Genomic DNA, 112,687 nt, shown 5'->3' with positions numbered 1-112,687 from the left:
AACGGTGCACCATGGCCCCATGACCGAACAGATCGAAGACCCGGCCGTGCGCGCGTTCGTCGACGCGCTGAACTCGGGCGACCGCACAGCGTTCCGGGCCGCACTGACGTCCGACGCGACGATGTCCGACGACGGCACCGACCGAGACCTCGCGGAGTGGACCGAAAAGGAGATCTTCTCCAGCCAGGGCCACCTCGAAGTGGAGACCGCCCAGGACGAAGGGAGGCGGTTCGTCGCGAACTACTCGAACTCGACGTGGGGCGCCATGCGGACGCGGTGGGCGTTCACCGTTCGCGACGGCAAGGTGGCGCGGTTCGAAACCGGCCAAGCCTGAGTCCTGACCGGAATTCAGAGCCGTTCCTGCAACGCGTCCGCCGCGGCGAGCAGGTCCGCGGCCCAGCGCGCGCCCGGCTTGCGGCCGATGCGCTCGATCGGGCCGGACACCGACACCGCGGCCACGACCGTGCCCGCGGAATCGCGCACCGGCGCCGAGATGCTCGCCACGCCGGGCTCGCGCTCGGCGACCGACTGCGCCCACCCGCGGCGCCGCACTTCCAGCAGCGTCCGCTCGCCGAAGACCGCGTCGGCCAGGATCGTGCGCTGCGTGTGCGGATCCGCCCACGCGGCGAGGACCTTCGCGCCCGAGCCGGCCGTCATCGGCAGCCGTGAACCCACCGGGACCGTGTCCCGCAGGCCGGACGGCGGTTCCGCCGTCGCGACGCACACGCGCTGGACGCCGTCGCGGCGGTAGAGCTGCACGCTTTCGCCCGTGACGTCCCGCAGCTTCGGCAGCACCACGCCCGCCGCGTCGAGCAGCGGGTCCGTCGAACCGCCCGCCAGTTCGGCCAGCGCCGTACCGGGACGCCAGCGGCCGTCCGGACCGCGGCGCAGCAGCCGGTGCACCTCGAGCCCGACCGCGAGCCGGTGCGCGGTGGCCCGGGGCAGACCCGTCCGCGTGCACAGTTCGGCGAGGCCGCAGGGGTCGTCCGCGACCGCCTGCAGGACGGCCACTGCTTTGTCCAGTACTCCGATACCGCTATGCTGTCCCACGACCCGATACTAGCGTCCCGCACTTTGGGAAGTCCAGCATCTGGGAAAACCCTGAACTCGAGCTGCGCCCTTCCTTCGCGGCTCGCATCCGTTCCGCAGGTGCGCGCCCGAGTTCCGACGTCGAACCGTGGAAGGAGCCGGAGATGACCAGCCCGACCGGCAAGGCCCGCACGCTCGCGGAGAAGGTGTGGGAAAGCCACCTCGTGCGCCGAGGCGAAGGCGCCGAGCCGGACCTCCTCTACATCGACCTCCACCTGCTGCACGAAGTGACCAGCCCGCAGGCCTTCGACGGCCTCCGCCTGGCCGGGCGGCCGGTGCGCCGCCCCGACCTGACCATCGCGACCGAGGACCACAACGTCCCGACCGTCGACATCGAGCTCCCCATCGCCGATCCGGTCTCGCGCACCCAGGTCGACACCCTTCGCCGCAACTGCAAGGAGTTCGGCGTCCGGCTGCACCCGATGGGTGACGCCGAGCAGGGCATCGTGCACGTCATCGGCCCGCAGCTCGGCCTGACGCAGCCCGGCACGACCGTGGTCTGCGGCGACAGCCACACCTCCACGCACGGCGCGTTCGGCGCCATCGCCTTCGGCATCGGCACGTCCGAGGTCGAGCACGTGCTCGCCACGCAGACGCTGCCGCTGCGTCCCTTCAAGACGATGGCGATCACCGTCGACGGCGAACTGCGGCCCGGCGTCACGGCGAAGGACATCATCCTCGCGGTGATCGCGAAGATCGGCACCGGCGGCGGCCAGGGCTACATCCTGGAGTACCGCGGCGCGGCCATCGAAGCGCTTTCGATGGAGGCGCGGATGACCGTCTGCAACATGTCGATCGAGGCCGGCGCCCGCGCCGGGATGATCGCGCCGGACGAGACGACGTTCGCCTACCTGAAGGGCCGTCCGCACGCGCCGCAGGGCGCCGATTGGGACGCGGCGGTGGAAAACTGGCGCGAGCTGCGCACCGACGAAGGGGCCGAGTTCGACGCCGAGGTGCACCTGAACGCGAGCGAGCTGACGCCGTTCGTGACCTGGGGCACCAACCCCGGCCAGGGCCTCCCGCTGGGCGCCGAGGTGCCCGACCCGGAGCGCATCCCGGACGAGAACGACCGCATCGCCGCTGAAAAGGCCCTGTCCTATATGGACCTGAAGCCCGGGACGCCGCTGCGCGAGATCGCCGTCGACACCGTCTTCCTCGGCTCCTGCACCAACGGCCGGATCGAGGACCTGCGCGCCGCGGCCGAGGTGCTGCGGGGTCGGAAAGTGGCGGACTCGGTCCGGATGCTGGTGGTTCCCGGCTCGATGCGGGTCCGCAAGGCCGCCGAGGAGGAGGGCCTCGACCAGGTCTTCACCGAGGCGGGCGCCGAATGGCGCCAGGCCGGCTGCTCGATGTGCCTTGGCATGAACCCGGACCAGCTGAAGCCGGGCGAGCGCAGCGCGTCGACGTCGAACCGCAACTTCGAGGGCCGGCAGGGCAAGGGCGGCCGGACGCACCTGGTCTCGCCGCTCGTGGCCGCCGCCACGGCCGTGCGGGGCACGCTGTCGTCGCCGGAAGACCTGCTGACCGCCGCCCGCTGACCCACCCGAGGAGCTTTTGCGATGGAACCGTTCACCCAGCACACCGGCATCGGCGTCCCGCTGCGCCGGTCCAACGTGGACACCGACCAGATCATCCCGGCGGTCTACCTCAAGCGGGTGACCCGGACCGGGTTCGAGGACGGCCTGTTCGCCGCCTGGCGCGGTGACCAGGACTTCATCCTCAACACCGAGCCGTTCTCGCGGGGCAGCGTGCTGGTCGCGGGGCCGGACTTCGGCACCGGGTCGTCCCGCGAGCACGCCGTCTGGGCGCTGATGGACTACGGCTTCCGGGTCGTCATCTCCGCCCGGTTCGCCGACATCTTCCGGGGCAACTCCGGCAAGGGCGGCCTGGTGGCCGCGCAATGCGAGCAGCACGACGTCGAACTGCTCTGGAAGCTGCTGGAGAACGAGCCCGGCACGGAGGTCACGGTCGACCTCGAGACCAAGACCGTGCGCGCCAAGGACTTCACCGCGCCCTTCCAGATCGACGACTACGTCCGCTGGCGGCTGCTGGAGGGCCTCGACGACATCGCTCTCACGTTGCGCCATGCCGGTGAGATCGACGCGTTCGAGACGGCCCGCCCGTCCTGGAAGCCGACGACGACGCCGATCGCCGCTCCGTAGGTCGTTCGGGGGTGGAATCCCTTGTGATGCAAGGGATTCCGCCCCTTACTCGATCGGCTGCGACACCACGCCGAACGGCCCTCGCGGGGATCTCCCGCGAGGCGGAACCCGCCCCGGGGCAAGGGAAAGATTCCGCGTACCGTTTGGAATTTGTGCTGCCTTGGTAATACCGTGTCGCTAGTCGGCCCGACGCGGCCGTGGACGAGTACTTCCTTCTTGGAGGACTGGAATGGCCAACAAGGCCCAGCTGATCGAGGCGCTGACGGAGCGCCTGGGCGACAAGAAGGCCGCTTCCGAGGCGGTCGACGGTCTGGTCGACATCATCATCCGGACGGTCAACAAGGGCGAGAAGGTCAACATCACCGGCTTCGGGGTGTTCGAGAAGCGTGCCCGCGCCGCTCGTACCGCGCGCAACCCGCGAACCGGTGAGGCCGTGAAGGTCAAGAAGACCAACGTGCCCGCGTTCCGCGCCGGGACCACCTTCAAGGAGGTCATTTCCGGCGCGAAGAAGCTGCCGAAGGCCGCGCCGGTGAAGCGTGCGTCTTCGCGCACTACGACTGCCACCACGTCCACGCGGGCGGCGGCCGCCAAGCCGGCGACGACGCGTTCGACGACGACGCGCACCCGCGCGGCGGCGGCCAAGCCGGCGACGACAACGCGCGCGACGGCGGCGAAGTCGACCACGACCCGGGCGAAGGCGGCTCCCGCGAAGGCAGCTCCGAAGGCGGCGACGACGAGGGCCGCGGCGACCAAGACGGCGGCTCCGAAGGCGGCCGCGACTCCGAAGACGGCGGCGGCTCCGAAGACGACGGCCGCGAAGTCCACGACGGCCCGGAAGACCACGGCCGCCAAGGCTCCGGCCCGGCGCACCACGGCGGCGAAGAAGAGCTGACCACCCGAAATTGTCGTACCCCTGCGGTAACGTGAAAGCAGGGGTCCCCTGGGGGGTGACCCCCGCTGGGCGTAGGAGATTCGTCGGCAGGGCCCCGCGCAGCTGTGCGCGGGGCTTTGCTGTGTTCGCGGACTTGGTGGGGCAGCGGCGATCGCGCGCGGTCGGTGCGCAGGGCCGCGGTGAGGTTGGTCAGGTCGCTTGGCGGGGGAGAGGCGAGCCGGACTTGTCGGCCCGGCTGATACGGCTCCGGTATCCGAGCGAGCGAGCCGGTGGGAGAGCGGTCCGGCTCGGCTTGGGTATCCGACGGAGCTGGTAAGGAAACGGTCCGGCTCCTGTCGCGCGGAGAAAGTGGCCCGGGAATCCAGCGGAGCCGGTGGGGGAACAGCGGTCCGGCCCTGTGACCGGCGGATGTGGCGCGGGCATCAAGCGGAGCCGGTGGGGGAGAAGCGATCCGCTCGTCCCATTCACAACCCATCCATTCAAGCGCGATGAACCCCGCGTTACCCACTACCGGGATCGGCCGTCCGAACGGGATCCGTGCACCACCCGCTCGGAGCACCCACCCGCGCCGCAACCGGTTCCGCCCAATTTCGCAAAGTTGCTTGAGCGCCCGGCCGAGTGATGCCACGCTGCCCTCCTCGGGGTCCGCGTCCGGCGGTGTCCCGCGGCGCGCGCGAACCTGGGGGCGACCACCATCGACATCCGGCTGCTCGGCCCGTTCCAAGCGCTCGTCGGCGGTGCGCCGGTCGTGCTGACCAGCTCCCGGCAGCGCGCCCTGCTCGCCACCCTCGCCCTCTCCGCCGGCCGGCTGGTGACGATCGATGCCCTCGCTCGCGGCGTCTGGGGCGAAGCCCCTCCCGCGCACATCCGCGGCAGCCTCCAGACCTACGTCATGCGCCTGCGCCGGCTCTGCGGCGAAGACACCGTCGTCACCGAACCGGACGGGTACCGGCTGGTCGTCGACCCGTCCCGGGTGGACGCGCTGCGCTTCCTCCGCACCCTCGACCAGGCCGCCGCCTCCACCGAACCCACCCGCCGCCGCGCCCTGCTCACCGCCGCGCTCGCCGCCTGGGGCGGCGCTCCCCTCGAAGGCGTCGGATCCCCCGTCCTCGCCGCCGAATGGGGGCCACTGCTGACCGAGCGGTACCTCTTCGCCGTCGAACAGCGCATCGACCTCGACACCGGGCTCGTCCCCGATGCCCGGCTCGTCGCCGAGCTCACCGACCTCGTCGCCCAGCACCCGCTGCGGGAATCGTTGTGGGAACGGCTGGTGCGCGTCCTCGCCCGGTCCGGCCGCCGCGCCGAAGCGCTGTCCCGCTACGCCGGGCTGCGCGCCCTGCTGGCCGACGAACTCGGCGTCGAGCCCGGCGAGGACCTGCGCCGCCTGCACGCCGAACTGCTCGCCACCGACGCCGGGCCGGCTGTGCACACCGTGCCGCGCCAGCTGCCCTTCGACGTCGCGGGCTTCACCGGCCGCGGCCCCGAACTCGCCGAGCTCGACCGGCTCCCGCCCGGCGGCGCGTCCGGCATCGTCGTCATCGAAGGGACGGCAGGCGTCGGGAAGACGTCGCTGGCCGTGCACTGGTCGCACCGCGTCCGCGACCGCTTCGCCGGCGGCCAGCTGTTCCTCGACCTGCGCGGGCACTCCGCGGGCACGCCCGTCACGCCGGAGGCCGCGCTGGCCGGCTTCCTGCGCGCCCTCGGCGTCCCGCCGGAAACCCTGCCTTCCACAGTGGAGGAACGCTCCGCGCTCCTGCGCAGCCGCCTCGCCGGCAGCCGCACGCTCCTGCTGCTCGACAACGCCCGCGACGCCGACCAGGTCCGCCCGCTGCTGCCCGGGCCGGACAACCTCGTCGTCGTGACCAGCCGCAACCAGCTGCGCGGCCTCGTCGCCCGCGACGGCGCCCGCCGGATCGCGTTGCGCTCCTTCGACGACGTCGACGCCACCGCCCTGCTCGCCGGCAGCGTCGGACCGCAGCGCCTCGCCGCCGAACCGGACGCCGTCGCCGAGCTCGTCCAGCTGTGCGGACGGCTCCCGCTGGCGCTGGCGCTGGCCGGCGAACGCGCGTCGCGGTTTTCCGGCGTCTCGCTCGCGGGGATCGTCGAAGAGCTGCGCGACCAGCGGCTGCGGCTGGACACCCTGCGCGACCCGCAGGACGCCGGCACCGACCTGCGGGCCGCGTTCTCGTGGTCGTACAAGGCGTTGCGCCCCGCCGCCGCACGCTTCTTCCGGCTGCTCGGCCTGCACCCCGGCCACGGCTTCAGCCTGTCCTCGGCCGCCGCGCTCGCCGGCGCGAACCTGCGCGAAGCCCGCGAACTCGCCGACCAGCTCGCCGCCGCGCACCTGCTCAACCAGCCCGGCACCGACCGCTACCAGTTCCACGACCTGCTGCGCGTCTACGCCGCCGAGCTCGTCGAAACCGAGTCGAGCGAGGCCGAACGCGCGGCGGCGCTGCGCCGGCTCCTCGACTGGTACCTCGCGAGCGTCGCCGAAGCGACGAAGCTCGTCCGCCCCGACCTGCTCACCGACGACATCGCGCTCGACACCCCGCCGCTGCCCGCCGTCCCCTTCACCCAGCACGAGCAGACGATCGCCTGGTACACGACCGAACGCGTGGCCCTCACCGCGCTCGTCGGCATCGCCGCGGAAAGCGGCTTCACGGCGCACGCGTGGAAGCTCGCCTGGCTGCTGCGCGGGTTCTTCGCCGAACGCCACGACCGCGACGACTGGATCACGACGGCCCGCACGGCCGTCACCGCCACCCGCGTCGCCGGCGACAACACGGGACTGCAGTACAGCGCCAACAACCTCGGCTCGGCCTACCTGCGCACCCTGCAGCCCGACAAGGCGCTCGAAGCCCTGGAGGAGGCGCGCGCGGCGTCGGAGACGGGCGACGGGACCGCGCTGGCCGTGGCGATCCTGTCCAACCTGGCCGGCGCGTACTACGTCCGGGCGGAGTACGCCGAGGCCGAGCGCCACGCGCTGCAGGCGGTCCGGCTCGCCCGCGACCACGGCCAGCGGACGTTCGTGCCGCACGCGCTGCTGAACGTCAGCGCCAGCCGCATCGGCCTGCGCAACTACGACAACGCCGCCGAAGCGGCCCAGGCCGCGCACGAAGCTTTCGAGGGCCTGGGTGACCGGTACCACGCGGCGCTGGCGCTGGGCAACGTCGCCGAAGCGCTCGAAGGAGCCGGGCGGCACGACGAAGCGGAGAAGGCGGGCCTGGAAGCGCTCGCCGAGCTGAAGGAGCTGAACGCCGAGTACGGCACCATCGACGTCCGGATCACCCTCGGCCGGCTCAAGCTCCGCACGGGCCGGGGCGAGGAGGCGCGGCGGCATTGGGCCGAGGCGCTGAGCGTCTGCCAGCGCCTCGGCGACCCCCGCATCCCGGAGATCCAGGCCCTGCTGGCGACGGTGCCCGCAGTCGGGCCCCCGTCCCGGGATGCGCCGTACCCCTAGCCCGGCGCAGCCCAGCGGGGCCCGGCACCAGTACACCAAGATCGACTGTCACGACGCTGTCGCGGCGGAAGCGCTGCTGAGGCCCGAGACGCCCCAGAGCAGCCCCACCTATCCCTGGCAGGGTTCCGGCAAAGTCGCGCGTGCTCATTTCCTGTCTCTGCTCGGGCGCACTGGAAGGTGAAAGGTCTCCTTCAGCTCGCGCTTCAAGCCGGAACGGCGATCGTCCTCGGCAGCCGAGAGGCCGCCGCGGTGCCGCGAATGTCGCATTCGAGACCTCCCACGTCCCGAATGCGACGTTCGCGACCGTCACGTCCTGGCTACTGCAGGGCTGGATCGCGCCACTCAGACCCGGCGGATATCCAGCTGGTCTAGTCGGTTGGCCGCGGCGCCGGGACAGTTGAGTTGGGCGACTTTGCCAAGCCCCACCCATCCCTGGGGGCTGACCCCGGTCCAGTCTATCGGCGCCGACCGACGAAACCGGGTGAATGGCCCTCTCGGCGACCCGCTTGTCCACATCACGGCGGCGCTGTGGACAACCGAGCGGCTACCAGCCGAAAAGCCGCCAGGGAACACGGCGACGCCTCGGCCGAACGTTATGAACGACTCTTTCATGACGTCCCACGCGCTGAAAGAGTCGTTCATGCGGTCCGGCCCGCTCGCGTATCGGCGGTGTCCGACGAAAAGGCCGGAAAGGCGGTTGCCGAGCGGGCCTTGTCCACATCACGGCCCGCGTGTGGACAACCGGCTCAGCGGTGGCTGGGGGACGGCGTCGGCAGCGCGCTCGGGTGGTAGTCGGCTGCCAGGAGGAGCGGGCCTTCCTCGGCCGTCGGCGCGCGGAACGACAGGACCCAGAACGAGCCCTTCTTGCTCGGCACCACCCCGCCGCGCGCGGCCGGCAGCTCCACGCCGTCGCGGTCGGCCAGCGCGCTGACCAGGTCCGGGATCACGCCGCCCTGGCTGCACACCACCGGGGTCCCGCCGTCGCCCGCCAGCGCCAGCAGCCGCGCGACGCCCAGCACCGGGTCCGGCCAGTAGCCCTCTTCCGACAGCAGCGGCTCGTGGCGCACCTCGGTGCCGACGTCGTCGGCGACCCCGTGCACCGTCTGCACGCACCGCAGGCGCGGCGCCGAAAGCACCCGGTCCGGACCGAACAGGCCCAGCACCCGCCGCAGCGCCGACGCCTGCTTCAGGCCCGCTTCGGACAGCGGCCGCAGGTCGTCGTCGCCGGTCCACTCGTCCCGCTTGCCCGCCTTCGCGTGGCGCACCAGCAGCAGCGTCGTCAGGCCCACCGGGACCTCGCAGAAAGCGCGCAGCACGCGCACGTCTTCCTGCCGCGTCAGCAGCTTTTCCGCCGCCGTCGGTTCGAGCCAGCGCAGCTCGTCGACCTCGTCGTTCGCGGCGAACTCGCCGGACACGGCTTCGGCGCTGAAGTAGTCGACCGTCTTCGGGACCGTGCCGCCGCCGTGCCGGGCGGGCACCGGGTACGCCGTCCGGGCCAGGTAACGGCCCAGGACCGCGGCGAACCCGGTCTCCTCGCGCACTTCGCGTACGGCGGCTTCGGCGATCGTCTCGCCCGGGTCGAGTTTTCCCTTCGGCAACGACCAGTCGTCGTACCGCGGGCGGTGGACCAGGGCGACTTCCGTCACCCCTCCGGCGACGCGCCACAGCACCGCGCCGGCCGCCCGTACTTCGTGGGTCATCCGGCGGCCCCGTGCAGCTTCGCCAGTTCGAGCTGGTGGTCACGCACTCGCGAACCGTCGGCCGGGAACGGCGACCACTCGCCGCTCGCGGTCAGCACCCAGCACCGCGTCGCCGGGTCGAGCGCCGAGTCGAAGATGTTGTCGAGCTGCCGGGTCAGCTTCGGGTCCTTGACGCGCACCAGCGCCTCGATCCGCCGGTCCAGGTTGCGGTGCATCATGTCCGCGCTGCCGATCCAGTGCGTGCCGCCGGCGCGGAAGTTGAAGATCCGCGAATGCTCCAGGAACCGACCGAGGATCGACCGCACGTGGATGTTCTCCGACAGCCCCTCGACGCCGGGCTTCAGCGTGCAGATCCCGCGCACCACGATCTCGACCGGCACCCCGGCCTGCGACGCGTGGTAGAGCGCGTCGATGACCTGCTCGTCGACCAGCGAGTTGCACTTGATCCGGATGCCGGCGTCCTGCCCGGCCCGCGCCAGCTCGATCTCCTCGCCGATCGCGCGCACGATGCCGCGGCGGATGCCGTGCGGCGACGTCAGGATCGTCCGGTAGGTGTCCTGGCGCGAGTAGCCGGTCAGCACGTTGAACAGGTCCGTGACGTCGGCGCCGATGCTCGGGTCGGCGGTGAACAGGCCGATGTCCTCGTAGAGCCGCGCGGTCTTCGGGTTGTAGTTGCCGGTGCCGATGTGGCAGTAGCGGCGGATGGTCGAGCCCTCCTGCCGCACGATCATCGACACCTTGCAGTGCGTCTTCAGCCCGACCAGGCCGTAGACGACGTGCACCCCCGCGCGCTCCAGCGTCCGCGCCCAGGTGATGTTGGCCTGCTCGTCGAAGCGCGCCTTGATCTCGACCAGCGCGACGACCTGCTTGCCCGCCTCGGCGGCGTCGATCAGCGCGTCGACGATCGGCGAGTCGCCGGACGTCCGGTACAGCGTCTGCTTGATCGCGAGGACCTTCGAGTCGGCCGCCGCCTGCTCGATGAAGCGCTGCACGCTCGTGGAGAACGAGTCGTACGGGTGGTGCACGAGGACGTCACCCTCGCGCAGCGTCGCGAAAACGCTCTTCGGGGTCTCGCGCTCGCCGAACGCCGGGTGTGTCGCCGGGACGAACGGCCGGTCCTTCAGCTCCTTGCGGTCCACTCCGGACAGCTGGTGCAGGCAGGTCAGGTCCAGCAGGCCGGGCACCTCGACGACGTCCGCCGGGTCGACGTCCAGCTCGCGCAGCAGCAGCTCGAGCATGTGCTCGCTCATGTCCTGCGCGACCTCGAGGCGCACCGGCGGGCCGAACCGGCGCTGCGCCAGCTCGCGCTCGAGGGCCTGCAGGAGGTCTTCGTCACGGTCTTCGTCGACCTCGAAGTCGGCGTTGCGGGTGACGCGGAAGACGTGGTGCTCGGTGACGTCCATGCCGGTGAACAGCTCGCCGAGGTGCGCGGCGATGAGCTCTTCGAGGGGCAGGAACGTCGCCGTCCGGCTGGTGCGCTCGGTCTCGACGCGCATCAGGCGCGGCACGTTGCTCGGCACCTTCACGCGGGCGAAGCGCTCGGTGCCGCCCTCGGGATCGCGGACCGTGACGGCCAGGTTGAGCGAAAGGCCGGAAATGTACGGGAACGGGTGCGCCGGGTCGACCGCCAGCGGCGTCAGCACCGGGAAGATCTGCTCCGAGAAGTAGCTGGACAGGCGGAGCTGGTCGGCGCCGGAGAGGTCGGCCCAGCCGACGATCCGGATGTCGTGCTCGGCCAGCTGCGGGCGCAGGTGCTTCTCGAACGCGCCGGTCTGCCGCTCGACCAGGTCCTGGTTGCGCTTGGCGATGTAGTCGAGCTGCTCGCGCGGGGTGAGGCCGTCCGCGCTGCGGACCAGGAGGCCGGTCTCGTCGCGGCGCTTCAGGCCGGCGACGCGGACCATGTAGAACTCGTCCAGATTGGACGCGAAGATCGCGAGGAACTTCGTCCGTTCGAGCAGCGGCTGCGACTCGTCCTCGGCCAGCGCGAGCACGCGGGCGTTGAAGTCCTGCCAGGAGAGTTCGCGGTTGAAGTACCGGTCGTCCGGCAGCGTCTCGACGGTGGTCGGCACGGCGGTGACCGCGGGCGGCGCGGACGGGACGGCGCGGAACTCCTCGGGCGGGCGTTCGGCGGTCCGGCGGCGCCTCGTCGCGGGCGTGGCGGCCGCGGCGGTCGTCTTGCGAACCCTCGGCTTGCCGGCGGTGGCACGGGCCGCGGTGTCGCGCGCGGTGGATTTCGACGGGGTCTTCTTGGCCGTGGCGGGCTTCGCGGGGGCGGCCTTCTTCGCCGTCTCCGAAGATCCGTTCGCCGGGTTCCGTCGCCTCCGTGGTGCGGGCGTGCCGCCGTCGTCTGTGCTCACGGACCCCATTGTTCACCAAGCCACGCCGAATTGCGCAGGCCGCGGTGAAGGTCAGGTGAACAGCTCCCCGATCTTGGCGGCGGTGTGTTTCCCGACACCCAGGCTTTGGACGTGGGCGAGGTCTTCGGGGGTGTCGACGTCGCTGCGGAGGCTGGGGAGTTTTCGTCGCAGGGGTATCGCTCCGGAGGCTTCGTGAAGGCGGGCCGAACCGGGGCCGAAGTGCGGGTCGAGGGGTGCGCCGGGGGCCGAGAGCAGGAGGGTGGTGCCGGTGCCTTGGCGGTCGGCTACGAAGGCTCTTTCGGCTCCGGCTTCGGCTATCGCGTCGGTCAGGTCGATGGCGCGCAGGGCGGGGAGGTCGGCTTGGAGCGCTCCGACGACGGCGCCGGGGTCGTCTTGCCGGAGCAGGGTGGCGCCGTGGCGGAAGGCGGCGTTGAGGGTTTTTTCCTCCGGTTCGGCGACGATCTCGACTCCGAGCTCGGCGAGTTCGGCGACGGCGACGGGATCGGCGGCGACCAGCAGTACTCGCCGGACTCTCGCGGTCGAGGTGACGGCGGCGAGGGTGTCGGCGGCCAGGGCCAGGACGAGCGCCGGGTGGCGGTCCGGGGCGACGGCGCCACGCAGCCGCGACTTGCCGTCGCGGGGGTGTTTCATCGGCACGACCAGGTCCACGTCCACGTGTCCATCTTTACCCGAAACGGCGGGGTGGTGTCGGCGGGAGGGGCGGGTTGTCCACAGGTGACGGGGGTTGTGGACAAGTCGGGGGTGGGGGGTTGGTTGGAGGGGGTTTCGGTCGGTGGGGGTCGATACGCTTTGTACGGGGTGGCCCCCAGGGAGGGTGGGCTCTGGTTGGTGGGGGTGTTGGGCTGCTGCGCAGGGGATTGGGCTGGGTTTGCGGCTGGCGGTTGCCGGGCAGGCCTCGAGCAGGGTGGGACGCGGCTCTGGCTGGGCTGGGCTGGGCGGGGCTCCGAGCCGGGTGAGTCGCGGCCCTGGTCGGGCTGGGCGGGCATGAGCTGGGTGGGTCGCGGCGCCGGCTGGGTAGGGCGGCCGGGCCAGTCGCGGCTCTGGCTGGGCCTGGCGAGTCGTAGCTCCCGCTGGCGGGGCGTAAGCCGGGTGGGTCGCGGCTCTGGCTGGGCTGGGCGGGCATGAGCCAGGTGAATCGCGGCGCCGGCTGGGCAAGGCGGCGAGCCGGACCAGTCGCGGCCCTGGCTGGGCCTGGCGAGTCGCAGCTCCCGCCGGCCGGGCGGAGTAGGAACCGGCGAGCAGCTCTGGCTGGGCCAGGCAGGCCGCGAGCCACCAACCGGCTCCCGACTGGCCGCCCCTCCGAAACCCCGCCATCGGAGCCCACCCCGGACACGCCCCGAGCACCCCCGACCACCTCGATCATCACCCAAGGACACCCTCCCTGGACCGCCCCGACCCCGGCGCGGCAGGATCTGAGGGCATCGACGTGGAGGAGGAGATCGTGGCCCGGCGTGAGAAGGGCGGCTTCTGGGTGGGGCTGGCCGCCGTACTGTTCTACCCGCTCACCGGCATTGCCCGGCGGGTCTACGTCGGGGCCGAGAAGATCCCTCGGCAGGGGCCCGCGCTGCTCGTCATGAACCACATCTCGCACCTGGACCCCGTCGTCGACGCCGTCTTCGTGCACCGGCAGAAGCGCGTCCCGCGGTTCCTCTACAAGGAGAGCCTGCAGCGCGCGCCGATCCTCGGGCCGATCGTCTCCGGGTCCGGGCAAATCCCCGTCTCGCGCGGGTCCGCCGCCGCCGGGGACAGCCTCAAGGCCGCCCACCAGGCCCTCGAAGAAGGCAAGATCGTCGTCATCTACCCCGAGGGCACCATCACCAAGGACCCCGCCGGCTGGCCGAAGGAGTCCTTCACCGGCGCCGCCCGGCTCGCGCTGCAGAACGACGTCCCCGTGATCCCGATCGCGCGCTGGGGCACCAACCACCTCTTCAACGGCTACACCAAGAAGTTCACGCCCTTCCCGCGCAAGACGATCACCCACTCCGTCGGCGACCCGCTCGACCTCTCCGCCTACCGCGGCGGCAACACCCGCAGCGCGTCGAAGCTGCGCGAGGTCACCAAGGTCATGATGGACGAGGTGACCCGCCTGCTCGGCGAGATCCGCCACGAAGAACCGCCGTCGGCGAAGCCGGGGGACCCCGCCTGATGCGCGCCGACGTCCAGCGGGTCACCGTGCTCGGGGCCGGCTCGTGGGGCACCGCCTTCGCGAAGGTGCTCGGCGACGCCGGCCGCGACGTCACCGTGTGGGCGCGCCGCGAGCAGGTCGCCGAGGACATCCGCGAGCGGCACGTCAACAGCGCCTACCTCCCCGGGATCGAGCTGCCCGGGACGATCACCGCGACCAGCGACCCCGAGAAGGCCCTCGACGGCGCCCAGGCCGTCGTGCTCGCCGTTCCCAGCCAGAGCCTGCGCGCGAACCTCACGGAATGGCGCCCCCTGCTGCCGTCCGACGCGATCCTCGTCAGCCTCGCCAAGGGCGTCGAACTCGGCACGCTGAAGCGGATGAGCGAGGTCATCGGGGAGATCGTCGGGATCGACGCCGGCGACGTCGTCGTCGTCACCGGGCCGAACCTGGCCAAGGAGATCGCCGCCGGGCAGCCGTCGGCTTCGGTGCTCGCCTGCGCCGACCACGAACGCGCCGTCGCGATCCAGCGGGCCTGCGCCAACTCCTACTTCCGCCCGTACACCAACACCGACGTCGTCGGCTGCGAACTCGGCGGCGCCTGCAAGAACGTCATCGCGCTCAGCACCGGCATGGCCGCCGGCCTGGGCCTCGGCACCAACACGATGGCGACGCTCATCACGCGCGGCCTCGCCGAAATGGCGCGACTCGGCGCGAAACTGGGCGCCGACCCGCTGACGTTCGCCGGGCTGGCCGGCGTCGGCGACCTGGTCGCGACGTGCTCGTCGCCCCTTTCGCGCAACCGGACCTTCGGCGAGCGCCTCGGCCGCGGCGAGACCCTCGAACAGGCGCAGGCCGCGGGCGGCGGACAGGTCGCCGAAGGCGTCATGTCGTGCTCGTCGATCCGGGCGCTGGCGCTGAGCCTCGGTGTCGACATGCCGATCACCGACGCGATGCACCGCGTCTGCCACGAGGGCGTCGACCCGCGGCGGGCGGGCGCGGAGCTGCTGGGCAGGTCGCAGAAGCACGAGTGGTCCTGAGGAACGGCCTTCTTCCCGCCTGCTGAGACGTCTTGACCGGTCCCGGGGTGCCTGCGACCCTGGTGGCATGTTCGCGCACGGACTGACTGAGCAGCGGGGTACCTCGTACCTCTGCGCCGTCATGTGCGCGTGTCGCTGTTGTCGGTGAACCCCGCCCCGGCCCAGCTCGACACCCTTTTCTCCCGTGAGGACCCTCATGTTCGCCGTTCCGGACAACACCCTGCTGCGTCCCGAGAACCCCGCGCTGCGCCACCCGGTGCGCGTCGCGCTGGAGGTCGCCGCCGACCGCGACCGCTGGAAGCACCTGCTGCGCTACGACCCCGAAGAGCGCTTCGCGACGCTCGTCGAGAAGGACGAGCAGCAGGAGGTCTGGCTGATGAGCTGGCTGCCCGGCCAGCGCACCGACCTGCACGACCACGCGTTCGCCAGCGGCGCGTTCACGCTGGTCAGCGGCCGGTTGGCGGAGGCGGTGGCCCGTCGCGCGCCCGGCGGCCGCGCGGTCACCGAGCTGCACGCGCTGTCGGCGGGGCAGTCGCGGGTGTTCGGCCCGGGGTACGTGCACGAGGTGCGCAACGACGGCCCGGACCCGGCGATCTCGGTCCACGTCTACCGCGACGCCGAGCGCGAGATGCGTCCGTACCACCTGGACCCGCTGGGCGGCCCGGTCCTGGACTGAACCGCTAGTCGAGGTCGCCGCGGGCGCGGAACTCGCGTTCGATCGTCTCGCGGTCGGCACCTGACGCCAGCAGCGTGTGCAGCAGGATCCGGGACTTGCGCGCGTCGAGCCAGCCGGCCATCGTCGCGCCCATCGCGATCAGGCTCGACTCCGATCCGTGGAAGCCGTACGTCGACCGCAGCGTCGGGCCCGCGCCCGTCCGCGAAGCGACCACCACCGGCACGTCGGAGACCAGCCGCGAGATCACGTCGGCCGTGCCGGACGACACGTGTCCCGCGCCGGTCGCCGCGACCACGATCCCGCGCACGTCCGGCTGGGTGGCCGCGTGCGCGAGCACCGCGCCCGAGTCGTCCAGGCCGGCTTCGACCACCGGGACCAGCCCGCCGAAGTCCTCGCCGCGCAAAGGCGCGAGCCGCGGCGGTGACGGGTGGAACCAGTGCACCGCGTGCTCGACGACCATCCCGAGCGGACCCGCCGGCGCCGACGAAAACGCTTCCAGGTGGCTCGAATGCGCCTTCCGCACCCAACGCGCCGCGTGGACGTCGTCGTTCAGCGTCACCAGGACTCCTCGGCCGCGGCCGCGCGGGTCGGCTGCCACGGTCAGCGCGTTCCGCAGGTTCGCCGGGCCGTCCGGGCTGAGCAGGCCCGCGTTGCGCATCGCCCCGGTGACCACCAGCGGGACGTCCGACGGCCAGACCAGCTCCAGGAAGTACGCCGTCTCCTCCAGGGTGTCCGTGCCCTGGACGACGACGAACCCGTCGGCGTCCTGCCGCAGTCCCCAGTCGCGGCACCGCAGCAGCGTCGCGAAGTCCAGCGACGCGCTGCCGACGCCGGCCAGCGTCTCGGCCAGGACGTCCATCGGCAGGTCGCCGAGGCCGCCGAGCAGGTCGGCCGCGCCGAGCCGGGGCACCGCACCGCCGGAACCGGGGACCGGGGCCATGGAGATGGTTCCGCCGAGCGTGGCGACCGCGATCAAGGGCATCCGCCCACCCTATTCAGCCGGCCTTGGGTGGCGCGGTGGGCTTCGGTGGTCGCCGGTCTGCCGAGCTCATCACGGCACTGCCGGACAACGGCCTGACGTCACGGCGTCGCGGCTCGCTCGGCGGCGCTGCGCAGCACGCAGAACTCGTTGCCCTCGGGGTCGGCGAGCACGGCCCAGCCCCTGCCGTCCGGCTTGCGGAGGTCGTTCACCAGCGTGGCGCCCAGTGCGAGGATGCGCTCGACCTCCTCGTCGCGCGGGATGTCCGGCTGGAGGCACACGTGCAGCCGGTTCTTCACCGTCTTCGGCTCGGGCACCCGCAGGAACAGCAGGTCGATGCCGCCGTCGAGCTCGATGCCGCACTCGTCGTCGCCGGGCTGGTCTTCGTCGGGCACCGGCTTTCCGGTGACCTGGCTCCAGAACCGGCAGAGCTGGTAGGGGTCGGCGCAGTCGACGGACACGTGCAGGACGGATGACGGCATGGCTCTCCTCGGGTCGGCTGGCCCCGAGTCTGGCCGAGCCGCGGCGCGACGGCGACCGATTTCAGGACGCCAGCGCCAAGCCCGCCGTCCGGTGCACGCGGCGGCTGTCGTCGACGATGAGGATCTCGCAGTCCGGCCGGTCGGCCGCCCACGTGATGCCCTCGGCGCCCATCGCGAACGCCGCCGTCGCCAGCGCGTCCGCCGTGACGAGGTCGCGGGCCATGACGGTGACGCTCATCAGCCCGGTCGCCGGCGCGCCCGAGCGGCCGTCGAGGATGTGCGAGCCGCGCTCGTAGGCCGCCGACGTCGCGATGGCGCCGTCGCGCGACTCCAGCACCGCGCACACGGCCAGGGGCTGCTCGGGGTGGCGCACGCCGACCCGCCAGGCGCGTCCCGGGTGCGGCTCGCCGGCGGTGACGACGTCGCCGCCGGCGTTGAGGCAGAACGTCGTCGCGCCCTCGGCCTTGAGCATGTCGGCCGCGCGCTGCACCGCCCAGCCCTTCACGACCGCGCACGGGTCGAGGCCGCGGCCGGGCAGCCGCGCGCGGAACGCGCCGCCGGAAAGCTGTTCGTAGTACGCGCAGAGCTCCAGCACCTCGAGGAGGTCGTCGCTCAGCGCGTCCGCCGTCAGCTCGCCGCGGTCGTAGCGGCTGACTTCGCTGTCCTCCTTGAAGGGACTGAACTTCGCGTCCACGTCCCGGAACCAGGCGAACACCTCGTCGACGATCTCGGCGAAATCACCTTCGTCGCGGAGGTCGAGGGAGATCGGCAGGCCCATCACCTGCTCCACGCGCGTGGTCATCTGCTGCCCCGGGCGTCGATGGCCGCCTGCAGCGACGTCTTGTAGGACTCGCTCGTCTCGGTCGCCCCGGTGATCGTATCGATGTCCGCGCTCTGGGCCTTCACCGCTTCCTCCTGCAGGCGCGGCAACGCGGTGAGCGCGCGGCCGTCGTCCGGGGCCTGCAGCAGCGTGACCGCGACCAGCCGCGAGCCGGTGAACGTGACCTGCACCTGCACGGTGCCGTACTTGCTGGACTCCGGGGTGCCCTGGGTGGTCACCGTCGCGTTCGCACTGTCCGGAGTGGACGGAGCGGCCGGAGTGGCGGTCGACGTCGAGGACGGCGGACCGGCCGATGTGGACGGTGCGCTGGTGCTGGGCGGCGCCTGCGCGACGGAGGCGGTGTTCTGCACCGGCCCCGGCTCGAACCGCCAGACCGCGATGAACCCCGCGACCGACAGCGCGACGACGAAGATCGTCTTCTTCACTGGGAACTCCCCCTAGGCCGCGAGGCTGAAGCGTTCGGCGTGGACCTGGGTCTTCGGCACCTTCAGCTCGCGCAGGCTGCGCAGCACGGCCGACGTCATCCCCGGCGGGCCGCAGACGAACACGTCCCGCTCGTGCACGTCCGGCACCATCATGTGCAGGTTCGCCGGCCCGAGCATCGCCCCGCGCGGGCCGACCGCCTGGTCCGGTCCGGTGAGGACGCTGACGACGGCGCCGCGGGCCTTGGCCAGCCCGTTCAGCTCGGGCAGCAGCACCGCGTCGGCCTGCGTACGCACCCGGTAGAGCACGACGACGTGGCCGTCGATGTCCTCCAGCAGCGCGCGGATCGGCGTGATGCCGACGCCGCCCGCCACGAGCAGCGCGTTGGGCCGCTGCTGGTGGATCGTGGTGAACGCGCCGTACGGGCCTTCGGCGAACACCCGCGTCCCGACGCGCAGGTTGCGCAGCGACGCGCTGGCGTCGCCGAGCGCCTTCGCGGTCAACCGCAGCGTGCGGCCGTCGGGCGCGGCCGACAGCGAGAACGGGTTGGCCTGGTACCAGCGGTCCTTCGTGAGGAAGCGCCACAGGAAGAACTGGCCCGCCCTGGCCGGCATCTTGTCGAGGTGCTTGCCGGTCATGTAGACGGAAACCACGTCCGGGGCCTCGGAAACGACCGCGGTCACGCGCAGCTGGTGGCGCACGTTGCGCCACAGCGGGAGCACGACGCGCCCGGCGAGCACGGCGGCACCGGCGCCGAGCCAGAGCGCCCACCAATAGGTCTTCGCCGTTTCCGAACCGGCGAACGACTGGCCCAGCGCGATCTGGTGGGTGAACGCGAGCAGCACCGCGGCGTAGGTGTAGAGGTGGATGAAGTGCCACGTCTCGTACGCCAGCCGCTTGCGCGCGAACTTCGCCGAAGCCGCGCCGACGATCAGGATCACCGCGAACGCGACCAGCGCCCGCAGGATGCCTTCGAGCGTGTTGGCCATCTCGACCAGCTCGTCGACGACGCCCTTGCTCGTCACTTCCGCGTAGCCGAACGCGATGAACACCAGGTGCGCCAGCAGCGTCCACAGGATCGTGAAGCCGGTCCAGCGGTGCCACGTCGTGAGCCGGTCCATGCCGATCCGCCGGTCCAGCCAGGGCAGCCGCGCGACGAGCAGCAGCTGGACCGCCATCGCCAGCGCGCCGTACATGCCGGCGAGCCGCCCGATGCTGATCAGCACGTTCTGCGACAGGCCGGCCTGCGCGAACAGCGCGGTGACGGCCGCCACGTTGGCGCCCAGGAAGAGGAAGAGGCCGGATTTCGCGGCGATCCGGGGGCGGATCGCCGGGCGCGTGGCCTCGGCGGTCTGCGTCATGCTGGTCACACGGATCCCCTTCGGTTTCGGTTCACGAAGGCCAGCCTCGCCACGGACCCTGTGGCGAGTCTGGGTACCGGCTGTCGGAATCCTGTCGGCCCGCGCCACCGGTCGCCGGGCGCACGGGCGCCGGGAGAAGATGGGGTGGTGGAACCCGCCGAACCCGTGCGCCTGCTCGTCGTCGACGACGAGCCGCACATCGCCGACCTCGTCGCCACCGTCGCCCGGTACGAGGGCTGGCAGGCGGTCACGGCCGGGTCCGGGAAGGCCGCGCTCAGCCAGGCCGCGGAGTTCGGGCCGGACATCGTCGTGCTCGACCTGATGCTGCCCGACCTGGACGGCTTCACCGTGCTCGACCGCCTCCGCGAGAACGGCAGCGCGGTCCCCGTGGTCTTCCTCACGGCCAAGGACGCGACGGCCGACCGGGTCGCCGGGCTCACCCGCGGGGGTGACGACTACCTGGTGAAACCGTTTTCCGTCGAGGAGCTGATGGCCCGGCTGCGGGCGGTGCTGCGGCGCAGCACCGGCGTCACGCACCAGGTGGCGGCGCGCCCGGCCGTGCTGCGCGTCGGGGACCTGACACTGGACGAGGACACCCGCGAGGTCCGGCGCGGCGACGTCCTCGCCGAGCTGACCCCGACCGAGTACGAGCTGCTGCGCTACCTCATGCGCCGGTCGCCGTCGGTGCTGACGAAGGCGCAGATCCTCGACCACGTCTGGGAGTACGACTTCGGCGGGCGGTCCAATGTGGTCGAACTGGTCATCTCGCACCTGCGGCGCAAGGTCGACGCGGGCGACGGCGAACCGCTGATCCACACCGTGCGCGGCGTCGGGTACGTCGTGCGCCAGGCCAACCGGTGAAGGCGTTCTTCCGCCGGTGGTACGGGGCCTGGCAGCGCACGCGGCTGGGCACCCGGATCACGCTCGGCCTCGGTGCGCTCGCGCTGGTCGTGTTCGCGGCGGTCGGCGTCACGATGGTCGGGATCATGCACGGCTACCTCGACCGGCGGCTCGACGAGCAGCTGTCCAAGAGCCAGAACACCCAGCTGCCGCAGCTGCGCGAGACGCACGGTTCGCCGCAGTCGGTCTACTCGTGGTACTCGGCGCTGTACAAGGTGCGCGACGGCGTCGCGACGCCCGAGCCGGGCGGCCAGCTGCCCGGCGACGCCAAGCCGCTGGCGAAGATCGCCGCCGACGCGGCCGACGGCGACGTCACGCGCACCATCTACCTGCACGACGACGGGCCGTACCGGGTGCGCGCGTGCCCGGTCGACAACGGGTCGGTGCTGCTGTCGGCCGCGCCGCAGAAGGACCTCGACGGGACCGTTCAGCAGCTGATCTGGGTCGAGGTCGGCGCGTTCACGTTCGCGCTGGCCGTGCTGGTGGTCGTCGGGCGGCTGGTGCTGCGCCGCGGCCTGCGCCCGCTGGCCGACATGGCGGGCACGGCGCACGACATCGCGTCGCACGACCTGACGGCGAACGCCGACCTGCCGGTGCGCGCGGCGGGCACCGGCGGCGGCGCCGAGGTCGAGGAGCTGCGGACGGCGTTCAACGTGATGCTCGCGCACATCGACACGTCGCTGGCGGCGAAGACCGAGGCGAACGAGCGGCTGCGCCGGTTCGTCGCGGACGCCTCCCACGAGCTGCGCACGCCGCTGACGTCGATCCGGGGCTACGCCGACCTCTTCCGCTACGCGGCGGCGAACGAGCCGGAGGAACGGGAAGCGCACCTGGCGAAGATCCGTTCGGAGACGGCCCGGATGAGCGTCCTGGTCGACGACCTGCTGCTGCTGGCCCGGCTCGACGCTCGGGCCGCCGAGACGCCGTTGCGGCCCGAGCGCGTCGACCTGGCGGAGCTGGCCGGCGACGCGGCGGACGCGTTCACCGCGGGGCGGCCCGATCATCCGCTGACCTCGTCACTCGCGCCGGCTTTCGTCAACGCCGACCCGCTGCGGCTGCGGCAGGTGTTCGACAACCTGCTGGCCAACGCCGCCGTGCACACCCCGCCCGGAACCGCGGTGCACGTGTCGGTGGCTCTTGACGGTCCTGACGCGGTGGTGCGGGTCAGCGACGCCGGGCCCGGGATCGCTCCGGCCGATCAGGAGCGGATCTTCGACCGGTTCTTCCGCGTGGACGACTCGCGCACCCGCGGCAACGGCGGCACTGGGCTCGGGTTGTCGGTGGTCCAGTCCCTGGTGACGGCGCACGGCGGGACGGTCACGGTGTCCTCGGAGCCGGGCCGGACGACGTTCACGGTCAGGTTGCCGCTCGCTCGGTGACGTGCGCCGGCGTGGTCCAGCCAGGGGAGAGGTCTTCCGACGGCTCGGGCGCGCCGAAGATCGTCCTCACCGGGAGCACTCCGGCCCAGGCTTTGTCGGCTTCGAGGTCTTCCGGTTCGTCGTCCGGGCCCTCGGCGCGCATCTTCACCGATGCTTCCGCGAGGTCGAGCGCGAGGACGCTCACCGCGGCGAACTCCTTCGCGTTCACCTCGCGCGCGTGCTCCCACGAGCCCGGCGCGAGGTGGTCGGTGAGCACCTTGAGACCGTGCATCTTCGCCTCGGGGTCGGTGACCGCCTTCGCCTTCCCGAAGATCACCGCGCTGCGGTAGTTCATCGAGTGGTTGTTCACCGAGCGCGAGTAGACGATGCCGTCGAGGAGCGTCACGGTGACGCAGACGTCGAGGTCCTGCGATGCCGTGCGCAGGCTCGACGCGCCGGTGGAGCCGTGCAGGTAGAGCGTGTCGCCGTCGCGGCCGTAGCCGGTCGGCAGGACCATCGGCGCGCCGTCGCGGACGATGCCGAGGTGGCAGATCAGGCCCTCGTCGAGGACGGCGTGCAGCGCCGAGCGGTCGGTCATGGCGCGGTGCTTCTTGCGGCCGAGCGTGGTGCGGGGCGTGGTGGACAGCATGCGACCAGCGTCTCGTGCTTCAGTGGCCTGGGGAAACGGCCACTTCTCGTACACTTGGGAAGTCCACTCGAGGAGGCTCCCATGACCCACGCCGACACCGCGCTCCCGGTGAGCCTCGACCGTGCGGCGGTGACGCCGCTGGCCGTCCAGCTCGCGGACGCGTTGCGCGAAGCCGCCGCGACCGGGCACCTGCGCGGCGGCGACCGGCTGCCGTCGACGAGGGCGCTGGCTGGCCGGCTGGGGGTGAGCCGCACGGTGACGTCGGCGGCGTACGAGCAGCTGCACGCGGAGGGCTGGATCGCCGGGCGCCACGGCTCCGGCACGTACGTGACGATGCCACCGTCCTTTTCGGCTTCGGAGGTGCCGGCGCCCGCGGTCCCGGCGCCCGAGGCGTCCGCGTCGCCGCTGCTCGACCTCGGGCCGGGAACGCCGTGGGCGGCCGGGCTGGACCGAGCGGCCTGGCGCCGCGCGTGGCGGGCCGCGGCCGACCCGGATCCCCTGGTCCGCGCGCACCGGGCGGGGCTGCCGGAGTACCGCGCGGCGGTGTCGGAGCACCTGCTGCGCCACCGCGGGCTGGCGGCGGGCTCGGTGCTGGCAACGGGCGGCACGACAGCGGCGGTGGTCGAGCTGGCCGCGGCGGTCCTGGAGCGCGGCGACGTCGTCGCGGTGGAGGAGCCGGGCTACCAGCGCGCGGTGCAGGCGTTCCGCCGTGCGGGCATGCGGGTGGTGGGCGTACCGGTGGACGACGAGGGGTTGCGGCCTTCCGCGATCCCGCCGGGCACGCGGGCGGTGTACTGCTCACCGGCGCACCAGTACCCGATGGGCAGCCGCCTCTCGGCGGCGCGGCGGGTATCGCTGGTGGAGCTGGCGCGGTCGTCGTCGATGTTGGTCATCGAGGACGACTACGACGGCGAGTTGCGCTTCGACGTGGCGCCGTTGCCGATGCTGGCTTCGCTGGCACCGGACGTGGTGGTGCACTTGGGGACGACGTCGAAGATCTTGACGCCGACGCTGGGGGCGGGCTGGATGGTGGCCCCGGAGGCGATCACTTCGGCGGTTTTGGCGTACCGGGATTCGACCGGGACGCGACCGTCGCCTGCTGGGCAGCGGGTGTTGTACGAGTTCGCGCGGAACGGGGACTTGGGGCGGCACTTGCGGAAGCTGCGTCGCGAGATGGCGGAGAGGCGGACGTTGCTGGCGGGATCGTTGTCGTCGGCGGGAATTCCGGTTCGCGGCGACGACGCGGGGGCGCATTTGGTGGTGCCGTTTTCTTCGGCTGCGGTGGAGGCGTCGGTGATCGCTTCGGCCGAGCGGCGGGGGATTCGGTTGGACGGGTTGGCTCGGCATTTCGCGGGGGAGCCTTCCGCGCATGGGGTGGCGATCGGGTATGCGGGGTGTTCGCGGGAGGCTTTGGTGGCCGCTTTGCCGGCGCTGGTGTCTTTGCTGCGCGGAGAGTCCATCTCGTAGGAAGCGATGCGCCGGGCTGTCGAGGTGGTGTCTTTGCCGCGGTGGGGTTTCCGCGGCCTGTGGATGGGACTGGCTGTTGTCCACAGTCGTGCCGTGATGTGGACAAGTCCGGTCTCGGCGGTGCTTTTTCGCGGTTTTGTGGGGGTTGGCGGCGATACGCTCAATCCGGTGGAGGTTCCCCCTGGGAGGGCGGGGTCTGTCTCGGTGTGGCGGAGGGGCGTGGCGTGGGCTTGGCGTGCTTGGCGTGGCGGGCCGGTGTCGGTGTCGGTGTCGTGAGGAGTTTGGCGTGGCGGGGCCGGTCTCGGCGTGGCGCGGCGGGCGGCTTGCCGCTGGGTGAACGGCTCGGCAAACGTCCTGAATGAGTCATTCAGGTCTTCGGAGGTCCTGAATGACTCATTCAAGACGTTTGGCGGGACCGCCGGCCATGCCACCGCGGACTTTGCCGGGATCCTGGCGGGGCGGGGGCAGTCTCGGTATGGCGGGGGCGGTCGACTCGTGGTGAAAGACCCGTTCATTGCGCCGGATGGCATGAACGACTCTTTCATGCCATCCGGACCGGCGAACCGCGCCCACTGGGGACCGGCGAACCGCGCCCACTGGGGACCGGCGAACCGCGCCCACTGGGGACCGGCGAACCGCGCCCACTGGGGACCGGCCAACCGAGCCCACCGGGCACCGGCGAACCGGCCCCATCGGCACCGGCGAACCGCGCCCACTGGGGACCGGCCAACCGAGCCCACCGGGCACCGGCGAACCAGCCCCACCGGCACCGGCGACCCGGGCCCACCAGGCCCCACGACCTACCGGACGTCCCACCCCCTCGCCGGTTGCGTTCACCGCCCCACCCCCGCCGCCCGCCGCACCGGGGTCGGCTGTTCGGCGAGGTCACCGGGTACGGTGGCTCACCATGAGCGAGAAACTCCGGGTCGCGGTCGTGTTCGGTGGGCGCAGCAGTGAGCACACCATCTCGTGCCTGTCCGCGGGCAGCGTCCTGGGGAACCTCGACCCCGAGCGCTTCGAGGCCGTGCCCGTGGGGATCACCCGGGAAGGCCGGTGGGTGCTCGGCACCGGAGCGCAGCTCGCCATCCGCGGGCGCGAACTGCCGTCGGTCGACGACGGCAAGGGCCTCGTCCTCGCCGGGGATCCCTCCAGCCGGGGGCTCGTCGCCGTCGAAGCCGGGCGGGAAAGCGAGCTGCTCTCCCAAGTCGACGTCGTCTTCCCCGTTCTGCACGGCGCCTTCGGCGAAGACGGCACCATCCAGGGCCTGCTCGAACTCGCCGGCATCCCGTACGTCGGCCCCGGCGTGCTCGCCAGCGCCGCCGCCATGGACAAGGAAACCGCGAAGAAACTCCTTGCCGCCGAAGGGCTTCCGGTCGGGACCTTCGCCGCGCTCAAGCGGGGGCAGTCCACTTTGGACGACGCGGACAAAGCCAAGCTCGGCCTGCCCGTCTTCGTCAAGCCCTCGCGCGCCGGCTCGTCGGTCGGGATCAGCCGCGTGACGACGTGGGACGACCTCGACGCCGCCATCGAGCTGGCCCGCGCCACCGATCCCAAGGTGCTCGTCGAGGCCGCCGTCGTCGGGCGGGAGGTCGAATGCGGGGTCCTCGAGTTCCCGGACGGGCACGTCGAAGCCTCGCTGCCCGCCGAGATCCGCGTCCTGTCCGAAGACGAAAACGCTTGGTACGACTTCGAAACCAAGTACCTCGGCGACGACGCCGAACTGGACATCCCGGCCAAGCTCGACGACGCCCTCACCGAGAAGCTCCGCGCCATGGCGGTGAAGGCCTTCCACGCGCTCGACTGCCAGGGCCTCGCCCGCGTCGACTTCTTCGTCGGCGCCGACGGCGAGCTCACCATCAACGAGGTCAACACCATGCCCGGCTTCACGACGAAGTCCGCCTACCCGAAGATGTGGGAGGTCACCGGCGTGGACTACGCGACGCTGCTGACCACGCTCATCGACACGGCGATCGCCCGCGGCACCGGCCTCCGCTAACGCTAGAACTTCAGCGGCCGGGCCGGCAGCTTCGCCGCCACGGTGTCCGAGATCGTCTGCAACGGACCCGTCCCGGCGCTGTCGGGCACCGTCAGCGCCGCGTAGACCTCGCGGTCCACGACGTACCACGTCGACGCGCCCTCGCCCGGCACCTGCAGCCACTGGACGCCGTTCACCAGGCGCAACGCCGCCGTCTGCGTCAGCTCCGGCGGCCGGTCCAGCCCGCACCGCAGCACCAGCGGGTCGTCCACGCCCCACGCCACCGTGGCGGGCGGCGCCGGGGCGGCCAGCTCGCGCACCTTCAGAGAAGTCCCGTTCGAGGTCAGTTCGGAAGGCACCGCCGCGAGCAACGCCGTGCACCCCGGCGACCCCGAAAACGGCGCCGGCACCGCGACCAGCGGCAGCGGACCCGCGGTGTCCGACGAGGACCGCTGGGTCAACGCGAAGACGGCGACGGCGACCGCCAGGGCCACGGCGAGCGCGGCCGCGGTGACGAGGACCACCCTGGGCGGGGCACCACTGTCGGACTCAGGCACCCGACCACTACACCATTGCTCAGAGGTGGACCACCGGGCAGGTCAGCGTCCGCGTGATGCCCTCCACGTTCTGCACCTTCGCGACGACGAGCTGCCCCAGCTGGTCCACGTTGTCGGCGGCCGCGCGGACGATCACGTCGTACGGTCCGGTGACATCCTCCGAGCTCGTGACGCCCGGGATGCTGGAGATCTCGGCCGCCACCGCGGCCGCCTTGCCGACCTCGGTCTGGATGAGGATGTATGCGTGGACCACGGCGCGCCCTTTCGTCGGGATCGGTCAGCTCAGGTAGGAACGTATAGCCAGCTCACCGAAAAACATAGGGCATCCGACTATCGGTGATCGATCTTTGTCCTGGGGAAGAAAGCAGAGGTGACGGGTGTCACCGAACGACGGAACGGTCGCCGATACCGGCGAGTTCGCGCTCATCCGCGCCGTCACCGAAGGACGGCGCCAGCCGCCGGGCACGCTGCTCGGCCCGGGTGACGACGCCGCCGTCGTCGCCGCGCCCGACGGCCGCGTGGTCGCCAGCACCGACGTGCTCGTCCAGGGTGTCCACTTCCGGCTCGACTGGTCGCCGCCCGAGTACGTCGGGCGCAAGGCCGTCGCGGTCAACCTGGCCGACATCGCCGCCATGGGCGCCACCCCGACCACCGTCCTGGTCGGGCTCGCCTGCCCGCCCGACACCCCGCGCGAGGTCGTCACCGGCCTCGCCGACGGCATGTGGGCCGAAGCCGGACGCGCCGGCGTCGGCGTCTCCGGCGGCGACATGGTGCGCGCCGACCAGCTCGTGATCAGCGTCACCGCGCTCGGCGACCTCGGCGACCGCGAACCCGTGACGCGCTCGGGCGCCCGCCCCGGGGACCTCCTCGCCGTCAACGGGCGCCTCGGCTGGGCCGCCGCGGGCCTCGCCGTGCTCGGCCGCGGGTTCCGCTCCCCGGTCGGCGTCGTCAACGCCCAGCGCTGCCCGGAACCGCCGTACGAAGCCGGCCCGCGCGCGGCGCTGGCCGGGGCCACGGCCATGATCGACGTCTCGGACGGCCTGCTGGCCGACCTCGGGCACATCGGCGAGGCCTCCGGCGTCGGCATCGACGTCCGCACCGCCGACCTCGACGTCCCCGCCCGGCTCACCGAAGTCGGTGCCGCGCTGGGCGCCGACCCGCTCGACTGGGTCCTCACCGGTGGCGAAGACCACGCCCTCGCGGCGACCTTCCCGCCGTTCACCGAGCTGCCCGAGGGCTGGCGCACGATCGGCGTCGTCACGATGGCGGACTCGGGGATCACCGTGGACGGCAAGCCTTTTACCCGAGAAGCGGGCTGGACGCACTGGCGCTGAACTAAAGTCGGCGGACGTGAGAATCGTTCCGGTCCCCTACGACCACCCCGACGCGGCCAAGCTCATGGCCGCGGTGCAGCAGGTCTACGTCGAGCGCTACGGCGACGAGGACGTGACCCCGATGAGCCCGGCGGACTTCGACCCCCCACAGGGGGTTTTCCTCGTCGGTTACCAGGGCGAGGACGCGGTCGCCTGCGGTGCGTGGCGCGCCCACGACGGCCCGGCGCCGGACTTCCGGGACGGCGACGCCGAGTTCAAGCGGATGTACGTCGCCGATTCCGCCCGGGGTCGCGGGTTCGCGCGGATGATCCTGTCCGAACTGGAGCGCACGGCGGCGTTGTGCGGCCGCAAGCGCGCGGTCTTGGAGACCGGCACCAAGCAGCCCGAGGCCATCGCGCTCTACACGTCCTCGGGCTACGCCGAGATCCCGAACTTCGGCGTGTACAAGAACGAGCCCGAAAGCCGGTGCTTCGGCAAGGACCTCACCTCGGCGTGAGCTTCAGCAGGGCCGCCGCGTGCGGCCGCAGGGTCGCCGAGACGTCCGTGCCGACGTCCTGGTGGGCCCACAGGTCCCGGACGGTCCACGAGCCGGGGATCGACGCGGCGACGGTCGCGGTGGTGCTGCCGGTGTTGAGCAACACCACCGCGAACCCGCCGCCGGAAAGCGGTTTCCCCCACACCTGGTAGCCGGGGCCGGCGTCGAGCTGACGGCCCTGGCCGCCCGCGAAGTCCTGGTCCACGGCGATCGCTTCGGCGTTCGAGAGCGTCGCGAGGTCGGCGTCACCCAGCTTCGCCGGGTCGGTGCCGGCGAACAGCGGCGCGTTCAGCACGGCCCAGACGCTGAAGTGCGCGCGGGCCTCGTCGGCGGTCAGCGTGCCGTTGCCGACCTGCAGCATGTCCGGGTCGTTCCAGCCGCCCGGGCCGCCGCTGTGCACGGCGACGGCGGCCTGCTGGTCGATCGTCGCGAGCACCGAGTCCCAGGTCGCGACCAGGTCGTTCGTGGTCCGCCACAGGTTCGCCACCGGCCGCGCCCAGGTCCACGGGCTCGAGACGCCGTATTCGGAGATCGCGTAGACGATCGGGCGGGGCAGCGCGGCGAGCTCGTCGCGCATCTTCTCGAACGCGGCCCTGCGGTCGAGGCCGTCGACGGTGTCGGCGTTGCACCAGTCGTACTTGAGGTAGTCGACGCCCCAGCGGCCGAACGTCTCGGCGTCCTGGCGTTCGTGGCCGAGCGAGCCGATGCCGGTCGCCGGGTAGGCGTCGTTCGCCATCGCGCAGGTCCGGCTGCCGGGCACCGCGTAGATGCCGAACAGCAGGCCGCGCGAGTGCACGTAGTCGGCGAGGTCGGCGATGCCGTGCGGGAACCGCTTCGGATCGGCCTGCAGCGACCCGTCGGCCGCGCGGGTGGGCGCCTGCCAGCAGTCGTCGACGACGACGTACCGGTAACCCGCGTCACGCAGGCCCGTGTCGGCGAGGGCGTCGGCCGCCTTGCGCACGACGTCCTCGGTGAGGTCGTAGCAGCGGACCTGGTTCCAGCTGTTCCAGCCCATCGGCGGCGTCCCGGCCAGGCCGTTCGCGAGCGCCGGGGTCGCTGTGGGCAGGCTGAGCAGCCACGTCAGCACGACGAGGAACAGAACGAGCAGACTGGTTTGCGGCTTGGTGGTGATGCCGTGATCCAATCGCAGAACACGTGAAACCGCAGTCACCCGGAGGCGGCATGCCGATCTACGCACTCGGTTCCCTCGAGCCGACGATCCACCCCGACGCCTACGTCCACCCGGACGCCACGATCATCGGCGACGTCCGGCTCGGCGCGTTCGCGTCGGTGTGGCCGCAGACCGTCCTGCGCGGCGACCACGGCTACATCGAGATCGGCGAGCGCTCGAACGTCCAGGACGGCTGCGTCCTGCACTGCACCGAGCGGCACCCGACGATCCTCGGGCCGTCGTCGGCGATCGGGCACGCGGTGCACGTCGAGGGCGCGCGGATCGGCACCGGCTGCCTGATCGCGTCCGGCTCGGTGGTGCTCAACGGCTCGGTGATCGAGGACGGCGGCATGGTCGGCGCGGGCGCGGTCCTGTCGTACGGCTCGCACGTCAAGACCGGCGAGATCGCGCTGGGCGTGCCGGCGAAGGTGCGGGAGAACAAGTCGTTCGGGCCGGAGAGCATCGCGATGGTGGTGGATTCCTACGTCGAACGCGGGAAGCGGTTCCGGACCGAGCTGAGGTGCCTCGACCCGCTCGGGTGACGCCGGCCACGCCCGGTAGGCTTGCGCGCCGTGACCGCACGACCGCTGCAGGACATCGTCGAGGCAGGCTGGGCGCAAGCCCTCGAACCGGTGGCGCCGCAGGTCGCCGCGATGGGGGAGTTCCTCCGCGCGGAGATCGCCGCGGGCCGGACGTACCTGCCGGCGGGTGAGCACGTCCTGCGGGCGTTCAAGCAGCCGTTTCACGACGTGCGCGTGCTGATCGTCGGGCAGGACCCGTACCCGACGCCCGGGCACGCGGTCGGCTTGAGCTTCTCGGTGGCTCCGGACGTCCGGCCGATCCCGAAGAGCCTGGTCAACATCTACAAGGAGTACGCCGACGACCTCGGCCACCCGCTGCCGTCCAACGGCGACCTGACGCCGTGGGCCGACCAGGGCGTCCTGCTGCTCAACCGGTCGCTGACCGTGCAGCCCGGGAAGTCGAACTCCCACCAGGGCAAGGGCTGGGAAGCGGTCACCGAGCAGGCGATCAAGGCCCTCGCGGCGCGCTCGGAGCCGATGGTGGCGATCCTGTGGGGCCGCAACGCGCGCAACCTGCGGCCGATGCTGGGCGAGATCCCGTGCATCGAGTCGGCGCACCCGAGCCCGCTCTCGGCGCACAACGGCTTTTTCGGGTCCCGGCCGTTCAGCCGGGCCAACCAGCTGCTGGAGCAGCAGGGCGCGGCGCCGGTCGACTGGAAACTTCCGTAAGTTCGTGTCCGGATCGGGGTGCCGGCTCCGACCAGGGGGAAACGAACCTTGGAGGAACCATGAACGTCACCTCGGCCGACGGCACGCCGATCTTCTTCGAGCAGCGCGGATCGGGCGCGCCGGTGATCCTCGTGGGCGGCGCGTTCAACGACCGGACGACCGTCGCGGGCCTGGCCGACGTCCTCGCCGGCGACTTCACGACGATCGCGTACGACCGCCGCGGCCGCGGTGACTCCGGCGACGCGGCCGAGTACGCGATCGAGCGGGAGATCGAGGACATCGCGGCGCTGATCGCCCAGGTGGGCGGGACGGCGTCGGTGTTCGGCCACTCGTCGGGCGCGGTCCTGGCCCTGGAAGCGGCCGCGGCGGGCATCGGCATCGACAAGGTGGTCGCGTACGAGCCGCCGTACGCGACTTCGGAGCACCCGCGCGGTGACGTCCTGGAGCAGGTGCGGGCCCAGCTGGCGGCGGGGGACCGGGACGCCGCGGTGAAGACGTTCCTGATGGTCGCCGGGACGCCGGAGGAGATGGTCGAGGGGATGAAGCAGGCGCCGGTCTGGGGCTGGTTCACCGGGCTGGCGCACACGCTCCCGTACGACCTGACGATCTGCGGCCCGGGTGCCCGGATCCGCTCGGAGAACCTGGCGAAGATCGCGGTCCCGACGTTGGTCATCGGCGGCGGCGCGAGCCCGGAGGAGCTGCAGGCAGGTGCCCAGGCGGCGGCCGCGGCGGTACCGGGAGCACGTCACGAGACCCTGGCGGGGCAGGACCACGGGGTGCTGCAGTTCCCGGAAACGCTGAAGGACCTGCTGACCGGCTTCCTGAAGTAGACGTGAAAAAGGGCGGGTGCTCCGAGGAGCACCCGCCCTTTTCGAACTCTTCTCGCCTCAGCCGCGAACGACCTTGCCCGCCTTGATGCACGAGGTGCACACGTTCAGGCGCTTGCGCTGGGACACACCCACCTTGGCGTGGACGGTCTGGATGTTCGGGTTCCACCGGCGGTTGGTACGGCGGTGGGAGTGCGAGACCGACTTGCCGAAGCCGGGTCCCTTGCCACAGACGTCGCACACGGCAGCCACGTCGAACTCCTTTGGATCTGGGTCATAGAAATGAGCCCAGATGCACTGGGCAACTCGACCATAGTAACTACTGCGTTCCGGCCCCCCGGCACCGGGTCGATACGCTGCCCGAGGACCGGTCAGGAGGTTACGGGGTGCGGGTGCTGGACGCGGCGGCGGTGTCGGCCTGGGCTGCGGGTTGTGTGCGCAGCCTGGCGAGCCTGCGGCCGGCCATCGACGAGATCAACGTCTACCCCGTCGCGGACTCCGACACCGGCTCCAACATGCTCTTCACGATGACCGGCGCGGCGAAGGAACTCGAAGCCGCGCAACCGGAAGACGCCGCCGAAGCGCTGAAGGTCCTCGCCCGCGGCGCGGTCGCTTCGGCCAAGGGCAACTCCGGCGTGATCCTCTCCCAGGTCGTGCGCGGGCTCGCGGACCGCGCCGGAGGCGACCTCGACGGCGAATGGCTGGCCAGGGCGCTCGGGCACGCCGACGAGGTCGCCACCGGCGCCGTGAGCCGCCCGGTCGCCGGGACCATCCTGACCGTCCTGCACGCCGTCGCCCTCGCCGTGCGCGGCGATACGCGGTCGCTGACCGAGGTCGCGCGGGAGGCCGCGAAGGAAGCCGCGCACGCCCTCGAGAAGACGCCCCTGCAGCTGCCCGCCCTGGCCAAGGCCGGGGTGGTCGACGCCGGCGCGCGCGGGCTCGTCGCCGTGCTCGACGCCCTGGTCGGCGTGCTCACCGGCGTCCCGGTCGAGCAGGAGCACGCCCTCGAAGTCCACGCCGTCGCGCACGCCGAGGCCTACGCCTGGGAGGTCATGTACCTCCTCGACGGCGTCGACGAGCAGAGCCTGCCGACCCTGCGCAAGGAGCTGAGCGGCCTCGGCGACAGCGTCACGGTCGCCGGCGACGGTTCGGGCAGCCACGCCGTTCACGTCCACTGCGCCGACATCGGCGCCGCCATCGAAGCCGGGCTCACGCTGGGCCGGCCACGCAAGATCCGCGTCGAACCCCTGCTCACGCCGACGCCGATCGAGCCGGGCGGCGGGATCGACCGCACGGTCGTCGCCGTCGTCCACGGCGGCGCGCTGGCCGAGCTGCTGCGCGCCGAAAGCATCCCCGTGCTGGCCGTCCCCGAAGGCGGGACGCCGAGCGTCGAGGACGTGATCAGCCTGCTCAACGAAGCCGCCGGGCAGCACGTCACCGTCCTGCCCGGCAGCGTCCGGCTCACGGCCGCGGTCGACGCCGCGGCCGGGCACGCGATGGCCGCCGACCGGGACGTCGTGGTCATCCCGTGCGTCTCGCCGGTGCAGGTGCTGGCCGCCCTCGCCGTGCACGACGCCGGGCGCCGCACGAACGACGACGTCGTCGCGATGGCCGAAGCGGCCGCCGCGACCAGGCGTGGCGAACTGCGGATCGCGCAGGAGGAGTCGCTAACCTGGGTGGGCCGGGCCCAGTCCGGTGACGTGGTCGGCCTGGTCGACGACGAAGTCGTGCTGATCGAGCCGGCGCCCGCGTCGGAGACGAACCTGGTCGCCGCGGCCATGAAGGTGCTCAACCGGATGCTGGCGCTCGGCGGCGAGCTGGTGACGGTGCTGAGCGGGGCCGCCGCCCCGCCCGGGGTCGCCGAGGAGCTCGCCGAGCAGCTGCGGCTGGAGCACCCGGAGGTGGAGCTGGCCGGGTACGCCAGCGGCCAGGCGGACGCCGTGCTGCTGATGGGAGTCGAATAGCGAGATGGCCGGACTGCGCGACAAGCTGCCGCTGCTGCTGGGCGCCAAGACGGCGAAGGCGCTCGCCACTTCGCTGGGCATCGAGACGGTCAGCGACCTCCTGCGCCACTACCCGCGCCGGTACGCCGAGCGCGGTGAGCTCACCGACATCGCCGGCCTCGAGCTGGGCGAGCACGCGACCGTGCTGGCGCGCGTCGAGAAGGTGAGCAAGCGGCGGATGAAGTCCCGCAACGGGACCATCCTCGACATGGTGATCACCGACGGGAAACGGCGGCTCACCTGCGCGTTCTTCAACCAGGCCTGGCGGGAGAAGGACCTCGTCCCCGGCAAGACCGGCCTGTTCGCCGGCAAGGTGTCCGCCTTCCGCGACACCCTGCAGCTGACCAACCCCGAGTACGAGCTGTTCGAGGCCGACCGCGCCGACGAGGCGATGGACGACTTCCTCGCCGCGATCATCCCGGTCTACCCGGCCGCGCAGGGCATGCCGACGTGGTCGATCGCCAAGTGCGTCCGGCAGGTCCTCGACGTCCTGGAGGTCGACGAGGACCCGATGCCGGCCGAGCTGCGGCGGCTGCACAAGCTGTCCGGCCTCGACACCGCGCTGCACGGCATCCACCGCCCGGACAACTGGGCGCACCTGGAAGCGTCGAAGAAGCGGCTGAAGTGGGACGAGGCCATGGCCGTCCAGCTGATCTTCGCGCAGCGGCGGCACTCGGCCATCTCGCGGCCGGCGAAGGCGAACCCGCACGTCAGCGGTGGTCTGATGGACGCCTTCGACAAGCGGCTGCCCTTCGACCTGACCGCGGGCCAGCGGGGGATCGGCGACGAGATCGCCACCGACCTGGCCACCGAGCACCCGATGAACCGGCTGCTGCAGGGCGAGGTCGGCTCGGGCAAGACGATCGTCGCGCTGCGGGCGATGCTGCAGGTCGTCGACAACGGGCGGCAGGCCGCGATGCTCGCGCCGACCGAGGTCCTCGCCGCGCAGCACGCGCGGTCGCTGCGGGAGATGCTCGGCGACCTCGGCCAGGCGGGTGAGCTGGGCGCCGCGGAGAACGCCACCCGCGTGACGTTGCTGACCGGGTCGATGGGTGCGAAGGAACGCAAGAAGTCGCTGCTGGAGATCGTCAGCGGCGAGGCGGGCATCGTCGTCGGCACGCACGCGCTGATCCAGGACCACGTCGAGTTCGCCGACCTCGGCCTCGCCGTCGTCGACGAGCAGCACCGCTTCGGCGTCGAGCAGCGGGACGCGCTGCGTACGCGCGGGTCCGGCGACACGAGCCCGCACGTGCTCGTCATGACCGCGACGCCGATCCCGCGCACGGTCGCGATGACCGTGTACGGCGACCTCGAAGTGTCCGCCCTGCGCGAGATGCCGGTCGGGCGCTCGCCGATCTCCACCACGGTCGTGCCGGTCGCCGAGAAGCCCGCGTGGTTCGAGCGGATCTGGCAGCGCGTGCGCGAAGAGGTCGGCAAGGGCCACCAGGGGTACGTCGTGTGCCCGCGGATCGGCGACGAGCCGCCGTCGGACAAGAGCGACAAGCGGCCGCCGCTCGCGGTCCTCGACGTCGCGCCCGAGCTGGAGCACGGCGCGCTGCAGGGCCTGAAGATCGGCGTGCTGCACGGCCGGATGCCGCCCGACGACAAGGACGCCGTGATGCGCGCGTTCTCCGCGGGCAACCTCGACGTCCTGGTGGCCACCACCGTGATCGAGGTCGGCGTCAACGTCCCGAACGCGACCGCGATGGTGATCATGGACGCCGACCGGTTCGGCGTCAGCCAGCTGCACCAGCTGCGCGGCCGCGTCGGGCGGGGCAGCGTGCCGGGGCTGTGCCTGCTGGTCACCGAGGCCCTCGACGGCACGGCGACACGCGAGCGGCTGGCGGCGGTCGAGTCGACCACCGACGGCTTCGAGCTGTCCCGCCTGGACCTGGAGCTGCGCCGCGAAGGCGACATCCTCGGCGCCGCGCAGTCCGGCAAGCGGTCGACGTTGAAGCTGCTTTCGCTGCTGCGCGACGAGGACGTGATCGCCGCGTCGCGGGCGAGCGCGCAGGAGATCGTCGAGAAGGACCCGGACCTGAAGAAGTACCGGGGCCTGGCGCTGATGGTCGCCGACGTCGTCGACGTCGACCGCGCGGAGTACCTGGAGAAGAGTTGATCCGCCCGGCCGTGGTCGCGGACGCCGCGGCGATCGGCGAGGTCCACGTGCGCTCGTGGCAGGCGGCCTACGCGGGGCTGATCCCGGCGGACTTCCTCGCCCGCCTCTCGGCTTCGTCGCGGGCGGCGTCGTGGGAGCGGCGCATCCGCGACGGCGGCCCGGTGCTGGTCGCGGAGGACGACGGCGCCGTCGTCGGGTTCGCCGCGTACGGCCCCGGTCAGCTCTACGCGCTCTACCTGCTGCCGGAGCACTGGGGGCGCGGCCTCGGGCGGGCGCTGCACGACCGGGTCGTCGAAGAGCTGCCCGGCGACAGCGCCGTCCTGTGGGTGCTGTCGACGAACGAGCGGGCGAAGGCCTTCTACCTCCGGCAGGGCTGGGTGGCCGACGGCGCCACCCAGACCGAGACGATCGACGACGGCCGCGTCACGCTGGAGGAGACGCGGTTCCGGCGTTCGCTGCCGTGAACACGCCCGCTTTGGCGGCGGCCGCGGCGGCTTCGGCGGCGGTTGCCGCGTCCTTTTTGCTCACGCCTTCGCGGGAGACGAACAGGCGGTAGAAGATCGGGCCGCACGCGACCCGCACGACCTCGACCGCATCGGTGCCGGCCGGGACTTCGCCGCGTTCGACGGCCCGGTCGACCACGACGGCCGAGCGGGCGTGGCGGTCGACGTAGAACTCTCGCAGGGCGTCCGCGGCGCGGGCCGACAGGAACGCCGCCGAGATCGACGCCGTCGGCAGCTCGCGCTCGCCCGGCGAGGTGAAGTAGTGCACCAGCTCCAGGTTGATCCCGCGCAGGTCGCCCTCCAGCGAGCCGGTGTCCGGCGCCGTCCACTCCTGCTCGGTGCCCATCAGCAGGGCGGCGGCGACCAGGCCTTCGGCGGACTCCCAGCGGCGGTAGAGCGTCGTCTTGTGGACGCCGGAGCGGTCGGCGACCGCCTCGACGGTGAGCTCGGCGTACCCGCGCTCCCCGAGCAGCTCCAGGGTGGCGTTCAGCGCGGCCAGGCGGGTCCGCTCGGTGCGGCCGCCCGGGCGCTTGGTCCCGGAAATCTCGGTTGCCAACTGCTACTCCCGTTGCGTTAGTGTGCCCAGTATGCCAGAACCCGACTCCGTCGTTGCGTCCGTCGCCGAGCTGATCGGCGACGCCGAAGTCGTCGCGATCGGCGAGAACAACCATCACATCCGCGAGTTCGGCGTGCTGCGCGACCGGCTCCTGCGTCATCTCGTCGCGGAGCGCGGGTTCACCGTGCTCGGGTTCGAGGGGGGATACCCCGAAGGGCACCTGGTCGACACGTGGCTGCGGGGTGGCCCTGGTGACGTCGCCGACATCGCGCGGGACGGCTTCACGTTCGGTCTCGGCGACTCGGCCGAGGTGCACTCGATGCTGACCTGGCTGCGCGGCCGGGACGTCCGGTTCTTCGGGCTGGACGTGCCGAGTTCGGCGGGGTCGCCGGTGCCCGCGCTGCAGGCGGTCCGCGACATCATGTCGCGAGTGGACCCCGCCAATGTGTCCCTTGTGGACACTGCGATGGCGGCCTGCGAGCCGTACGCGTCGGTGAGCAGCGCGGTCGCGCCTGGTCGTTACGGCGCCATGAGTGTCGAGGCGCGGGACGCGGCCACCGCGGCGCTGACCGTCCTCAAAGGACACGTCGAGTCGCTGGCGCCTGAAGCCGCGCATCTTGCGGAAGGCGCGTTGCGCGTCGACCTGTACCTGCGGGAACTGGCCGCGCTGATGGCCGGGCAGGCGCCGGAGCCGCAGAGTTCGTCGCGGGACACGTACATGGCGGCGACCGCCCGGTTGCTGCGACGGCGGTTCCCGGGCGAGAAGATCGTGCTGATGCTCCACAACGGACATCTGCAGCGCGTGCCGTTCTCGCCGATGCCCGGCATGACGGCGCCGTCGGCGGGCACGCTCCTGGCCGCCGAGCTGGGCGATCGGTACTTCGCGCTCGCGTTGACGGCGGTCTCGGGGACGACGACCGGCCTGGCGCCCGACGAGGCTTTCCCGCTCGGGTTCCGCATGTTCGAGCAAGCCCTCGACCCGCCCGCGGACGGCAGCGTCGAGGCGGCGCTGGCTTCCCGTGCGCCGTGTGTGGTCGCGCGTCCTGCTGCGTCGAGCATCCGGCACGCGCACATGGCGGTTTCGGTCGACGTCGCTTCGGCGTTCGACGCGGTGGTCTGCCTGACCGGGCAGGAAACGATTTTCGGTTCCGTCGCTGAATAGGTGTGCCCGTTCGGCTGCTTGCCGTAATGGCTTCCCGGGCGTTTCCTACCGGTATGGCCGGGCGGAGGCGGGCGCTGATCGTCGCCAACGGCGAGTACGACAACGCGGGACTGCAGCGGCTGGGCTCGCCCGCGGCGGACGCCGACGCCCTCGCCGGGGTGCTGGCCGACCGGGCGATCAGCGACTTCGACGTGCGAGTGGTGCGGAACGAGACCGCGCACGTGGTCCAGGCGGAGATCGAGGACCTGTGCGCGGAAGGGCGTCCCGACGACGTCCTGCTGCTGCACTTTTCCTGCCACGGCTTGAAGGACGACGCCGGCGGGCTGTACTTCGCGGCACGCAACACGCGCCCGGACCGGTTGCGGTCGACGGCCGTGCCGGCCCAGTTCGTCCAGCAGTGCATCCGGCAGACGCGCTCGCGCAGCGTGGTGCTGCTGCTGGACTGCTGCTACGGCGGGGCGTACGGGCAGGGCGTGGCGGTCCGGGCGTCGGGCGACGCGAACGTCCTGGACAGCTTCCGCGGCGGCCGCGGCCGGGCGGTGATCACGGCGTCGAACTCGATCGAGTACGCGTTCGAGGGGGCGACGCTGGCCTCGGACGAGCCCGCGCAGCCGTCGGTGTTCACCTCGGCGCTGGTGGAGGGGCTGCGCACGGGCGAGGCGGACCGCGACGAGGACGGCTGGATCGCGCTGGGTGAGCTGTACGAGTACTTGTTCGACCGCGTCCGCGAGCGCAACCCGAAGCAGACGCCGAGCCGCGACATCGAGATGCAGGGCGAGCTGTACCTGGCGAAGAGCCGGCGCCGGCGCATCAAGCCGTCCGCGGTCCCGCCGGACCTGGCGGGGGCGATTACGGCGGAGAACCCGTTCACGCGGCTGGGCGCGGTGGCGGAGCTGCGGCGCCGGTTGTCGAGCCCGAACCTGCCGGTGGCGGTGGGGGCGTTCGAGGCATTGAGGTCGATGGCTTCGACGGACATCGAGCACGTGGCGGCGGCTGCTTCGGACGCATTGTCGTCGGCGGTGGTGCGGGTGTCGACGGATGCGGTCCGGTTGTCGGCACCGGCGGGGTCCCGGGCGTCGGCTTCGGTGCGGGTTTCGGGGCCACCGGTGGCCCGGGAGGTGCGGTTCGAGCCGTCGCACGCGTGGATCCGGGCGGTGGAGGTGGCCGGCGGGGCGGAGTTGACGGTGACGGCGGGGGAGTCGGGAGTCCGGCGCGGGAGGGTGGTGGTGACAGGCCCGACGGGCGACGCGGTGGTGGAGGTGGAGATCCACACCGAGCCGTCGGTGGTGTCCGCTCCGGCGCCGGGTGGGCCTGCGCTCACGCCTGCGCCCGTGCTCGCCGAACCCGGACCTGGATCGGTGCCGGCCGCGGAACCGGAGCCCGAGCCAGTGGCCCCGAAACCGGAGGCCGAGCCTGCGCCCGAACCCGAGCCAGCGGCCGCTGCGGATCCCGAACCTGCACCTGTGGCGGAGTCGTCCGCCGCAGGGCCGAAGCGCCCCAATGTGGCCTTCGGTGCGTCAGACGCACCGAAGGCCGCCTTGGGTGCGTCAGACGCAACCAAGGCCGCATTGGGGCGCACTGCCGAGCCGGCCGGTCAGGTCGGCGCCGTCGATCCCGTCGGTGGGTTCGCCGGGATCCTCGCCATCGCCGGCACCGTCTTCGCCGTCGCCGGGCTGCCCCTCCACTACCGCTACGACAGCTACTCCCTCGCCCAGTACCGCCCCGGCATGGAGTACTCCGTCGGCATCGTCGCCGTCTGTGCGCTGCTCGCCGGGGTCCTCAGCCTCGCCCCGCGGACCCGCGGGCGAACCGGCCCCGCCCTCCTCCTCGGTGCCGGTCTCGCCGCTCTCTTCGGCCTCCTCCGCTTCCTCGGCGAAGCGCTCACCCTGTCCACCGGCTCGGACACCGAACTCAACGCCGGATTCACCTTCGCCCTGCTCGCGCACCTCGCCTGGACCGTCGCCGGGCTGTGCGCCCTCGCCGCCCTGCGTCGGAACGGCCTTCGCGCCCGCCCGATCAGCGGGTGGCCGGCCTGGACCGCGGTGGGGCTCGGCGTGGGGATCGCCGCGGGCTGGGTGGTGCAGCTCGCCGAACTGGCCTCCTACGACTCCGACAACGCCGGCCGCACCGGGGCCTACTTCCTGCTCGGCGCCCTGGTGGCCGTCGCCGTTCCCGTGGTCGCCGTGGTGGTGCACCCGGCCGTCCTCGCGACCGGGATCGCCGGGCCGGTCGCGGTGCTGCCGCCGACCTTCGCCGTCCTCGCCGACTACTCGTCCCTCACCTACGCCGGACAGGTCGTCGCCGTGGTGGCGCTCGTGCTGCTGGCCGCCGATGTCGTCGTCCTGGTCCGGCGGAATCAGCCGATCGAGCGACAGTCCTGAGTTGTCGCCCCCGCACCGCCGGGGTACGACCACGATCATGAAGACGCTGACAGCGGTAGCCGCCGCGGCGGTCGTGCTCGCCGGGCAGGCACCCGCCCTCGCCGATGGCGGCGTGCAGGCCGATCCGCCCAGCTGGGGCCTCGACCGGATCGACCAGCGCGCCGGGCTCGACCACGCCTACCACTACGCCACCGCGGCCGAAGGCGTCTCCATCTACGTCATCGACAGCGGCGTCGACCCGAAGCACCCCGACTTCCAGGGCCGCGTCGCCCCGGGGCGGGACTTCCTGAACGGCGGCTCCGACACCTCCGACACCAACGGCCACGGCACCCGCCTCGCCGGCATCGCCGCCGGCAAGGACTACGGCGTCGCGAAGGGCGCGCAGATCGTCCCCGTGCGCGTGCTCGACAAGGACGGCGGTGGCGCCACCGACCAGATCATCGCCGGCATCGACTGGGTCGCGCAGAACGCCCAGCAGCCGGCCGTCGCCGTCCTCGGCATCGGCGGGGTGCCGAACGACCGGCTCGACGCCGCCGTCAAGCGGCTCGCCGCCGTCGTGCCGATCGCCGTCCCGGCGGGCAGCGAGACGGCCGACGCGAGCGGCTTCTCCCCGGGCCGGGTCGCCGAAGCGCTGACCGTCGGGGCCACCGACGCCCAGGACCAGCCGGACAAGGCGTCGAACTTCGGCCAGGACGTCGACCTCTACGCCCCCGGCGTCGACGTCCCCGGACCGATCGCGGGCGGTACCGGCGCGGGCCCGGAGTCCGGCACGTCGATGGCGGCGGCCTTCGCGGCCGGCGTGGCCGCGCTCTACCTGGCTCAGCACCCCGGGGCAACCCCGGCCCAAGTGGACGAAGCCCTGGTCGAAGCCGCGACGACGAACGCGCTCAAGGGCGTCCCGGACGGCACGGCCAACCGGCTGCTTTACGCCCCGGCGGGATCCTGACAAGCTGCCCAGACGCCTTCCCGGCCAACCTCCAGCGGCGCATGATGTCCATCACCCGGGACTGAACTCCCGCAGAGCGGGAAGAACCGGGTAACGTGCGTTGACTTACCGATCCAAATGGGAAGGACCGGGCATGTTCCGCAAGGTGCTGGTGGCCAACCGCGGGGAGATCGCGATCCGGGCGTTCCGCGCCGGCTACGAACTGGGCGCGGGGACCGTCGCCGTGTTTCCGCACGAAGACCGCAACTCCCTGCACCGGCTGAAGGCCGACGAGGCGTACGAGATCGGCGAACCCGGTCACCCCGTGCGCGCGTACCTCTCGGTCGACGAGATCGTCGCCGCCGCGAAGAAGGCGGGGGCCGACGCCGTCTACCCCGGTTACGGCTTCCTCTCCGAGAACCCCGACCTCGCGCGCGCGTGCGAAGAAGCGGGGATCACCTTCGTCGGGCCGAGCGCCGACATCCTCGAACTCACCGGTAACAAGGCCCGCGCGGTCAAGGCCGCGCGTGAGGCCGGCGTGCCGGTGCTCGGGTCGTCCGAGCCCTCCAGCGACGTCGACGCGCTGGTCGCCGCGGCCGAGGAGCTGGGCTTCCCGGTGTTCGTGAAGGCCGTCGCCGGTGGTGGCGGGCGCGGTATGCGCCGCGTCGAGGACCCCGCCCAGCTGCGCGAGTCCATCGAGGCCGCCGCGCGCGAGGCCGAGTCCGCCTTCGGCGACCCGACCGTCTTCCTCGAGAAGGCCGTCGTCGAGCCGCGGCACATCGAGGTGCAGATCCTCGCCGACGGCGCGGGCGGCATCATCCACCTCTACGAGCGCGACTGCTCGGTGCAGCGGCGCCACCAGAAGGTCGTCGAGCTGGCCCCGGCGCCGAACCTCGACCCCGAGCTGCGTGACCGCATCTGCGCGGACGCCGTCAAGTTCGCGAAGCAGATCGGCTACCGCAACGCCGGCACCGTCGAGTTCCTGCTCGACAAGCAGGGCAACCACGTCTTCATCGAGATGAACCCGCGCATCCAGGTCGAGCACACGGTCACCGAAGAGGTCACCGACGTCGACCTCGTGCAGTCGCAGCTGCGGATCGCCTCCGGCGAGACCCTCGACGACCTGGGGCTCTCCCAGGACAAGATCTACCTGCGCGGTGCGGCACTGCAGTGCCGCATCACCACCGAGGACCCGGCCAACGGCTTCCGCCCGGACACCGGGATGATCTCCGCCTACCGCTCGCCGGGCGGCTCGGGCATCCGGCTCGACGGCGGCACCGCCTTCTCCGGCACCGAGATCAGCGCCCACTTCGACTCGCTGCTGGTGAAGCTCACCTGCCGCGGCCGCGACTTCAAGACCGCCGTCGGCCGCGCCCGCCGCGCCGTCGCCGAGTTCCGGATCCGCGGTGTCGCGACGAACATCCCGTTCCTGCAGGCGGTTCTCGACGACGAGGACTTCCGCGCGGGCCGCGTCACGACGTCGTTCATCGAGGAGCGCCCGGAGCTGCTCACCGCGCGGCAGTCCGCCGACCGCGGCACGCGGCTGCTGACCTACCTCGCCGACCAGACGGTCAACAAGCCGAACGGCGAGCGCCCGAAGACGCCGGACGCCACGCTCAAGCTGCCGAAGCTCGCCAAGGACGCCCAGCCGGCGCCGGGGTCGAAGCAGAAGCTCGTCGAGCTGGGCCCGGCCGGGTTCGCGCGCTGGCTGCGGGAGTCGCCGCACATCGGCGTCACCGACACGACCTTCCGCGACGCGCACCAGTCGCTGCTCGCCACCCGTGTCCGCACCAAGGACCTCCTCGCGGTGGCGCCGGTCGTCGCGAACACGCTGCCCGAACTGCTGTCGCTGGAGTGCTGGGGCGGCGCGACCTACGACGTGGCGTTGCGGTTCCTCGCCGAGGACCCGTGGGAGCGCCTGGCCGCGCTGCGCGAAGCCGTGCCGAACATCTGCCTCCAGATGCTGCTGCGCGGGCGCAACACCGTCGGGTACACGCCGTACCCGACCGAGGTGACCAACGCTTTCGTCGAAGAGGCCACGAAGACCGGCATCGACATCTTCCGGATCTTCGACGCGCTCAACGACGTCGAGCAGATGCGCCCGGCCATCGAAGCCGTGCGCGAGACCGGGTCCGCCGTCGCCGAGGTGGCGCTCTGCTACACCTCGGACCTGTCCGACCCGGGCGAGAAGCTCTACACGCTCGACTACTACCTCAAGCTGGCCGAGCAGATCGTCGGCGCCGGGGCGCACGTCCTGGCGATCAAGGACATGGCCGGGCTGCTGCGCGCGCCCGCGGCGACCAAGCTGGTCACCGCGCTGCGCAAGGAGTTCGACCTGCCGGTGCACATCCACACCCACGACACCGCGGGCGGCCAGCTGGCCACCTACCTCACGGCGATCAACGCGGGTGCGGACGCCGTCGACGGCGCGGTGTCGTCGATGGCGGGCACGACGTCGCAGCCGTCGCTGTCCTCGATCGTGGCGGCCACCGACCACTCCGCCCGGACCACTGGTCTGGACCTGCGCGCGATCGGCGAGCTGGAGCCGTACTGGGAGAGCGTCCGCAAGATCTACGCGCCGTTCGAGGCCGGGCTGGCGTCGCCGACCGGGCGCGTCTACGACCACGAGATCCCGGGCGGGCAGCTGTCGAACCTGCGCACGCAGGCCATCGCGCTCGGGCTGGGTGACCGGTTCGAGGACATCGAGGCGATGTACGCCGCCGCGGACAAGATCCTCGGCCACCTGGTGAAGGTGACGCCGTCGTCGAAGGTCGTCGGCGACCTCGCCCTGCACCTGGTCGGCGCGGGCGTCTCGCCGGCCGACTTCGAGGCGGAGCCGAACAAGTTCGACATCCCGGACTCGGTGATCGGCTTCCTGCGCGGCGAGCTGGGCGACCCGCCCGGTGGCTGGCCGGAGCCGTTCCGCACCAAGGCCCTCGAAGGCCGCGCGGCGGCGAAGCCGGTCGCCGAACTGTCCGAAGAGGACCGCACGGCGCTTTCGGAGCACCCGCGGCGGACGCTCAACCGGCTGCTGTTCCCGGCGCCCACCAAGGAGTTCGAGTCCCACCGCGAGGCCTACGGCGACACGTCCGTGCTGCCCAGCAAGGACTTCTTCTACGGGCTGCGGCCGGGGGAGGAGTACGCGGTCGACCTCGAGCCGGGCGTCCGGCTGCTCATCGAGCTGGAGGCGATCGGCGAGGCCGACGAGCGCGGCGTCCGCACGGTGATGTCGACGCTCAACGGCCAGCTGCGGCCGATCCAGATCCGCGACCGCTCGATCGCCTCGGACATCCCGGCGACCGAGAAGGCGGAAAAGGGCAACCCGAAGCAGGTCGCGGCGCCGTTCGCCGGCGTCGTCACGCTGCAGGTCTCCGAGGGCGACACGGTCGAGGCCGGCGCGACGGTCGCGACGATCGAGGCCATGAAGATGGAGGCGTCGATCACCGCGTCCGCGGGCGGCAAGGTCGGCCGGCTGGCGATCAACTCCGTCCAGCAGGTCGAGGGCGGCGACCTCCTGCTCGTCCTGGAATGACGCTGGTCAACGCGGTCCCGCAGCGCCAAGGCGCCGTGGGACCGCGGGCGGCGGAGCTGCCGGACGGGTGCCTCGCCCTGGCCGAGCTGGCCGGGCACGTGCTCGGCCGGCCGGTGCACCACGTCCGGCAGACGCGCTCGGTGTCCGAAGTGGACCGTGGGGTTGCTTCCCGCGCGGAGCTGACGGGAGCGAACCGCGCGGCGCAGCTGGCCGCGCTGGAAGCCCCGGGCGGCCCGGTCCTGACGATCGGCGGCGACTGCGGGGTCGAGCTGATTCCGATCGGCGTCGCGCGGTTCCGGTACGGGCCGGGTCTCGGGGTCGCGTGGTTCGACGCGCACGCCGACCTGAACACGGCGGAGTCGTCGCCGTCGGGGGCGTTCCACGGGATGGTGCTGCGGTCGCTGTTCGGCGAGGGCGACCCGGAGTTCGCGGCGGCCCCGGCTTTGGAGCCGGGGCGTGTGGCCCTGCTCGGGACGCGGGTGTTCGACCCGGACGAGCGGGCGGCGACCGACCGCGGCCTCGCCGTCACTTCACTCGATGCTTTGACGGGCGTGGAAAAGCTGTACGTGCACGTGGATCTGGACGTGCTGGATCCGGGGGAGTTCGCGGGGCTCAACTACCCGGAGCCGGACGGCTGGACGATTCCGCAGCTCGTCGCGGCTCTCGACGCGCTCGCCGGGTACGACGTGATCGGCGCCGGGATCACCGAGTGCGTGGGGACAGCTCGTGAGGTCGAGGTGCTGACGCCCGTCCTGGAAGCAGTGGGTCGGCTCTTATGACCAGGCGGCGCGGAGGGCGTTGAGGGCCGTGTCGAGGTCGGCGCCGAGGTCGCGGGCCTGGGTCGCGTAGGTCGCCGCGGCTTTGAGGAGGAGTTCCGCGGGGGCCGGGCGGCCCTCCGGGAGCGTCACGACCGTGCCGCGGGCCCGGGCCGTCGTCACCCAGCCCGCCGCCTCCAGTTCGCGGTACGCGCGGGCCACCGTTCCGGACGCCAGTCCCAGGTCCCGGGCCAGCTGGCGGATCGGCGGCAGGCGCGTCCCTTCCGCCAGCGCACCCGTCGTGACCGCGTGGACCACCTGGTCGTGCACCTGCCGCCACGGTGCCAGCCCGTTCTCCGTGTCGACGACGATCTTCACGCGGCCGCCGGGAGCCGTTTCAGCGGGGCGGTGACGGCCAGGAACGCGGCCACGCCCGCGACCACCACCAGCAGCGACACCAGGTTGCCGCCCGGCCAGCCGATCGCCGTCACCGCGCCGATGCCGAGGCCGATCGCCACCCGCGCGCTGCGGCAGCGCAGCGCCAGGTCGGCCCGCGCCGCACCGGAGGCCGGGCGGCGGACCGCCAGCGCCGTGATCGCCGCGCAGACCACCACCGTGCCCGCCGCGAGCGCGAGGAGCTTCCACTGGGCCGTCACGACGAGGTGCGCGACCGACCCGGCGGCCGCCACGGCGCCGAGCACGAGCACCCAGGCGGGCGCGATCACCGTCAGCGGGCGCGGGGTCAGGTCGGCCTCGCGGCGCGGGCCGCGGGCCGGCCGCTGGGCGAACAGCTCGGCGATCAGGCCGCCGAGCAGCAGGGTGGCGACGATCGAACCCATCCCGGCGTCGCCGAGCAGCGGCGGCAGCGCGAGGAAGAGCCACGGGTACCAAAGCCGGCGCCGCTTGAGGTAGCGGACGGCGAGCGCGACTTCGGCGGCGTCCGGGCCGGGCACGCCCCAACGCACGAGCAAGCGCTTTCCGTGCTTCTCGCCCGGCCAGAGCACGATCAGGATCGCCAGCCCGATCAGCCCGGTGAAGAGCGCGACCGCCAGTACGTTGTCCCACGGCATGCCGGACCTCCCTCGCTTGTATCAACCACATGATACAAGAACGCCGGATGCCCGCAGTGCGAGGCGGCTCGTCCGTTCGTATGCAGGTGAAGGTGCAGTCGGCGGGGTGCTTGTCAGCGTTTTGCAGGGAGGTTCGGTGAACTTGTCACAAAGTTGACAAGAAATCGGTTTCCTCTCATTCAGGTGACACATTCGGCGCTAGCTTTTCGATGTGTCCGTTGTCACCCCGCTTCAGGTGCGGGGTGCCCGGTCACGCGTTCGCGGGACGGGGACGGCGGGGCGGAGCGAAGGAGCTGCGATGTCGGTGGAGCGCGGATTCGAACACGCTGCGCCGCCGGCCGCACTACCCCGCAAGCTCGCCGACATCCTGCGGCCCGAGCTGGCCAGCCTCGCGGCCGAGATCGTCGACGAGATCCGCGCGACCATCCCGGCCTACGCGCGCCCGCTCGACGGCCCGTACGGCAAGTCGATCCGCGCCGGCGTCGAATACGCGATCACGTTGTTCGTCGCGCAGATCGCCGACCCGACGGTGTCGAAGGAACAGTCCCACGAGGTCCACCACCGGCTGGGGCAGAACGAAATGCGCGAGGGCCGCAGCCTCGACACGCTGCAGTCGGCCTACCGGGTCGGCGCGCGCGTGTCGTGGCGGCGGATCATGCGCGTCGGGCGGCGAAGCGGGCTCTCGTCGGCGGTGATGTCCCAGCTGGCCGACGCGATGCTGGCGTTCATGGACGAACTCGCCTCGGTCGCGCTCGACGGCTACCTGGAAGCGAAGGCGCGCACGGCGGGCGCGCTCGACACCTGGCGCCGCAAGCTCCTGCACCTGATCCTGGAGACGCCGCCGGCGTCCCCGAAGGCGATCGCCGAGCTGGCCCAGCTGATCGGCTGGCCGGTGCCGACGGACGCGACCCCGGTGGCGGTCTGCCCGGCCGACGGCGTCGCCCCGGCTCGCCGGCACGCGGGCCTCGACTCCGACATCCTCGCCGAGCTGGACACGCCCGACCCGAAACTGGTGGTCCCGGGCGAACTCGGCGGCGCCCGCCTGGCGACGCTGCAAGTCGCGCTCCCGGACTGCCGGCTCTCGATCGGCCCGTGCGTCCCGCTGGCCTCGGTGGCGGATTCCCTGCGCTGGGCCCGCAACGCGCTGCACCTGGCCGAACGCGGCGTCCTGGCGCCCCGCCCGGTGCTGCGCGCGGAGGAGCACCTGGCGACGCTGCTGGTCAACTCCGACACGGGCCTGGTCGGCACGTTGCGCCACCGCCTGTTCGCGCCCTTGGCGGACATGACGGGCAAGCAGCAGGAACGCCTGCTGGAGACGCTGCGGGCGTGGCTGGACAGCCAGGGCAACGTGGTGGAGATCGCGGAACGCCTGGGGGTCCACCCCCAGACGGTCCGCTACCGCATGAGGCAGCTGCAGGCGACGTTCGGCGACAGCCTCCGCGACCCGGCGGCCCGGTTCGAGATGGAGCTGGCGTTGCGGGCCGGTGCGGCGCCGTTGCCGTTGCGGTACCCGGTGAGCGAGCTGCTGCCCTCGCCGCGTTCGGGCGCGGGGTCGCGTCCACAATGGACGCCGCGCTAGCCGGTCACGGCACGTCCACCTGCCAGGACGCGTCCGCCGCGTAGCCGTTCGGGGTGTCGTACGGGTGCTGGCCGCCGGAGTCGGCCGCCCACACCTGGGTCGTGTACTGGCGCAGGAACTTCCCGCGGGCGCTGTACGACTCGAGCGTGACGCCGGTGCCCGAGAGGCCGGCCTTCGAGCACCAGGTCGCGTCCGCGCGGAACGCGTCGGTGCCGTCGGACGCGGCGAGCACCGCGCGCAGCCCCTGCTGGCGCAGGTAGTACTCGGGGTGTGCCACCGATTCGAAGGAGTGGCACGTCGAGTCCGCCTTGCCGGGCACGACCCGCCACGCCGCGTCCGGGCCGGCGCCCGCGCCGACGACCGCGTCGGTCAGGCCGCGCAGGTACCAGCCGGCCGCGCCGGGGCTCTGCGTACGGACGGACTGGACCAGCACGGCGTCTTCGTATTGCCCGAGCCGCAGGAAGCGGTCGACGTCGTCGTCCGTGCCCGCCATGGCCGTGGTCGCTCCCGCGACCAGCGCGGGGTGCACCCGGCTCTGCTCGGCCCGCGTCCGCAGCTCGAACAGCAGCCGCCGGTCCGCCTCGCCCTTCTTGCGGATCCAGGTGAACCAGTCCTGCAGGTTCGCGCTGTGGATCCCGGTGCCGATGTACGCCTTGAGCTGCGCCTCGTCCATCGTCCGCAGCGCGCGTTCGGCCGCTGCGCACGCCGGTACAGCGGGCCGGACCTGGGCGATCGGGTCGTGCTCCGGATGCTCGCCCCGACCGCGGACGACCCGCGCGGCCACCCCCGCTGCGCCTGGTTCGCGCCCACGCCGGGTGGCTGCACGATCGGCGCGTCCGCTCTCGGCGCCGGCGCGGCCGAGGACCTGCTGGACGAGGCGGTCGAGGCCTTGGCCGAACTCGATCCCCGGGTGCGTGAGTGCGTCCCGGCCGGCCCGGCGATCTCCGGCCCGTTGTCCTGCGGCTTCAGCCCCGGTTCCGCGGCCGGACCCGATGGGCTGCGCGTGGGGGACGCGGCGGGCCTGGTCAACCCGTTCACCGGCGAGGGGCTGAGCGGCGCCGTCCAATCCGGACGGCTCGCCGCCCGCGCGATCCTGTCCGAAGTGGACGATCCTGCCGCCGCCCGTCGGGAGTACGAACGGCTGCTGGGCGCCGCGTTCGTCGGCTACTTCGAGACCGCACGGCACGCGGCCCGCCGGTACCACCTCGCGTGGCGCGTGCTCGCCGCCGGCGCGGGCAGCGAGCACCCGTTCTACGCCAAGGGGCGGCGGGCGGTGGTGCTGCCCGAAGGCGCGTCGGCTCTCGCCGGCGCCGAACCCCTGGAACTGCCGCCCGCGACCCGGCTCCGGCTGCTGCCCTTCCTGGCCGCGTGCGACGAGGTGTGCCTGTCGATCGTCCGGGGCGACTGGCCGTTCCTGGCCCGGATGTTCACCGCCGACCGGGAGGAGGAGTTGCTGCTGCGTCCCGCGATCGGGTTCTTCGCGGCCCTCACGGCCGGCGGCGGACGCCCGGCCCGCGGCGACGCGTCCGTGGCGGCGGCCATCGAACTCGCTACGCTCGGCGCACTCGCGTTCCTCGGCCCCGCCGGCACCCCGAAGGATGTCCGGGGCGTGGACTGGGAGTCCGCGACGACCGTGCTCGCCGGCGACTACCTGCTGGGCCAGGCTTCCCGGCTGATCGCGGAGGCGGTGCCCGATCTCTCTTGGTCCTTTTCGGACTGGTTGGGCGAGCTGGCAGCGTTGCGGGCGAACGTCGTGACGACCGGCGTCGAAGCGGAAGCGGTCTTCGCGTCGCTGTTCGAGTTCCCGCTGCGCATCGGCGCGGCCCTGGGAGGTGCCGACGCAGAGGTGTTCCGGGCCTGCGGCGAGGTACTGGGCAAACTGTTCCTGCGCACCGAGGACGTCCTGGCGCTGAGAGGCGAGCGGACTCGGCTCGACGCCACGCTCACCGATCTGCTCGGCGGCCGGATCTCGCCCCTGCCGGAGCTGCTCGCGATGCCGGGTCTGACGGCGGAGGCCCTGCCACCGCGCGCCCTTCCTGTCGCCGTCGAAGCCGCGCGGGAAGCCTTCGCGGAGTTCGGACAAGCCTGTGACCGGCTGCCGGACCCGGCGGCCCGGGAGCTCCTCGAAGCCGTCGGCGGTTGGGTGGTGGCGGGCGTTCCGTGATCCGGCCGCGGTCTCAGCGGCTCGCGCGGAAGGCCTCCGCGGGGATCGGCACCACCGGCGGGCAGTTGCGGTGGTCGGCCTCCATGCACAGCTGGATGATCGTGAGCCGCGCCGACGCCTGGTTCCCCGGGCCCGAGTTCTGGCCCGTGAACAGCGAACTCAGCTTCTCCGCCGCACCGCAGTTCTTGAACGGCGGCAGCGCGAAGCCGCGGTACTTCGGGTCCGCGTTCACCGGGTCGGTGGCGATCAGGCCGCCGGTGAACGGGTCGTACTCGCCGATCATGTCGATCGGCATCGGCGTCGCCGAGACGCAGTCCGGGCCGGCGTCGAGCGGGACGCCGTTCACCTTGACGTCGCTGAGCCGCGACACCACGTCGAGGTGGTTGCGCAGGATGCCGTCGAACAGAGTGCCGAACGAGTGGATCATCGTGGCGCCGCTGCGGTAGTCGACCGGCAGGAACTCGACCGTCGCGGTGATCGGCAGGAACCCGTAGCCGAGGTAGGACACCGTCACCGGCGCGAACGCCACCTCACCGGTGATCTCGCTCCGGATCGGGAAGCCGTCGGGCGTCGTGATCCGGAACCAGACGCCGTTGACCAGCGCGGCCGGCTTGCTGTGGATCTTGGCGCCGGTCTTGGTGATCGTGGCCGTGTTGTCGACCTGGTTCGGCTGCAGCGGCAGGATCATCGTGACGGTGTCGTCCGGCGGCGGCTCTTCGTCCAGCAGGGAGTGCTTCTGCGAGCCGCCCGGCTGAGGCGCCGGCGTGGCCTTCTTGCCCGGCGCCGGTTTCCCGGCCGGCGGTGCGGCGGCCGCCAGCACCGCGACCGAGCCGAAGGAGAGGTCCTCGCCCGCGTCGGCGGTGCACGCCACCTGCTCGGCGGGCTGCTCCGGCGGCGCGCCCGTCGGGCCCAGCGCGAGTTTCGGTGCGCTCAAGCGGATCTTCAGCAGGCCGGCGGCGGACGGGGAGAACGCGGGGAGCTTCCCCTTGGCCGTCAGGAGCAGGTCGCCGTCGGCCGGGAGCGGGGTCGCCGGGATGGTCAGCGGGACGGCGAGGGTGTCCTTGACCTTCCCCTGCTCCAGCAGCAGCTGGAAGGTCAAGCCGCCTTCGAGGGTGGCGGCCGTGCCCAGCAGCTGCTGGGCGGCGGCGCGCGGCAGCGGGAACGACACGGCCAGGCCGTCGATCGTCGCCGGCTTGCCCACGGTCATCGAGGCCGGCAGCGTGGCCTCGGTCTTCACATCGAGCTTCAGCGGCCCCACCGGATCGGCGAAGGGGCACGACGCCGTGACCGTCTTCGCGACCTCGCGCCGGCCGGTGCCGGTGTCCGCGGCGGTGGTGCCGGGTGCGGCGGAACCCGTTCCGGTGAACGCGCCGGTGGTGACCGACACCGCGCACACCAGCGCGAGCGCGCCGCGGGTCGCCGTCCGCCGGGTCAGCCGTCGGGCCATGCCGTGCTCCTGTCCGTGCCGCGGGGAAACGAGCCGTAGGGATGGCCGGGGCCCCGGCCATCCCTACGGTGAAACTAGTTCAGCGCTGTCACGTGATGACGAAGTTCGGCGAGAACGCCAGGTTCTGCGCCGGGCTCGTCGTCTTCGGCGTGCAGGTCATGTTCCAGTTCGCCCACGTGTTGTTGGACGCCTTGTGGAACTGCAGGGCCGCGGTGATCGGCGTGCCGAGCGACAGCGTGTCGCTGCCCGCGGTCGCCGGCGCGGTGTAGGTCGGGATCGACGAGGACGCGACTTGGCTGATGTTCACCGTGATCGGGCCACCGGCCGGGTAGATCGTCTCGGGGATGTTGAGCCCGCTGGCCGGGCCGGAGACCGAGCCGCGCGCGGCGGTCACGGGGACCGTCGCGGTGCCGCGGATGCCGTCGTAGCCGACGGCGGTGAGCAGCGAGTGGACCGCGGCGGAGATCGTCGCGGTGCCCCCGACGCCGGTCGGCACCGCGGTGCCACCGGCGGCGATCGAGTCCGGGCCGGTCAGGAACGCGGTGATGCCCACGTCCTGCTGCGGGATGCCGGGGAAGGTGCACCGGTAGGTCGCGCCGGCGTTGTACGTGGTGGCGGCCGAGGCCACGCCGGTCAGCACCATGCCGAACGCGCTGACGGCGGCGACGGTCGTGGCCGCCTTGAGGGACAGGTTCCTGAGTCGGGTCATGACTGCCAATCTCCTTCGATCATCCAGTTGACGTCTCGGGCGGGCGTTGCCCACGCGCCCCGCGGACCAAAGCGGTACCGCGAATTCCCCCGGGTGTTTTCCCTGGTGCAGCCCCAACCCTCGCGAGGTGGCTGTGATAAATGAGGTTACTCGCCAGTCGGTTGCGCAACAAGGATGTCACGTGGTCGGTTTCCACCGGCCATTGCCCGGATGAGTTCTTGTCAACACCGGAGCAGTGCGGTGATGACCTTGGTGCGATTGTGACAAATACTCGACCGCGTTCCGATCGGCGGTTGTCCGCGTTACTATCGATACCACGCGCGCACCGTGACCGCGGGAATCGATTCAGCGAAAGAGGATGCCGTGGCCCCCCGTTTCCGCACCGCCCACCGCCGGGCCTCCGTGCTGCTCGCCGCCACCCTGGCCGCCGTGCCGGTGGTGTCGGCGGCGTCCGCTTCCGCGCAGGCGCCGGACACCGGCGGTGTCGTCGAATGGGGCTTTTCGAACTACATCATGGGCCCGCCGCCGGAGGCCGCCGACGGGCTGAGCGCCGTCTCCATGGGCGGGATGGACGCCATGGGCCTGAGGGGCGGGCAGGTCCTGGTCTGGGGCGACAACAACTTCGGGCAGACCGAGGTCCCCGAGGCGGCTATGTCGGGCGTGAGCGCGATCGCCGCCGGCTGGGGCCACGAGCTCGCGCTCAAGAACGGCAGCGTGCTGGCCTGGGGGAACGACTGGTACGGCCAGGCCGACGTGCCCGCCGACGCGAAGTCCGGGGTCACCGCCATCTCGACCAGCGCCATGCACAACCTCGCCATCAAGGGCGGCCGGGTGCTGAGCTGGGGTCTGCGCTCGGACGTCCCGGCCGCCGCGACCTCCGGCGTCACCGCCGTCTCCGCCGGCGGCGACCACAGCCTGGCGCTCAAGAACGGCGGGGTCCTCGCCTGGGGCGCCGACGACCACGGCCAGACCGACGTCCCGGCCGACGCGAAGTCGGGCGTCACCGCGATTTCCGCCGGTCACCAGCACAGTCTCGCCCTGAGGGACGGCCGGGTCATCGCCTGGGGCCGCAACGACAACCACCAGGCCGAGGTCCCCGAGGCGGCGCTGTCGGACGTCGTCGCGATCGACGCGGGGTGGACCTTCAACTTCGCGATCAAGAGCACCGGCGAGTACGTGTCGTGGGGATCCAACGACGTGACCGAAGGCGACCCGGTGGGCTGGGGCCTCTGCGGGCCGTTCCTCTCCCTCTCCGCCGGCGACCGGTTCACCGTCGCGCTCAAGGCGGATCCCTCCGCACCTTGCTGACCTGGCTGCGGAAAGAGGGGCTTCCCGCACTGGGAAGCCCCTCTTCGCGTACCGGGTCGGCTTCGCGATCGAGAGCAATGGCGAGTACGTGTCGTGGGGTTCAACGACGTGGCGGGTTCACCGCCGCGCTGAAGGCGGATCCCACCGCACCCTGCTGATCTGGCTACGGAAAGAGGGGCCTCCCGCGCCGGGAAGCCCCTCTTCGCGTACCGGGTCAGCCTTCGGTCTTGGCCGCCAGGTCCAGGGAAATCGTGTTGCCCGGGCCGGACACCAGGGCGCCCAGGGCCAGGTCCGCGATGAAGCAGTTCTTGAAGTCCGGGATCGTGTACGTGCCGGTCACCGTGATCTTCGGGCCGAAGATGTCCACGTCCTTGGCGCTCAGGTCCAGGTCGAGCGGCTTGCTCGCCTTGCAGCTGCCCGGCACCGTCGGGAGCGGGATCACCGGGACCAGCAGGCCGGCCCAGATGTCGTAGATCTCCATGTTCGCCTGGGCGTGCGTGCTCAGCGTGCCGTCGGCGATGGTGCCCGTGGCCGGGCCCGTCGGGGTGATCTTGACCTTCGCCTTGATCTTGAAGATGCCCGAGACCAGCGAGATGTTGGCCTGCGACGGCGGCAGCGTCAGGTCCGCGCGCAGGCCGACCGAGCCGGTCTGGTCGTCGATGATCAGGGCGCCGTCGAGGTTGCCCGGGCCCAGCGCCATCGCGCTGCCGGTCTTCTTGACGACCGTGCTGCCGGTGACCGTGTAGCCGACCGGGATCTCGACCACGTCGGCCGAGGCGGGAACGGCGGCGACGCTCATGGCGACACCCGCGGCCATCGCGACCGCGGCCGCCCGCGCCCATTTCCGGCCGTTCTTCCGAGTGCGCGACAAAGTAGGCATGCCGACTCTCCTTCACATTGTGAAACAGCGGGGAAAACGGGGTCAGCGAGGGGTGAGCCCGGTGATTTTCCAGGTGTTTCCCTCACGTTCCGCGACCACCGAAAGCTGGGCCGCGGCGGAACTGCTGGAATTGTTGTCGGTGCGGGTCGCCGATTGGTCGAGGAACACGAGCAGCCGCGCTTTGCCGCCGCCGAGCTCCTGCACCGCGGACGACGTCACCCGCGTCGTCAGCACCAGTTTCTGGGCCGGTGCTTTTTCCTTCACCTGCGCGAACAGCCGGTCGTAGGTGGATAGGGCGTCGCCGCGCAGGACGTCGTTGGCGGCCTGCTCGGTGACGTCGGTCCGGTCGTAGGAGTAGGAGAAGATCCGGTTGAGCGCGAGCGTCACCGCCGAGGTGACCTCCGCGGTGGCGCCGACGTCGGTCAGCGCGTGGTTGGCCGCGGCCGGGTTGCCCGCCGCCGACCGCGCCAGCAGGGTGAACGCCACGCCGGTGCCGGCCAGCAGCACCGAGACCGCGACCAGCAGCGGCAGCAGGAACCGGCGCCGCCGCGGCTCCTCGGCGACGACCTCGTCGGCATCCTCGGCTGCCACTTCGGCTTCTTCGGTAGTGGTGCTCATCTCGCCCCCACCGGCAGCTCGTCGAGCGCGCTGAGCTTCCAGCCGCCCTCGGTCCGGCTCAGCCCCGCGGCGAACCGGTTGCGCTTGGTCGCCGGCGCGACGCCTTCCTTCTGCGCGGTGATCTCCACCGACGCGATCAGCTTCGCGGTGCCGGCGTGCTCGTCCAGCTCGCTCAGCGCCGCGTCCAGCACCTTGCCGGTCGACACCGTCGCGTCCTGGGTGAGCGTCTTCTTCGTGGCGTTGTCGGTGTGGGCGAGCCGGTCGTGCAGCGGGCCGGTCGACGCGTCGAGCCACTGCGCGAGCCCCTGGTCGAGCTGGTGGTAGTCGAGGGTGCACAGCCGCGCGACCAGCTCGCGGCCGGCGGTCAGCGCTTCGTCGCGCGCGGTGCCGTAGGTCAGCTCGGCGCTGTGCGCGGTGCGGTACCAGGCGAACCCCGACCACCCCGCGAACGCGGCGGTGACGACGACGGCGAGCACCGCGGCCCGCAGCGGCCACTTCACTTTCCCAGCCACAGCATCTCCTCGAGGGTCGGGGACACGGCCAGGCCGTCGGACGACGCCGTGAGCGGGGCACCCGAACCGGGCACCGCGGCGGGCGGCACGGGCAGGTGCCGCGCGTTCTGCGAGCCGCGCACCGAGGTCGCGTCGCCCGGCTCGAGCGTGCAGGACGCGCCGGTGTTGAACGGCAGCGGCGAGGTGTCGGTGCTGGGCCGGAACTTCGTGCCTTCGTACCCGGCCCGGCAGGGGAGCGGGTCGTAGAAGGTCAGCGCCATGCCGAGGTTGCCTTCGCCGCCGTCGAACGCCGTCGACGTCGCCGCGACCACCTTCGGCGTCGCGACCAGCAGCTGTTCCAGCTGGCCGGTGCGCGTCTGGAACACCTGCGCGGTGGTGAGCAGGTTGGCGAGCAGGATCGGCAGGCCCGGGTCGGTCTCCCGCAGCAGGGTCCCCAGCTCGGACGCGGCGGGCGGCGCGGTCGCGATCAGCCGCCGCAGGTCACCGTCCGAAGAGGACAGCTGCGCGGCGAACAGCTTGGCGTTGCCGGTGAACGAGCGCCACTCGGCCGAGGAGTCCAGCTGGGTCCGCAGCACGGTCGAGCCGTCGTCGATCAGCTTCGTCGTCTGCGGCAGGTTGACCGCCGCGTCCTTTGTGAACGAAGTCGCGGTGTCGAGCAGCACCTGCAGGTCCGGGCCGGTGCCGCGCAGTGCGTCGTCCAGCTCGTCGACGACCGTGCGCAGGTCGCCGGTCGGCACCGACGCGGTCAGCGAGTCGAGGTCGCCGAGCAGGTGCTGCACCGGCATCGGCAGCGTCGTCTTCTCCCGCGGGATCACCGAGCCGCCGGCCAGGTACGGGCCGTCGGACGTCCGCGGCTGCAGGTCGACGTACTGCTCGCCGACCGCGGACCGGTTGGCCACCACGGCCTGGGCGTTCGCCGGGATCGGCGGGGCCGAGCCGTCGATGACCAGGTCGGCCTCCATCCCGGACGGCGTCAGCCGCAGGTCGCCGATCCGCCCGACGGCGACGCCGCGGTAGGTCACCTCGCCGTTGGTGAAGATCCCGCCGCCTTCGGCGAGTTCCAGCTTCACGGTGTACCCGCTGCCGCCGAAGAGCCGGTCGATCCCGGCGTAGTTGGCGCCGACGAACGCGACCGTGACGAGCGAGATCACGACGAACGCGACGACCTGGAGCCGGACCCGGGTGGTCAGCATCACTGACCTCCCGACGGCAGCGGCAGGACCGGCAGGCCGGGCGGCGTGCCTTCGCCCGGCGGCGGCAGCGGCACCCCGGGCGCCGGGATGACCGACAGGTAGACGTTGAGGTAGTCGCCCTTGATCGCCGGGATCACCGCGTCGGTGTACGGGAACGACGGCAGGATTTCCAGGGCCTTCGGCAGCGACGCACCGGCGTCGGCGAGGCGGTGCAGGATCGGCGCGAGCGCCCGCAGGTCGGCGACGAGGTCGTCCTTGCTCTTGTGGATGACGTCGGTGGCGACGCCGGAGAGGTCGTCGAGCGACTGCAGCATCGCCACGAGCTGGGTGCGCTGGTCGGTGAGCGTGCGCAGGCCCGGCGTGAGGTCGGTGAGCGCGCCTTCGACCTGCTTGTCGCGGTCGGCGAGCGTCGTCGCGAGCTGGTTGACGCCTTCGAGCGCCGCGGTGATGTCCTGGCGGTGCGCGTCGAGGTCGGTGGCGAGGGTGTTGACGCCGGAGAGGAACGAGCGGATCTGCGTCTCGTTGCCGGTCATCACCTTGGACAGCTCGCGGTTGATCGTCTGCAGCTGCCCGATGCCGCCGCCGTTGAGCAGCAGGGAAAGCGCGCCGAAGACCTCTTCGAACTCGGGGTTGCGGTTGGTCCGCGACACCGGGATCACGGCGTTGTCGGCCAGCCGCGCGCTCGCGTTGGTCTCCTTGTCCGGGGCCGCCAGTTCGACGAACTTCTCGCCGAGCAAGCTGGATTGCCGCAGCCGAGCGACGGCGTCGGCGGGCAGTACGACGTCGCCGTTGACCTCGACGACGGCTTCGGCGGTCCAGCCGTCGGAGCCGAGCCGGATGGTCTGGACCCGCCCGACCGGGACGTCGCCGACCTTGACCGCGGCCTGTGGCACGAGGTCGAGGACGTCGGCGAACTGGACGGTGACGTGGTACGGGTGGTCGCCGACGTCGGCGCCGCCGGGCAGGGGCAGGTCGTAGACGCCCTTGAACTCGCCGGAACACGCGGTCAGCACCAAGCAGCAGCCGGCGGCCAAAGCGGTGACGCGTCTCAATGGTTTCATCGCCCGCCCGCCTCGTTCGTGTAGACGGACCCGGTCACCGGCAGCGGCAGGTAGTCGAGCAGGTCGGTGCGGCTCTGCAGGGCCCTGGTCGCCGGATCGATCGTCTGGAGCAGGTTCGCCGCGGCCAGCGGCGCGGTCTCCAGGGTCTCGGCCAGCGACGCGCGCTGGTCGACGAGCGTCTGCGTGGTCACCGCCAGCTTGTCCACATTGGACTTGATGAGCGCGCGGTTGTCCTTGAGGAACCCTTGGATGTCCCCGAGTGCGGTGCCGAGCGAGCGCAGGGCCGAGGCCAGCTCGTCGCGGTTGGCCGACAACGTTTGGGAAACCGACGAAAGCTGCTCGTTGACCTTGGTCACCTGGTCGTCGTTGTCGGCCAGCATGGACGTGAACCGCTGCAGCTCCCGGACGGTGGTGAACAGGTCGCCGGAGTTGCCGGCCAGCGTCCGGGCCAGCTCGGAGAGCTGCTTGACGGAGTCGTGGAACGCGGTTCCGTTGCCGCGCAGGTTGTTCGCGCCGGTCGTCAGCAGGTCCGACAGCGCGCCGTTCTTGTTGGCGCCGTCCGGGCCGAGCGCCTTGGTGAGCGAGTCGAGGCTGGCGTAGAGCTCGTCCAGCTCGACCGGGGTGGCGCTGCGGTCGACGCCGATGGTCGTGCCGTTCACCAGCCGCGGGCCACCGCGCGCGGGCTTGGAGAACTGGACGTACCGGTCGGCGACGACGCTGGGCGCGATGACGACGACGTCGGTGTCGGCGGCGATCGGAGCGGAGCCGTCGTAGGTCAGCGTCACCTCGACCTGCTCGCCGCGCGGGGTCACCGACTCGACCTGGCCGATCCGGACCCCGAGCAGCCGGACGTCCGAGCCGCTGTACACGCCGACCGCGCGGGAGAACAGCACGGTCGCGCGGTCGAGGCCGGTGCCGGAGAAGATCCACCACAGCGCGGCCACGACGACGAGCGCCGTGACGACCGCCGCGGCGAGGAACCGGTAGGTGCGGGTGGCGTTCACTTCGGGGCTCCGAACTGCTTCGGCGGCGTGCACGGGTCGCGGTTCTCCGGCAGCAGGCCGCAGAGGTAGGCGTCGAGCCAGCGGCCGTTGCCGAGCGCGTTGTTCGCCAGCCGGAAGTACGGACCGGCGGCCGCCAGGCTCTTCTCCAGGTTGCCGTTCTGGCGCGAAAGCAGGTCGGTCACGGTGTTCAGCTGGCTCAACGCGGGTTTGAGCGCCGCGGTGTTGTCGGCGACCAGCCCGGAGAGCTGCGTGGCCAGCGCCTGCGCGCCGGTCAGCAGGTCGTGGATGGCCTGGCGGCGGCGGTCCAGCTCGCCCAGCAGCAGGTTGCCGTCGGAGAGCAGCTGCTCGAAGTCCTCGTTGGAGTTCGCCAGCGTCGAGGTGATCTTCTTGGCGTTGGCCAGCAGGTCGGCGAGCTGGTCGTCGCGGGAGGACACCGTCTTCGACAATGCCGAGAGACCGTCGAGCGCGGTGCGCACGTGGGCCGGGGCGTTGCGGAAGGTGTCGCTGATCGCGGTGAAGCTGTCGGCGAGCTGCGTGGTGTCGATCGAGCCGGCGGTGTTCGCCAGGCCGTTGAACGCCTCGGTGACGTCGTAGGGCGTGACGGTCCGGGTGCGCGGGATCGCCTGGTCCGGGTCCTGCACGGCGTCGCCGGTCGGCTTGAGCGCGAGGAACTTGCGGCCCAGCAGCGTCTTGATCCGGATCTCCGCCGACGTCCGGTCGCCGACCCACGCGTTCTTGACGCGGAAGGTGACGAGCACGTGGTCCTCGGCCAGCTCGACGTCGCGGACCTCGCCGACCTTGATGCCGGCGACGCGGACCTCGTCGTCGGCCTGCAGCCCGGCCGCCTCCGAGAACTCGGCGCGGTAGGTCGTGCCGCCGCCGACGACCGGCAGGTTGTCGTAGTTGAACGTCACGGTCAGCAGCGCGGCGAGGACGACGCTCCCGGCGACGCCGAGGGTGAGCGGGTTGCGTTCCTTGAAGGACTTCACGAGCCGCACCTCTCCGCCGTGACGGGCGTTCCGCGCGGAGGCGTCGTCTGCAGGGTCGAGCTGCAGAGGTAGAAGTTCATCCACGAGCCGTAGGAGGCGATCCGGCCGAGGCTGTCCAGCTTCTGGGGCAGCGTGGTCAGCGTCTGCTCGAGGCCGGGGAGGGTCTTGCCGTCAGCGAGGTTCTTCGTGACGCCGTCGAGCCCGGTGATGCTGTCCTTCAACGGCGTCCGCGCGTCGCCGAGCAGGCCCGCGGTGGCCGTGGACAGGTCGCCGAGGCCGCCGATCGCGTCGCCGATCGCGGTGCGGTCCGCGGCCAGGCCGGAGACGAGCTCCCGCAGCGTCGAGATCAACGTCGTCAGCGCGGTTCCCTTGCTGTTCACCGTGCCGAGCACGTGGTTGAGGTTGGTGATGACGTCGCCGATCAGCTGGTCGCGGCTCGCGAGCGTCGAGGTCAGGGAGCCGGTGTGGGCGAGCAGTTCCTCGACCGTGCCGCCTTCTCCTTGCAAGACCTGGACGATCTCGCCGGAGAGCTGGTTGACGTCGGTGGGCGAGAGCGCCTGGAACAGCGGCTTGAAGCCGTTGAAGAGGTCGGTCAGGTCCAGCGCCGGCGTCGTGCGGGCCAGGGGGATCTCGCCGCCGACCGGCAGGGTGCCCTTGCCGCCCGCACCGCGTTCGAGCGCGATGTAGCGCTGCCCGACCATGTTGCGGTACTTGATGACCGCGCCGACGTCGGCGGGCAGCTGCCGGCCTTCGTCGAGGGAGAACCGGATGTGCGCGAGGCTGTGGTCGGCGATCTCCAGCTCCTCGACCTGGCCGACCCGGACGCCGGAGATCCGGACGTCGTCGCCGACGTTCAGCGAAGTCGCGTCGGTGAACGTGGCGCCGTAGAGGTCGGTCCGGCCGACGCCGGTGTTCGCGATGGACACGGCCAGCAGCACGGTCGCGGCCGTGGTGACCAGGATGAAGATCAGGCTCTTGACCAGCGGGGCGGCGAACTTCCTCACTTGAGCGTCACCTCCGTGCCGCGGTAGAGCGCGCCGACCAGCACGCTGCTCCAGTCCGCGACCTGCCCGGTGGGCACGCCTAGCTGCGGCGCGAGGATCGTGGCGAGCAGTTCCCGTTCCTGCGGGGAGTTCGCGACGCCGAGGTCGTCGCGCGTGCCGGTGACCAGCGGGTGCTGCGGCGCGCCGGGCGCGACCGCGGCGGTGCCGGTCGTCGGGGCGACCCCGCTGGGGTAGCAGCGCGGGCCGCCGCCGTCGGCCGGGTACAGCGGGTCGTCCTTGCCGGGCACGTACTTGCCGCGGGCCTGGGTGACGGTGACCTGCGCGTGCATGCCGGGCTGGTTCGTGCCCTTGCCCAGCGCCTCGTCGACCGGCTCGCGCAGCGCGTCCATCGCCTTGATGGTGCAGGGGAAGCTGGGCGAGTAGCGCGCCGCGACCTCCAGGGCCGAGCGGCTGTCGGCGGAGAGGGCGATGATGTTGTTCTTGTTGCGGTTCAGGAACTCCCGGACCTCACCGGCCGAACCGGACACTTCCTGGTAGACGGTCGCGAGGTCGGGTGCCTTGTCCCGCACGGTGTTCAGCGTGACGGCGGAGTCGGTGAGCGCGTCCAGGAGGTCCGGGGCGATGTCGCCGTAGAGCCGGGACACCGACGCGAGGTCCTGGACGTCCTTCGTGAACGCCGGCAGCTGCGGGTTGAAGTCCTTCAGGTAGTCGGCGGCGGTGGAAAGCGTTTCGCCGATCTGCTCGCCGCGGCCCTGCAACGCCGTCGACACCGCGGTCAGCGTCGTCGCGAGCTTCTGCGGCTGGACGGCCTTCAGCAGCGGCAACAGATTGTCGAAGACGCGTTCCAGCTCGATCGCGTTCGCCGAGCGGTCCTGCTCGATCACGGACCCGGCGACCAGGTGCGGGGCGCGGGCACCGTCCGGAATGGACAGCTGGACGTACCGCTCGCCGAAGAGCGTCTTGGGTACCAGCAACGCGGAGACGTTGCCCGGCAACATGTCCACCTTGTCCGGCTCCAGAGCAAGCGCTATCTCGGCACCCTGCGGCGTCGCCCGGACCTCGCGGACCTCGCCGACGAGCACGCCGCGGGCCTTGACCTGCCCGCCGGATTGGAGCTGGTTGCCGATCCGGCTCGCCTTGAGCGTCACGGGGACCGTGTCGACGAAGTCCTTGTCGTACACCTTGATCGAGAGCGTCACGAGCACGCCCATCACCACCAGGAACAGCACGCCCGCGGTGCGGATCCCGGCCTTGCGGCGGGTTTCGCGTCTCATCCGGCCACCTGCACGGTGGTCGTCGCGCCCCAGATCGCCAGGGACAGGAAGAAGTCGAGCACGCTGATCGCGACGATCGCGGTGCGCACCGCGCGGCCGACCGCCACGCCGACGCCGGCCGGGCCGCCGCTCGCGCGGAAGCCGTAGTAGCAGTGGGCCAGCACCACGACGACGCTGAACACCAGGACCTTCCCGAACGACCACAGCACGTCGCCGGGTGGGAGGAACAGCAGGAAGTAGTGGTCGTAGGTGCCCGCGGACTGGCCGAAGAACCAGACGGTGATCTGCCGCGAGGCGAGGTAGCTCGACAGCAGCCCGATGGCGTAGAGCGGGATGACGGCGAGGAAGCCGGCGATCACCCGGGTCGTCACCAGGTAGGGGACGCTGGGGATGCCCATGACCTCGAGGGCGTCGATCTCCTCGGAGATCCGCATCGCGCCGAGCTGCGCGGTGAACCCGCAGCCGACGGTGGCGGACAGCGCGAGGCCGGAGACCAGCGGCGCGATCTCGCGCGTGTTGAAGTAGGCGGAGACGAACCCGGCGAACGCCGACGTCCCGACCTGGTTGAGCGCGGAGTAGCCCTGCAGGCCGACGACCGTGCCGGTGGCGACGGTCATCCCGATCATCACGCCGATCGTGCCGCCGATGACGGCGAGCGCGCCGCTGCCGAAGCTGACTTCGGCCAGCAGGCGGACGATCTCGCGCAGGTAGCGGTGCAGCGCGCGCGGGATCCAGGCGATCGCGCGGAGGAAGAAGAGGATCTGGTCGCCGAGGGTGTCGAGGAAGCCGAACCGGCGGTCGACGGCTTCGCGGACGCGTGCCGTTCTCGGGAGTTCCGTGGTGGTCACGATCAGCTCCCCTTGGGCGGCACGAGTTGCAGGTAGACGGTGGTGAGCACCAGGTTCAGCACGAACAGCAGCAGGAACGTGATGACCACGGACTGGTTGACGGCGTCGCCGACCCCCTTCGGCCCGCCCTTGGGGTTCAGCCCGCGGTAGGCGGCCACGACCCCGGCGACGAACCCGAAGATGACCGCCTTGATCTCGCTGATCCACAGGTCGGGCAGCTGGGCCAGGGCCGAGAAGCTCGCCAGGTACGCGCCCGGCGTCCCGTGCTGCATGATCACGTTGAAGAAGTAGCCGCCGAGCACGCCGACGACGCTGACCATGCCGTTGAGGAAGACGGCGACGCCCATCGCGGCGAGCACCCGCGGCACGATCAGCCGTTGCACGGGCGAGACGCCGAGGACCTCCATGGCGTCGATCTCTTCCCGGATGGTCCGCGACCCGAGGTCCGCGCACATCGCGCTGCCGCCGGCACCGGCGATGAGCAGCGCGGTGACGATCGGGCTGGCCTGCTGGATGATGGCGAGGACGCTGGCGGCGCCGGTGAACGACTGCGCGCCGATCTGCGTGGTCAGCGACCCGATGTGCAGCGCGATGACCGCGCCGAACGGGATGGAGACCAGGGCCGTCGGCAGGATCGAGACGCTCGCGATGAACCAGAACTGCTGGATCAGCTCACGCAGCTGGAACGGGCGGCGGAACGTCAGCCGGACGACGTCGAGGCCGAGCCCGTAGAGCCGCCCGGTCTGCCGCAGCGCGGCGGCCCCGGGGAACGACGTCGTCGTCGTCCGTTCGGCCATTCGTGTGCCTCCCCAGCGGTTCCGGCGGCACGCCGAATACACCCGAGATGAGCAAGGGGAAATGGTCCGAACGGGGTAACAATGGTCGGCCATTCACGGTCTCGGGGGACACCGTGCCGTTTCCTACTGGTCGGTACGCTAACGACGGCCCTGCTGGGAGACAAGAACTTGAGCGGGATCGCGCGGTCACGGGCTGGTAACCGCGCATTTCTTGTCCGGTGCTGACAAACGCACCGGATCTTGTTGTCAAAGAAGGAAAAGAAAATACCGACCCGGGTGTCGGAAGGGCACCTTTGTAGCACCGGACGCGCCGAAGGGCACCTCCAGCGCGTGGCGGTGCCCTTCGGTGTCTTTCAGGACTTGAGGCCGGCCAGCAGCTCGTAGGAGCGGACCCGGTCGGCGTGCCCGTGGACCATCGTCGTAACCATCAGCTCGTTCGCGCCCGTGTCGGCCAGCAGCTGCTCGAGTCCCTTGTGGACCGTCTCCGGCGAGCCGATGATGCTCGAGCCGAAGCGGTCGGCCAGGAACGCGCGGTCCATCTCCGTGTAGGGGTACTCGGCCGCTTCCTCCGGCGTCGGCAGCGCGATCGGGCGGCCGCGGCGGAGGCTCAGGAAGGTCAGCCCGGACGGGCCGGCCAGGAACTGCGCGCGCTCGTCCGTCTCGGCGGCGACGACCGACACGCCGAGCATCACGTACGGCTCGTCGAGCACGCCCGGCCGGAAGTTCTCCCGGTAGAGCTGCACGGCCGGGATGGTGTTCTCGGCGGCGAAGTGGTGGGCGAAGGAGAAGGGCAGCCCGAGCCGCCCGGCGAGCTGGGCGCTGAAGCCGCTCGAGCCGAGCAGCCACACCGGCGGCTGGTTGCCCTCGGCCACCACCGCGTTGACCCCGCGGGCCTCCGAGTGGGTGAAGTAGCCGATCAGCTCCTGCAGGTGCTCCGGGAAGTTGTCCGCGGACAGCCCGCCGGGACCGCGCAGAGCCAGCGCCGTCCGCTGGTCGGTACCGGGCGCGCGGCCGATCCCGAGGTCGATGCGGCCCGGGTGGAACGCCTCGAGGGTCCCGAACTGCTCGGCGACGACGAGGGGAGCGTGGTTGGGCAGCATGATCCCGCCCGACCCGACGCGGATCCGCTCGGTCGCACCGGCGACGTGCCCGATCAGCACGGCCGTCGCGGAGCTGGCGATGCCGGGCATGTTGTGGTGCTCGGCCAGCCAGTAGCGGGTGAAGCCCAGCCGTTCCGCGTGCCGGGCGAGGTCCAGGGTGTTGCGCAGCGTCTCGCCGACGGTGTTCCCCTCCGAAACGGGGGACAGGTCGAGCACGGACAGCGGCACGTCAGGCAGTGAGCTCACAACCGGGGTCAACGCCCCGGTGCCACGATTGCTTCCCGGCTCGTCCGTTGTGACGCCGTTCACGCGCGGAACCGGCGAGGATGTCCGCATGGCCGGGCTTCCCCTCCGCGATCGTGCGGGCAACGTCCTGCTCGCCGTGCGCCAGGTCACCGAAAGCGATCTCACGCGGCTGGCGACCGCGATCCCGGTGTCCGCTTCCCTGGTCGTGGCCGTCCACGCCGGCGCCGTCTTGATGATGTTCGACCGGCGTCGGCGGCAGTGGGAACTGCCCGGCGGCATGCGCGAGGCCGGGGAGAGCAGCCGCCGCGCGGCGGCCCGCGAGCTGGCCGAGGAGACCGGCATCCACGGGGTCGAGCTGACCTTCGCGGTGGTGGCCGAGTTCGCGTTGACCCGGCCCGCCCGCCGGGAGCTGCTCGCCGTCTACCGCACCGATCTCCCCGCCGCGCCCTGGCTCAGCCTCAGCGAAGAAGGGCTCGGCTTCCGCTGGTGGTCGCCCGGCGAGGCCGTGGGCCCGGACACGAGCCCGCTGGACGCGGAGATCGCCGCGCGGGTCCTCGCGGCCGCGTGACCGGACGCTGCCGCCCGGCCGTTTCCGCCAACCGGCCCTGACTCCGGCCCCGACCCGATACGGTTGGGGCGAAACCAGCGGAAAAGGGAGGACGGGGTGCCGCGTCCGGAGCGACCCTTGGATCCCGGGGACGACCCGCTGACCGGATTCGCCGCCGATCTGCGGCGGTTGCGGGAAAGTGCCGGGAATCCGACGTACCGCGAGCTCGGCCGGCGCGCGCACTATTCGGCCGGGACGCTTTCGGAGGCCGCCGGCGGGCGGAAACTCCCCAGCCTGGCCGTGACCCTCGCCTACGTCCGGGCCTGCGGCGGGGTACCCGCTGAATGGGAAGAGCGCTGGCACGCCGTCGCCGACGACGCGCGTCCGGACGAGGCCGCCGCGCCCGCGCCGGAAACCGGGGAAAAGCCGCCGTACGTCGGGCTGTCCGCATTCACCTCCGCCGACGCGAGCCGGTTCTTCGGCCGCGAGCGGCTGGTCGAAAAGCTCGTCACGCGGCTTTCGGGACAACGTTTTCTCGCCGTTCTCGGCGCGTCCGGCTCGGGGAAGTCGTCGCTGCTGCGGGCCGGCCTGCTGCCGTCGGTGAAGGACCCCGTCGTCCTGCTGACCCCGGGCGCCCGGCCGCTGCAGGAGTGCGCGGTCAAGTTCGCCGCCGCGCTCGGCCTCGCGCCCGGCGCGCTGCTCGACGACTTCGCCGCGCACCCGCGCAACCTCGGCCTCGCCGCCCGGCAGCTCGCGGAACTCGACGACACCGACGTCGTCGTGGTCGTGGACCAGTTCGAAGAGGTCTTCACCCTCTGCCAGGACGACCAGGAACGCGCAAGGTTCCTCGACGCGCTCGTCACCGCCACCACCGAGCCCGGCAGCCGGACGCGGGTCGTCCTCGGCATCCGCACCGACTTCTACACCCACTGCGCGCGGCACGCGGACCTCGCCGAAGCCATGCAGGACGCGCAGGTGCTCGTCGGCCCGATGACCACCGAGGAGCTGCGGCAGGCGATCTCGCGGCCCGCCGTCGACGCCGGGTACCGCGTCGAGACCGCGCTCGTCTCGCGGCTCGTCGCGGACGCCACCGGCCGGCCCGGCGTGCTGCCGCTGCTCTCCCACGCGCTCCTCGAAACGTGGCGACGCCGGCGCGGCACCACGCTCACCCTGGCCGGCTACGAGTCGACCGGCGGCATCGAGCGGGCCATCGCCCAGACGTCGGAAAGCACTTTCGCGCGGCTCTCACCCCGTCAGCAGCGGCTGGCCCGGCAGGTCTTCCTCCGGATGACCGCGCTCGGCGAAGGCACCGAAGACACCAAGCGCCGGATCGGCCGGGGCGAGCTCGACACCGACGACGAGGACACCGCCGTCGTGCTCGACGGGCTCGCCGCCGCGCGGCTGGTCACCCTCGACGACACCGGCATCGAGATCACCCACGAGGCCCTCATCCGCGGCTGGCCGCGGCTGCGCGAATGGCTCACCGAGGACCGCGAAGGCCTGCGCGTGCACCGCCAGCTCACCGAGGCGACCGACGCCTGGGAGGCCGTCGGCGAGGACTCCGGCTGGCTGCACCGCGGCACCCGGCTGGCCGTCGCGCGGGAGTGGGCCGCGCGCCAGGACACCGCGCTTTCCCAGCGGGAACGGCGGTTCCTCGACGCCAGCCTCGCCGTCGAGCACGCGGAGCAGGAACGCGACCGGCGGCGCACCCGGCGGCTGCGGCAGCTCGTCGCGCTGCTGGCCGTCCTGCTGGTCGTCGCCGTCGCGGCCACGGTGTACGCGGTGCGCGCGGAAAGCACGGCCACCGATCAGCGCAACAGCGCGCTCGCACAGAAGGTGGCCGGGCAGGCGCTGGCCATGCGCGCCACCAACCCCGCGCTTTCCGCGCAGCTCGCGCTCGCCGCCTACCGCCTCGACCCGAGCGCCGAAGCGCGCAGCAGCGTGCTCGGCGTGTTCGCGACGCCGTATTCGGCCCGCGTCACCGGGCACATCGGCCGGGTGAATACCGTCGCCCTGCGCCCGGACGGCCGCGTCCTCGCCACCGCGAGCTGGGACGGCACCGCGCGCCTCTGGGACGTCCACGACCCGCACCACCCGGTCCCGCTGGGCGTCCTGACCGGGCACACCGGCAACGTCAACAACGTGGCCTTCAGCGCCGACGGCCGGACCGTCGCCACTGCCGGCTTCGACGGCACCGCCCGGGTCTGGGACGTCGGCGACCCCGCCCGGCCGGGCCCCGGGATGATCGTCGAGCAGCACGAAGGCAAGTCCTACGCGGTCGCCTTCAGCCCGGTCGCGCCGCTGCTGGTCACCGCCGACGTCGCCGGCACGCTGCGGCTGTACGACACGACCGATCCGGCGCACCCGCGGCCGGCGGGGGAGCTGCCCGGGCACACGTCGTACGTCAACAACCTCGCCTTCAGCCCGGACGGCCGGCTGCTCGCCTCGGCGTCGGCCGACGACACCGCCCGCCTCTGGGACGTTCCCGGACGGCGAGCGCTCGGCGTCGCGACCGGGCACACCGACGTCGTGCACGACGTCGCCTTCAGCCCCGACGGGCACACCCTCGCCACGGCTTCGGCCGATCAGACGGCGCGCTTGTGGGACGTCACCGATCCCGCCGCCCCGGCTCAGCTGGCGTCGCTCGGCGCGCACAAGGCGATCGTGCGGTCGGTCGCGTTCGGCCCCGACGGGCACACCCTGGCCACGACGGGTTTCGACCGCACCGCGCGGCTCTGGGACGTCGCCGATCCGCGGCAGCCGCGGGAGCTGCAGTCCCTGCCCGGGCACATCGGCGCGGTCGGGGCCGTGGTGTTCAGCCGCGACGGGCGCACGCTCGCGACGGCCAGCGACGACCAGTCCGCCCGGCTCTGGGACCTGCCCGGCCCGGCTCTCCCGGCCCACACGGCACGGGCGTGCCACGAAGCGTTCGGCCGCGGTGTGCTCGCGACCGGCGGCTACGACCAGGCGGTGCGGCTGCACGACCTCGCCGGCCCGGCCGCGCCCAGGACGGTCGCCACGATCGGCGGCTTCGGCGACGCGGTGTGCGGCGTCGCGATCAGCCCGGACGGCCGGACGCTGGCCACCGGCAGCTGGGACCACACGATGACGCTGCGGGACATCACCGACCCGGCCCACCCCGGGCCGCCGACGGTGTTCTCCCGCCCGCACGACGACATCGACGCGGTCGCGTTCAGCCCGGACGGCCGGGTCCTCGCCACGGCGGGCGACGGCCACACGGTCCGGCTCTGGGACCTCGCCGACCGCCTGCACCCGGTCGAGATCGCGAAGCTGCAGGGGCACGACGACGACGTCCACACGCTCGCCTTCGGCCCCGACGGCCGGACCCTCGCGAGCGCGGGCTGGGACCACACCGCGCGGCTGTGGGACGTCTCGGCGCCCCGGGCGCCGCGGCCGCTCGCCAAGCTGGAGGGGCACACCGACACGATCTTCGCGGTCGCGTTCAGCCCGGACGGGCGGACGCTGGCGACCGCGGGCGCCGACCGCGTGGTGCGCCTGTGGTCGGTCGCCGACCCGGCTGCCGCGCGGGTCTCGGCGGTCCTCGCGGGACACACCGACATCGTCATGGGCGTGTCCTTCAGCGGCGACGGCCGGGTGCTGGCGTCCGGCAGCTACGACCGCACGGTCCGGCTGTGGGACGTCGCCCGCGGCGAGCCGTACGCGGCATTGCCCGAGGAAGCGGACCGGGTGTACGCGGTGCAGTTCGCCCCGGACGGCCACACACTGGCGGGCGCGGTCGCGGACGGCACGGTACGGTTCGCGGAGACCGACCCCGACCGGGCGGCCGAAAGAATCTGCGCCGTCGCGGCGCCCCGCATCACCGAAGCCGAGTGGTCGGCGGGCCTGCCGGGCATCGACTACGCCCCGCCCTGTTCATAACGAGTTGTTCGGCGTTGTTGTTCGGTGCGGAGGCGCGGACACCGAACAACGTTTGTCCACTAGACATGCCCTCGGACGGCGACGTCCCACGACGTTCACTCACCGGGGGTCTGAAGGGCCCCTTCAAGGGCACGGGAACCCCGCTCCCGCCCCTCGAAGGGGCCCTTCAGCGTGTCCGGGTGCGGTCCGGAGATGACGTGAAAGGTCGTTCATGTCGTCTGGCGACATGAATGAGTCATTCATGTCGTTCGGGCGGCCGGGATCCAGTGGCGGCGAAGGTCTGCGCGAGCACCGCCGAAGCCCGAGCCGACTGCGTACTTGCGCCGTCGGACTGCTGGGCGCCGGGGCTGCCGGCCGCCAGCCGACTCATTCAAGACAGCAGGTCAGCCGGCCGGGATCCAGTCGGGGTTGGACGCCAAAACGATCAGCTGCTGCGTAGCCCGGGTCAGCGCCACGTACAGCACCCGCCGGCCCGTCGTCGACTCCACGATCAAGTCGTTCGGCTCCACGAGCACCACCGCGTCGTACTCCAGGCCCTTCGAATCGAGACTGCCGACGACCTTCAACCGCTCGTCCGCCTGTCCCGACACCCAGCCCGTGACCTCCGGCACCCGGTCCATCGCCGTGATGACGCCGACCGTGCCCTCGACCGCGCCCAGCAGTTCCTTCACCGCCGCCTGCGTCGCCGCCGCCAAGCCCGTCGCCTCGACCGGGCGGACCTCCGGCTCGACGCCCGTCTTGCGCACGGCCACCGGCAGCTCGCCCGCCTCGGCGTGGCCGGCCACCACCTTGGCCGCGAGGTCGAAGATCTCCGCCGAATTCCGGTAGTTCGTCCGCAGCGTGAACCGTCGGCGGGCCGTCTTCACGCCGAACGCCTGGTCACGCGCGGACGCCGCCTCCGCCGGGTCCGGCCACGAGCTCTGCACCGGGTCGCCGACGACCGTCCAGCTCGCGTACTTGCCGCGCCGCCCGACCATCCGCCACTGCATCGGCGACAGGTCCTGCGACTCGTCGACGACCACGTGCGAGTACTCGTCGTAGTGCTCCGGGCGCGTCGGCGCGCCGCCGGAACGCTCCGGCTCGACCTCGATCACCTGGCGCCGCTTGCGCTTGGGCGGCGGCCCGATCAGCACGCGCAGCTCGTCGAGCAGGGCGACGTCCGCGATCGACCAGCCCCGCGAGCGGTCCGCGAGGTCCGCCGCCAGCAGGGAGATCTCGGCGCGGTTCAGCACGCCCTTCGCCACCGACGCCAGCCGCTTCTCTTCGCCCAGCCACTTGAGGATCTGCGCCGGGTACAGCACCGGCCACCAGACGACCAGGAACCGGTGGAAGTCGATCCGCTCGCCGAGGTCGGTGATCAGCTCCGCGCGGTCCAGCTGCTTCCCGTCGGCCTTCGCGTACTCCTCGGCCTTCGCCGCCAGCGCGTCGAGCAGCAGCTCCGCGGCCCGGATCCGCGACCGGTTCGGCGGCGCGCCCTGCGTGTGGGCTTTGCGGCGCACCTTCTCCAGCTCGCGCGCGTTCAGCTTCAGCACTTCGCCGCGGTAGACGATCCGCATCTCCTCCGGCGCGTCCGGCGGCGTGTCGCGCAGCGCCCGCAGCAGGATCTTGCGCATCCGCAGCGACCCCTTGATCGCGGCCAGCGGCGCCGCGTCCTGCCGGGTCGCCTCCAGCCCGTCGAGGACCTCGCCGAGCGCGCGCAGCTCGACGTTCGTCTCACCCATCGAGGGGAGGACGCGCGAGATGTAGCTGGTGAACACCCCCGACGGCCCGATCACGAGCACGCCGGCGCCGCCGAGCTGACGGCGGTAGCGGTAGAGCAGGTAGGCCGCGCGGTGCAGGGCGACGGCCGTCTTGCCGGTGCCCGGGCCGCCGGTGATCTCGGTGACCCCGCGCCACGGCGCCCGGATGACCTCGTCCTGCTCCTTCTGGATGGTGGCGACGATGTCGCGCATCTTCTCGCCGCGCGAGCGCCCGAGCGCGGCCATCAGCGCGCCCTCGCCGACGATCTGCATGTCCTCGGGGACGGCGTCGGCGATCAGGACGTCGTCGTCGACGTCGAGGACGTTCTGGCCGGAGCAGCGGATCACGCGCCGCCGCACGACGTCCATCGGCTCCTCGGCCGTGGCCTGGTAGAACGCGGCCGCGGCCGGCGCGCGCCAGTCCGTGACGAGGTTGTCGAACTCCGCGTCGCGGATGCCGAGCCTGCCGACGTAGGTGCGTTCGGCGTCGTCGAGGTGGTCGAGCCTGCCGAAGACGAGCCCTTCGTACTCGGCGTCGAGCGTCTGGAGCGTCTGATTGGCGTGGTAGACCATCATGTCCCGCTCGAACAGCATCGACGCCTGCTCGAAGATCGCCTCGCGCTGCGCGCCCTGGCCGATCTCGTAGCCCTTCGTGCGCATCGCCTCGGCTTGGGTGCGCAGTTCGTCCAGACGGGTGTACACGCGATCGACGTGGGCTTGTTCGATGGCGATCTCGGCCCGTCTGACCCGAGGTTCCGACACGCATGGCTCCTTGACAGCTCTGGATCGCCTCCGAGGGCGAAGAACGACTCTACGCGTTGGCTCCGGCGCGCACACCGATGTCCCGGTTCTGAGTGCCGCGCGTCATCCCCCCACAATCGGGGGGTGACCAGGATCGTGGCCGGGACGGCGGGCGGGCGGCGGCTGAAGGTGCCGCCGAAGGGCACCCGGCCGACGTCGGAGCGCGTGCGGGAAGCCCTGTTCAACGCCCTCGAGACGGCCGGCGAAGTCGACGGCGCCCACGTCCTGGACCTCTACGCCGGCTCCGGCGCGCTCGGTCTCGAAGCGCTCTCCCGTGGTGCGGCGGACGCCCTGTTCGTGGAGGCCGACCGCCGCGCGGTGGACGTCCTGCGCGGCAACGTCGCGGCGCTGGGCCTGGGCGGCACGGTCCGGGCCGGGCAGGTCGAGACGGTCGTCGCGGCGCCCTCACCCGCGGCATTCGACCTGGTCCTGGCGGACCCGCCGTACGCCGTGGACGCGGCCGCGCTGGGCAAGGTGCTGGCGGCGCTGGCCGCGGGCGGCTGGCTGAGGGCGTCGGCGCTGGTCGTGATCGAACGCGCCGCGCGGGACGGCGCCCCCGCGTGGCCCGCCGGCTTCGCGCCGACGCGCGACAAGAAGTACGGCGACACGGCGGTCTTCTGGGCCGAATACACGCCTGTGGCGTGAGCCACGCGGCGGAAACCGGGTCCGGCACGGTAGCGTCCGCGCCATGCGGCGTGCGGTCTGTCCCGGTTCCTACGACCCGGCCACCAACGGCCACCTCGACATCATCGAACGGGCGAGCGTGCTGTTCGACGAGGTCGTCGTCGCGGTGGGGGTGAACAAGAGCAAGAAGGGTCTCTTCGAGATCGAAGAACGCCTGGAGATGCTGCGCGAGATCACCTCGAAGCTGCCCAACGTGCGCGTCGATTCGTGGGAAGGCCTGCTGGTCGACTACTGCCGCGACAACGACATCGCGGCGATCGCGAAGGGACTGCGTTCGGTCAGCGACTTCGACTACGAGCTGCAGATGGCCCAGATGAACCGCGAGCTGACCGGCGTCGAGACGCTGCTGATGGCGAACAACCCGGCGTACGGGTTCGTCTCCAGCTCGCTGGTGAAGGAGGTCGCGGCCCTCGGCGGCGACATCGAGCACCTCGTCCCGGTGGTCGTCTACGAGCGGCTTTCGGAGAAGTTCCCGAAGCTCGGGCGCTGATCGGCTCCCTACCTTCGTCGGGACTTGCGGCCGCTGCCGCCCGAGTTCACGTTCTCGTCTTCTGAGGATCATCCGACCGGGTTACGGTCCGAAAATGACCAACAATCGATCACGCCTGGTCGCGGTCCTCTTCGCGCTCCTCGCCACGTTGTCCATGGGGGTCACCGCCGCCGAAGCGGTGACGAACTCGCCGTCGGTCGCCGCGCAGAACGCCTGCGGCAACCTCTCCGGGTTCTCGCACACGACGCTCCCGGCCCTGCCCGCCGAAGCGACGACGACGTACAACCTGATCCGGAAGGGCGGCCCGTTCCCGTACCCGCAGAACGACGGCGTCGTCTTCGACAACCGCGAAGGCATCCTGCCGTCGTGCGCGTCGGGCTACTACCACGAGTACACGGTGCCGACGCCCGGTTCGAGCAACCGCGGCACGCGCCGCATCGTGACCGGCTCGGGCGGTGAGTACTTCTACACCGGTGACCACTACGCCACCTTCAAGGTCATCGACATCTCCGGCGGCGGCACGACGCACGCCTGCGGCGACCTGACCGGTCTCACCAAGATCGGCTACTCCCAGCTCTCGGCCGCCGCTCGCACCGTGGTGGACAACGTCCGCGGCGGAGCGACCAGCAGCACGACGTACGAGAACCGCGAAGGCGTGCTCCCGGCCTGCGCGTCCGGCTACTACAAGCTCTTCACCGTCGGCACGAACGACCGCGTGATCTCCGGCAAGGCGGGCGAACTGGCCTACACGCCCGACCACTACGCCACGTTCAAGCGGATCGACCTGAACTCCTGAATTCCCGGGTTTCCGTGCAACGCGTCGCGCCCCCTCGTCCGTGAGGTACTACACGAAGACGAGGAGGCGCGATGCGGGCAGCGGACGACGCGGACTTCCGGGAGTTCGCCCGGGCGCGGGCCTTCGTGCTGAGGCGGACGGCGTACCTGCTGTGCGGCGACTGGCACCTCGCGGAGGACCTCGTCCAGAACGCCCTGCTCAAGCTGTACCGGGTCTGGCCGAAGATCACCCGGCGCGGGCCCGTCGACAACTACGCCCGGCAGGTCCTGCTGCGCTGCTGGCTCGACGAGTCCCGGCGGCCGTGGCGGCGCCGCGAACGCCGTGACGGCGTCGTGCCGGACCAGCCTTCTTCCGCGCCCGAGACCGGGATCTCCGGTCCGCTCCTGCGTGCCCTCGCCGAAGTCCCTCCGAAACAGCGCGCCGCCGTCGTCCTCCGCTACTGCGCCGACCTCCCGGCGGCGGAGGTCGCGGAGGTGCTGCGCTGCTCGGAAGGGACCGTCCGGAGCCAGGCCGCCCGCGGGCTCGAAACGCTCCGGGGCGTGCTGGAGCACAGCGCCGAGAGGAGCGCGTGATGACCGACCTCGAGACCCGTCTGCGCGACGTGGACGTCGTGGAACCGCCGCTGGGCTTCGACCCCGACGAGGTCGCCGACCGCGCGGCCCGGCACGTCCGGCGCCGGTCCGCCGCGGTGGTCCTCACGGCCGTCGCGGTCGCCGCCACAGTGGCCGCGTTGTCCCTGCTTCCGACGCGGGAACCGGTGGCGCCCGCGGGGGCACCGGTGCCGCCGTCGGTGGCCGAGCAATCCCGGATCCGGCTGGCGCTCACCGAGGCCGTGACGCGGGCGCTGCCCGGCGTCCACGACCTGACCCTGGGCCGGTCGGCCGCCGACAGCATCGGGCCGGACCGGATGAGCGTGACGGCCGAATTCGTCGACGCGAGCGGCCGGCCCGGCAACTTCCAGCTGGTCGTGCGCGGGGCGTCGGCCGCGCACGAGGTCGTCCCGGGCGACCGGCTCTGCACCGCGGCCGGCGTGGAGTCGCACTGCGTCCGGCTCCCGCAGCCCGGCGGCGGCTTGCTCGTGCTGTCCGAACTCGTCTACCAGGACGAGAACGGCCAGCCGGTGCGCGAGGGCAACACCGGGTTCCTGTACCACCCCGACGGCTCGACGGTGATCGTGATCGGCGGCCTCGGCTACCCGCTGACCGAGGAGCAGCTCACGCGGGTGATCACCGATCCGGCGTTCGTGCTGCCGTAGGGGGAGCCGGCACCGGGCGTGGTCCAGGGGGACACGCCCGGTGCCGGTGGCGTTCACCGGTTCGGCCGCCCCACCGGGCAGACTGGTCCCAGCGACAGGGGATTGGAGTTGCCGTGTACCGGGTTTTCGAGGCGCTCGACGAGCTCGTCACCATCGTCGAGGAGGCGCGCGGCGTTCCGATGACGTCCAGCTGCGTGGTGCCCCGCGGCGACGTGCTCGAACTCCTCGACGACGTCCGCGACGCGCTCCCCGCCGAGGTCGACGACGCCCAGGACGTCCTCGACAAGCGCGACGACCTGATCCACGCCGCCCGCAAGGAGGCGGGGGAGACGGTCGCGGGCGCGAACGCCGAGGCGGAGCGCGCGATCGCGGAGGCGACGGACGAGGCGGAGCGCATCATGGCCGACGCGCGGGCGCGGGCCGAGCAGATGCTCGCCGACGCGCACGACCAGGCCGACCGCACGGTGGCGGCGGGCCAGGCGGAGTACCAGAACCTCACGGACCGCTCCCGGGCGGAGTCCGAGCGCATGATCCAGGCCGGCCGCGACGCGTACGACCGCGCGATCGAGGACGGCCGCGCCGAGCAGGGCAGGCTGGTCGCGCAGACGGAGGTCGTCCAGGCGGCCCACGCGGAGTCGGCGAGGATCGTGGACGAGGCGCACGCGGAGGCGGACCGCCAGAGGGCGGACTGCGACGCTTACGTGGACGGGAAGCTGGCGGAGTTCTCGGAGCTGCTGGCGACGACGCTGCGGACGGTCGACTCGGGACGCAACCACTTGAGGTCGCCGGCGAACCTGCCGAGTTCCGGCGGCCGGCCGACGCTGTACGACTACCAGGTGTGACGCGACTCTCGCCTTGAGCCGGGTTGTCCCCAGGCCGAGCCGGTTGTGGACAACCGGCTCGCCGAGGCGGCTTTGCGGGCCTTTTCGCCGGGGCGGGCCGATAGACTGGCCCGGGGACGCCCCCCTGGGAGCGGCGGGGGCTGCCCGTTCCGGCCCGGCGCCGCCAACGGCCCACCGCCGAGGCCCGCACCGCACCGCACCCCCCGGCCACGTCCTGAATGAGTCATTCAGGACCTCCGGCGCCCTGAATGACTCATTCAGGACAGCACTCCACCGCCGAGGCCGCGCTTGCCGTTCGTTTCGCCGGCCATGCCAGCCCGCCGGCTCCCCCACGCCCCAGGCGAGGGAGCGCGCGGGCTCGCCCTCGGCGTGGCGCACCGCGGCGAGCGCTCACCGAGCCGACCCGAGCCGGACCAGCGAGGTCCCAGCTCAAAACGGGTGGCGACCAGTGCGTACCCTGGACTGGATGTCCGAGAACAAGACCCCCCAGCTCGACGACCGCAGCCCCTGGGTGATCGACACCCGTGAGCTCGGCCGTCACGCCGGCCTCAGCCGCGCCCTCACGCGCAGCGTGCCGGTGGAGACGCCGCTCGGCGTCCCCGATGTCATCACCATCGAAGCCGGCTCCGAGCTGGAACTCGACCTGCTGCTCGAGTCCGTCGTCGAAGGCGTGCTCGTCAGCGGTACCGCGAAGGCCACGGCGAAGGGCACCTGCGCCCGGTGCCTCGACCCCCTCACCGAAGAGGTCGAGGTCGAGGTGCAGGAGCTGTTCGCCTACCCGGGGTCGGCCACCGAGGAGACCACCGACGAGGACGAGATCCCCCGGCTGGTCGACGACAAGATCGACCTCGAACCCATCGTGCGCGACGCGATCGTGCTGGCCCTCCCGCTGGCACCGCTGTGCACCGAAGACTGCGCCGGGCTCTGCACGGAGTGCGGCGTCAAGTGGGCCGATCTCGAGCCCGGACACGGGCATGAGAAGATAGACCCTCGGTGGGCCGCCCTCGTCGAGCGCTTCGACGAGAACGCGGGCGAAAAGCCCGGGCCCAGCTGAAGCAGCAAGCCTGACGAGCGCCCCAGCTCGATCCGGTGAGAAAGTTCGCTCGCACGACCGCGAGCAGACCGTCTTAAGGAGATCTACTCGTGGCCGTCCCGAAGCGGAAGATGTCGCGATCCAACACGCGCTCCCGCCGCAGCCAGTGGAAGGCGGCTCCGGTGCAGCTGGTGCCCTGCTCCAACCGCGCCTGCAAGCAGCCGAAGCTCCAGCACATCGCGTGCCCGTCGTGCGGCCAGCACAACGGCCGCCAGGTCGTCGAGCCCGCCTGATCGGGTAGCCGACATGGGGGGCAAGACGCCAGGGGGACCACCCGCCGATCCGGCGCCGTTGCTCGAAGCGCTCGGGGTCACACTCGACCCCGAGCTGCTCCGGCTGTCGCTGACCCACCGTTCGTACGCGTACGAAAACGGGGGCCTGCCGCCGAACGAGCGGCTCGAGTTCCTCGGTGACGCGGTGCTCGGCCTGGTCGTCACCGACCACCTCTACACCACGCACCCCGACCTGCCCGAAGGTCAGCTCGCGAAGCTCCGCGCCAGCGTCGTCAACATGCACGCGCTGGCGCGGGTCGCCCGCGGGCTCGGCGAGGGCGGGCTCGGGGCGCACCTGCTGCTCGGCAAGGGCGAAGAGCTCACCGGCGGCCGGGACAAGGCGAGCATCCTCGCCGACGGGCTGGAGGCGGTCATCGGTGCCGTCTACCTCGAGCACGGCATCGAGATCGCCCGCAAGCTCGTGCACCACCTCTTCGACGGTCTCCTCGCCGAAGCGCCGCTGCGCGGTGCGGGGCTCGACTGGAAGACGAGCCTGCAGGAGCTGACCGCGTCGGCCGGCCTCGGCGTGCCCGAGTACAAGGTCGAGGACACCGGGCCGGACCACCGCAAGGAGTTCACGGCCACGGTGCTCGTCGCGGGCCGTCCCCTCGGGCACGGCACCGGCTCGACGAAGAAGGAAGCCGAGCAGAAGGCCGCCGAGACGGCGTGGCGCTCGCTGTCGGCCGAACTCGAAGCCGAGAAGGCCGAGAAAGCCGAGAAGAAGGACGACGCGGAGTCCTGATCACCGGGAACCTCCGTTGACGATTTCCCGAACCGCTCAGTAGCGTGTGGCGATCCGCCGCGCTCGTACCTGACTGAGAGGTTTGGCGGAATGCGTCTGTTCTTCGTCCCCTTGATCGCGGCGGCGCTCGTCGTCGTGCCCGGACCGGCGGCTTCGGCCGCGCAGATCCGCGTCACGTCGCTTTCGGCGCTGCAGTCCGCGATGGACAAGGCGAACCCCGGCGACACGATCGTGCTCGCCGACGGTTCCTACTCCGCGGGCTCGACGCTCTCGATCAAGCGGTCCGGCACGTCCACCGCGCCGGTGACCGTCGCCGCCGAACACACCGGCCAGGCGACGATCACCGGCTCGAAGACGTTCGCCTTCGCGAGCGGCGTCTCGAACGTCGTGCTGCGCGGCTTCAAGTTCCGGGGCAGCGCGAAGCTGAGCGTCCCGGCCGGCGCGTCGGACAACCGCTTGACCCGCAACGACTTCCAGCTCACGACCGACGGCAACTGGGTGACGGTCAGCGGCGACGACACCGTCGTCGACCGCAACGTCTTCCAGAACCGCACCAGCCAGGGCGTGTTCCTGCAGATCCTCGGGCCGTCCGGCGCGATGGCCAAGCACGTCCACGTGCACCACAACTACTTCTACAACCACCAGTTCAGCGGCTCGAACGGCGGCGAGTCGATCCGCCTGGGACTCAGCGACCGCCAGTCCTATTCGGCCAACGCCCTCGTCGAGAACAACCTGTTCGAGAAGGCGGACGGCGACAGCGAGGCGATCTCGGTCAAGTCGTCCGACAACGTGGTGCGCTACAACACGATCCGCGACAGCACCGGCTACATCGTGCTGCGCCACGGCAACCGCAGCACCGTCGAGGGCAATGTCCTCTTCGGTTCGGGCATCCGCTTCCACGGCAACGACCACAAGATCGTCAACAACTACGTCGCGAATTCCGGCGATCGCGCGATCGTGTTCGGGTCCGGTGACGAAGCCGACAGCGGCCCGGCGAGCAAGCTGCACGACCGCCCGGACCGCGTCACGGTCGCGTACAACACGGTGCTGGGTTCGAAGAGCGTGATCGACGGCGACGGCGGCGACTTCAAGCCGAAGGACTGCGTGGTCGCGGACAACATCGTGAAGGGGACGTCGGGGACGCTCGTGACGCTGCCGAGCGGGTCGACGGTCAGGTACGAGGGCAACATCACGTTCGGCGGCACCGCGGGCGTTCCGTCGCGGAACGTCGATCCGAAGCTGGTCAAGGACGCCGCGGGGTTGTACCGGCCGGCCTCCGGCAGCCCGGCGATCGACGCGGGCGTGGGCTCGTACCCGTTCGCCGCGAAGGACTTCGACCTGCAGGCCCGCAGTGGTGCTTACGACGTCGGCGCCGACGAGTACTTCGCGTCCGGCACGACCCGCGTCCCGCTGACGAAGGCCGACGTCGGACCGTCCGCCCCGTAGGCGCCCTTTCAAGAAATGTCAGACCCCCCGGGCACAATGGTCGTATGCCCGAACTCCCCGAGGTCGAAGTCGTCCGCCTGGGCCTGCAGGCGCACGTCGCGGGCCGGACCATCCGCGAGGTGGAGGTCCTGCACCCGCGCGCCATCCGCCGGCACGCGCTCGGCGCGGAGGACTTCACGCAGCGGCTGGCCGGCACCCGCGTCGAGGCGGCGCGGCGCCGCGGCAAGTACCTGTGGCTCGAGCTGTCCGACAAGGAGGCGCTGCTGGCGCACCTCGGGATGAGCGGGCAGATGCTCGTCCAGCCCGGGGAAGCGCCGGACGAGAAACACCTGCGGGTACGGCTGCGCTTCGACGACGACGGCCCCGAGCTGCGGTTCGTCGACCAGCGGACGTTCGGCGGCCTGGCGCTCGACGACGTGCACGACGTCGGCGACGACGTGCTGCTCCCGGACACGATCGCGCACATCGCGCGCGACCCGATGGACCCGGCGTTCGACCTCGACGCGGCGGTGCGCGCGCTGCGGTCGCGCCGCACCGAGGTCAAGCGGGCGCTGCTGGACCAGACGCTGGTGTCGGGCATCGGCAACATCTACGCGGACGAAGCGCTGTGGCGCGCCCGCCTGCACTGGGCCCGGCCGACGGAGAAGCTGACGCTGGCGAAGGGGCGCGAGCTGCTGTCGGCGGCGTCGGACGTGATGAACGCGGCTTTGGGCGCGGGCGGTACGTCGTTCGACGCGCTGTACGTGAACGTCAACGGGCAGTCGGGGTACTTCGACCGTTCGCTGGACGCGTACGGCCAGGAGGGGATGCCCTGCCACCGCTGCGGCACAGCGATCCGGCGGGAGCCGTTCATGAACCGGTCGTCGTTCTCGTGCCCGAAGTGCCAGCCGCGACCGCGCGCAAACTTGCGTTGATAAATGGTGTTCAGCTTTCAGCTAGGATGAATGTGCCTGGCAGCTGAGGGAGTGCATCGTGGTCAAGGAGCCTGGGAAGTCGACGCTGGCCGACAAGATCGACCGGCTGTTCCACGTGGTCCGCAGACCCGATCGTGAGCCGTACAGCAACGAAGAGGTCGCGAAGGCGTGCCGCGAGGCAACGGGCGAGAGCTTTTCGACGACGTACTTGTGGCAGCTGCGCACGGGCCGCCGCGACAACCCGACGAAGCGTCATCTGGAGGCGCTGGCCCAGTTCTTCGGAGTCCCTCCGGCATACTTCTTCGACGACGAGCAGAGCACGAAGATCGCGGAAGAGCTGGCCCTGCTGGGAGCGTTGCGCGACGCGGGGGTCCGGGACCTGGCGCTGCGAGCGGTGACGCTGTCGTCGGACGGCTTGGACACGATCAGCGACATGATCGACGCGATAGCCCGAAGGGAGGCAGGTCGCGGCACACCGAAGAGGGAGGGCTGAGGTGACGGCTTCCGTGGGGTGCCGCCCGGCCGCCGAGCCTTGCCGGCTGACCGCTGCGCGAACGCGGCTTCTGGTGGACGGCTTCGCCTCGGCACTCGATCGGCAGGGCCTGTCCGCGACCTCAGCCGAAACTCGCGGTCTCGATCTTCCTCCCTTCGCGTATCCCCGCCGCCGCCTTCGCGTTGAACCGGCGAGGCCGTGGGGGCGCGGCATGAGGGAGGGCTGACTTGACGCAACCGTCCGGGCGCCGGCGTGCGGGGCGCGCTCTGTGGAAGCGGGCTCGGGAAGTCGCCGATTCCGTTGCCCTGCCCGAACCCTTCGATGCCGAGGCGTTCGTCGCGAGCCTCGCCGTCACCCGGGGGCGGCCCATCGAGCTCATGCCCGTCAGCGCCCCCGAAGGCGCTCCCTGCGGGTTGCTCATGAGCACCGAACGCGCCGACTACATCCTCTACCCGACCAACACCACCGCCCTGCACCGGCGGCACATCCTGCTCCACGAGGTCGGCCACCTGCTCTGCGGCCACACCGGCGCCGACGGTGGCGCGGACGGCGTCGCCATCGACGCCGCCGCGGGGCGGCAGCTCATGCCGAACCTCTCGCCCGAGCTCGTCCGGCGCGTGCTCGGCCGCACCACCTACACCGAGGTCCAGGAACGCGAAGCCGAGCTCGTCGCGAGCCTGCTCGCGCAACGCGCCGTGCGGCCCGAAGAGCCGCGCGAGCTCGCGGCCGACGTCCCGGACGGCGTGCGGCGCTTCGACTCCCTCTTCGGCGGCCGGTCCCGCCGCCGGGCGCCGTGATCGAGACCCTGGCCTACCACCTCTGCCTGGTGGGGTTCGCCGGGTTCGGGTACAAGCTCGTCGAGGCGCGCCGCAGCCAGCCGGTGCGCACCATGTGGTTCCTCGCCGGGTTCGGCATCTGCATCGCCACCGGCATCGTCGTGCTGACACCCGCGACGGCCGCCCTCGCCGGGCCCGGCCCGGTCGCCGAGTGGGTGCTGAGCCTGGCCGGCGACGAGCTCAAGCTGGGCGCGATCGGGTTCGCCGTCGCGTTCACGCAGTCCGTGTGGCGCGGCGAAGGCGCCCGCCTCGCCCCGCACGCGCTGTTCACCGGCGCCACCATGGTGCTGCTCGCCGTCTGCTTCGCGCTTTCCGAGCCGCGACGCGTCGGCGACGACACGGTCTTCTCCGCCGACGGCTTGCCGTACGCCCTGGCCGACAAGGTCGTCTTCCTGGTCTACAGCCTGATCAGCCTCGGTCTGCTGATCACGGTGTTCGCCCGCAGCGCGTGGCACGCGGAGCCCGGCCCGCTGCGCGCCGGGCTGTGGTTGCTGCTGATCGGCGTGGTGGCGGCGTTCGCGTGGACGTTCTGGGACGTCGACGACGTCCGCGCCCTCGCCCGGACCGGCCGGATCGGCGCGCGCGAGGACCTGCCGTCCTCGGTGCTCGCCGCGGCGACGATCGGGTTCGTCGCCGCCGGCGCGACGCTCTCCGCGTGGGCGCCGGCAGTGTCGTCGGTGGTCGGCCGGGTGCGGGCGTACCGCGCGTACCGCCGCATCGAGCCACTGTGGACGGCGTTGCGCGCGGCGGTGCCGGGCATCGCGCTCGACCCGGGCCGCGAACTGGCGGGCGGCGCCGAATTCGCGTTGTACCGCCGGGTGATCGAGATCCGCGACGGCCACCTGGCGCTGCGGGCCCACTTCGACCCGGACCTCCCGGCCCGCGCGGAAACGGAGGCCCGCCGCGCCGGCGTCCGCGAAGCCGACCTCGCGCCGACGGTCGAGGCGGTGGCCCTGGCCGCGGCGATCGAGGCGGGCCGCGAGGGCCGCCGCTTCGAGGCGGCACGACGCGAGCCCGGCGACCTGCGGGAAGCCGACGCGAACGTCGAGGCCGAAGCGGCCTGGCTGGTCCGGGTCAGCCGCGCCTGGCAACGGGTCGTGAGTGGGAAACAGGGTTAGAACACTGTTTCCCACTCACGACGGGTAGCGCGCCCCGGTGACCGTCACCCGCAGCGTGTAGACCGAACTCGACGCCGTGATGAACAGCTCGTTGCGCCTCGCGCCGCCGAACGTGAAGTTCGAGCAGATCTCCGGCACCCGCAGCTTGCCGATCAGCGTGCCGTCCGCCGCGAAGCAGTGCAGGCCGTCGTGGGCCGCGGCCCAGACCTGGCCTTCGCTGTCGACGCGGACGCCGTCGAACACGCCGTTGTCGCACGTCCCGAAGATCTCGCCGCCCGACAGTTCGCCTCCGGCGCCGACGCGGAACACGCGGATGTGGCTGGGCTGCTGCCGGGTGTCCACTATGTACAGCAGCGACTCGTCGGCCGAGAACGCCAGCCCGTTCGGCCGCGAGAAGTCGTCCGCGACGATCCGCACCTCGCCCGAGGAGTCGACGCGGTACACGTGGCACGCGCCGATTTCGCTCTCCGCCCGGTACCCCTCGTAGTCGCTGTCGATGCCGTAACTCGGGTCGGTGAACCAGATTGACCCGTCCGAGTGCTCGACGACGTCGTTCGGGCTGTTGAACCGCTTTCCCTCGAACTCCGCGGCCAGCACGGTGATCGAGCCGTCGTGCTCGGTGCGCGTGACGCGGCGGGTGCCCTGCTCGCAGCTGATCAGCCGTCCGTGGCGGTCGACAGTGTGTCCGTTCGAGTACTGCGACGGCTGCCGGAAGACGCCCACCTCGCCGGTCGTCTCGTCCCAGCGCAGCGTGCGGTCGTTCGGGATGTCGCTGAACACGAGGTAGCGCCCCGCCGGGAAGTAGGCAGGTCCTTCGGTCCAGCGGCAGCCGGTGTGCAGGCGCTGCATCCACTCGTCGCCGTTGACGCGTGCGAAGCGCTCGTCGAGCACTTCGAAGTCCGTCTTGACCAGATCCATCCGCTCACCCCTAATGAGATTCTGCGACAAGCATGTATCGCCGAACCTGATATGGTCAAGAGGTGGACGACGTGGATCGCATGCTGCTCGCCGAACTCCAGCAGGACGCGACGCAGGCCTACGCCGCACTCGGCAAAGCCGTCGGCCTTTCCGCCGGGGCGGCCCACGAGCGCGTCCGGAAGCTGCGCGAGCAGGGGGTGATCCGCCGGACCGCGGTGGACGTCGACCCCGTCGCGGTCGGCCGCGGCGTCGCGGCGTACGTCCTCGTCGAGGCGAACGCCTGGATGGGGGACGAGCCGGTGCGCACGGCTCTCGAGGCGCTGCCCGAAGTGGTGGAGGCGCACGTCATCGCCGGACCGGCGGCACTGCTGGTCAAGGTGCGCACGCCGACGACCGAGCAGCTCCAGGCGTCGCTGCGCCGGCTCTTCGCGATCGACGGTGTCACCGGTACGCAGACGATCGTGGTCCTCGAATCCTTCTTCGAACGCCCGGTGGATCCCACCGCCTGAACGCGTTCGACACGCCGTTCGGCCCTCCGCCGTGCGCACTACTGTGCAATGCGTGGTACCTTCCCAAGCGTAAGACTGGAGGGTGCAGTGGAGATCAGTCAGCTGCTCAAAGGGGTGCTCGATCTGGCCGTGCTCGCGGTGCTCCGCGAGGAAGACGGCTACGGGTACGACGTCCTGCGAAGACTCAGGAGCGCCGGCCTGGACGAGGTGGGGGACGCGTCGGTGTACGGGACGTTGCGCAGGCTCTACAAGGGCGGCCTGCTCACCTCGTACGTGGTGCCCAGCGAAGAAGGCCCGCACCGCAAGTACTACAGCCTGAACGAGCCGGGCCGGGCCCGCCTCGCGGAGTCGGGCAAGACCTGGCAAAGCTTCGCATCGACGATGAACGTACTCCTGGGAGAGGCAGCATGAGCGAGAAGCCGACCGCCGTGCGGGTGTATCTGGCGCGGGTCCGCACCGCGCTCGCCGACCTGCCCGCGAACGAGATCGAAGAGATCCTCGAGGACGTCCGCCCGCACCTGGCGGAGCTCGAAGCCGAGCTGGGGGAGGGTGCCCGCGTCGAGGCCCTGATCGAACGGCTCGGCACGCCGGAGAGCTACGCCGCCGAGCTGCGCGCGTCCGGCGGGTACCCGGCGCCGGCCGAAGGTGCGACGCAGGTGCTCACCACCGCGAAGGCCCCGAGCCTCGCGAAACCGCGGATCGCGTTCTGGGGCCTGGTGCTCAGCGCCGTGGCGCTCGCGCTGTTCGCGTTCGCCGCCGCCGTGCGCATCGACCCGGACGCGCTGATCGGCGCCGCGCTCTTCCTGCCCGTTTTCCTCATCAGCTTCTTCCTGCTGCTGCGCGGCGGGGTCGAGCCGGTGCTGGCGCTGCCGGAAGTGGTGTGGCTGCGGCGGACGCTCGCCAAGGGCCACGAGCAGGAGGACTCCGGCAAGGCGTTGAGCTACCTCTCGTCGCTGAAGCCGGCGTGGTGGATCGTGTGCGCCGTCGTGCTGGTCGCCTTCGGGCTGCTGCTCATGCTGCGCGAGCCCGACGCCGTGCTCTTGCTGCCGTTCCTGCTCGTCGCGAGCGGCGCGGCGGTGTGGGCGGGCCCGCGGCTGCGCGGCGACCGGCGGCTGCTGTGGGTCGCGGTGCCGATCTCGGCGTTCGTGATCGGGGGCATCCTGGGCGGCTTCGGCGCGGCGGTCAGCCTCATCTCGAACCGGAACTCCTACTCGAGCTCGCCGTCGTACTACCCGTCGTCGTCCGACCGCTACGGCAACGAGCAGCTGACCTACGGCGGCAACGAGGTCGAGAACGTCTACGCGTTCGACGCCGAGGGCAAGCCGCTGACCGAGGTCTACCTCTACGACGAAGAGGGCCGGCCGCTCACGGTGACCCGCTACGGCTGCGAGCGGTCCAGCGGGACCAAGGAGAAGATCGGCGCGGACAACCGGTTCCCGCGGCCGAAGGTCGAGCAGGGCGTGACCGACGACCAGGGCAACTACAACGGCTACAACGGGTACCGCTCGGCCTGCCGCGAGGACGCGGGCGTGCCGTTCAGCGCGGCGATCCCGAAGGTGACGGCCCCGCCGACGACCCCGACGACCCCGGCGACATCGACACCGGCACCGACGACCACGCCCGCGACGACCACGCCGCCGCCGGCGACACCCACCAGGTAGAGCTTTCAGGAGCGGAGGTCGGGGCCGCTCCTGACGCGACGAAGGCCGCCTCCGGAGAACCGGGGGCGGCCTTCGATCTTTCCGTGCGTCAGTGGCCGAAGGCGCTGCGGGCGGCGAGGTCCGCCAGGAGGGCGCGGCCCTTTTCGGCGTTGCGGGGCTGGGACAGCACGTCGTAGCGGCGCGCCACCAGCTGGCTCTGCGAGATGAACCCGCGCTTGTTGCGGTTCACCGCGTAGCCGAGTGCACCGAACAGCAGGTTGAACCCGAGACCGGCGACGAGGCCGATCACGATCGGGACCAGGCCCGCGCCGGGGTTCAGCAGGCTGAGCACCAGGCCGAGGAACAGGCCGAACATCGCCCCGGACGTCGCCGCGCTGCCCAGGACCTTGCCCCAGGACATCTTCCCGGCGACGCGCTCGACGAGCATCGGCTCCACGCCCACGATCGTGACGTCGGTGACCGGGAAGTCCGTGCCCGCGAGGTGGTCGACCGCGCGCTGCGCCTGCTCGTAGGACTCGTAGGAACCGATCGGCCAGCCGGTGGGCATGGTGGGCAGCTGCGGCCGGGCCTGCTGCTGTCCGATCGTGTTCTGCTGCGTGAATGCTGTGGTCATCGATCTCACCTCTCCTGCCCCGTTCAACGTGGGAGTACCCGGAATTCCTCCCGTCGTGGCGAATTCACAGGCTCTTCTCAGCCGGGCAAACCGCGCATACCGCCGGCGGGGGCGAGCGGCTGGGCGGAGGGCAGGCCGGGGGTGCACGGGACGTGGCCGGCGGGCCGGGACGCCGGCTGCGGGGCGGGCGCCGAGCGCTGTCGCGGCGGCCGGACCGGGGAGGGCCGGCCGGGGGTGCCCACGATCGTCGACGCCGCCCACGCGATCGGGCTGCTCGGCCCGGACGACACGCTGCCGCCGCCGTCCGCGACTACGGGCCGCCCGCGCGCGGCCAGGGGTGTGCGGGACGTCGTGAACGACCCGTTCACCTCGCCGGACGCCATGAAGGAGTCGTTCATGACGTCCCGGCCCGCGCCACCACGTAATGGGTCAACAAAATACCTTTGTTCCGGTTGACCCCGGACCCATCACCGGGTAGGAAGAACCCGCAAAGGATTCGCATCAAACCTTTGGGGCGGCTGATGGCACGCAGGCGAGGCATGCTCACCCTCGACGAGCTCCGGGCGCGCGTGGACGCGGGCACGATCGACACCGTGCTCGTCGCGCTCACCGACATGCAGGGCAGGCTCCAGGGCAAGCGCTGCTCGGCGGAGTACTTCCTGGACGAGGTCGTCGGGCACGCCACCGAGGCCTGCAACTACCTCCTCGCCGTGGACGTCGACATGAACACCGTCGACGGCTACGCGCTCTCCTCCTGGGACAGCGGCTACGGCGACTTCGTGCTGCGCCCCGACTTCGACACCCTGCGGGAGATCCCCTGGCAGGAGGGCACCGCGCTGGTGCTGGCCGATGTCGAGCGCGTGCAGGGGGGCGCCGTGAGCGTGTCGCCGCGGCAGATCCTGCGCCGGCAGCTCGAGCGGCTCGCCGAGCGCGGCCTCGCCGCCTACGTCGGGACCGAGCTCGAGTTCATCGTCTTCGACGACACCTACGAAGCCGCCTGGGACAAGCGCTACCAGGGGCTCAAGCCGGCCAACCAGTACAACGTCGACTACTCGATGCTCGGCACCGCGCGCCTCGAGCCGCTGCTGCGCCGCATCCGCAACGAGATGGCCGGCGCCGGCCTCTACCCCGAGTCCGCCAAGGGCGAGTGCAACCCCGGCCAGCAGGAGATCGCCTTCCGCTACACCGACGCGCTCTCCACCTGCGACAACCACAGCGTCTACAAGAACGGCGCCAAGGAGATCGCCGCGCAGGAAGGCAAGAGCCTCACGTTCATGGCGAAGTACAACGAGCGCGAAGGCAACTCCTGCCACATCCACATCAGCCTGCGCTCCACCGAGGGCCGCGCCGTCCTGGCCGGGGACCACGACCACGGCTTCTCGACGCTGATGGAGCAGTTCCTCGCCGGCCAGCTCGCCGCGCTGCACGAGCTGACGTACTTCTTCGCCCCGAACATCAACTCCTACAAGCGGTTCATGCCCGGCAGCTTCGCGCCGACCGCGATCGCGTGGGGCACCGACAACCGCACGTGCGCGCTGCGCGTCGTCGGGCACGGCGAGTCGCTGCGCGTCGAAAACCGCGTGCCGGGCGGGGACGTCAACCCGTACCTCGCCGTCGCCGCGCTCATCGCCGCCGGCCTGCACGGCATCGAGAACGAGCTGGAGCTGGAAGAACCGTTCACCGGCAACGCCTACGACTCCGATCGCGACACCGTGCCGACGACGCTGCCCGCGGCCGCCGCCGCCCTCGCGAACAGCGACCTGGCCCGGGAAGCCTTCGGCGACGACGTCGTCGACCACTACCTGAACGCGGCGAAGATCGAGATCGACGCCTACAACGCCGCCGTCACCGACTGGGAGCTGATCCGTGGCTTCGAACGACTTTAAGCCCGTCGTCGGCCTCACCAGCTACCTCGAACCCGCCAAGTTCCTGGTCTGGGAGACCGAAGCCGTGCTGCTGCACCGGGTCTACGTCGATTGCGTCGTCGCGGCCGGCGGCATCCCGGTGCTGCTCCCGCCGGTGTCCGACGCCTACCAGAAGCTCGTGTCCACAGTGGACGCCCTCGTGCTCACCGGCGGCGCCGACGTCGAGCCGGAGCGCTACGGCCAGGAGCAGCACCCCACGACCTACACCCGGCCGAACCGGGACGCCTTCGAGTTCGGCCTGTTCGAAGCCGCGCGCGAAGCCGGCAAGCCGGTGCTCGGCGTGTGCCGCGGCCTGCAGGTGATGAGCGTCGCCCTCGGCGGCACGCTCACCCAGCACCTGCCGGAAGCCCGCGACACCACCGAGCACCAGCCCGCGCCGGCGACGTTCGGCCGGGGGACCGTCACCCTGGCCGAGGGCAGCCAGGCCGCCGCGATCCTGGGGCCGGAGACCAAGACGCTCTGCTACCACCACCAGGCCGTCGACCGCCTCGGCGCCGGCCTGGAACCGGTCGGCTGGGCCGCCGACGGCACGATCGAGGCCGCCGAGATCCCGGGCGAGTTCACCCTGGGCGTCCAGTGGCACCCCGAGCAGGACAGCGACGACGTCCGGCTGTTCCAAGCCCTGGTCAAGGCGAGCAAGGAGAGGACATGACCAGCACGTTCGACGTCCGGAACCCGGCCACCGAGCAGGTGGTCCGGACGGTCCCGCTGACCAGCGCCGAGGAGACCGACGCGGCGATCGCCCGCGCGCGGGCGGCGTTCCCGGCCTGGCGCGACGTCACCCCCGGCGACCGCGCGCGGCTGCTGCGCCGCTTCGCCGACGCCGTCGAGGCCGACATCGAGAACCTCGCGCGGCTGGAGGTCGAGAACTCCGGGCACACCATCGGCAACGCCCGCTGGGAGGCGGGCAACGTCCGGGACGTCCTCAACTACTACTCCGCGGCCCCGGAACGCCTGATCGGCAAGCAGATCCCGGTGCCCGGCGGGGTCAACGTCACGTTCCAGGAGCCCCTCGGCGTGGTCGGCGTGATCGTGCCGTGGAACTTCCCGATGCCGATCGCCGGCTGGGGCTTCGCGCCCGCGCTCGCCGCCGGCAACACCGTCGTCCTCAAGCCCGCCGAGCTGACGCCGCTGACCGCGATCCGGCTGGCCGAGCTGGCGCGCGAGGCGGGCATCCCGGAGGACGTCTTCCAGGTGCTGCCCGGCAAGGGATCCGTTGTCGGGCAACGGTTCGTGGACCACCCGGGCGTGCGCAAGGTCGTCTTCACCGGCTCGACCGAGGTCGGCAAGCAGATCATGGCCGGCTGCTCGGCCCAGGTGAAGCGCGTGACCCTCGAACTCGGCGGCAAGAACGCGAACATCGTCTTCGCCGACTCCGACCTGGAGAAGGCCGCCGCGACCGCGCCCTACGGCGTCTTCGACAACGCGGGCCAGGACTGCTGCGCCCGCTCGCTGATCCTGGTGCAGGCGAGCGCGTACGACCGCTTCATGGAACTCCTGGAGCCCGCGGTGCACGGCGTCGTCGTCGGCGACCCCGGCGACGAAAAGACCGAGATGGGCCCGCTGATTTCGGCGTCACACCGGGAGAAGGTGGCTTCCTACGTCCCGGACGACGCACCCGTCGCGTTCCGGGGCAGCGCGCCCGCCGGCCCCGGCTACTGGTTCCCGCCGACCGTCCTCACCCCGCCCGACCTGCGGCACCCGGCCGTGGCGGAGGAGGTGTTCGGCCCGGTCGTCGCCGTCGTGCCGTTCGCCGAAGAAGCCGACGCGGTCCGGATGGCCAACGCGACCGAGTACGGCCTGTCCGGGTCGATCTGGACCCGCGACGCCGGCCGCGCGTTCCGCGTCGCGCGTGGTGTCGAAGCCGGGAACTTGTCGGTCAACTCGCACTCGTCGGTGCGCTACTGGACGCCGTTCGGCGGGTTCAAGCAGTCCGGCCTCGGCCGCGAGCTGGGCCCCGACGCCGCGGCGGCGTTCACCGAAACCAAGAACGTCTTTCTCAGCACGGAGGAGTAATGGTCCAGCGTTTCGAAGGCCGCGTCGCGGTGATCACCGGCGGCGCGAGCGGCATCGGGCTCGCCTCGGCCCGCCGCCTGGCGAGCGAAGGCGCGAAGGTCGTCATCGCGGACCTGACGCCGGCCGAGGGCAAGGCGGTCGCCGACGAGATCGGCGGCGCGTTCATCCAGACCGACGTCACCGACGCCGAACAGGTCGAGAACCTGTTCCACAGCACGGTCGAGCAGTTCGGCTCGGTCGACGTCGCGTTCAACAACGCCGGGATCTCGCCGCCCGAGGACGACTCCATCCTGACCACCGGCATCGACGCCTGGGAGCGGGTGCAGCGCGTCAACCTGACGTCGGTGTACCACTGCTGCAAGGCCGTCCTGCCGCACATGCAGCGCCAAGGTCGCGGTTCGATCATCAACACGGCGTCGTTCGTCGCGGTGATGGGCGCGGCGACGTCGCAGATCTCCTACACCGCGTCCAAGGGCGGGGTGCTGGCGATGAGCCGTGAGCTGGGTATCCAGTTCGCGCGGGAGAACATCCGCGTCAACGCGCTGTGCCCGGGGCCGGTGAACACGCCGCTGCTCAAGGAGCTGTTCGCGAAGGACCCGGAACGCGCGGCGCGGCGGCTGGTCCACGTGCCGGTCGGCCGGTTCGCCGAGCCGTCGGAGATCGCGGCCGCGGTCGCGTTCCTGGCCAGCGACGACGCCAGCTTCATCACGGCGTCCCAGTTCCTGGTCGACGGCGGCATCTCCGGCGCGTACGTCACCCCGCTCTAACGCTTGGTCGGTTTCTTGACGCCGTAGACCTCCCGCAGGTAGTTCCAGGCGGCGTTGAGCTTCTTGCGCTCTTCGGACACGAGCTTTTCGCGGCGGCGCAGCACGCGGACGGCGATCTCGGAGGCGAGGAAGGCACCGGCGGCGAAGGTCAGCACGCCGACGATGAGCGTCAGGGCGATGATGGTGGTGGTCATGGTGACCAGCGTCGACGCCGGTCGGGCGATTCGTCCCTGCGCAAAGCTAGCGGGTTTCGTTAGCTTTGTGAGGTGACGCACTGGCGCGCCGGCGAGTGGGCGGAAGCGGTCCGGACGGGCATCCGCGCGAGGGGGCTCTCCCTCGACGAGGCCGCCCGCCGGATCGGCGTTCCGACGTCGACGCTGCGCAGCTGGATCGAACACCGGCACGCGCCGAAGGTGACCGTCTTCGACCACTGGGCGCAGCTCGCCGAGGTCACCGGCCTCGGCGAGGCCGAGCTGCTGCGCGTCGCCGGCGTGCTGCCCGACTCCCTCGCGTCGCCGGTCCACGTCGCGCAGGCGGCGAAGGCGCTGCGGGAGGGCATCGACCAGGCCGGGCAGTTCCTCCGGCAGGCGACGGCGCTCGTCTACTCCTCGCCCGGCACTCAGGTGGCCAACGCGATCGCCGCGTCGCCGATCGACTGGGAGATGCGGATCCGCTCGGCCACCCGCGGTGACGAAGTGCGCGTCACCTACCACCACTACGTCGGGATCGTGCCGCCGCGGGACTTCCCGTTTTCCGAGGCCGAAACGCGCAGGATCCTCGAGCACGACATCCTCGGCGAGCTGTGGCGCTCGCTCGGGCTCTACTGGCGGGTCGCCGAGGTGCACGACTGGCACGAGCCGCCGCGGCTGGTCATCCAGGTGCCCGAGCAGGAGGCGACGCGCCCGCCCGCGCCGTCGCCGGTGGTCGCCGCGCCGCCGGTCGTGGTGCTGTCGCCGATCTGGGGGTACGGCGAGCTGCTGGCGTCCCTGGTCGCCGACGGCCTCGGGTTCGGCAACGTCGACTTCCGCTACTTCGGCCTCCCGGACGCGATGGCCGACCGCGTCCGGATCACCGCCCGCGAGCTGGCCGAACCCGCGCCGCGCCTGGTGCACTCGGTGCCGCCGATCATGCTGCTGCACGGACTGGCCGTGCCGGACCTGACCGGCCGCCTCCCGGTCGTCGTCCGCTACGGCCCCCGCATGCGGGCGCGGGCGGCGCGGATCTACCGATCGGCGCTGGTGGAGGCGGGGTTTGCCGACCCGCTGGAGGGGGCGCGGGCGATCGAGGAGGCGATCGCGGTCCCGCCGGGCTGCGCGTACTTCGAGGTGACGCTCGCCGACGAGGACGTCTTCGACGGCGACCACCCCTCGCTGGACCGGCTCAACGACTCGGTGGCGTGGCTCGCCGAGCAGATCGTCGAGCGGGTGCTGCTGAGTGCCGGGCACCCGCCGGTGCCGCTGGGCGGGCCGCTGAAACGCCTGGTCCTGCCTTCGGGGAGAGTCCGCAGGCCGCCGGCGCTGGCCGGCCAGGTCGCGCACCGGGTCGCGGAAACGACGTGAATGACTCATTCATGTCGCCAGGCGACATGAATGAGTCATTCACGTCGTCGAGGGCCGGTCGAGGATCACTGTGGCGTTGCCCGGGTGAAGTAGACGGACCTCGAACCCGGCAGGTACCGTGACCGTCACAACTGCAGATCGGGCCGTAGAGCCGGGGCGGGAGAGCCCCCACGAAGTCAGTGGGGCACCGAAGGAGCAAACTCCCCAGAATCTCTCAGGTACCTGTTACCGCTTCGCGCGAGGCCACTCTGGAAAGCAGGCGCACCCGCGCCTCACCCAAGGTGAAAGCCGTGTCTCCCACGGTGAAACTCTCAGGTGCCATGACAGAGGGGGAGTTCCCAGCGCACCGTTGTGTGCCCAGGCCCGAGGAGCTCCCCATCACTTCCACGCAGTTCGACGCCCGCCACATCGGCCCGTCCGAGGCCGAACGCGCGAAGATGCTGGCCGAGTGCGGCTACGGCAGCCTGGACGCCCTCGTCGGCGCCGCCGTCCCGAGCGCGATCCGCGCGACCCGCGAACTCACGCTGCCGCCCGCCGCGTCCGAAGAGGACGCCACCGCGGAGCTGCGCGCCCTCGCCGCGCGCAACCGGCCGATGACGCAGATGATCGGCCTCGGCTACTCCGACACCGTGACGCCCGGCGTGATCCGACGCAACGTCCTCGAGAACCCGGCCTGGTACACCGCGTACACGCCCTACCAGCCGGAAATCTCCCAGGGCCGCCTCGAAGCGCTCCTCAACTTCCAGACGATGGTCGCCGACCTGACCGGCCTGGCCATGGCGAACGCGTCCCTGCTGGACGAGTCGACCGCCGTCGCCGAAGCCGTCACGCTGATGCGCCGCGCGTCGAAGTCCAAGTCCAACAAGGTCGTCCTCGACGCCGAGTGCCTGCCGCAGACCATCGCCGTCGTGCGCACCCGCGTCGAGGCCCTCGGCATCGAGGTCGAGGTCCGCGACCTGCTGACCGGCCTGCCGGACGATTTCTTCGGCGTCGTCGTCCAGTACCCCGGCGCGTCCGGCGTGCTGCGCGGCCGCGGCTTCTACCACGCGATCTCCGAGTCGGCGAAGGCCGCGGGCGCGCTGTTCACCGTCGCCGCGGACCTCCTCTCGCTCACCCTGATCACCTCGCCCGGCGAGTTCGGCGCGGACGTCGCCGCCGGCTCGACGCAGCGGTTCGGCGTCCCGCTCGGCTACGGCGGCCCGCACGCCGGGTACATGTCCGTCCGCGCCGGACTCGAGCGCTCGCTGCCCGGGCGCCTGGTCGGCGTCTCGGTCGACGCCGACGGCAACTCGGCCTACCGCCTCGCGCTGCAGACGCGTGAGCAGCACATCCGCCGCGAGAAGGCGACGTCGAACATCTGCACCGCACAGGTCCTCCCGGCCGTGCTGGCCGCGATGTACGCGGTCTACCACGGCCCGGACGGCCTGAAGAAGATCGCCCAGCGCGTCCACGGTCTCGCCGCGGGCTTCGCCGGCGCCCTGCGCAGGGACGGCGTCGAGGTCGTGCACGAGTCCTTCTTCGACACGGTCGTCGCGCGCGTCCCGGGCCGGGCCGCCGAGGTCCACGCGGCCGCCCGCGAGGCCGGGATCAACCTCGGCCACGTCGACGCCGACCACGTCCGCGTCGCGTTCGACGAGGTCAGCACCCCCGCGATCACCGCGAAGGTCCTGCAGGCCTTCAAGGTCGAGGCCGACGTCCGAGACGGCGTCGCGCTGCCGAACGGCTTGGCCCGCGAGAGCGGCTTCATGGGCCACGAGGTCTTCGGCACCCACCGCTCCGAGACGGCGATGCTGCGCTACCTGCGCAAGCTGTCCGATCTGGACTACGCGCTCGACCGCGGCATGATCCCGCTCGGCTCCTGCACGATGAAGCTCAACGCCACCACCGAGATGGAGCCGATCAGCTGGCGCGAGTTCGCCGGCATCCACCCGTTCGCCCCGGCCGAAGACGCTGCCGGGTACCACACGCTCGTCGAGCAGCTGGCCGGGTGGCTCGCCGAGGTCACCGGGTACGACAAGGTGTCGCTGCAGCCGAACGCGGGCAGCCAGGGCGAGCTGGCCGGGCTCCTCGCGATCCGCGCGTACCACCGCGCGAACGGCGACGAGGCCCGGGACGTCTGCCTGATCCCGTCGTCCGCGCACGGCACCAACGCCGCTTCGGCGGTGCTGGCCGGCATGCGCGTGGTCGTCGTCAAGTGCACCGACGAGGGCAACGTCGACCTGGCCGACCTGCGGTCCAAGGTGGACACCCACCGCGACACCCTGGCCGCGATCATGGTCACCTACCCGTCGACCCACGGCGTGTACGAGCACGACATCGACGAGCTGGCCAAGATCGTCCACGACGGCGGCGGCCAGGTGTACGTCGACGGCGCGAACCTCAACGCCCTCCTCGGCCTGGCCAAGCCGGGCGAGTTCGGCGGCGACGTCTCGCACCTGAACCTGCACAAGACGTTCTGCATCCCGCACGGCGGTGGCGGCCCGGGTGTCGGCCCGGTCGCGGTGCGCGCACACCTCGCGCCGTTCCTGCCGAACCACCCGCTGCTCGACGCCGCCGGTCCCGCGACCGGCGTCGGCCCGATCAGCGGCGCGCCCTACGGCTCGGCGTCGATCCTGCCGATCTCCTGGGCCTACGTCCGGATGATGGGCGCGCCCGGCCTGACCGCGGCCACCAAGGTCGCCGTGCTGGCCGCGAACTACGTCGCTTCGCGGCTGGCGCCGCACTACCCGGTGCTCTACACCGGCCAGGACGGCCTGGTCGCGCACGAGTGCATCCTCGACCTGCGCCAGATCACCAAGGAGACCGGCGTGACGGTCGACGACGTCGCGAAGCGGCTCATCGACTACGGCTTCCACGCGCCGACGATGTCGTTCCCGGTCGCGGGGACGCTGATGGTCGAGCCGACCGAGTCCGAGGACCTGGGCGAGATCGACCGGTTCATCGCCGCGATGATCGCCATCCGCGCGGAGATCGACGAGGTGGCCAACGGTCGCTGGACCGCCGAGGAGTCGCCGCTGCGGGGCGCCCCGCACACCGCCGAGACGCTGGTCGGCGAGTGGGACAAGGCCTACGACCGCGAGCTGGCCGTGTACCCGGCCGGGGTGTCGCGCAAGAACAAGTACTGGCCGCCGGTCCGCCGCATCGACGGCGCCCGCGGTGACCGCAACCTCGTGTGCTCCTGCCCGCCCCTCAACGCTTACGAAGGCTGAACCCGTGTCACGAGAGACCTCCCTGCACGGAGTCCACAAGGGACTCGGTGCGCTGTTCACCGACTTCGCCGGCTGGTCCATGCCGGTCCGGTACGCCAGCGAACTGGCCGAGCACAAGGCCGTCCGCGAGGCGGCCGGGCTGTTCGACCTCTCGCACATGGCCGAAATCCACGTCACCGGGGCGCAGGCCGCGGACGTGCTGGACTTCGCGCTGGTCGGCAACCTGACCGGGGTCAAGCCGGGCCGGGCGCGGTACACGATGATCTGCAACGCGTCCGGTGGTGTGCTGGACGACCTGGTCGTCTACCGCCTGGGCGACGAGCACTACCTGGTCGTCGCGAACGCGGGCAACGCCAAGGTCGTCGCGGACGCGCTGGCCGAGCGCGTCGCGGGCTTCGACGCGGTCGTCGACGACCGCAGCGAGACCACCGCGCTGATCGCGGTCCAGGGCCCGAAGGCCGTCGAGATCCTCGGCGCGGTCACCGACGCCGACCTGGACGCGCTCAAGTACTACGCGAGCGTCCCGGCCTCGGTGAAGGGCCACGACGTCCTGCTCGCCCGCACCGGCTACACCGGCGAAGACGGCTTCGAGCTGTTCGTCGACGCCGACGAGGCACCGGCGCTGTGGCGCCTGCTGCTCGAGGCCGGCGAGCCGCACGGGCTGGTCCCGGCCGGCCTGGCCTGCCGCGACACGCTGCGGCTCGAAGCCGGGATGCCGTTGTACGGCAACGAACTCACCCTCGACCAGAGCCCGTTCGAAGCCGGGCTCGGCCGCGTCGTCAAGTTCGAAAAGCCGGGTGACTTCGTCGGCCGTTCGGCCCTCGAGGAGCGGTCCAAGCAGGACGTCCCGCGCGTGCGCGTCGGCCTTCGCGGGGCCGGGCGTCGCGCGCCGCGGCACGGGTACCAGCTGCTGGTGGACGGGACCGAGGTCGGCGAGGTGACCAGCGGCGCGCTGTCGCCCACGCTGGGTTACCCGATCGCGATGGCGTACGTCGATCGGGCGTACGCCGAGCCCGGCACCGAGCTCTCCGTCGACATCCGGGGCAGGATTGAGCCCGTCGAAGTCGTCGCCCTGCCCTTCTACTCCCGCGCGTAAGGACTCCCAGCTGTGAGCATCCCCGAGAACCTGCAGTACACCAAGGAACACGAGTGGCTGAAGGTCGAGGACGGCGTCGCCACCGTCGGCATCACCGCCTTCGCCGCCGAATCGCTCGGTGACATCGTGTTCGTCCAGCTGCCCGACGCCGGCGCGACCATCACCGCCGGCGAGGTGTTCGGCGAGGTCGAGTCGACCAAGTCGGTCAGCGAGCTGTACGCGCCGGTCTCCGGCGAGGTCGTCGAGGTGAACGGCACCACATCGGACACCCCCGAGGTCATCAACTCCGACCCGTACACCGAAGGATGGCTCCTCAAGGTGCGTCTGACCGGGGACGTGCCGGACCTGCTCGACGCCGCCGCGTACGCCGCGCACACCCAGGAGAACTGATGACGACGTTCGACCAGCACCTGTCCGAAGTCGACCCCGAGGTCGCCGCGGCCGTCGCCGACGAACTGACCCGCCAGCAGTCCACCCTGGAAATGATCGCGTCCGAGAACTTCGCGCCGCTGGGCGTGCTCGAAGCGCAGGGCTCGGTGCTGACCAACAAGTACGCGGAGGGCTACCCCGGCCGTCGCTACTACGGCGGCTGCGAGCACGTCGACGTCGTCGAGCAGCTCGCCATCGACCGCGCGAAGGCCCTCTTCGGCGCCGAGCACGCCAACGTCCAGCCGCACTCGGGCGCCCAGGCCAACGCGGCCGCGATGTTCGCCGTGCTCAAGCCGGGCGACACGATCCTCGGCCTCGACCTGGCGCACGGCGGGCACCTGACGCACGGGATGAAGATCAACTTCTCGGGCAAGCTGTACAACGTCGTCGCCTACCACGTCGACAAAGAGACCGGGATCGTCGACCTCGCCGAGATCGAGCGCCTGGCCGTCGAGCACCAGCCGAAGCTCATCATCGCCGGCTGGTCCGCCTACCCGCGTCAGCTCGACTTCGCCGAGTTCCGCCGCATCGCCGACCTCGTCGGCGCGCGCCTGATGGTGGACATGGCGCACTTCGCCGGGCTGGTCGCGGCCGGACTGCACCCGTCGCCGGTGCCGCACGCCGACATCGTCACCACGACCACGCACAAGACCCTCGGCGGTCCGCGCGGCGGCCTGATCCTGTCGCGCGAGGAGCTGGCGAAGAAGATCAACTCGGCGGTGTTCCCGGGGCAGCAGGGCGGGCCCCTGGAGCACGTCATCGCGGCCAAGGCCGTCGCGCTGAAGATCGCCGCGAGCGACGAGTTCCGCGAGCGTCAGGAGCGGACCCTCGAAGGCTCGCGGATCCTGGCCGCGCGGCTGTCGCAGGCGGACTGCGCTGACGCCGGTGTCCGGGTGCTGACCGGCGGCACCGACGTCCACCTGGTGCTCGTCGACCTCGTCCAGTCCACTCTGGACGGACAGCAGGCCGAGGACCGGCTGCACGAGGTCGGCATCACGGTCAACCGCAACGCCGTCCCGTTCGACCCGCGCCCGCCGATGATCACGTCGGGCCTGCGCATCGGCACGCCGGCGCTCGCCACGCGTGGGTTCCGGGCCGAGGACTTCACCGAGGTCGCCGACGTCATCGCGGAAGCGCTGAAGCCGGACTTCGACGACGCCCTGCGCTCGAAGCTGCGCGACCGCGTCGAGACCCTCGCCAAGAAGCACCCGCTGTACGCGGACCTTTCGCGATGAGCGCGTTGCCCGAGGGCCGGAAGCTGCTGCGTCTCGAGGTTCGCAACAGTGAGACGCCGATCGAGAAGAAGCCGTCGTGGATCAAGACGCGGGTGCGGATGGGGCCGGAGTTCACCGAACTCAAGGGCCTCGTGCGCCGCGAAGGTCTGCACACTGTTTGTGAAGAGGCCGGTTGTCCCAACATCTATGAGTGCTGGGAAGACCGTGAGGCCACGTTCCTGATCGGTGGCGACCAATGCACCCGCCGGTGTGACTTCTGCCAGATCGACACCGGTAAGCCTGCTGCCCTCGATCGCACTGAGCCTCGCAAGGTCGCGGAGTCCGTGCAGGCGATGGGTCTGCGGTACTCGACGGTCACCGGTGTGGCCCGGGATGACCTGCCCGATGGTGGCGCGTGGCTTTACGCGGAGACCGTGCGGCAGATCCACGCGTTGAACCCGGGTACTGGTGTCGAGCTGTTGATTCCGGACTTCAACGCGAATCCTGCTCAGCTGGCTGAGGTGTTCGGTTCGCGTCCGGAGGTCCTTGCTCACAACGTGGAGACGGTTCCGCGGATTTTCAAGCGGATCCGTCCCGGTTTCCGGTACGCGCGGTCGCTTGAGGTGATCACGGCGGCGCGTGAGGCCGGTTTGGTGACGAAGTCGAACCTGATCCTGGGCATGGGTGAGACCCCTGACGAGGTGGCTCCGGCGATGCAGGACCTGGTCGACGCGGGGTGCGAGATCTTGACGATCACGCAGTACCTGCGTCCCTCTGCGCGGCACCACCCGGTGGACCGCTGGGTGAAGCCGGAGGAGTTCGTCGAGCACTCCAAGGCTGCGGAGGCGATGGGTTTCGCCGGTGTCATGGCGGGTCCGTTGGTGCGGTCGTCGTACCGCGCGGGACGGCTCTACGCCCAGACCAAGGGTTACCGTGGAGAGGAGCTGCCGGAGAACCTGCGGCACCTCGCCGACCAGGGCCCGGCCGCGCAAGAAGCCAGCTCCCTGCTGGCGCGATAGGAAGGGGCGGATCAATGGCGATCAGCGTCTTCGACCTGTTTTCCATCGGCATCGGCCCGTCGAGCTCCCACACCGTCGGGCCGATGCGGGCGGCACTGACCTTTGTGGACGGACTCGGCGACGACCTCGCGCGGACGTCCCGCGTCCAGGCCGAACTCTTCGGCTCACTCGGCGCGACCGGGTTCGGGCACGGCAGCGACAAAGCCGTCCTGCTCGGGCTTTCGGGCTCGCGTCCCGAAGAGATCGACACCGACACCGTGCCGGCGCGCATCGCGGAAATCCGCGAGTCCGGACGGCTGCTTCTGGCCGGCACGCACGAGATCGCGTTCGACGAGGACAACGACCTCACGATGCACCGGCGCAAGTCGTTGCCCGCGCACCCGAACGGCATGGTCTTCCGCGCGTTCGACGCGTCGGGCACGCTGCTGCGCGAGCGGACGTACTACTCGGTGGGCGGCGGGTTCGTCCGCGACGAGTCGTACGAGACGGACACGGTGTTCGTCGAGGACTCGACCCCGGTGCCGTACCCGTTCCGGACGGGCGCCGACCTGCTGGGGCACTGCGCCGACACGGGCCTTTCGATCAGCGAAGTCATGCTGGCGAACGAGCTGTCCTGGCGTACTCAGGAAGAGGTGCGGTCCGGGCTGCTGGACATCTGGGCGGTCATGGCGGAGTGCGTCCGCAACGGCTGCACGCACGAAGGCGTCCTGCCGGGCGGCCTGAAGGTGCCGCGTCGGGCGAAGTCACTGCACGAGAAGCTCCTCGCCGAAGACGGCGCGGACGACCCGCTGTACGCGATGGACTGGGTGAGCCTGTACGCGCTGGCGGTGAACGAGGAGAACGCCGCGGGTGGCCGCGTGGTGACGGCCCCGACCAACGGCGCGGCGGGCATCATCCCGGCGGTCCTGCACTACTACCAGCGCTTCATCCGCCATTCGACGGACGACGGAATCGTCAAGTTCATGCTGACGGCGGGCGCGATCGGTTCGATCCTCAAGCAGACGGGCTCGATCTCGGGCGCGGAGGTCGGCTGCCAGGGCGAGGTGGGTTCGGCGTCGGCCATGGCGGCGGCGGGCTTGACGGAGGTCCTCGGCGGCACGCCGGCCCAGGTCGAGAACGCGGCGGAGATCGGGGTGGAGCACCACCTGGGCCTGACGTGCGACCCGGTGGGCGGACTGGTCCAGATCCCGTGCATCGAGCGCAACGCGGTAGGAGCGTCGAAGGCGATCCACGCGGCCCGCATGGCCATGCGCGGCGACGGAAGCCACGTGGTGACGCTGGACAAGGCGATCAAGACGATGCGCGAGACGGGCGCGGACATGAGCGTCAAGTACAAGGAAACGGCCCGAGGCGGCCTGGCGGTGAACGTCATCGAGTGCTGAGGTCCCGAACTTTCCCTATGAAAGCTCGGCCGGAGCTTTCATAGGGAAAGTTCCGTCAGTTGCGGCGGTCCTCCGGCTCGACCGCCCACCGCAGCCCCACCTCGACCAAGCGCCACCCGAGCTGCTGTTTCCGCGTTCCCGGGCTGCGGCTCGGCATCGCCCGGCCCGGAGGCCGGTTGCGGACGCCGTGGCGCAGCTCGTCCTCTCGCTCGTGGACCAGGTCCTCCGCCATCAGGAAGTGCACCGGATCGCCCCCTGCGTCGATGTTCGGTGTCGGTGGTGCCATCGTCGCCGACCGTGGCCGTCCGGTTCCACTGGTTTTCCGCACCGCGAACACAGTGTGATCGCCTCGCGAGCCCGAAGCCACTCCGAACATGCCCCGCGGCCTAAACTCGCGGGATGGAACCGACCTCGGTGGCGAATGCCGGTGAAGCGCTGTTCCGGCCGGTCCGCGCGGGCAACGCCTTCGAGGAGACCGTCGAGCGGCTGCTGCAGGCCATCCGCCTCGGCGTGGTCGGTGCGGGGGAGCGGCTGCCGTCGGAGCGTGAGCTCGCCGAACGGCTCGGGGTCAGCCGTGTCACGCTCCGCGAAGCCATCCGCGCCCTCTCCGATGCCGGTTACGTCGAGTCACGGCGGGGCCGCTACGGCGGCACCTTCGTGAACGACACCCTGCCCGGGCCGCCCGAGCCCGACGGCAAGGTCGACGCCGCCGGGCTGGAGGACGCCTTGTGCCTCCGGTACGTCCTCGAGACCGGCGCCGCGGAGATGGCCGCCGCCCGGTCGCTGAGCCCGGCCGACCGCCGTCACCTCACGGGGACCCTCGCCGAAGCCGCCGGGGCGAGCCTCGACGACTACCGCCGCAAGGACTCGCGCCTGCACCTGGCGATCGCGGAGGTGACCGCGTCCGGCTCCCTGACCACGGCGATGGCCGACGCCCGCACCCGCGTCAACCAGCTGCTCGACCGCATCCCGCTGCTCCCGCCGAACCTCGAGCACTCGAACGCCCAGCACGAGGCGATCGTCGACGCCATCCTCGCCGGCGACGCCCCCGCCGCCCGGCAGGCCATGGCGGAGCACATCGAGGGCACCGCGTCCCTCCTGCGCGCCTTCCTGTCCTGACCGGACGGCGGGTCACCGGGTCACCGCGTCAGGAACTCCTCCAGCCGCAGTGCCCGGCCGACGATCCGGACGTCGCCGACCCAGCCGTGGAACACGTTGTCGAGCGCGCCGCCGTACTCGTGGCCGCCGAGGAGCCACGGGAGGCCGAGCGAGGCGATGCCGACCGAGTCGGTGAACGGGTTGTCGGCCACCAAGGCGCTTTCGACGTACAGCTTCGTGCGGTGCCCGTCGTTGACCACCGCGATGTGCCACCACTGGTCTTCGGCCAGGCCGTGGCTCCAGTTGGTGGTCGGGTAGGTCTGGCTGAGCGGGTAGTGGTTGAACTGCACCTCACGACCGTTGTTCGTGGTCATGAGCTGGGCCACCGGCTCCTTCGGGTCGGTGTTCTTGCCGTGCTTGCCCGCGTTGCCCGCCGCGCCGCGGCGGACCAGGACCGGCATGTTGCCGTTGTTGCCGCCGTCCCAGTCGCGCGGGATCTTCACGAACGTCTCGATCGTGTAGCCGCGCTTGAACGTCTCGGTGTTCAACGGCGCTCGCGGACCCGTCGTCAGGTAGGCGCCGTGCAGCGGGTTCTTGCCGCCGGCGAACCGGAGGCTGGCGTGCCCCGGCTGGTCCGGGTGGTGGTCGTCGGTCCGGACCAGTGCGTCCGGCGCGGTGCCGGCGACGGCCTGCAGCGTGAGGTCGTTGCCGTGGCCCGACAGGTCGCGCACGGCGGTGACGGCGCCGCCGCTGGTGTCAACGTTGTCAAAGCGCCAGTACGCGAGGGTGCCCGGCACGAGCACCTTGCCGGCCGGGCGCGCCGGGCGGACCGGCACCGGGATGAAGCCGGCGAAGCGCTGCTCGAAGTCGAACGGCATCGAGAAGCGGTCGACCGACGTGGTGAGCCTCGCCTCCAGCGCCTCCAGGCGGTTGCGTTCCGCGGGGTCCTTTTGGAGGATCCACGGCGAGACCGTCTCGACGTCGATCGTGTTGCGGTCGAGGTCGAAGTGGTACAGCCGCAGCATGCCGCCGCCGCTCATGTACCGGTTCTGGTAGTTGGTGATGTGCAGGTGCACGTCGTGGCCGGCGGTGTTCTTCTTCGTCACCCGGCCCGAGGGCCAGTAGTGGCCGTTGAGCGTGAGGAAGATCTGGTCGTTGTCCTTGATCAGCGAGTCCCACACGGTCTGGCCGTAGCCGCTGAACTCGGCGTTGTTCTCGGGGTCGCCGGACTCGTACGGGTAGACCTCGTCGCCGTAGGTCGGCCCGACGATCTCGTGGCAGGTGAGGATCACCGGCAGCTTCGGGTGCTTCTCGATGACATCGTTGGCCCAGGCGAAGCCCGCGGCCGACGTCCGCCAGTCCATGGCCAGCAGCAGCCACTCCTGCCCGGCGGCGCGGAAGACGTGCGCGGTGTTGTAGCCGCTCGCGTCGGAGCCGAGGAACGACTTCTGCCGGCGGAACCGCTGCGGGCCCATCGTCTGCAGGTACGGCGTGGTGCCGCGCGTGTCGTCGCCGGACACGTCGTGGTTGCCCGCGAGCACGCTGTAGGCGACGCCGGCCGAGTCGGCGATCTCGAACGCCTTGCCCACGGCCTGGAACGACGTCGCGTCGGCGTCCTGCGTCAGGTCGCCGAGGTGGGCCAGGAAGACGATGTTGCGGTCGGGGTTGCCGCTGTTCTCGATGACGTACCGCAGCGACGCTTCCTGCGGCTCCGGGTTGATGCTGTTCTGGCTGCCCCAGTAGAGGTACTGGGTGTCCGGCATCACGGCGACGGTGAACTGGCGGCTCTCGCCGTCCGGGTTCCACCGGCCGCGGCCCCTGTCCGCGGGGTTCGCGGGGCTCGCGGGGGCGGCCGCGGCCGGTGCGGCGCCGAGCGCGCCCAGCGCCGTCGCGCCGACGCCGGCCAGCCCCGCATTGCGCAGGAAGGACCGTCTGTTCGGGCCCGCCTGGTTTTCGCGCATGATGTGCCTCATTCGGTTTTCCGGGGAGAAAGCTTCAGCGGTCCGGACGCTAATCCCGCCTGCTTGAGCCGACACGAACAGCGTCTTGACAGGATTCGAACAACTCTCGGTAGTTCTCCACAGAACCTCCTCACTCGTTCGGCCGTCATCCATTCGTGACCTTGCCGACCGAGGACGAACCCGAAATCCCGGAAAAGCCGGACACCCCGCGCCGTCGCCGATGGCGCCGCATCCGGCGGATCGCCTACTGGACCGTGGGCACGCTCGTCGGCGGTCCGCTGATCGCCTTCTGGATCGCCTACCTCGTGCTCGACGTCCGCAGCCCCCAAGAAGTCCTCGCCGGGCTCGACAAGACCGTCGTGCTCACCTACTCCGACGGCTCCGAGCTGCTCAAGGTCGTCCCGGCCGACGGCGACCGCACCTTCGTGCCCTACGCGCAGGTGCCGGCGAAGCTGCGTGACGCCATCATCGCCACCGAGGACCCGACCTTCTGGGACAACCAGGGCTTCGACCCGACCGGCATCGGCCGCGCGTTCCTCACCGGCGTCGGCGGCGGGTCCGGGATCACCCAGCAGTACATCAAGAAGTCCACCGGCGACGACGACGCCACGATCGGCCGCAAGTTCGCCGAGCTCGTGCTGGCCACGAAGATCACTCAGGAGCAGAGCAAGGAGCAGATCTTCGAAAGCTACGTCAACATCATCTCCTTCGGCCGCGGCACGTTCGGGCCCGCCGCGGCGATGAACGCCTACTTCGGCAAGAAGCTCGACGACTCGATGACGTGGAGCGAAGCGGCCTTCCTCGCCGGGATGATCCAGTCGCCGTCGGTGCACGACCCGGCCGCGTCCGGCGACGCGCACGCCGCGCGGCGCTGGCAGTACGTGCACGACAAGCTCGTCGCCCGCGGGTACGTGCAGGCGGGCGAACCCATGGCGTACCCCGGCGCCGAGATCCAGTCGCCGTCCGAGACCCGCGCGGGCCGCCTCACCTACGACCAGTTCCACGTCAAGCAGCAGGTCCTCGCCGAACTGGAGCAGGACGGCTTCCCGCTCGGGCGGCTGCAGCAGGGCAACATGACGGTCGAGACGACGCTGGACCGCGGCCTGCAGGACGCCGCGAAGAAGACGTTGCAGGACAGGCTGAAGGGCGAGCCGAAGGAGTTCCGCGGCGCGGTGGTCTCCGTCGACCCGAAAACCGGCGCCGTCCGCGCCTACCAGGGCGGCGACCAGGGCGTCCGCGACTACGCGAGCACCCCGCACGCGGCGGGCTCGGCGTTCTACCCGTTCACGCTCGCCGCCGCGCTGCGCCGCGGGTACGGCCCGGACGTGCCCGTGCCGGCGCCCGAAGAACAGGAGTTCCTCGGCGAAAAGTTCAAGTACGCGGACGTCTGCGGCCCGAAGTGCACACCGCGCACCGCGATGCAGGCGCACGCCCAGGGCACGTTCGTGGCGCTGGCGAAGAAGCTCGGCCCGGACGTGCTGAGCGAGACCGCGCGGCAGGCGGGCATCCCGGAGACCGTCGACGGCACGCCGACCATGCGCGAGAAGGACGGCTTCCTGATCGGGCCGGGCATCGCGATCGGCCGCTACCCGCTGCGGCCACTGGACATGGCCGGCGCCTACGCGACCTTCGCCGCGGACGGCCGCCGCACCACCCCGCACCTGGTGGCGAAGGTGCGCGACGAGAGCGGCGCGGTCGTCTGGGAGCACACCGACACCGCGCGGCCGGCGTTCGACGACGACGGCGACGAGAGCCGCCGCATCGCCCGGGACGTCACCGGCACCCTGACCGACGGCCGGGGGGCCGCGCTGCGGACCGGCGAGGCCGAGCACGGCACCAGCCCGGACTTCCAGGACGCCTGGGCCGTCGGCTACACACCCGGGCTGGCGACCGCGGTCTGGATCGGCTCCGACGACGAGCGCCTGCTGAAGGACGCGACCGGCGCGAAGCTCACCGGCGACGTCGTCCCGGCCGACGTCTGGCGCGCGTACACGGCGGCGGCGCTCCAGGGCCGGCCGGGCGTGCCGATCGCCGTCGGGCCGCCGCCGGTGGTGCGGCCGCCCCGGTGAGTCAGCGGACCAGGGCGAGCACGAACCCGTCGTGCCCCTTGGCGCCCACGGTCTGCACGGCGGTCGCGTCCAGCCGCGGCTCGGCGGCCAGGACGTCGAACATCTCGCGCGCGCCCAGGACGTTCGGGTCGGTGCTGCCGGCGTCGGCCACCCCGCCCTGCCGGACGACGTTGTCGACGACGATCGTCGTACCCGGCCGCGCCAGCTCCAGCGACGCGCGCACGTAGTTCGCCAGGTTGCTCTTGTCCGCGTCGACGAAGATGAAGTCGAACGGCCCGGTCAGCGTCGGCAGCGTGTCGAGCGCGGCGCCGACGCGGATGTCGACGACGTCTTCGCCGAAGCCCGCGCGCGCCAGGTTGGCCTTCGCGACTTCGGCGTGCCGCGGCTCGTATTCGCAGGTCACCAGCTTGCCGCCGGACGGCAGCGCGCGGGCCAGCCAGATCGTGCTGTACCCGCCGAGCGTGCCGATCTCCAGGATCGAGCGGGCGCCGGCCTGGCGGGCCAGCAGGTTCAGCAGCTTCCCCTGGTTGGGCGCGACGGCGATGTGCGGCAGCCCGGCGGCGGCCGAATCGGCCAGCGCGTCGTCGAGCACCGGATCGGCCGGGAGCAGCGCCGCGGTGAGGTAGTCGTCGACTTCGGCCCAGGTCTTGTCGGTCATGGCACCTCCACCGCCAATCTAGCGGGCTGGGATCATGCTCAGGAGTGCTCGAAGGCGGGAAGGTGGACATGGACGACTACCGCGTCGTCGCGGACGCCCTCGCCGCCGACATCGAAGCCGGCCGCCTCCGGCCCGGCGACCGCCTCCCGCCGCAACGCCGCTTCGCGCGGCAACGCGGCATCGCGAGCTCGACCGCCGCGCGCGTCTACGGCGAGCTCGTGCGGCGGGGCCTGGCCGTCGGCGAGGTCGGCCGCGGCACGTTCGTCCGGGCCGCGAAGCCGCCGCCCGAACCCGCGCTCGCCGAACCCGGGGACGCGCGCGTCGACCTCGAGCTCAACTTCGCGGTCCTGCCCGAGGAATCCGCGAAGCTCGCCCAGGCACTGCAACCCCTCCTGCGCGACGACGTCCTCACCGCCGCCCTGCACCCGATCGGCGCCGCGGGCACGCCGGCCGCCCGGCAGGCCGCGGCCACGCTGCTCACCCGCGGCGACTGGCGGCCGGACCCCGGCACGCTCCTGTTCACCGGCAGCGGCCGGCAGGCCATCGCGGCCGCGGTCGCCGCGTTCGTGCCGGTGGGGGAGCGGCTCGCGGTCGAGTCCCTGACCTACCCGGTGGTCAAGGGCCTCGCCGCCCGCCTCGGCGTCGAGCTGGTGCCGATCGAGACCGACGAGCACGGCCTGGTCCCGGCCGCGCTGGCCGCGGTCGAGCCCGTCCGCGCGCTGTACGTCCAGCCGACGCTGCACAACCCGCTCGGCACGACCATGCCCGCGCGCCGCCGCGAGGAACTGGCGGACGTCGCCGAACGGCTGGACCTGCCGGTGATCGAGGACGGCATCTACACGTTCCTGCGCGACGACGTCCGGCCGTTCGCCGCGTACGCGCCGGAGCGGACGGTGTTCGTCGACAGCCTCTCCAAGCGCGTCGCTCCCGGCTTGACGGCGGGGTTTCTGGTGGCGCCAACGGCGTGGACACCCAGGCTGGCGTCGTCGGTGCGGTCGGGCGCGTGGGCCGCGTCGCGCTTCGCCGTCGAAGCGGCGACGCAGTGGATCGTGACCGGCACCCTCGCCGAGGTCGAAGCCGCGAAACGCCGGGACGCCGCCGCCCGGGCCGCGGTGGTCGAGGAGAAGCTGCCGGGCCTGCGCGGCGACCCCGCGTCCTACCACCGCTGGTGGGAGCTGCCGGAGCAGTGGCGGGCGGAGACGTTCGTCGCGGCGGCGGCCCGCCACGGCATCGCGCTGCTGCCCGCGGCGGCGTTCGCGGTCCTGCCGGGGCACGCGCCGAACGCGGTCCGGGTCGCCGTGTCCGCCCCGCCGGTGCCGACCCTGGAAGCCGCGCTCGACGTCCTGGCGGCCCTGGCCGGCGGCAGTCCCGACGACCTCCTCGCCGACTGACAGCGGGTGCCAGCGGCGTGCCAGTGCGGTGTGCGGTCCGCACCAGGCACCCCCGCCACCCTTCGGTTGTCGCGAAACGAACCGAAGGAGCACCCATGCACGTCACCATCATCGGCGCCGGACTCGGCGGCCTCACCCTGGCCCGCGTCCTGCACGTCCACGGCATCCCCGTCACCGTCCACGAGGCCGACGCGTCCCCGATGGCGCGCCTGCAGGGCGGGATGCTCGACATCCACGACTACAACGGGCAGCTCGCCGTCGAAGCCGCCCGCCTGGAGGCCGAGTTCCGCGGGCTCGTCCTGGACGGCCGCCAGGCGATGCGGATCCTCGACCGGGACGGGAACCTGCTGTACGAGAAGGTCGACGACGGCACCGGCGGCCGGCCCGAGGTCCAGCGCGGCGAACTGCGGCAGATGCTGCTCGACGCGCTCCCCGAAGGCACTGTCCACTGGGGACACAAGGTCACCGGCGTCCGCACGCTCGACGGCGGCGGCCACGAAGTGACCTTCGCCGACGGCTCGACGGTCGTCGCAGACCTGCTCGTCGGCGCCGACGGCGCGTGGTCGAAGGTCCGGCCGCTGCTCACCGGTGCCACCCCGGAGTACGAGGGCACGGCGTTCGTCGAGACGTACCTGTTCGACGTCGAGTCGAAGCACCCGGCGACCGCGGCGGCGGTCGGCAGCGGGTCGATGGTCGCGCACGGCGGCTCACCGGACGACGGCATCAACGCCCACCGCGAAAGCGGCGAGACCGTGCACACCTACGTGGCGCTCGCCCGGCCGCTGGACTGGTTCGAGGCCATCGACTTCACCGACCCCGCCGCGGCCGCCGCGCGGATCGCGGAAGAGTTCGACGGCTGGGCCCCGGAGCTGACGGCGCTGATCACCGACGGCGACACCGACCCGGTGCTGCGCCCGCACTACACGCTGCCGGTGGGGCTGCGGTGGGACCGCGTGCCGGGCGTGACCCTCGTCGGCGACGCCGCCCACCTCGCCGCCCCGAACGGCGAAGGCGCCAACCTGGCCATGCTCGACGGCGCGGAGCTCGGCCAGGCGCTCGCCGCGCACCCCGGCGACGTCGAAGCGGCTCTGCACCAGTACGAGGAGGCGATGTTCGTCCGCGCGGCGACCCCGATCGACGACGCCGTCCTGCTCGAGAGCCTGTTCGGCGACGACGTCCCGGAGAGCCTCCTGGAACTGGTCCGCGGCGAGCAGGACTAGGGGGCGTACTTCCCGACGAAGCTGCCGCACGTGACGGCGCGGCCCGTGAGCCGGGCCTGGATCGCCTTCTCCAGGCCGAGGTAGTCGAACACCGGCGTGTCGAGCGGGATCGACTCGGGCACCGGGCCGCCCGTCGCGAGCTGCCGGATCGAGTCCGTTTCGAACAGCACCAGGTAGCCGCCTTCGCGGTTCAGCTCGTCCGCCGTCGCGAGCATGCGCTCGGGCGCGTCGCCGACGATCTCCAGCGGCAGCGGCCATTCGAGCGGGAACGGGTTGCGCAGCCCGAACGCGGGATACGCGAACGGGCTGTCCGGCAGCACCGCCGTCTTCGCCGCCGGGAACCGGTCCAGGCAGTCGCGGATCTGCCGGACGAACGTGTGCGTCGAGGGGTTGGTGCGGATGCCGGCCATGGTGGGGGTGACGTCGCCGAGGTCCTCGGTCAGCCGGTCGTGGCCGAGGTCGAGGTAGGCGGCCTGGTCGTGGCGGACGACGACGACCCAGGCGCACACCGCCACCGCGGTCAGGCCCGCCGTCGCGGTCACCCAGCGGCGGGCCAGCCGCGGCCGGGGCGGGACGACGTGGCTGAGCAGCAGCAACGCCGTCAAGGCGAGGGTGCCGGTGAGCAGCGTCGGCGTGTCGTTGCCCCACGACAGGCTGGTCATGAACCCGGTGGCGAGCACGAGCAGCCCGGCCCACGGCACCTTGCGCGTCACGGCCGCGTTGACCGGCACGCTCACCGCGACGATCCACCACAGGACGTCCGCCCAGCGCGAGGAGCCGGTGAACCGGCCGTCGACGACCGTCCAGACGACCGCGGCGGCCCCGGCGAGCACCAGCACCCAGGACGCGATCCGCCCGGCCGCGCCGAGCCGGTCGCCCGGCAGCCGGACGGCCAGCAGCACGACGGCGATCGCGGCGAAGAAGGCCAGCTCCCGCACCGGCGCCCGGGTCAGCGCTTCGGGGTCTTCCAGCCAGAGCCCGAGCAGGCGTTCGCCGTACGCGGGGACACCGCCGGTCAGCTGCTCGACCATCTCGGCGAACCCGCCGCCGAGGCTGACCCAAGCGACGTACAGCAGCCCGGGCGCGCCCAGCGCGAGGAGGTCGAGGACGAACCGGAGCACGCGGCGGCTGCCGGCGCGGGTGGCCGGGTGCAGCAGCAGCCAGACCACGCCGATCACCGCGGCCAGCACGAAGCTCTGCTTGACGAACACCGCGCAGCCGAGCAGCACGAGCCCGCCGCGGCGGGCGAGCGGGTGGTTCTTCGAGAGGCCGGTGTCGAGGGCCCAGGCACCGCACGCGGTGAGCGCGATGCCGTCGACGGTGTGCCAGGCCATCAGCGGGAAGGCGTTGAGGTTGATCAGCGACGCCGCCGCGACCATCGCCGTCATGCCCGGTCCCCACTCCAGCACGCGGCGGCGCGTGACGAGCGCGGCGAAGGCGATGGTGGCAACGATGATCTCGATCATCGAAAGGAAACTGGACCCGAAGAACAGCGGCATCGGCAGCGCGAAGTCGGCGACGTGCAGCACCGCGGACCCGAGTGGCCGCGCGGAGATGATGTCGGCGTGCGGCACTTCGCCGTGCAGCACGCGCCAGGCCTGGGCGAGGATGAAGCCCTGGTCGGAGGGGTGGAACCCGAAGCGGCCGACGCGCAGTTCGGTGGCCAGGGCGAGCACGACGACCCAGCCGGCGTGGACACCCCAGCGCACCAGCGGCCGGCGGGCTTTCCCGGGCGCGGGTTCCGGGTCGGCGGCGCGCGCAGGACTCGCCACGTCCACGCCTGCCCGCCTTCCGCTCCCCGATCACGCCCGGAAAGCGATGGTAGCGGCCGGGCCCGGCCCCGGCATGCACAGCACCACCCGGCCGCCGCGGTCCACGCGCGCGAGGCGCCGCCGGCCGCGAATGTCGCATTGCCGGCGCCGGAGGTCCCGAATGCGTCATTCGCGACCCTCCGGGCTCGCGCCCCAAAGTGGCCTTCGGTGCGTCAGACGCACCCAAGGCGGCCTTCGGTGCGTGAGACGCACCCAAGGCCGCCTTGGGGCGCTCGTGTTACCGGGCCGTGCCTATCGCGGCCGTCTCGTCGGCGACGGCGCATCGTTCCCCAGTGCTGATTTCGCGCATTTCGAACTCCCCAGTTCACGCCCGCACCGGTGTACGGGACTCGCGCGAGGGTAGAAGTACCGTCGCTGCGGATCCAGGGTTTCGGCGGAATTCGCGGGGATCAAGCACGACGGCGCCAGATCAGGCGGGTGATCGCCGCCGCGACGGCCGCCGGCGCGGGCCGGCGGGGCAGGCCGCGGGCCTCGGGCGCGGACTCCCGCATCGCCGAGTACGCCAGGTGCGCGGTGAACCGCGCCAGCCGCGGCGCGGTGAGCGTCGCCAGCTCGGCGGCCCGGCCCTCGGGCAGGCTCAGGATCTCCGGCCGCTCCTCCAGCGCCTTGACGACGAGCGCGGCCGCGCGTTCCGGGCTGCTCGACGGGAGGCCGCGGTACCCGGTCGGCGCGATCATCGGCGTCCGCACCAGGGGCATCCGCACCGAGGTGAACGTGACGCCGTCCGAGAGCGTCTCGCGCCCGGCCGTCAGCCCGAACTCCTCCAGCGCCGCCTTCGACGCCAGGTACGCCGAGAACCGCGGGGT

Annotated in this window: 104 protein-coding genes and 1 riboswitch (1 of these 105 only partly in view); of the genes, 62 read left to right on the top strand and 42 right to left on the bottom strand. The window is 71.6% G+C overall.

Going from position 1 to position 112,687, the window contains the following annotated elements; genetic code table 11:
- Positions 1-19: 19 nt before the first annotated feature.
- On the top strand, positions 20-334 hold the full coding sequence (locus ACIQWX_RS42380; RefSeq protein ID WP_400883955.1) for a nuclear transport factor 2 family protein: 315 nt from the start codon (positions 20-22) through the stop codon (positions 332-334).
- A gap of 14 nt (positions 335-348) precedes the next feature.
- Here the strand turns inward: ACIQWX_RS42380 and ACIQWX_RS42375 are convergent, their stop codons facing one another.
- Complete coding sequence (locus ACIQWX_RS42375; protein WP_051183801.1) at positions 349-1,050, bottom strand: IclR family transcriptional regulator; 702 nt, start codon at positions 1,048-1,050, stop codon at positions 349-351.
- Between the two features lie 143 nt (positions 1,051-1,193).
- Here ACIQWX_RS42375 and leuC point away from each other — a divergent pair, with 143 nt between their 5' ends.
- The 4 genes from leuC to ACIQWX_RS42355 all read left to right on the top strand — a co-directional run bounded on the left by leuC (position 1,194) and on the right by ACIQWX_RS42355 (position 7,603).
- Positions 1,194-2,627, top strand: coding sequence for a 3-isopropylmalate dehydratase large subunit (leuC, locus tag ACIQWX_RS42370; RefSeq protein ID WP_400883953.1), 1,434 nt, complete (start codon positions 1,194-1,196; stop codon positions 2,625-2,627).
- Between the two features lie 21 nt (positions 2,628-2,648).
- A complete protein-coding gene (gene leuD / locus ACIQWX_RS42365; RefSeq protein ID WP_372673107.1) occupies positions 2,649-3,251 on the top strand; it encodes a 3-isopropylmalate dehydratase small subunit in 603 nt (200 codons plus the stop codon).
- A 229-nt stretch (positions 3,252-3,480) separates the two neighbouring features.
- Positions 3,481-4,143: an HU family DNA-binding protein gene (locus ACIQWX_RS42360; RefSeq protein WP_400883950.1), complete on the top strand. Its 663-nt coding sequence runs from the start codon at positions 3,481-3,483 to the stop codon at positions 4,141-4,143.
- A 748-nt stretch (positions 4,144-4,891) separates the two neighbouring features.
- Positions 4,892-7,603: a BTAD domain-containing putative transcriptional regulator gene (locus tag ACIQWX_RS42355; RefSeq protein WP_400883947.1), complete on the top strand. Its 2,712-nt coding sequence runs from the start codon at positions 4,892-4,894 to the stop codon at positions 7,601-7,603.
- Positions 7,604-8,349: 746 nt separating this feature from the next.
- On the opposite strand, the gene ACIQWX_RS42350 is transcribed toward ACIQWX_RS42355, so the two are convergent.
- The 3 genes from ACIQWX_RS42350 to cofC are packed head-to-tail and all read right to left on the bottom strand — an operon-like array spanning position 8,350 to position 12,335.
- Positions 8,350-9,303 carry an NUDIX domain-containing protein gene (locus tag ACIQWX_RS42350; RefSeq protein ID WP_400883945.1) on the bottom strand — a complete coding sequence of 318 codons (954 nt, stop codon included), beginning with the start codon at positions 9,301-9,303 and terminating at the stop codon, positions 8,350-8,352.
- Complete coding sequence (locus ACIQWX_RS42345; protein ID WP_400883942.1) at positions 9,300-11,669, bottom strand: RNA degradosome polyphosphate kinase; 2,370 nt, start codon at positions 11,667-11,669, stop codon at positions 9,300-9,302. Before ACIQWX_RS42345 ends, ACIQWX_RS42350 begins: the two co-directional genes overlap by 4 nt.
- A 42-nt stretch (positions 11,670-11,711) precedes the next feature.
- Entirely contained in the window at positions 11,712-12,335 is a 624-nt protein-coding gene (cofC, locus tag ACIQWX_RS42340; protein ID WP_400883939.1) for a 2-phospho-L-lactate guanylyltransferase, read from the bottom strand.
- A gap of 772 nt (positions 12,336-13,107) precedes the next feature.
- Here cofC and ACIQWX_RS42335 point away from each other — a divergent pair.
- The 3 genes from ACIQWX_RS42335 (at position 13,108) to ACIQWX_RS42325 (ending at position 15,519) form a co-directional block, all read left to right on the top strand.
- Positions 13,108-13,827, top strand: a complete 720-nt coding sequence (locus ACIQWX_RS42335; RefSeq protein ID WP_400883936.1) for a lysophospholipid acyltransferase family protein — start codon at positions 13,108-13,110, stop codon at positions 13,825-13,827.
- Positions 13,827-14,843 (top strand): NAD(P)H-dependent glycerol-3-phosphate dehydrogenase, encoded by a 1,017-nt coding sequence (locus ACIQWX_RS42330; RefSeq protein WP_400883933.1) that lies wholly within the window; start codon positions 13,827-13,829, stop codon positions 14,841-14,843. Before ACIQWX_RS42335 ends, ACIQWX_RS42330 begins: the two co-directional genes overlap by 1 nt.
- A gap of 196 nt (positions 14,844-15,039) precedes the next feature.
- Positions 15,040-15,519: a cysteine dioxygenase gene (locus tag ACIQWX_RS42325; protein ID WP_400884344.1), complete on the top strand. Its 480-nt coding sequence runs from the start codon at positions 15,040-15,042 to the stop codon at positions 15,517-15,519.
- Positions 15,520-15,523: 4 nt separating this feature from the next.
- Here the strand turns inward: ACIQWX_RS42325 and ACIQWX_RS42320 are convergent, their stop codons facing one another.
- The 5 genes from ACIQWX_RS42320 to ACIQWX_RS42300 form a co-directional block, all read right to left on the bottom strand.
- On the bottom strand, positions 15,524-16,501 hold the full coding sequence (locus ACIQWX_RS42320; RefSeq protein WP_400883930.1) for an asparaginase: 978 nt from the start codon (positions 16,499-16,501) through the stop codon (positions 15,524-15,526).
- 98 nt (positions 16,502-16,599) lie between these two features.
- Positions 16,600-16,980 carry a VOC family protein gene (locus ACIQWX_RS42315; RefSeq protein ID WP_400883927.1) on the bottom strand — a complete coding sequence of 127 codons (381 nt, stop codon included), beginning with the start codon at positions 16,978-16,980 and terminating at the stop codon, positions 16,600-16,602.
- A 61-nt stretch (positions 16,981-17,041) separates the two neighbouring features.
- Positions 17,042-17,782, bottom strand: coding sequence for an FAD:protein FMN transferase (locus ACIQWX_RS42310; RefSeq protein ID WP_400883924.1), 741 nt, complete (start codon positions 17,780-17,782; stop codon positions 17,042-17,044).
- Positions 17,779-18,246 (bottom strand): FMN-binding protein, encoded by a 468-nt coding sequence (locus tag ACIQWX_RS42305; protein WP_400883921.1) that lies wholly within the window; start codon positions 18,244-18,246, stop codon positions 17,779-17,781. The genes ACIQWX_RS42310 and ACIQWX_RS42305 overlap by 4 nt, the downstream gene beginning before the upstream one ends.
- Before the next feature lie 12 nt (positions 18,247-18,258).
- Positions 18,259-19,605, bottom strand: a complete 1,347-nt coding sequence (locus tag ACIQWX_RS42300; protein ID WP_400884342.1) for a ferric reductase-like transmembrane domain-containing protein — start codon at positions 19,603-19,605, stop codon at positions 18,259-18,261.
- Positions 19,606-19,752: 147 nt separating this feature from the next.
- On the opposite strand from ACIQWX_RS42300, the gene ACIQWX_RS42295 reads away from it, so the two are divergent.
- The gene (locus ACIQWX_RS42295; protein WP_400883917.1) at positions 19,753-20,466 is read left to right on the top strand and encodes a response regulator transcription factor; all 714 of its coding nucleotides are present in this window, start codon (positions 19,753-19,755) and stop codon (positions 20,464-20,466) included.
- A complete protein-coding gene (locus tag ACIQWX_RS42290; protein ID WP_400883914.1) occupies positions 20,463-21,884 on the top strand; it encodes a sensor histidine kinase in 1,422 nt (473 codons plus the stop codon). The genes ACIQWX_RS42295 and ACIQWX_RS42290 overlap by 4 nt, the downstream gene beginning before the upstream one ends.
- Here the strand turns inward: ACIQWX_RS42290 and ACIQWX_RS42285 are convergent.
- Entirely contained in the window at positions 21,862-22,512 is a 651-nt protein-coding gene (locus tag ACIQWX_RS42285) for a pyridoxamine 5'-phosphate oxidase family protein (protein ID WP_400883911.1), read from the bottom strand. The two genes, ACIQWX_RS42290 and ACIQWX_RS42285, sit on opposite strands and share 23 nt — an antisense overlap.
- Positions 22,513-22,593: 81 nt before the next feature.
- Between ACIQWX_RS42285 and ACIQWX_RS42280 the strand changes: the two genes are divergently transcribed.
- Positions 22,594-23,979 carry a PLP-dependent aminotransferase family protein gene (locus tag ACIQWX_RS42280; RefSeq protein WP_400883908.1) on the top strand — a complete coding sequence of 462 codons (1,386 nt, stop codon included), beginning with the start codon at positions 22,594-22,596 and terminating at the stop codon, positions 23,977-23,979.
- 907 nt (positions 23,980-24,886) lie between these two features.
- Positions 24,887-25,975 (top strand): D-alanine--D-alanine ligase family protein, encoded by a 1,089-nt coding sequence (locus ACIQWX_RS42275; RefSeq protein ID WP_400883906.1) that lies wholly within the window; start codon positions 24,887-24,889, stop codon positions 25,973-25,975.
- A 2-nt stretch (positions 25,976-25,977) separates the two neighbouring features.
- Here the strand turns inward: ACIQWX_RS42275 and ACIQWX_RS42270 are convergent, their stop codons facing one another.
- Together ACIQWX_RS42270 and ACIQWX_RS42265 are read right to left on the bottom strand one after the other, a co-directional pair.
- Positions 25,978-26,511, bottom strand: coding sequence for a DUF3515 domain-containing protein (locus tag ACIQWX_RS42270; RefSeq protein WP_400883904.1), 534 nt, complete (start codon positions 26,509-26,511; stop codon positions 25,978-25,980).
- A 19-nt stretch (positions 26,512-26,530) separates the two neighbouring features.
- Complete coding sequence (locus tag ACIQWX_RS42265) at positions 26,531-26,764, bottom strand: Lrp/AsnC family transcriptional regulator (RefSeq protein ID WP_003091994.1); 234 nt, start codon at positions 26,762-26,764, stop codon at positions 26,531-26,533.
- Between the two features lie 124 nt (positions 26,765-26,888).
- Between ACIQWX_RS42265 and ACIQWX_RS42260 the strand changes: the two genes are divergently transcribed.
- Positions 26,889-27,845 carry a thiamine-phosphate kinase gene (locus ACIQWX_RS42260; protein WP_400883900.1) on the top strand — a complete coding sequence of 319 codons (957 nt, stop codon included), beginning with the start codon at positions 26,889-26,891 and terminating at the stop codon, positions 27,843-27,845.
- A gap of 16 nt (positions 27,846-27,861) precedes the next feature.
- Entirely contained in the window at positions 27,862-28,341 is a 480-nt protein-coding gene (locus tag ACIQWX_RS42255) for a GNAT family N-acetyltransferase (protein WP_400883897.1), read from the top strand.
- On the opposite strand, the gene ACIQWX_RS42250 is transcribed toward ACIQWX_RS42255, so the two are convergent.
- On the bottom strand, positions 28,328-29,524 hold the full coding sequence (locus tag ACIQWX_RS42250) for a glycoside hydrolase family 27 protein (protein ID WP_400883895.1): 1,197 nt from the start codon (positions 29,522-29,524) through the stop codon (positions 28,328-28,330). The two genes, ACIQWX_RS42255 and ACIQWX_RS42250, sit on opposite strands and share 14 nt — an antisense overlap.
- A 38-nt stretch (positions 29,525-29,562) precedes the next feature.
- Between ACIQWX_RS42250 and ACIQWX_RS42245 the strand changes: the two genes are divergently transcribed.
- From ACIQWX_RS42245 to ACIQWX_RS42235, 3 genes are read left to right on the top strand one after another with little or no spacing between them, the layout of a single operon-like run.
- Positions 29,563-30,093, top strand: a complete 531-nt coding sequence (locus tag ACIQWX_RS42245; RefSeq protein WP_400883893.1) for a gamma carbonic anhydrase family protein — start codon at positions 29,563-29,565, stop codon at positions 30,091-30,093.
- 30 nt (positions 30,094-30,123) lie between these two features.
- Positions 30,124-30,801 carry a uracil-DNA glycosylase gene (locus ACIQWX_RS42240; protein WP_400883890.1) on the top strand — a complete coding sequence of 226 codons (678 nt, stop codon included), beginning with the start codon at positions 30,124-30,126 and terminating at the stop codon, positions 30,799-30,801.
- A 59-nt stretch (positions 30,802-30,860) separates the two neighbouring features.
- A complete protein-coding gene (locus ACIQWX_RS42235) occupies positions 30,861-31,631 on the top strand; it encodes an alpha/beta fold hydrolase (RefSeq protein WP_400883887.1) in 771 nt (256 codons plus the stop codon).
- Positions 31,632-31,688: 57 nt separating this feature from the next.
- On the opposite strand, the gene rpmB is transcribed toward ACIQWX_RS42235, so the two are convergent.
- Positions 31,689-31,880 (bottom strand): 50S ribosomal protein L28, encoded by a 192-nt coding sequence (rpmB, locus tag ACIQWX_RS42230; RefSeq protein ID WP_003091970.1) that lies wholly within the window; start codon positions 31,878-31,880, stop codon positions 31,689-31,691.
- A 134-nt stretch (positions 31,881-32,014) separates the two neighbouring features.
- On the opposite strand from rpmB, the gene ACIQWX_RS42225 reads away from it, so the two are divergent.
- The 3 genes from ACIQWX_RS42225 to ACIQWX_RS42215 are packed head-to-tail and all read left to right on the top strand — an operon-like array spanning position 32,015 to position 36,214.
- Positions 32,015-33,592: a DAK2 domain-containing protein gene (locus tag ACIQWX_RS42225; RefSeq protein ID WP_400883884.1), complete on the top strand. Its 1,578-nt coding sequence runs from the start codon at positions 32,015-32,017 to the stop codon at positions 33,590-33,592.
- Between the two features lie 4 nt (positions 33,593-33,596).
- Entirely contained in the window at positions 33,597-35,750 is a 2,154-nt protein-coding gene (gene recG / locus ACIQWX_RS42220; RefSeq protein WP_400883881.1) for an ATP-dependent DNA helicase RecG, read from the top strand.
- A complete protein-coding gene (locus ACIQWX_RS42215) occupies positions 35,747-36,214 on the top strand; it encodes a GNAT family N-acetyltransferase (protein ID WP_400883879.1) in 468 nt (155 codons plus the stop codon). Before recG ends, ACIQWX_RS42215 begins: the two co-directional genes overlap by 4 nt.
- Here ACIQWX_RS42215 and ACIQWX_RS42210 read toward each other — a convergent pair.
- The gene (locus ACIQWX_RS42210; RefSeq protein ID WP_400883877.1) at positions 36,174-36,809 is read right to left on the bottom strand and encodes a TetR/AcrR family transcriptional regulator; all 636 of its coding nucleotides are present in this window, start codon (positions 36,807-36,809) and stop codon (positions 36,174-36,176) included. The two genes, ACIQWX_RS42215 and ACIQWX_RS42210, sit on opposite strands and share 41 nt — an antisense overlap.
- 31 nt (positions 36,810-36,840) lie before the next feature.
- Between ACIQWX_RS42210 and ACIQWX_RS42205 the strand changes: the two genes are divergently transcribed.
- From ACIQWX_RS42205 to ACIQWX_RS42185, 5 genes are all read left to right on the top strand, one after another.
- A complete protein-coding gene (locus ACIQWX_RS42205) occupies positions 36,841-37,971 on the top strand; it encodes an erythromycin esterase family protein (protein WP_400883874.1) in 1,131 nt (376 codons plus the stop codon).
- Positions 37,972-38,024: 53 nt separating this feature from the next.
- Positions 38,025-40,352, top strand: coding sequence for a caspase family protein (locus ACIQWX_RS42200; RefSeq protein ID WP_400883871.1), 2,328 nt, complete (start codon positions 38,025-38,027; stop codon positions 40,350-40,352).
- A 37-nt stretch (positions 40,353-40,389) separates the two neighbouring features.
- Positions 40,390-41,298 carry a S8 family peptidase gene (locus ACIQWX_RS42195; RefSeq protein WP_400883869.1) on the top strand — a complete coding sequence of 303 codons (909 nt, stop codon included), beginning with the start codon at positions 40,390-40,392 and terminating at the stop codon, positions 41,296-41,298.
- A 133-nt stretch (positions 41,299-41,431) separates the two neighbouring features.
- Positions 41,432-44,809 carry a pyruvate carboxylase gene (locus tag ACIQWX_RS42190; protein WP_400883866.1) on the top strand — a complete coding sequence of 1,126 codons (3,378 nt, stop codon included), beginning with the start codon at positions 41,432-41,434 and terminating at the stop codon, positions 44,807-44,809.
- Complete coding sequence (locus ACIQWX_RS42185) at positions 44,806-45,588, top strand: arginase family protein (RefSeq protein WP_400883863.1); 783 nt, start codon at positions 44,806-44,808, stop codon at positions 45,586-45,588. The genes ACIQWX_RS42190 and ACIQWX_RS42185 overlap by 4 nt, the downstream gene beginning before the upstream one ends.
- Here the strand turns inward: ACIQWX_RS42185 and ACIQWX_RS42180 are convergent.
- Complete coding sequence (locus ACIQWX_RS42180) at positions 45,583-45,942, bottom strand: GntR family transcriptional regulator (protein ID WP_400883861.1); 360 nt, start codon at positions 45,940-45,942, stop codon at positions 45,583-45,585. The genes ACIQWX_RS42185 and ACIQWX_RS42180 overlap by 6 nt on opposite strands.
- Positions 45,939-46,634 (bottom strand): hypothetical protein, encoded by a 696-nt coding sequence (locus ACIQWX_RS42175; RefSeq protein ID WP_400883859.1) that lies wholly within the window; start codon positions 46,632-46,634, stop codon positions 45,939-45,941. Before ACIQWX_RS42175 ends, ACIQWX_RS42180 begins: the two co-directional genes overlap by 4 nt.
- 298 nt (positions 46,635-46,932) lie before the next feature.
- Here ACIQWX_RS42175 and ACIQWX_RS42170 point away from each other — a divergent pair, with 298 nt between their 5' ends.
- Positions 46,933-48,213, top strand: coding sequence for a PucR family transcriptional regulator (locus ACIQWX_RS42170; RefSeq protein WP_400883856.1), 1,281 nt, complete (start codon positions 46,933-46,935; stop codon positions 48,211-48,213).
- Positions 48,214-48,217: 4 nt separating this feature from the next.
- On the opposite strand, the gene ACIQWX_RS42165 is transcribed toward ACIQWX_RS42170, so the two are convergent.
- Positions 48,218-48,997, bottom strand: a complete 780-nt coding sequence (locus ACIQWX_RS42165) for an AbfB domain-containing protein (RefSeq protein ID WP_400883854.1) — start codon at positions 48,995-48,997, stop codon at positions 48,218-48,220.
- Between ACIQWX_RS42165 and ACIQWX_RS42160 the strand changes: the two genes are divergently transcribed.
- The gene (locus ACIQWX_RS42160) at positions 48,962-50,377 is read left to right on the top strand and encodes a hypothetical protein (protein WP_400883851.1); all 1,416 of its coding nucleotides are present in this window, start codon (positions 48,962-48,964) and stop codon (positions 50,375-50,377) included. The genes ACIQWX_RS42165 and ACIQWX_RS42160 overlap by 36 nt on opposite strands.
- Before the next feature lie 13 nt (positions 50,378-50,390).
- Here the strand turns inward: ACIQWX_RS42160 and ACIQWX_RS42155 are convergent, their stop codons facing one another.
- Together ACIQWX_RS42155 and ACIQWX_RS42150 are read right to left on the bottom strand one after the other, a co-directional pair.
- Positions 50,391-51,824 (bottom strand): DUF6801 domain-containing protein, encoded by a 1,434-nt coding sequence (locus ACIQWX_RS42155; protein ID WP_400883848.1) that lies wholly within the window; start codon positions 51,822-51,824, stop codon positions 50,391-50,393.
- An 88-nt stretch (positions 51,825-51,912) separates the two neighbouring features.
- The gene (locus tag ACIQWX_RS42150; protein ID WP_400883846.1) at positions 51,913-52,533 is read right to left on the bottom strand and encodes a DUF6801 domain-containing protein; all 621 of its coding nucleotides are present in this window, start codon (positions 52,531-52,533) and stop codon (positions 51,913-51,915) included.
- Positions 52,534-52,896: 363 nt separating this feature from the next.
- Between ACIQWX_RS42150 and ACIQWX_RS42145 the strand changes: the two genes are divergently transcribed.
- On the top strand, positions 52,897-53,841 hold the full coding sequence (locus ACIQWX_RS42145) for an RCC1 domain-containing protein (RefSeq protein ID WP_400883843.1): 945 nt from the start codon (positions 52,897-52,899) through the stop codon (positions 53,839-53,841).
- A 214-nt stretch (positions 53,842-54,055) separates the two neighbouring features.
- Here the strand turns inward: ACIQWX_RS42145 and ACIQWX_RS42140 are convergent, their stop codons facing one another.
- The 12 genes from ACIQWX_RS42140 to ACIQWX_RS42085 all read right to left on the bottom strand — a co-directional run bounded on the left by ACIQWX_RS42140 (position 54,056) and on the right by ACIQWX_RS42085 (position 65,349).
- On the bottom strand, positions 54,056-54,721 hold the full coding sequence (locus ACIQWX_RS42140; RefSeq protein WP_400883841.1) for a hypothetical protein: 666 nt from the start codon (positions 54,719-54,721) through the stop codon (positions 54,056-54,058).
- A 42-nt stretch (positions 54,722-54,763) separates the two neighbouring features.
- On the bottom strand, positions 54,764-55,339 hold the full coding sequence (locus tag ACIQWX_RS42135) for a hypothetical protein (RefSeq protein WP_400883838.1): 576 nt from the start codon (positions 55,337-55,339) through the stop codon (positions 54,764-54,766).
- On the bottom strand, positions 55,336-55,851 hold the full coding sequence (locus ACIQWX_RS42130) for a hypothetical protein (RefSeq protein ID WP_400883835.1): 516 nt from the start codon (positions 55,849-55,851) through the stop codon (positions 55,336-55,338). Before ACIQWX_RS42130 ends, ACIQWX_RS42135 begins: the two co-directional genes overlap by 4 nt.
- Positions 55,836-57,044: an MCE family protein gene (locus tag ACIQWX_RS42125; protein ID WP_400883832.1), complete on the bottom strand. Its 1,209-nt coding sequence runs from the start codon at positions 57,042-57,044 to the stop codon at positions 55,836-55,838. The genes ACIQWX_RS42130 and ACIQWX_RS42125 overlap by 16 nt, the downstream gene beginning before the upstream one ends.
- Positions 57,044-58,105 carry an MCE family protein gene (locus ACIQWX_RS42120; RefSeq protein WP_400883830.1) on the bottom strand — a complete coding sequence of 354 codons (1,062 nt, stop codon included), beginning with the start codon at positions 58,103-58,105 and terminating at the stop codon, positions 57,044-57,046. The genes ACIQWX_RS42125 and ACIQWX_RS42120 overlap by 1 nt, the downstream gene beginning before the upstream one ends.
- A complete protein-coding gene (locus ACIQWX_RS42115) occupies positions 58,102-59,109 on the bottom strand; it encodes an MCE family protein (RefSeq protein ID WP_400883827.1) in 1,008 nt (335 codons plus the stop codon). Before ACIQWX_RS42115 ends, ACIQWX_RS42120 begins: the two co-directional genes overlap by 4 nt.
- Complete coding sequence (locus ACIQWX_RS42110; RefSeq protein ID WP_400883824.1) at positions 59,106-60,098, bottom strand: MCE family protein; 993 nt, start codon at positions 60,096-60,098, stop codon at positions 59,106-59,108. Before ACIQWX_RS42110 ends, ACIQWX_RS42115 begins: the two co-directional genes overlap by 4 nt.
- Positions 60,095-61,102, bottom strand: coding sequence for an MCE family protein (locus tag ACIQWX_RS42105; RefSeq protein ID WP_400883821.1), 1,008 nt, complete (start codon positions 61,100-61,102; stop codon positions 60,095-60,097). Before ACIQWX_RS42105 ends, ACIQWX_RS42110 begins: the two co-directional genes overlap by 4 nt.
- Positions 61,099-62,376: an MCE family protein gene (locus tag ACIQWX_RS42100; protein ID WP_400883818.1), complete on the bottom strand. Its 1,278-nt coding sequence runs from the start codon at positions 62,374-62,376 to the stop codon at positions 61,099-61,101. The genes ACIQWX_RS42105 and ACIQWX_RS42100 overlap by 4 nt, the downstream gene beginning before the upstream one ends.
- The gene (locus ACIQWX_RS42095) at positions 62,373-63,224 is read right to left on the bottom strand and encodes an MlaE family ABC transporter permease (protein WP_372670467.1); all 852 of its coding nucleotides are present in this window, start codon (positions 63,222-63,224) and stop codon (positions 62,373-62,375) included. Before ACIQWX_RS42095 ends, ACIQWX_RS42100 begins: the two co-directional genes overlap by 4 nt.
- Positions 63,225-63,226: 2 nt before the next feature.
- Positions 63,227-64,021, bottom strand: coding sequence for an ABC transporter permease (locus ACIQWX_RS42090; protein ID WP_086674921.1), 795 nt, complete (start codon positions 64,019-64,021; stop codon positions 63,227-63,229).
- A gap of 353 nt (positions 64,022-64,374) precedes the next feature.
- Positions 64,375-65,349 carry an LLM class flavin-dependent oxidoreductase gene (locus tag ACIQWX_RS42085; protein WP_400883815.1) on the bottom strand — a complete coding sequence of 325 codons (975 nt, stop codon included), beginning with the start codon at positions 65,347-65,349 and terminating at the stop codon, positions 64,375-64,377.
- 106 nt (positions 65,350-65,455) lie between these two features.
- Between ACIQWX_RS42085 and ACIQWX_RS42080 the strand changes: the two genes are divergently transcribed.
- Positions 65,456-65,935, top strand: a complete 480-nt coding sequence (locus ACIQWX_RS42080; protein WP_400883812.1) for an NUDIX hydrolase — start codon at positions 65,456-65,458, stop codon at positions 65,933-65,935.
- 117 nt (positions 65,936-66,052) lie between these two features.
- Positions 66,053-69,814, top strand: a complete 3,762-nt coding sequence (locus ACIQWX_RS42075; RefSeq protein ID WP_400884340.1) for a hypothetical protein — start codon at positions 66,053-66,055, stop codon at positions 69,812-69,814.
- A gap of 383 nt (positions 69,815-70,197) precedes the next feature.
- Here the strand turns inward: ACIQWX_RS42075 and ACIQWX_RS42070 are convergent, their stop codons facing one another.
- On the bottom strand, positions 70,198-72,315 hold the full coding sequence (locus ACIQWX_RS42070) for a HelD family protein (RefSeq protein ID WP_400883809.1): 2,118 nt from the start codon (positions 72,313-72,315) through the stop codon (positions 70,198-70,200).
- A gap of 123 nt (positions 72,316-72,438) precedes the next feature.
- Here ACIQWX_RS42070 and rsmD point away from each other — a divergent pair, with 123 nt between their 5' ends.
- From rsmD to ACIQWX_RS42000, 14 genes are all read left to right on the top strand, one after another.
- Positions 72,439-72,999: a 16S rRNA (guanine(966)-N(2))-methyltransferase RsmD gene (rsmD, locus tag ACIQWX_RS42065; protein ID WP_400883806.1), complete on the top strand. Its 561-nt coding sequence runs from the start codon at positions 72,439-72,441 to the stop codon at positions 72,997-72,999.
- A 43-nt stretch (positions 73,000-73,042) separates the two neighbouring features.
- Positions 73,043-73,528, top strand: coding sequence for a pantetheine-phosphate adenylyltransferase (gene coaD, locus ACIQWX_RS42060; protein ID WP_400883803.1), 486 nt, complete (start codon positions 73,043-73,045; stop codon positions 73,526-73,528).
- 94 nt (positions 73,529-73,622) lie between these two features.
- On the top strand, positions 73,623-74,324 hold the full coding sequence (locus ACIQWX_RS42055) for a ribonuclease domain-containing protein (RefSeq protein ID WP_400883801.1): 702 nt from the start codon (positions 73,623-73,625) through the stop codon (positions 74,322-74,324).
- A gap of 71 nt (positions 74,325-74,395) precedes the next feature.
- Positions 74,396-74,896, top strand: a complete 501-nt coding sequence (locus ACIQWX_RS42050) for a SigE family RNA polymerase sigma factor (protein ID WP_400883798.1) — start codon at positions 74,396-74,398, stop codon at positions 74,894-74,896.
- The gene (locus tag ACIQWX_RS42045; protein ID WP_400883795.1) at positions 74,896-75,579 is read left to right on the top strand and encodes a hypothetical protein; all 684 of its coding nucleotides are present in this window, start codon (positions 74,896-74,898) and stop codon (positions 75,577-75,579) included. The genes ACIQWX_RS42050 and ACIQWX_RS42045 overlap by 1 nt, the downstream gene beginning before the upstream one ends.
- A gap of 113 nt (positions 75,580-75,692) precedes the next feature.
- Positions 75,693-76,421 (top strand): DivIVA domain-containing protein, encoded by a 729-nt coding sequence (locus tag ACIQWX_RS42040; RefSeq protein ID WP_400883792.1) that lies wholly within the window; start codon positions 75,693-75,695, stop codon positions 76,419-76,421.
- A 466-nt stretch (positions 76,422-76,887) separates the two neighbouring features.
- Positions 76,888-77,475 (top strand): YceD family protein, encoded by a 588-nt coding sequence (locus ACIQWX_RS42035; protein ID WP_400883790.1) that lies wholly within the window; start codon positions 76,888-76,890, stop codon positions 77,473-77,475.
- Between the two features lie 89 nt (positions 77,476-77,564).
- Complete coding sequence (gene rpmF, locus ACIQWX_RS42030) at positions 77,565-77,747, top strand: 50S ribosomal protein L32 (RefSeq protein ID WP_013223689.1); 183 nt, start codon at positions 77,565-77,567, stop codon at positions 77,745-77,747.
- A 13-nt stretch (positions 77,748-77,760) separates the two neighbouring features.
- A complete protein-coding gene (rnc, locus tag ACIQWX_RS42025; RefSeq protein WP_400883787.1) occupies positions 77,761-78,528 on the top strand; it encodes a ribonuclease III in 768 nt (255 codons plus the stop codon).
- 90 nt (positions 78,529-78,618) lie between these two features.
- Positions 78,619-79,974 carry a polysaccharide lyase 6 family protein gene (locus ACIQWX_RS42020; RefSeq protein ID WP_400883784.1) on the top strand — a complete coding sequence of 452 codons (1,356 nt, stop codon included), beginning with the start codon at positions 78,619-78,621 and terminating at the stop codon, positions 79,972-79,974.
- A 44-nt stretch (positions 79,975-80,018) separates the two neighbouring features.
- Complete coding sequence (gene mutM, locus ACIQWX_RS42015; RefSeq protein ID WP_400883781.1) at positions 80,019-80,888, top strand: bifunctional DNA-formamidopyrimidine glycosylase/DNA-(apurinic or apyrimidinic site) lyase; 870 nt, start codon at positions 80,019-80,021, stop codon at positions 80,886-80,888.
- A gap of 58 nt (positions 80,889-80,946) precedes the next feature.
- Entirely contained in the window at positions 80,947-81,381 is a 435-nt protein-coding gene (locus tag ACIQWX_RS42010) for a helix-turn-helix domain-containing protein (RefSeq protein WP_400883778.1), read from the top strand.
- A gap of 266 nt (positions 81,382-81,647) precedes the next feature.
- A complete protein-coding gene (locus tag ACIQWX_RS42005) occupies positions 81,648-82,178 on the top strand; it encodes a hypothetical protein (RefSeq protein ID WP_400884338.1) in 531 nt (176 codons plus the stop codon).
- The gene (locus ACIQWX_RS42000) at positions 82,175-83,335 is read left to right on the top strand and encodes an MAB_1171c family putative transporter (protein ID WP_400883776.1); all 1,161 of its coding nucleotides are present in this window, start codon (positions 82,175-82,177) and stop codon (positions 83,333-83,335) included. The genes ACIQWX_RS42005 and ACIQWX_RS42000 overlap by 4 nt, the downstream gene beginning before the upstream one ends.
- A 15-nt stretch (positions 83,336-83,350) precedes the next feature.
- Here ACIQWX_RS42000 and ACIQWX_RS41995 read toward each other — a convergent pair whose 3' ends face one another.
- Complete coding sequence (locus ACIQWX_RS41995; RefSeq protein ID WP_400883773.1) at positions 83,351-84,253, bottom strand: SMP-30/gluconolactonase/LRE family protein; 903 nt, start codon at positions 84,251-84,253, stop codon at positions 83,351-83,353.
- Positions 84,254-84,315: 62 nt separating this feature from the next.
- Between ACIQWX_RS41995 and ACIQWX_RS41990 the strand changes: the two genes are divergently transcribed.
- The 3 genes from ACIQWX_RS41990 (at position 84,316) to ACIQWX_RS41980 (ending at position 86,423) form a co-directional block, all read left to right on the top strand.
- Complete coding sequence (locus ACIQWX_RS41990) at positions 84,316-84,762, top strand: Lrp/AsnC family transcriptional regulator (RefSeq protein WP_400883770.1); 447 nt, start codon at positions 84,316-84,318, stop codon at positions 84,760-84,762.
- An 87-nt stretch (positions 84,763-84,849) separates the two neighbouring features.
- A complete protein-coding gene (locus tag ACIQWX_RS41985; RefSeq protein ID WP_400883767.1) occupies positions 84,850-85,173 on the top strand; it encodes a PadR family transcriptional regulator in 324 nt (107 codons plus the stop codon).
- Entirely contained in the window at positions 85,170-86,423 is a 1,254-nt protein-coding gene (locus ACIQWX_RS41980) for a DUF1700 domain-containing protein (RefSeq protein WP_400883764.1), read from the top strand. The genes ACIQWX_RS41985 and ACIQWX_RS41980 overlap by 4 nt, the downstream gene beginning before the upstream one ends.
- Before the next feature lie 88 nt (positions 86,424-86,511).
- Here ACIQWX_RS41980 and ACIQWX_RS41975 read toward each other — a convergent pair whose 3' ends face one another.
- Both ACIQWX_RS41975 and ACIQWX_RS41970 read right to left on the bottom strand, forming a co-directional pair.
- A complete protein-coding gene (locus tag ACIQWX_RS41975) occupies positions 86,512-87,036 on the bottom strand; it encodes a general stress protein (protein ID WP_400883761.1) in 525 nt (174 codons plus the stop codon).
- A 77-nt stretch (positions 87,037-87,113) separates the two neighbouring features.
- Complete coding sequence (locus ACIQWX_RS41970; protein ID WP_400883759.1) at positions 87,114-87,434, bottom strand: hypothetical protein; 321 nt, start codon at positions 87,432-87,434, stop codon at positions 87,114-87,116.
- 123 nt (positions 87,435-87,557) lie between these two features.
- Here ACIQWX_RS41970 and ACIQWX_RS41965 point away from each other — a divergent pair, with 123 nt between their 5' ends.
- The 4 genes from ACIQWX_RS41965 to ACIQWX_RS41950 are packed head-to-tail and all read left to right on the top strand — an operon-like array spanning position 87,558 to position 91,744.
- Positions 87,558-88,922: a glutamine synthetase family protein gene (locus tag ACIQWX_RS41965; protein ID WP_400883757.1), complete on the top strand. Its 1,365-nt coding sequence runs from the start codon at positions 87,558-87,560 to the stop codon at positions 88,920-88,922.
- Entirely contained in the window at positions 88,903-89,613 is a 711-nt protein-coding gene (locus ACIQWX_RS41960) for a gamma-glutamyl-gamma-aminobutyrate hydrolase family protein (RefSeq protein WP_400883754.1), read from the top strand. The genes ACIQWX_RS41965 and ACIQWX_RS41960 overlap by 20 nt, the downstream gene beginning before the upstream one ends.
- A complete protein-coding gene (locus tag ACIQWX_RS41955) occupies positions 89,610-90,977 on the top strand; it encodes an aldehyde dehydrogenase family protein (protein WP_400883751.1) in 1,368 nt (455 codons plus the stop codon). Before ACIQWX_RS41960 ends, ACIQWX_RS41955 begins: the two co-directional genes overlap by 4 nt.
- Entirely contained in the window at positions 90,977-91,744 is a 768-nt protein-coding gene (locus ACIQWX_RS41950; protein ID WP_400883748.1) for a 3-oxoacyl-ACP reductase, read from the top strand. Before ACIQWX_RS41955 ends, ACIQWX_RS41950 begins: the two co-directional genes overlap by 1 nt.
- On the opposite strand, the gene ACIQWX_RS41945 is transcribed toward ACIQWX_RS41950, so the two are convergent.
- Positions 91,741-91,938, bottom strand: coding sequence for a hypothetical protein (locus ACIQWX_RS41945; protein ID WP_372670492.1), 198 nt, complete (start codon positions 91,936-91,938; stop codon positions 91,741-91,743). The two genes, ACIQWX_RS41950 and ACIQWX_RS41945, sit on opposite strands and share 4 nt — an antisense overlap.
- Positions 91,939-92,010: 72 nt before the next feature.
- Between ACIQWX_RS41945 and ACIQWX_RS41940 the strand changes: the two genes are divergently transcribed.
- The 7 genes from ACIQWX_RS41940 to ACIQWX_RS41910 all read left to right on the top strand — a co-directional run bounded on the left by ACIQWX_RS41940 (position 92,011) and on the right by ACIQWX_RS41910 (position 101,652).
- Positions 92,011-93,303, top strand: coding sequence for a helix-turn-helix domain-containing protein (locus ACIQWX_RS41940; protein ID WP_400883745.1), 1,293 nt, complete (start codon positions 92,011-92,013; stop codon positions 93,301-93,303).
- Between the two features lie 238 nt (positions 93,304-93,541).
- Positions 93,542-93,640, top strand: a riboswitch (glycine riboswitch).
- Positions 93,624-96,512 (top strand): aminomethyl-transferring glycine dehydrogenase, encoded by a 2,889-nt coding sequence (gene gcvP, locus ACIQWX_RS41935; RefSeq protein ID WP_400883742.1) that lies wholly within the window; start codon positions 93,624-93,626, stop codon positions 96,510-96,512. (Overlaps the previous riboswitch by 17 nt.)
- Before the next feature lie 4 nt (positions 96,513-96,516).
- Positions 96,517-97,608, top strand: a complete 1,092-nt coding sequence (gene gcvT, locus ACIQWX_RS41930; RefSeq protein ID WP_400883739.1) for a glycine cleavage system aminomethyltransferase GcvT — start codon at positions 96,517-96,519, stop codon at positions 97,606-97,608.
- Positions 97,609-97,620: 12 nt separating this feature from the next.
- Positions 97,621-97,998 carry a glycine cleavage system protein GcvH gene (gene gcvH, locus ACIQWX_RS41925; protein ID WP_400883736.1) on the top strand — a complete coding sequence of 126 codons (378 nt, stop codon included), beginning with the start codon at positions 97,621-97,623 and terminating at the stop codon, positions 97,996-97,998.
- Positions 97,998-99,272, top strand: coding sequence for a serine hydroxymethyltransferase (glyA, locus tag ACIQWX_RS41920; RefSeq protein ID WP_400883733.1), 1,275 nt, complete (start codon positions 97,998-98,000; stop codon positions 99,270-99,272). The genes gcvH and glyA overlap by 1 nt, the downstream gene beginning before the upstream one ends.
- Positions 99,269-100,270, top strand: coding sequence for a lipoyl synthase (gene lipA, locus ACIQWX_RS41915; RefSeq protein ID WP_400883730.1), 1,002 nt, complete (start codon positions 99,269-99,271; stop codon positions 100,268-100,270). The genes glyA and lipA overlap by 4 nt, the downstream gene beginning before the upstream one ends.
- A 14-nt stretch (positions 100,271-100,284) precedes the next feature.
- On the top strand, positions 100,285-101,652 hold the full coding sequence (locus ACIQWX_RS41910) for an L-serine ammonia-lyase (protein WP_400883727.1): 1,368 nt from the start codon (positions 100,285-100,287) through the stop codon (positions 101,650-101,652).
- Between the two features lie 55 nt (positions 101,653-101,707).
- Here the strand turns inward: ACIQWX_RS41910 and ACIQWX_RS41905 are convergent, their stop codons facing one another.
- Positions 101,708-101,938 carry a hypothetical protein gene (locus tag ACIQWX_RS41905; protein ID WP_400883725.1) on the bottom strand — a complete coding sequence of 77 codons (231 nt, stop codon included), beginning with the start codon at positions 101,936-101,938 and terminating at the stop codon, positions 101,708-101,710.
- Positions 101,939-102,051: 113 nt separating this feature from the next.
- Between ACIQWX_RS41905 and ACIQWX_RS41900 the strand changes: the two genes are divergently transcribed.
- Positions 102,052-102,771 carry a FadR/GntR family transcriptional regulator gene (locus tag ACIQWX_RS41900; RefSeq protein ID WP_400883722.1) on the top strand — a complete coding sequence of 240 codons (720 nt, stop codon included), beginning with the start codon at positions 102,052-102,054 and terminating at the stop codon, positions 102,769-102,771.
- A gap of 20 nt (positions 102,772-102,791) precedes the next feature.
- Here ACIQWX_RS41900 and ACIQWX_RS41895 read toward each other — a convergent pair whose 3' ends face one another.
- Positions 102,792-104,711, bottom strand: coding sequence for a LamG-like jellyroll fold domain-containing protein (locus ACIQWX_RS41895; protein WP_400883720.1), 1,920 nt, complete (start codon positions 104,709-104,711; stop codon positions 102,792-102,794).
- 155 nt (positions 104,712-104,866) lie between these two features.
- On the opposite strand from ACIQWX_RS41895, the gene ACIQWX_RS41890 reads away from it, so the two are divergent.
- Positions 104,867-106,780: a transglycosylase domain-containing protein gene (locus tag ACIQWX_RS41890; RefSeq protein ID WP_400883717.1), complete on the top strand. Its 1,914-nt coding sequence runs from the start codon at positions 104,867-104,869 to the stop codon at positions 106,778-106,780.
- A 1-nt stretch (position 106,781) separates the two neighbouring features.
- Here ACIQWX_RS41890 and ACIQWX_RS41885 read toward each other — a convergent pair whose 3' ends face one another.
- Positions 106,782-107,438, bottom strand: a complete 657-nt coding sequence (locus ACIQWX_RS41885; protein WP_400883715.1) for an O-methyltransferase — start codon at positions 107,436-107,438, stop codon at positions 106,782-106,784.
- A gap of 68 nt (positions 107,439-107,506) precedes the next feature.
- On the opposite strand from ACIQWX_RS41885, the gene ACIQWX_RS41880 reads away from it, so the two are divergent.
- Complete coding sequence (locus tag ACIQWX_RS41880) at positions 107,507-108,829, top strand: PLP-dependent aminotransferase family protein (RefSeq protein ID WP_400883712.1); 1,323 nt, start codon at positions 107,507-107,509, stop codon at positions 108,827-108,829.
- 95 nt (positions 108,830-108,924) lie between these two features.
- Positions 108,925-110,049, top strand: a complete 1,125-nt coding sequence (locus tag ACIQWX_RS41875) for an FAD-dependent oxidoreductase (RefSeq protein ID WP_400883709.1) — start codon at positions 108,925-108,927, stop codon at positions 110,047-110,049.
- Here ACIQWX_RS41875 and ACIQWX_RS41870 read toward each other — a convergent pair.
- Both ACIQWX_RS41870 and ACIQWX_RS41865 read right to left on the bottom strand, forming a co-directional pair.
- Positions 110,046-111,827, bottom strand: a complete 1,782-nt coding sequence (locus ACIQWX_RS41870; RefSeq protein ID WP_400883707.1) for a hypothetical protein — start codon at positions 111,825-111,827, stop codon at positions 110,046-110,048. The genes ACIQWX_RS41875 and ACIQWX_RS41870 overlap by 4 nt on opposite strands.
- A gap of 443 nt (positions 111,828-112,270) precedes the next feature.
- Positions 112,271-112,687: the final stretch of an SDR family oxidoreductase gene (locus ACIQWX_RS41865; RefSeq protein ID WP_400883704.1), read on the bottom strand. 1,551 nt of this gene lie beyond the right edge of the window; only the last 417 of its 1,968 coding nucleotides appear in the window; its start codon lies beyond the right edge, outside the window — the gene reads right to left on this strand; the stop codon is at positions 112,271-112,273.

The organism is Amycolatopsis sp. NPDC098790 (genome assembly GCF_044759945.1).
Taxonomy (GTDB): Bacteria; Actinomycetota; Actinomycetes; order Mycobacteriales; family Pseudonocardiaceae; genus Amycolatopsis.
This window is presented reverse-complemented; position numbering and strand designations above follow the sequence as displayed.

What these genes read in the sequence shown, in the direction of transcription:
- ACIQWX_RS42380 (WP_400883955.1), top strand. Translation starts at nt 20, where the DNA reads ATGACCGAACAGATCGAAGACCCGGCCGTGCGCGCGTTCGTCGACGCG.
- leuC (WP_400883953.1), top strand. Translation starts at nt 1,194, where the DNA reads ATGACCAGCCCGACCGGCAAGGCCCGCACGCTCGCGGAGAAGGTGTGG.
- leuD (WP_372673107.1), top strand. Translation starts at nt 2,649, where the DNA reads ATGGAACCGTTCACCCAGCACACCGGCATCGGCGTCCCGCTGCGCCGG.
- ACIQWX_RS42360 (WP_400883950.1), top strand. Translation starts at nt 3,481, where the DNA reads ATGGCCAACAAGGCCCAGCTGATCGAGGCGCTGACGGAGCGCCTGGGC.
- ACIQWX_RS42350 (WP_400883945.1), bottom strand. Translation starts at nt 9,303, where the DNA reads ATGACCCACGAAGTACGGGCGGCCGGCGCGGTGCTGTGGCGCGTCGCC.
- ACIQWX_RS42345 (WP_400883942.1), bottom strand. Translation starts at nt 11,669, where the DNA reads ATGGGGTCCGTGAGCACAGACGACGGCGGCACGCCCGCACCACGGAGG.
- ACIQWX_RS42330 (WP_400883933.1), top strand. Translation starts at nt 13,827, where the DNA reads ATGCGCGCCGACGTCCAGCGGGTCACCGTGCTCGGGGCCGGCTCGTGG.
- ACIQWX_RS42325 (WP_400884344.1), top strand. Translation starts at nt 15,040, where the DNA reads ATGTTCGCCGTTCCGGACAACACCCTGCTGCGTCCCGAGAACCCCGCG.
- ACIQWX_RS42320 (WP_400883930.1), bottom strand. Translation starts at nt 16,501, where the DNA reads ATGCCCTTGATCGCGGTCGCCACGCTCGGCGGAACCATCTCCATGGCC.
- ACIQWX_RS42315 (WP_400883927.1), bottom strand. Translation starts at nt 16,980, where the DNA reads ATGCCGTCATCCGTCCTGCACGTGTCCGTCGACTGCGCCGACCCCTAC.
- ACIQWX_RS42310 (WP_400883924.1), bottom strand. Translation starts at nt 17,782, where the DNA reads ATGACCACGCGCGTGGAGCAGGTGATGGGCCTGCCGATCTCCCTCGAC.
- ACIQWX_RS42300 (WP_400884342.1), bottom strand. Translation starts at nt 19,605, where the DNA reads ATGACGCAGACCGCCGAGGCCACGCGCCCGGCGATCCGCCCCCGGATC.
- ACIQWX_RS42285 (WP_400883911.1), bottom strand. Translation starts at nt 22,512, where the DNA reads ATGCTGTCCACCACGCCCCGCACCACGCTCGGCCGCAAGAAGCACCGC.
- ACIQWX_RS42280 (WP_400883908.1), top strand. Translation starts at nt 22,594, where the DNA reads ATGACCCACGCCGACACCGCGCTCCCGGTGAGCCTCGACCGTGCGGCG.
- ACIQWX_RS42275 (WP_400883906.1), top strand. Translation starts at nt 24,887, where the DNA reads ATGAGCGAGAAACTCCGGGTCGCGGTCGTGTTCGGTGGGCGCAGCAGT.
- ACIQWX_RS42245 (WP_400883893.1), top strand. Translation starts at nt 29,563, where the DNA reads ATGCCGATCTACGCACTCGGTTCCCTCGAGCCGACGATCCACCCCGAC.
- ACIQWX_RS42235 (WP_400883887.1), top strand. Translation starts at nt 30,861, where the DNA reads ATGAACGTCACCTCGGCCGACGGCACGCCGATCTTCTTCGAGCAGCGC.
- recG (WP_400883881.1), top strand. Translation starts at nt 33,597, where the DNA reads ATGGCCGGACTGCGCGACAAGCTGCCGCTGCTGCTGGGCGCCAAGACG.
- ACIQWX_RS42205 (WP_400883874.1), top strand. Translation starts at nt 36,841, where the DNA reads ATGCCAGAACCCGACTCCGTCGTTGCGTCCGTCGCCGAGCTGATCGGC.
- ACIQWX_RS42200 (WP_400883871.1), top strand. Translation starts at nt 38,025, where the DNA reads ATGGCCGGGCGGAGGCGGGCGCTGATCGTCGCCAACGGCGAGTACGAC.
- ACIQWX_RS42195 (WP_400883869.1), top strand. Translation starts at nt 40,390, where the DNA reads ATGAAGACGCTGACAGCGGTAGCCGCCGCGGCGGTCGTGCTCGCCGGG.
- ACIQWX_RS42190 (WP_400883866.1), top strand. Translation starts at nt 41,432, where the DNA reads ATGTTCCGCAAGGTGCTGGTGGCCAACCGCGGGGAGATCGCGATCCGG.
- ACIQWX_RS42185 (WP_400883863.1), top strand. Translation starts at nt 44,806, where the DNA reads ATGACGCTGGTCAACGCGGTCCCGCAGCGCCAAGGCGCCGTGGGACCG.
- ACIQWX_RS42175 (WP_400883859.1), bottom strand. Translation starts at nt 46,634, where the DNA reads ATGCCGTGGGACAACGTACTGGCGGTCGCGCTCTTCACCGGGCTGATC.
- ACIQWX_RS42170 (WP_400883856.1), top strand. Translation starts at nt 46,933, where the DNA reads ATGTCGGTGGAGCGCGGATTCGAACACGCTGCGCCGCCGGCCGCACTA.
- ACIQWX_RS42160 (WP_400883851.1), top strand. Translation starts at nt 48,962, where the DNA reads ATGCTCGCCCCGACCGCGGACGACCCGCGCGGCCACCCCCGCTGCGCC.
- ACIQWX_RS42155 (WP_400883848.1), bottom strand. Translation starts at nt 51,824, where the DNA reads ATGGCCCGACGGCTGACCCGGCGGACGGCGACCCGCGGCGCGCTCGCG.
- ACIQWX_RS42150 (WP_400883846.1), bottom strand. Translation starts at nt 52,533, where the DNA reads ATGACCCGACTCAGGAACCTGTCCCTCAAGGCGGCCACGACCGTCGCC.
- ACIQWX_RS42140 (WP_400883841.1), bottom strand. Translation starts at nt 54,721, where the DNA reads ATGCCTACTTTGTCGCGCACTCGGAAGAACGGCCGGAAATGGGCGCGG.
- ACIQWX_RS42135 (WP_400883838.1), bottom strand. Translation starts at nt 55,339, where the DNA reads ATGAGCACCACTACCGAAGAAGCCGAAGTGGCAGCCGAGGATGCCGAC.
- ACIQWX_RS42125 (WP_400883832.1), bottom strand. Translation starts at nt 57,044, where the DNA reads ATGCTGACCACCCGGGTCCGGCTCCAGGTCGTCGCGTTCGTCGTGATC.
- ACIQWX_RS42120 (WP_400883830.1), bottom strand. Translation starts at nt 58,105, where the DNA reads ATGAAACCATTGAGACGCGTCACCGCTTTGGCCGCCGGCTGCTGCTTG.
- ACIQWX_RS42100 (WP_400883818.1), bottom strand. Translation starts at nt 62,376, where the DNA reads ATGAGACGCGAAACCCGCCGCAAGGCCGGGATCCGCACCGCGGGCGTG.
- ACIQWX_RS42090 (WP_086674921.1), bottom strand. Translation starts at nt 64,021, where the DNA reads ATGGCCGAACGGACGACGACGACGTCGTTCCCCGGGGCCGCCGCGCTG.
- ACIQWX_RS42080 (WP_400883812.1), top strand. Translation starts at nt 65,456, where the DNA reads ATGGCCGGGCTTCCCCTCCGCGATCGTGCGGGCAACGTCCTGCTCGCC.
- coaD (WP_400883803.1), top strand. Translation starts at nt 73,043, where the DNA reads ATGCGGCGTGCGGTCTGTCCCGGTTCCTACGACCCGGCCACCAACGGC.
- ACIQWX_RS42055 (WP_400883801.1), top strand. Translation starts at nt 73,623, where the DNA reads ATGACCAACAATCGATCACGCCTGGTCGCGGTCCTCTTCGCGCTCCTC.
- ACIQWX_RS42050 (WP_400883798.1), top strand. Translation starts at nt 74,396, where the DNA reads ATGCGGGCAGCGGACGACGCGGACTTCCGGGAGTTCGCCCGGGCGCGG.
- ACIQWX_RS42045 (WP_400883795.1), top strand. Translation starts at nt 74,896, where the DNA reads ATGACCGACCTCGAGACCCGTCTGCGCGACGTGGACGTCGTGGAACCG.
- ACIQWX_RS42035 (WP_400883790.1), top strand. Translation starts at nt 76,888, where the DNA reads ATGTCCGAGAACAAGACCCCCCAGCTCGACGACCGCAGCCCCTGGGTG.
- rnc (WP_400883787.1), top strand. Translation starts at nt 77,761, where the DNA reads ATGGGGGGCAAGACGCCAGGGGGACCACCCGCCGATCCGGCGCCGTTG.
- ACIQWX_RS42020 (WP_400883784.1), top strand. Translation starts at nt 78,619, where the DNA reads ATGCGTCTGTTCTTCGTCCCCTTGATCGCGGCGGCGCTCGTCGTCGTG.
- mutM (WP_400883781.1), top strand. Translation starts at nt 80,019, where the DNA reads ATGCCCGAACTCCCCGAGGTCGAAGTCGTCCGCCTGGGCCTGCAGGCG.
- ACIQWX_RS41995 (WP_400883773.1), bottom strand. Translation starts at nt 84,253, where the DNA reads ATGGATCTGGTCAAGACGGACTTCGAAGTGCTCGACGAGCGCTTCGCA.
- ACIQWX_RS41980 (WP_400883764.1), top strand. Translation starts at nt 85,170, where the DNA reads ATGAGCGAGAAGCCGACCGCCGTGCGGGTGTATCTGGCGCGGGTCCGC.
- ACIQWX_RS41975 (WP_400883761.1), bottom strand. Translation starts at nt 87,036, where the DNA reads ATGACCACAGCATTCACGCAGCAGAACACGATCGGACAGCAGCAGGCC.
- ACIQWX_RS41970 (WP_400883759.1), bottom strand. Translation starts at nt 87,434, where the DNA reads ATGAACGACTCCTTCATGGCGTCCGGCGAGGTGAACGGGTCGTTCACG.
- ACIQWX_RS41965 (WP_400883757.1), top strand. Translation starts at nt 87,558, where the DNA reads ATGGCACGCAGGCGAGGCATGCTCACCCTCGACGAGCTCCGGGCGCGC.
- ACIQWX_RS41955 (WP_400883751.1), top strand. Translation starts at nt 89,610, where the DNA reads ATGACCAGCACGTTCGACGTCCGGAACCCGGCCACCGAGCAGGTGGTC.
- ACIQWX_RS41950 (WP_400883748.1), top strand. Translation starts at nt 90,977, where the DNA reads ATGGTCCAGCGTTTCGAAGGCCGCGTCGCGGTGATCACCGGCGGCGCG.
- ACIQWX_RS41945 (WP_372670492.1), bottom strand. Translation starts at nt 91,938, where the DNA reads ATGACCACCACCATCATCGCCCTGACGCTCATCGTCGGCGTGCTGACC.
- gcvP (WP_400883742.1), top strand. Translation starts at nt 93,624, where the DNA reads ATGACAGAGGGGGAGTTCCCAGCGCACCGTTGTGTGCCCAGGCCCGAG.
- glyA (WP_400883733.1), top strand. Translation starts at nt 97,998, where the DNA reads ATGACGACGTTCGACCAGCACCTGTCCGAAGTCGACCCCGAGGTCGCC.
- lipA (WP_400883730.1), top strand. Translation starts at nt 99,269, where the DNA reads ATGAGCGCGTTGCCCGAGGGCCGGAAGCTGCTGCGTCTCGAGGTTCGC.
- ACIQWX_RS41910 (WP_400883727.1), top strand. Translation starts at nt 100,285, where the DNA reads ATGGCGATCAGCGTCTTCGACCTGTTTTCCATCGGCATCGGCCCGTCG.
- ACIQWX_RS41905 (WP_400883725.1), bottom strand. Translation starts at nt 101,938, where the DNA reads ATGGCACCACCGACACCGAACATCGACGCAGGGGGCGATCCGGTGCAC.
- ACIQWX_RS41900 (WP_400883722.1), top strand. Translation starts at nt 102,052, where the DNA reads ATGGAACCGACCTCGGTGGCGAATGCCGGTGAAGCGCTGTTCCGGCCG.
- ACIQWX_RS41895 (WP_400883720.1), bottom strand. Translation starts at nt 104,711, where the DNA reads ATGCGCGAAAACCAGGCGGGCCCGAACAGACGGTCCTTCCTGCGCAAT.
- ACIQWX_RS41885 (WP_400883715.1), bottom strand. Translation starts at nt 107,438, where the DNA reads ATGACCGACAAGACCTGGGCCGAAGTCGACGACTACCTCACCGCGGCG.
- ACIQWX_RS41880 (WP_400883712.1), top strand. Translation starts at nt 107,507, where the DNA reads ATGGACGACTACCGCGTCGTCGCGGACGCCCTCGCCGCCGACATCGAA.
- ACIQWX_RS41875 (WP_400883709.1), top strand. Translation starts at nt 108,925, where the DNA reads ATGCACGTCACCATCATCGGCGCCGGACTCGGCGGCCTCACCCTGGCC.